Origin of the sequence: Citrobacter sp. BIDMC107 (assembly GCF_001037575.1) — a bacterium.
Classification (GTDB): domain Bacteria; phylum Pseudomonadota; class Gammaproteobacteria; order Enterobacterales; family Enterobacteriaceae; genus Citrobacter; species Citrobacter freundii.
Genome location: NZ_KQ089851.1, coordinates 1 through 109336 on the forward strand (window position 1 = coordinate 1; position 109336 = coordinate 109336).

133 protein-coding genes and 7 pseudogenes (1 of these 140 cut by a window edge) are annotated in these 109336 nt (G+C 50.2%); 51 read left to right on the forward strand and 89 right to left on the reverse strand.

Going from position 1 to position 109336, the window contains the following annotated elements:
* The 10 genes and pseudogenes from SK39_RS27285 to merT all read right to left on the reverse strand — a co-directional run.
* A pseudogene (locus SK39_RS27285) lies at positions 1-132 on the reverse strand (hypothetical protein); the annotation flags it as partial.
* Positions 133-210: 78 nt separating this feature from the next.
* On the reverse strand, positions 211-3183 hold the full coding sequence (locus SK39_RS23925) for a Tn3 family transposase (protein WP_001138073.1): 2973 nt from the start codon (positions 3181-3183) through the stop codon (positions 211-213).
* A 2-nt stretch (positions 3184-3185) separates the two neighbouring features.
* Positions 3186-3743: a recombinase family protein gene (locus SK39_RS23930; RefSeq protein WP_001162012.1), complete on the reverse strand. Its 558-nt coding sequence runs from the start codon at positions 3741-3743 to the stop codon at positions 3186-3188.
* A gap of 129 nt (positions 3744-3872) precedes the next feature.
* Entirely contained in the window at positions 3873-4085 is a 213-nt protein-coding gene (locus SK39_RS23935; RefSeq protein WP_000993245.1) for a DUF3330 domain-containing protein, read from the reverse strand.
* Positions 4086-4150: 65 nt separating this feature from the next.
* Positions 4151-4387 (reverse strand): broad-spectrum mercury transporter MerE, encoded by a 237-nt coding sequence (merE, locus tag SK39_RS23940; RefSeq protein ID WP_001087807.1) that lies wholly within the window; start codon positions 4385-4387, stop codon positions 4151-4153.
* On the reverse strand, positions 4384-4749 hold the full coding sequence (gene merD / locus SK39_RS23945) for a mercury resistance co-regulator MerD (RefSeq protein ID WP_001277466.1): 366 nt from the start codon (positions 4747-4749) through the stop codon (positions 4384-4386). The genes merE and merD overlap by 4 nt, the downstream gene beginning before the upstream one ends.
* 17 nt (positions 4750-4766) lie before the next feature.
* Positions 4767-6452 (reverse strand): mercury(II) reductase, encoded by a 1686-nt coding sequence (gene merA / locus SK39_RS23950; RefSeq protein ID WP_000209296.1) that lies wholly within the window; start codon positions 6450-6452, stop codon positions 4767-4769.
* Between the two features lie 38 nt (positions 6453-6490).
* Positions 6491-6916 (reverse strand): organomercurial transporter MerC, encoded by a 426-nt coding sequence (gene merC, locus SK39_RS27290; RefSeq protein ID WP_000522996.1) that lies wholly within the window; start codon positions 6914-6916, stop codon positions 6491-6493.
* A gap of 27 nt (positions 6917-6943) precedes the next feature.
* Positions 6944-7219 (reverse strand): mercury resistance system periplasmic binding protein MerP, encoded by a 276-nt coding sequence (gene merP, locus SK39_RS27295; RefSeq protein ID WP_000732275.1) that lies wholly within the window; start codon positions 7217-7219, stop codon positions 6944-6946.
* Positions 7220-7234: 15 nt separating this feature from the next.
* Positions 7235-7630, reverse strand: a complete 396-nt coding sequence (gene merT, locus SK39_RS23965; RefSeq protein ID WP_001294653.1) for a mercuric ion transporter MerT — start codon at positions 7628-7630, stop codon at positions 7235-7237.
* A 71-nt stretch (positions 7631-7701) separates the two neighbouring features.
* On the opposite strand from merT, the gene merR reads away from it, so the two are divergent.
* Both merR and SK39_RS23975 read left to right on the forward strand, forming a co-directional pair.
* Positions 7702-8157: an Hg(II)-responsive transcriptional regulator gene (merR, locus tag SK39_RS23970; protein ID WP_001166628.1), complete on the forward strand. Its 456-nt coding sequence runs from the start codon at positions 7702-7704 to the stop codon at positions 8155-8157.
* Positions 8158-8190: 33 nt separating this feature from the next.
* A pseudogene (locus SK39_RS23975) lies at positions 8191-8661 on the forward strand (Tn3 family transposase); the annotation flags it as partial.
* Between the two features lie 71 nt (positions 8662-8732).
* On the opposite strand, the gene SK39_RS23980 reads toward SK39_RS23975, so the two are convergent.
* Complete coding sequence (locus SK39_RS23980; protein WP_040115233.1) at positions 8733-9185, reverse strand: hypothetical protein; 453 nt, start codon at positions 9183-9185, stop codon at positions 8733-8735.
* Between the two features lie 37 nt (positions 9186-9222).
* The gene (locus tag SK39_RS23985) at positions 9223-9888 is read right to left on the reverse strand and encodes a DUF6884 domain-containing protein (RefSeq protein WP_040113341.1); all 666 of its coding nucleotides are present in this window, start codon (positions 9886-9888) and stop codon (positions 9223-9225) included.
* A 609-nt stretch (positions 9889-10497) separates the two neighbouring features.
* Between SK39_RS23985 and SK39_RS23990 the strand changes: the two genes are divergently transcribed.
* The 4 genes and pseudogenes from SK39_RS23990 to SK39_RS26640 all read left to right on the forward strand — a co-directional run.
* Positions 10498-11340: a TnsA endonuclease N-terminal domain-containing protein gene (locus SK39_RS23990; RefSeq protein WP_020833813.1), complete on the forward strand. Its 843-nt coding sequence runs from the start codon at positions 10498-10500 to the stop codon at positions 11338-11340.
* Positions 11327-13450 (forward strand): Tn7 transposition protein B, encoded by a 2124-nt coding sequence (locus tag SK39_RS23995; protein ID WP_048217579.1) that lies wholly within the window; start codon positions 11327-11329, stop codon positions 13448-13450. The genes SK39_RS23990 and SK39_RS23995 overlap by 14 nt, the downstream gene beginning before the upstream one ends.
* Positions 13450-14898 carry an ATP-binding protein gene (locus SK39_RS24000; protein WP_001049182.1) on the forward strand — a complete coding sequence of 483 codons (1449 nt, stop codon included), beginning with the start codon at positions 13450-13452 and terminating at the stop codon, positions 14896-14898. Before SK39_RS23995 ends, SK39_RS24000 begins: the two co-directional genes overlap by 1 nt.
* A 41-nt stretch (positions 14899-14939) precedes the next feature.
* Positions 14940-16133, forward strand: a pseudogene (locus SK39_RS26640) (TniQ family protein); the annotation flags it as partial.
* Positions 16134-16169: 36 nt separating this feature from the next.
* On the opposite strand, the gene SK39_RS24005 reads toward SK39_RS26640, so the two are convergent.
* Positions 16170-17377, reverse strand: a protein-coding gene (locus SK39_RS24005; protein ID WP_089617520.1) for an IS3 family transposase whose coding sequence is annotated in 2 segments (ribosomal slippage) — positions 16170-17056 and positions 17056-17377 — 1209 coding nt in all. Because the reading frame shifts where the segments join, the coding sequence is not laid out codon by codon here.
* A gap of 90 nt (positions 17378-17467) precedes the next feature.
* Here SK39_RS24005 and SK39_RS26645 point away from each other — a divergent pair.
* From SK39_RS26645 to SK39_RS24025, 4 genes and pseudogenes are all read left to right on the forward strand, one after another.
* Positions 17468-17848: pseudogene (locus SK39_RS26645) on the forward strand (TnsD family Tn7-like transposition protein); the annotation flags it as partial.
* Positions 17849-17859: 11 nt separating this feature from the next.
* Entirely contained in the window at positions 17860-18786 is a 927-nt protein-coding gene (locus SK39_RS24015) for a hypothetical protein (RefSeq protein WP_000262426.1), read from the forward strand.
* A gap of 362 nt (positions 18787-19148) precedes the next feature.
* Positions 19149-19448 (forward strand): helix-turn-helix domain-containing protein, encoded by a 300-nt coding sequence (locus tag SK39_RS24020; RefSeq protein WP_001097217.1) that lies wholly within the window; start codon positions 19149-19151, stop codon positions 19446-19448.
* 562 nt (positions 19449-20010) lie between these two features.
* Complete coding sequence (locus SK39_RS24025) at positions 20011-21837, forward strand: AAA family ATPase (protein ID WP_004118028.1); 1827 nt, start codon at positions 20011-20013, stop codon at positions 21835-21837.
* 166 nt (positions 21838-22003) lie between these two features.
* Here the strand turns inward: SK39_RS24025 and copM are convergent, their stop codons facing one another.
* The 4 genes from copM to silR form a co-directional block, all read right to left on the reverse strand.
* Entirely contained in the window at positions 22004-22354 is a 351-nt protein-coding gene (gene copM / locus SK39_RS24030) for a CopM family metallochaperone (protein WP_000694954.1), read from the reverse strand.
* Positions 22355-22497: 143 nt separating this feature from the next.
* Positions 22498-22929, reverse strand: coding sequence for a silver-binding protein SilE (gene silE / locus SK39_RS24035; RefSeq protein WP_000790483.1), 432 nt, complete (start codon positions 22927-22929; stop codon positions 22498-22500).
* Positions 22930-23178: 249 nt separating this feature from the next.
* Positions 23179-24654 carry a copper/silver sensor histidine kinase SilS gene (gene silS, locus SK39_RS24040; protein ID WP_000555738.1) on the reverse strand — a complete coding sequence of 492 codons (1476 nt, stop codon included), beginning with the start codon at positions 24652-24654 and terminating at the stop codon, positions 23179-23181.
* Positions 24647-25327, reverse strand: coding sequence for a copper/silver response regulator transcription factor SilR (silR, locus tag SK39_RS24045; protein WP_000697969.1), 681 nt, complete (start codon positions 25325-25327; stop codon positions 24647-24649). Before silR ends, silS begins: the two co-directional genes overlap by 8 nt.
* Positions 25328-25516: 189 nt before the next feature.
* Here silR and silC point away from each other — a divergent pair, with 189 nt between their 5' ends.
* From silC to SK39_RS24080, 7 genes are all read left to right on the forward strand, one after another.
* Positions 25517-26902, forward strand: coding sequence for a Cu(+)/Ag(+) efflux RND transporter outer membrane channel SilC (gene silC / locus SK39_RS24050; RefSeq protein ID WP_000475511.1), 1386 nt, complete (start codon positions 25517-25519; stop codon positions 26900-26902).
* Between the two features lie 27 nt (positions 26903-26929).
* Complete coding sequence (gene cusF / locus SK39_RS24055) at positions 26930-27283, forward strand: cation efflux system protein CusF (protein WP_001246155.1); 354 nt, start codon at positions 26930-26932, stop codon at positions 27281-27283.
* A 113-nt stretch (positions 27284-27396) separates the two neighbouring features.
* A complete protein-coding gene (gene silB / locus SK39_RS24060) occupies positions 27397-28689 on the forward strand; it encodes a Cu(+)/Ag(+) efflux RND transporter periplasmic adaptor subunit SilB (protein ID WP_000157620.1) in 1293 nt (430 codons plus the stop codon).
* Positions 28690-28699: 10 nt separating this feature from the next.
* On the forward strand, positions 28700-31846 hold the full coding sequence (silA, locus tag SK39_RS24065; protein ID WP_032620969.1) for a Cu(+)/Ag(+) efflux RND transporter permease subunit SilA: 3147 nt from the start codon (positions 28700-28702) through the stop codon (positions 31844-31846).
* An 86-nt stretch (positions 31847-31932) separates the two neighbouring features.
* Positions 31933-32373, forward strand: a complete 441-nt coding sequence (locus SK39_RS24070) for a DUF411 domain-containing protein (RefSeq protein ID WP_000758228.1) — start codon at positions 31933-31935, stop codon at positions 32371-32373.
* A 126-nt stretch (positions 32374-32499) separates the two neighbouring features.
* A complete protein-coding gene (silP, locus tag SK39_RS24075) occupies positions 32500-34947 on the forward strand; it encodes an Ag(+)-translocating P-type ATPase SilP (protein ID WP_048217580.1) in 2448 nt (815 codons plus the stop codon).
* A gap of 40 nt (positions 34948-34987) precedes the next feature.
* Positions 34988-35185: a DUF2933 domain-containing protein gene (locus tag SK39_RS24080; RefSeq protein WP_000843494.1), complete on the forward strand. Its 198-nt coding sequence runs from the start codon at positions 34988-34990 to the stop codon at positions 35183-35185.
* Between the two features lie 33 nt (positions 35186-35218).
* Here SK39_RS24080 and SK39_RS24085 read toward each other — a convergent pair whose 3' ends face one another.
* Both SK39_RS24085 and SK39_RS24090 read right to left on the reverse strand, forming a co-directional pair.
* Complete coding sequence (locus tag SK39_RS24085) at positions 35219-35956, reverse strand: peptidoglycan DD-metalloendopeptidase family protein (protein ID WP_000287501.1); 738 nt, start codon at positions 35954-35956, stop codon at positions 35219-35221.
* Positions 35957-36244: 288 nt separating this feature from the next.
* On the reverse strand, positions 36245-36694 hold the full coding sequence (locus tag SK39_RS24090; protein WP_001023257.1) for a copper resistance protein: 450 nt from the start codon (positions 36692-36694) through the stop codon (positions 36245-36247).
* A 234-nt stretch (positions 36695-36928) separates the two neighbouring features.
* Here SK39_RS24090 and pcoA point away from each other — a divergent pair, with 234 nt between their 5' ends.
* The 7 genes from pcoA to SK39_RS24125 all read left to right on the forward strand — a co-directional run bounded on the left by pcoA (position 36929) and on the right by SK39_RS24125 (position 43780).
* A complete protein-coding gene (gene pcoA, locus SK39_RS24095; protein ID WP_000925242.1) occupies positions 36929-38746 on the forward strand; it encodes a multicopper oxidase PcoA in 1818 nt (605 codons plus the stop codon).
* A 5-nt stretch (positions 38747-38751) separates the two neighbouring features.
* Positions 38752-39642, forward strand: coding sequence for a copper resistance outer membrane transporter PcoB (gene pcoB, locus SK39_RS24100; RefSeq protein ID WP_074133539.1), 891 nt, complete (start codon positions 38752-38754; stop codon positions 39640-39642).
* 39 nt (positions 39643-39681) lie between these two features.
* On the forward strand, positions 39682-40062 hold the full coding sequence (gene pcoC / locus SK39_RS24105) for a copper resistance system metallochaperone PcoC (protein ID WP_000025662.1): 381 nt from the start codon (positions 39682-39684) through the stop codon (positions 40060-40062).
* A gap of 55 nt (positions 40063-40117) precedes the next feature.
* The gene (gene pcoD, locus SK39_RS24110) at positions 40118-40996 is read left to right on the forward strand and encodes a copper resistance inner membrane protein PcoD (protein WP_317007281.1); all 879 of its coding nucleotides are present in this window, start codon (positions 40118-40120) and stop codon (positions 40994-40996) included.
* Between the two features lie 54 nt (positions 40997-41050).
* Positions 41051-41731, forward strand: a complete 681-nt coding sequence (gene pcoR, locus SK39_RS24115; RefSeq protein WP_001188930.1) for a copper response regulator transcription factor PcoR — start codon at positions 41051-41053, stop codon at positions 41729-41731.
* Positions 41728-43128 carry a copper resistance membrane spanning protein PcoS gene (pcoS, locus tag SK39_RS24120; RefSeq protein ID WP_048217582.1) on the forward strand — a complete coding sequence of 467 codons (1401 nt, stop codon included), beginning with the start codon at positions 41728-41730 and terminating at the stop codon, positions 43126-43128. The genes pcoR and pcoS overlap by 4 nt, the downstream gene beginning before the upstream one ends.
* A 217-nt stretch (positions 43129-43345) precedes the next feature.
* Complete coding sequence (locus SK39_RS24125; protein ID WP_000723070.1) at positions 43346-43780, forward strand: hypothetical protein; 435 nt, start codon at positions 43346-43348, stop codon at positions 43778-43780.
* A 257-nt stretch (positions 43781-44037) separates the two neighbouring features.
* Here the strand turns inward: SK39_RS24125 and SK39_RS24130 are convergent, their stop codons facing one another.
* The gene (locus tag SK39_RS24130; RefSeq protein WP_001572377.1) at positions 44038-45153 is read right to left on the reverse strand and encodes a nickel/cobalt efflux protein RcnA; all 1116 of its coding nucleotides are present in this window, start codon (positions 45151-45153) and stop codon (positions 44038-44040) included.
* Between the two features lie 122 nt (positions 45154-45275).
* Between SK39_RS24130 and rcnR the strand changes: the two genes are divergently transcribed.
* The 3 genes from rcnR (at position 45276) to SK39_RS24145 (ending at position 48052) form a co-directional block, all read left to right on the forward strand.
* Positions 45276-45548: a Ni(II)/Co(II)-binding transcriptional repressor RcnR gene (rcnR, locus tag SK39_RS24135; RefSeq protein ID WP_000019951.1), complete on the forward strand. Its 273-nt coding sequence runs from the start codon at positions 45276-45278 to the stop codon at positions 45546-45548.
* A gap of 468 nt (positions 45549-46016) precedes the next feature.
* Positions 46017-46829, forward strand: coding sequence for a DUF4942 domain-containing protein (locus SK39_RS24140; protein ID WP_015062955.1), 813 nt, complete (start codon positions 46017-46019; stop codon positions 46827-46829).
* A gap of 2 nt (positions 46830-46831) precedes the next feature.
* The gene (locus SK39_RS24145; protein ID WP_032610436.1) at positions 46832-48052 is read left to right on the forward strand and encodes a coiled-coil domain-containing protein; all 1221 of its coding nucleotides are present in this window, start codon (positions 46832-46834) and stop codon (positions 48050-48052) included.
* 54 nt (positions 48053-48106) lie between these two features.
* On the opposite strand, the gene SK39_RS24150 is transcribed toward SK39_RS24145, so the two are convergent.
* The 4 genes from SK39_RS24150 to SK39_RS24160 all read right to left on the reverse strand — a co-directional run bounded on the left by SK39_RS24150 (position 48107) and on the right by SK39_RS24160 (position 51390).
* Positions 48107-48310 carry a hypothetical protein gene (locus tag SK39_RS24150; protein ID WP_024191726.1) on the reverse strand — a complete coding sequence of 68 codons (204 nt, stop codon included), beginning with the start codon at positions 48308-48310 and terminating at the stop codon, positions 48107-48109.
* A 13-nt stretch (positions 48311-48323) separates the two neighbouring features.
* Positions 48324-49643 carry a DUF1173 family protein gene (locus SK39_RS24155; protein WP_032610439.1) on the reverse strand — a complete coding sequence of 440 codons (1320 nt, stop codon included), beginning with the start codon at positions 49641-49643 and terminating at the stop codon, positions 48324-48326.
* Positions 49644-49666: 23 nt separating this feature from the next.
* The gene (locus SK39_RS27300) at positions 49667-49834 is read right to left on the reverse strand and encodes a hypothetical protein (protein ID WP_016246550.1); all 168 of its coding nucleotides are present in this window, start codon (positions 49832-49834) and stop codon (positions 49667-49669) included.
* Positions 49835-49962: 128 nt separating this feature from the next.
* Positions 49963-51390, reverse strand: coding sequence for a DNA cytosine methyltransferase (locus SK39_RS24160; RefSeq protein WP_015062959.1), 1428 nt, complete (start codon positions 51388-51390; stop codon positions 49963-49965).
* Positions 51391-51612: 222 nt separating this feature from the next.
* Here SK39_RS24160 and SK39_RS24165 point away from each other — a divergent pair, with 222 nt between their 5' ends.
* Genes SK39_RS24165 through SK39_RS24180 form a run of 5 tightly spaced genes read left to right on the forward strand, consistent with a single transcriptional unit; the run spans position 51613 to position 54803 of the window.
* Positions 51613-52128 carry a thermonuclease family protein gene (locus SK39_RS24165; RefSeq protein WP_015062960.1) on the forward strand — a complete coding sequence of 172 codons (516 nt, stop codon included), beginning with the start codon at positions 51613-51615 and terminating at the stop codon, positions 52126-52128.
* 5 nt (positions 52129-52133) lie between these two features.
* Complete coding sequence (locus SK39_RS27305) at positions 52134-52931, forward strand: hypothetical protein (protein WP_231593834.1); 798 nt, start codon at positions 52134-52136, stop codon at positions 52929-52931.
* Positions 52932-52976: 45 nt separating this feature from the next.
* Positions 52977-53957 carry an IS5-like element ISKpn26 family transposase gene (locus SK39_RS24175; protein ID WP_032637327.1) on the forward strand — a complete coding sequence of 327 codons (981 nt, stop codon included), beginning with the start codon at positions 52977-52979 and terminating at the stop codon, positions 53955-53957.
* Positions 53939-54181, forward strand: a complete 243-nt coding sequence (locus SK39_RS27935) for a hypothetical protein (protein WP_476578687.1) — start codon at positions 53939-53941, stop codon at positions 54179-54181. The genes SK39_RS24175 and SK39_RS27935 overlap by 19 nt, the downstream gene beginning before the upstream one ends.
* A complete protein-coding gene (locus SK39_RS24180) occupies positions 54081-54803 on the forward strand; it encodes a nuclease-related domain-containing protein (RefSeq protein WP_048217596.1) in 723 nt (240 codons plus the stop codon). Before SK39_RS27935 ends, SK39_RS24180 begins: the two co-directional genes overlap by 101 nt.
* Positions 54804-54835: 32 nt before the next feature.
* On the opposite strand, the gene SK39_RS24185 is transcribed toward SK39_RS24180, so the two are convergent.
* The 10 genes from SK39_RS24185 to SK39_RS24225 all read right to left on the reverse strand — a co-directional run bounded on the left by SK39_RS24185 (position 54836) and on the right by SK39_RS24225 (position 60838).
* Positions 54836-55195 (reverse strand): hypothetical protein, encoded by a 360-nt coding sequence (locus SK39_RS24185; protein ID WP_015063010.1) that lies wholly within the window; start codon positions 55193-55195, stop codon positions 54836-54838.
* Between the two features lie 87 nt (positions 55196-55282).
* On the reverse strand, positions 55283-55597 hold the full coding sequence (locus SK39_RS24190) for a hypothetical protein (protein ID WP_015063011.1): 315 nt from the start codon (positions 55595-55597) through the stop codon (positions 55283-55285).
* Positions 55598-55863: 266 nt separating this feature from the next.
* A complete protein-coding gene (locus SK39_RS27310; protein WP_154591402.1) occupies positions 55864-56004 on the reverse strand; it encodes a hypothetical protein in 141 nt (46 codons plus the stop codon).
* Between the two features lie 537 nt (positions 56005-56541).
* Entirely contained in the window at positions 56542-56778 is a 237-nt protein-coding gene (locus SK39_RS24195) for a DUF905 family protein (protein WP_032610472.1), read from the reverse strand.
* A gap of 45 nt (positions 56779-56823) precedes the next feature.
* Entirely contained in the window at positions 56824-57369 is a 546-nt protein-coding gene (locus SK39_RS24200) for a hypothetical protein (RefSeq protein WP_032610473.1), read from the reverse strand.
* Between the two features lie 81 nt (positions 57370-57450).
* On the reverse strand, positions 57451-57888 hold the full coding sequence (locus SK39_RS24205) for a hypothetical protein (protein ID WP_015063013.1): 438 nt from the start codon (positions 57886-57888) through the stop codon (positions 57451-57453).
* Positions 57889-57937: 49 nt separating this feature from the next.
* The gene (locus SK39_RS24210) at positions 57938-58234 is read right to left on the reverse strand and encodes a hypothetical protein (RefSeq protein ID WP_040113314.1); all 297 of its coding nucleotides are present in this window, start codon (positions 58232-58234) and stop codon (positions 57938-57940) included.
* 378 nt (positions 58235-58612) lie between these two features.
* The gene (locus tag SK39_RS24215) at positions 58613-58894 is read right to left on the reverse strand and encodes a hypothetical protein (RefSeq protein WP_032610475.1); all 282 of its coding nucleotides are present in this window, start codon (positions 58892-58894) and stop codon (positions 58613-58615) included.
* A gap of 64 nt (positions 58895-58958) precedes the next feature.
* Positions 58959-60164 (reverse strand): DNA-binding protein, encoded by a 1206-nt coding sequence (locus tag SK39_RS24220; RefSeq protein ID WP_032610476.1) that lies wholly within the window; start codon positions 60162-60164, stop codon positions 58959-58961.
* Positions 60165-60661: 497 nt separating this feature from the next.
* Entirely contained in the window at positions 60662-60838 is a 177-nt protein-coding gene (locus tag SK39_RS24225; protein WP_155034045.1) for a hypothetical protein, read from the reverse strand.
* Positions 60839-61338: 500 nt separating this feature from the next.
* On the opposite strand from SK39_RS24225, the gene SK39_RS25155 reads away from it, so the two are divergent.
* From SK39_RS25155 to SK39_RS24275, 10 genes are all read left to right on the forward strand, one after another.
* Positions 61339-61722, forward strand: coding sequence for a hypothetical protein (locus SK39_RS25155; protein ID WP_050596975.1), 384 nt, complete (start codon positions 61339-61341; stop codon positions 61720-61722).
* Between the two features lie 10 nt (positions 61723-61732).
* Entirely contained in the window at positions 61733-61987 is a 255-nt protein-coding gene (locus SK39_RS24235; RefSeq protein ID WP_032610479.1) for a hypothetical protein, read from the forward strand.
* Complete coding sequence (locus SK39_RS24240; protein ID WP_040113313.1) at positions 61987-62403, forward strand: hypothetical protein; 417 nt, start codon at positions 61987-61989, stop codon at positions 62401-62403. Before SK39_RS24235 ends, SK39_RS24240 begins: the two co-directional genes overlap by 1 nt.
* 117 nt (positions 62404-62520) lie before the next feature.
* Positions 62521-62802 carry a hypothetical protein gene (locus tag SK39_RS24245; protein WP_032610524.1) on the forward strand — a complete coding sequence of 94 codons (282 nt, stop codon included), beginning with the start codon at positions 62521-62523 and terminating at the stop codon, positions 62800-62802.
* 185 nt (positions 62803-62987) lie between these two features.
* Entirely contained in the window at positions 62988-63542 is a 555-nt protein-coding gene (locus tag SK39_RS25160) for a hypothetical protein (RefSeq protein WP_052134036.1), read from the forward strand.
* Positions 63543-63601: 59 nt separating this feature from the next.
* Complete coding sequence (locus tag SK39_RS24255) at positions 63602-63850, forward strand: hypothetical protein (RefSeq protein WP_050596976.1); 249 nt, start codon at positions 63602-63604, stop codon at positions 63848-63850.
* A 124-nt stretch (positions 63851-63974) separates the two neighbouring features.
* Positions 63975-64307 carry a DUF5417 domain-containing protein gene (locus SK39_RS24260; protein WP_032610481.1) on the forward strand — a complete coding sequence of 111 codons (333 nt, stop codon included), beginning with the start codon at positions 63975-63977 and terminating at the stop codon, positions 64305-64307.
* A 44-nt stretch (positions 64308-64351) separates the two neighbouring features.
* Entirely contained in the window at positions 64352-64921 is a 570-nt protein-coding gene (locus SK39_RS24265) for a hypothetical protein (protein ID WP_040113312.1), read from the forward strand.
* A 23-nt stretch (positions 64922-64944) separates the two neighbouring features.
* Entirely contained in the window at positions 64945-65295 is a 351-nt protein-coding gene (locus tag SK39_RS24270) for a hypothetical protein (protein ID WP_032610485.1), read from the forward strand.
* A gap of 39 nt (positions 65296-65334) precedes the next feature.
* Positions 65335-65541 carry a hypothetical protein gene (locus SK39_RS24275; RefSeq protein WP_044713525.1) on the forward strand — a complete coding sequence of 69 codons (207 nt, stop codon included), beginning with the start codon at positions 65335-65337 and terminating at the stop codon, positions 65539-65541.
* A gap of 232 nt (positions 65542-65773) precedes the next feature.
* Here SK39_RS24275 and SK39_RS26655 read toward each other — a convergent pair whose 3' ends face one another.
* The 3 genes from SK39_RS26655 to relB all read right to left on the reverse strand — a co-directional run bounded on the left by SK39_RS26655 (position 65774) and on the right by relB (position 66529).
* Entirely contained in the window at positions 65774-65932 is a 159-nt protein-coding gene (locus SK39_RS26655) for a type I toxin-antitoxin system Hok/Gef family toxin (RefSeq protein ID WP_001447600.1), read from the reverse strand.
* Positions 65933-66002: 70 nt separating this feature from the next.
* Positions 66003-66290: a type II toxin-antitoxin system mRNA interferase RelE gene (relE, locus tag SK39_RS24280; RefSeq protein WP_000323025.1), complete on the reverse strand. Its 288-nt coding sequence runs from the start codon at positions 66288-66290 to the stop codon at positions 66003-66005.
* Positions 66290-66529, reverse strand: coding sequence for a type II toxin-antitoxin system antitoxin RelB (gene relB, locus SK39_RS24285; RefSeq protein WP_000534858.1), 240 nt, complete (start codon positions 66527-66529; stop codon positions 66290-66292). Before relB ends, relE begins: the two co-directional genes overlap by 1 nt.
* Positions 66530-66553: 24 nt before the next feature.
* On the opposite strand from relB, the pseudogene SK39_RS27680 reads away from it, so the two are divergent.
* Positions 66554-66670, forward strand: a pseudogene (locus SK39_RS27680) (hypothetical protein); the annotation flags it as partial.
* 121 nt (positions 66671-66791) lie between these two features.
* Here the strand turns inward: SK39_RS27680 and SK39_RS24290 are convergent.
* A complete protein-coding gene (locus tag SK39_RS24290; RefSeq protein WP_000167917.1) occupies positions 66792-67715 on the reverse strand; it encodes a cation diffusion facilitator family transporter in 924 nt (307 codons plus the stop codon).
* Between the two features lie 199 nt (positions 67716-67914).
* On the reverse strand, positions 67915-68487 hold the full coding sequence (locus tag SK39_RS24295) for a cytochrome b/b6 domain-containing protein (RefSeq protein ID WP_001515348.1): 573 nt from the start codon (positions 68485-68487) through the stop codon (positions 67915-67917).
* A gap of 506 nt (positions 68488-68993) precedes the next feature.
* On the opposite strand from SK39_RS24295, the gene SK39_RS24300 reads away from it, so the two are divergent.
* A complete protein-coding gene (locus SK39_RS24300; protein WP_000830285.1) occupies positions 68994-70154 on the forward strand; it encodes an IS30-like element ISCfr4 family transposase in 1161 nt (386 codons plus the stop codon).
* Positions 70155-70352: 198 nt separating this feature from the next.
* On the opposite strand, the gene SK39_RS24305 is transcribed toward SK39_RS24300, so the two are convergent.
* The 36 genes from SK39_RS24305 to SK39_RS24480 form a co-directional block, all read right to left on the reverse strand.
* Entirely contained in the window at positions 70353-71693 is a 1341-nt protein-coding gene (locus tag SK39_RS24305) for an ISNCY family transposase (protein ID WP_000589001.1), read from the reverse strand.
* A gap of 433 nt (positions 71694-72126) precedes the next feature.
* Positions 72127-72672, reverse strand: a complete 546-nt coding sequence (locus tag SK39_RS24310; RefSeq protein ID WP_231593836.1) for a hypothetical protein — start codon at positions 72670-72672, stop codon at positions 72127-72129.
* Between the two features lie 296 nt (positions 72673-72968).
* On the reverse strand, positions 72969-73250 hold the full coding sequence (locus tag SK39_RS24315; protein ID WP_040113311.1) for a hypothetical protein: 282 nt from the start codon (positions 73248-73250) through the stop codon (positions 72969-72971).
* 120 nt (positions 73251-73370) lie between these two features.
* The gene (locus SK39_RS27445) at positions 73371-73547 is read right to left on the reverse strand and encodes a hypothetical protein (RefSeq protein ID WP_162859439.1); all 177 of its coding nucleotides are present in this window, start codon (positions 73545-73547) and stop codon (positions 73371-73373) included.
* Positions 73548-73557: 10 nt separating this feature from the next.
* Complete coding sequence (locus SK39_RS24320; protein WP_022652347.1) at positions 73558-73911, reverse strand: hypothetical protein; 354 nt, start codon at positions 73909-73911, stop codon at positions 73558-73560.
* Positions 73912-74140: 229 nt separating this feature from the next.
* Entirely contained in the window at positions 74141-74347 is a 207-nt protein-coding gene (locus SK39_RS24325; RefSeq protein WP_040113310.1) for a hypothetical protein, read from the reverse strand.
* A gap of 34 nt (positions 74348-74381) precedes the next feature.
* Positions 74382-74606, reverse strand: a complete 225-nt coding sequence (locus SK39_RS24330) for a hypothetical protein (RefSeq protein WP_022652349.1) — start codon at positions 74604-74606, stop codon at positions 74382-74384.
* Between the two features lie 49 nt (positions 74607-74655).
* Positions 74656-74859, reverse strand: coding sequence for a hypothetical protein (locus tag SK39_RS27450; RefSeq protein WP_022652350.1), 204 nt, complete (start codon positions 74857-74859; stop codon positions 74656-74658).
* A 569-nt stretch (positions 74860-75428) separates the two neighbouring features.
* Positions 75429-75920 carry a DUF3085 domain-containing protein gene (locus SK39_RS24345; protein ID WP_040113309.1) on the reverse strand — a complete coding sequence of 164 codons (492 nt, stop codon included), beginning with the start codon at positions 75918-75920 and terminating at the stop codon, positions 75429-75431.
* 4 nt (positions 75921-75924) lie between these two features.
* A complete protein-coding gene (locus SK39_RS24350) occupies positions 75925-76236 on the reverse strand; it encodes a DUF957 domain-containing protein (protein ID WP_022652352.1) in 312 nt (103 codons plus the stop codon).
* A 199-nt stretch (positions 76237-76435) separates the two neighbouring features.
* Positions 76436-76816 (reverse strand): hypothetical protein, encoded by a 381-nt coding sequence (locus tag SK39_RS24355; protein WP_015063021.1) that lies wholly within the window; start codon positions 76814-76816, stop codon positions 76436-76438.
* 84 nt (positions 76817-76900) lie between these two features.
* Positions 76901-77149, reverse strand: coding sequence for a hypothetical protein (locus SK39_RS24360; protein WP_022652354.1), 249 nt, complete (start codon positions 77147-77149; stop codon positions 76901-76903).
* A gap of 33 nt (positions 77150-77182) precedes the next feature.
* Positions 77183-77419, reverse strand: a complete 237-nt coding sequence (locus tag SK39_RS24365) for a hypothetical protein (protein ID WP_022652355.1) — start codon at positions 77417-77419, stop codon at positions 77183-77185.
* Between the two features lie 155 nt (positions 77420-77574).
* A complete protein-coding gene (locus tag SK39_RS24370) occupies positions 77575-78183 on the reverse strand; it encodes a DUF6012 family protein (RefSeq protein ID WP_040113308.1) in 609 nt (202 codons plus the stop codon).
* Positions 78184-78213: 30 nt separating this feature from the next.
* Entirely contained in the window at positions 78214-78738 is a 525-nt protein-coding gene (locus SK39_RS24375) for an HNH endonuclease (RefSeq protein WP_040113339.1), read from the reverse strand.
* A 33-nt stretch (positions 78739-78771) separates the two neighbouring features.
* Entirely contained in the window at positions 78772-79080 is a 309-nt protein-coding gene (locus tag SK39_RS24380; RefSeq protein WP_040113307.1) for a hypothetical protein, read from the reverse strand.
* Entirely contained in the window at positions 79077-79775 is a 699-nt protein-coding gene (locus SK39_RS24385) for an ASCH domain-containing protein (protein WP_187116898.1), read from the reverse strand. The genes SK39_RS24380 and SK39_RS24385 overlap by 4 nt, the downstream gene beginning before the upstream one ends.
* 138 nt (positions 79776-79913) lie before the next feature.
* Positions 79914-80138, reverse strand: coding sequence for a hypothetical protein (locus SK39_RS24390; protein ID WP_022652360.1), 225 nt, complete (start codon positions 80136-80138; stop codon positions 79914-79916).
* Between the two features lie 57 nt (positions 80139-80195).
* Positions 80196-80690 carry a hypothetical protein gene (locus SK39_RS24395; protein WP_015063025.1) on the reverse strand — a complete coding sequence of 165 codons (495 nt, stop codon included), beginning with the start codon at positions 80688-80690 and terminating at the stop codon, positions 80196-80198.
* 181 nt (positions 80691-80871) lie between these two features.
* Positions 80872-83253 (reverse strand): phosphoadenosine phosphosulfate reductase domain-containing protein, encoded by a 2382-nt coding sequence (locus SK39_RS24400; RefSeq protein ID WP_044713534.1) that lies wholly within the window; start codon positions 83251-83253, stop codon positions 80872-80874.
* A 177-nt stretch (positions 83254-83430) separates the two neighbouring features.
* Entirely contained in the window at positions 83431-83877 is a 447-nt protein-coding gene (locus tag SK39_RS24405; RefSeq protein ID WP_015063027.1) for a hypothetical protein, read from the reverse strand.
* Positions 83878-83923: 46 nt separating this feature from the next.
* Positions 83924-84730 carry a hypothetical protein gene (locus tag SK39_RS24410; protein WP_015063028.1) on the reverse strand — a complete coding sequence of 269 codons (807 nt, stop codon included), beginning with the start codon at positions 84728-84730 and terminating at the stop codon, positions 83924-83926.
* 229 nt (positions 84731-84959) lie between these two features.
* Positions 84960-85223: a hypothetical protein gene (locus tag SK39_RS24415; protein WP_040115189.1), complete on the reverse strand. Its 264-nt coding sequence runs from the start codon at positions 85221-85223 to the stop codon at positions 84960-84962.
* Positions 85224-85279: 56 nt separating this feature from the next.
* Positions 85280-85612 carry a hypothetical protein gene (locus SK39_RS24420; RefSeq protein WP_022652118.1) on the reverse strand — a complete coding sequence of 111 codons (333 nt, stop codon included), beginning with the start codon at positions 85610-85612 and terminating at the stop codon, positions 85280-85282.
* Positions 85613-85946: 334 nt separating this feature from the next.
* On the reverse strand, positions 85947-86177 hold the full coding sequence (locus SK39_RS24425) for a hypothetical protein (protein WP_022652119.1): 231 nt from the start codon (positions 86175-86177) through the stop codon (positions 85947-85949).
* Positions 86178-86235: 58 nt separating this feature from the next.
* Positions 86236-86673, reverse strand: coding sequence for an RES family NAD+ phosphorylase (locus SK39_RS24430; RefSeq protein ID WP_040115187.1), 438 nt, complete (start codon positions 86671-86673; stop codon positions 86236-86238).
* The gene (gene parS, locus SK39_RS24435) at positions 86670-87110 is read right to left on the reverse strand and encodes a type II RES/Xre toxin-antitoxin system antitoxin (protein WP_032610495.1); all 441 of its coding nucleotides are present in this window, start codon (positions 87108-87110) and stop codon (positions 86670-86672) included. Before parS ends, SK39_RS24430 begins: the two co-directional genes overlap by 4 nt.
* Positions 87111-87192: 82 nt before the next feature.
* Complete coding sequence (locus SK39_RS24440; protein WP_022652122.1) at positions 87193-87501, reverse strand: hypothetical protein; 309 nt, start codon at positions 87499-87501, stop codon at positions 87193-87195.
* A 175-nt stretch (positions 87502-87676) separates the two neighbouring features.
* Positions 87677-88945: a DNA methyltransferase gene (locus tag SK39_RS24445; protein WP_048217583.1), complete on the reverse strand. Its 1269-nt coding sequence runs from the start codon at positions 88943-88945 to the stop codon at positions 87677-87679.
* Positions 88932-89546, reverse strand: a complete 615-nt coding sequence (locus tag SK39_RS24450) for a polyamine aminopropyltransferase (protein WP_048217584.1) — start codon at positions 89544-89546, stop codon at positions 88932-88934. The genes SK39_RS24445 and SK39_RS24450 overlap by 14 nt, the downstream gene beginning before the upstream one ends.
* Before the next feature lie 115 nt (positions 89547-89661).
* On the reverse strand, positions 89662-89919 hold the full coding sequence (locus tag SK39_RS24455) for a hypothetical protein (protein ID WP_022652126.1): 258 nt from the start codon (positions 89917-89919) through the stop codon (positions 89662-89664).
* A 63-nt stretch (positions 89920-89982) separates the two neighbouring features.
* Positions 89983-90417, reverse strand: a complete 435-nt coding sequence (locus SK39_RS24460) for a hypothetical protein (protein ID WP_015063073.1) — start codon at positions 90415-90417, stop codon at positions 89983-89985.
* 135 nt (positions 90418-90552) lie between these two features.
* On the reverse strand, positions 90553-90930 hold the full coding sequence (locus SK39_RS24465; protein ID WP_015063074.1) for a hypothetical protein: 378 nt from the start codon (positions 90928-90930) through the stop codon (positions 90553-90555).
* 390 nt (positions 90931-91320) lie between these two features.
* Positions 91321-92502 carry a hypothetical protein gene (locus SK39_RS24470; protein WP_015063075.1) on the reverse strand — a complete coding sequence of 394 codons (1182 nt, stop codon included), beginning with the start codon at positions 92500-92502 and terminating at the stop codon, positions 91321-91323.
* Between the two features lie 8 nt (positions 92503-92510).
* Entirely contained in the window at positions 92511-92807 is a 297-nt protein-coding gene (locus SK39_RS24475; protein WP_015063076.1) for a type II toxin-antitoxin system RelE/ParE family toxin, read from the reverse strand.
* 63 nt (positions 92808-92870) lie between these two features.
* The gene (locus tag SK39_RS24480; protein ID WP_022652128.1) at positions 92871-93338 is read right to left on the reverse strand and encodes a DnaJ-like cysteine-rich domain-containing protein; all 468 of its coding nucleotides are present in this window, start codon (positions 93336-93338) and stop codon (positions 92871-92873) included.
* Between the two features lie 339 nt (positions 93339-93677).
* Here SK39_RS24480 and SK39_RS26975 point away from each other — a divergent pair.
* Positions 93678-94021, forward strand: a pseudogene (locus SK39_RS26975) (IS1 family transposase); the annotation flags it as partial.
* 792 nt (positions 94022-94813) lie between these two features.
* Here SK39_RS26975 and SK39_RS24495 read toward each other — a convergent pair.
* Entirely contained in the window at positions 94814-95140 is a 327-nt protein-coding gene (locus SK39_RS24495) for a C2H2-type zinc finger protein (protein ID WP_004201125.1), read from the reverse strand.
* A gap of 181 nt (positions 95141-95321) precedes the next feature.
* Here SK39_RS24495 and SK39_RS24500 point away from each other — a divergent pair, with 181 nt between their 5' ends.
* Both SK39_RS24500 and SK39_RS24505 read left to right on the forward strand, forming a co-directional pair.
* Positions 95322-95603: a hypothetical protein gene (locus tag SK39_RS24500; protein WP_001568067.1), complete on the forward strand. Its 282-nt coding sequence runs from the start codon at positions 95322-95324 to the stop codon at positions 95601-95603.
* A gap of 53 nt (positions 95604-95656) precedes the next feature.
* The gene (locus SK39_RS24505) at positions 95657-96268 is read left to right on the forward strand and encodes a DUF2913 family protein (RefSeq protein ID WP_000176305.1); all 612 of its coding nucleotides are present in this window, start codon (positions 95657-95659) and stop codon (positions 96266-96268) included.
* Here SK39_RS24505 and SK39_RS27325 read toward each other — a convergent pair.
* A pseudogene (locus tag SK39_RS27325) lies at positions 96265-96363 on the reverse strand (hypothetical protein); the annotation flags it as partial. The gene SK39_RS24505 and the pseudogene SK39_RS27325 sit on opposite strands and share 4 nt — an antisense overlap.
* A 53-nt stretch (positions 96364-96416) precedes the next feature.
* The gene (locus tag SK39_RS24510) at positions 96417-97121 is read right to left on the reverse strand and encodes an IS6-like element IS26 family transposase (RefSeq protein WP_001067855.1); all 705 of its coding nucleotides are present in this window, start codon (positions 97119-97121) and stop codon (positions 96417-96419) included.
* Here SK39_RS24510 and SK39_RS27685 point away from each other — a divergent pair.
* Together SK39_RS27685 and SK39_RS24520 are read left to right on the forward strand one after the other, a co-directional pair.
* A complete protein-coding gene (locus SK39_RS27685) occupies positions 97112-97531 on the forward strand; it encodes a DNA cytosine methyltransferase (RefSeq protein WP_048217586.1) in 420 nt (139 codons plus the stop codon). The genes SK39_RS24510 and SK39_RS27685 overlap by 10 nt on opposite strands.
* Positions 97532-98082: 551 nt before the next feature.
* Positions 98083-98928 carry an AraC family transcriptional regulator gene (locus tag SK39_RS24520; protein ID WP_012080657.1) on the forward strand — a complete coding sequence of 282 codons (846 nt, stop codon included), beginning with the start codon at positions 98083-98085 and terminating at the stop codon, positions 98926-98928.
* 29 nt (positions 98929-98957) lie between these two features.
* Here the strand turns inward: SK39_RS24520 and SK39_RS24525 are convergent, their stop codons facing one another.
* Positions 98958-99476 carry a YkgB family protein gene (locus SK39_RS24525; RefSeq protein WP_003464991.1) on the reverse strand — a complete coding sequence of 173 codons (519 nt, stop codon included), beginning with the start codon at positions 99474-99476 and terminating at the stop codon, positions 98958-98960.
* 730 nt (positions 99477-100206) lie between these two features.
* Between SK39_RS24525 and sdhC the strand changes: the two genes are divergently transcribed.
* A complete protein-coding gene (gene sdhC, locus SK39_RS24530) occupies positions 100207-100581 on the forward strand; it encodes a succinate dehydrogenase, cytochrome b556 subunit (protein ID WP_005005993.1) in 375 nt (124 codons plus the stop codon).
* Between the two features lie 860 nt (positions 100582-101441).
* Here sdhC and SK39_RS24535 read toward each other — a convergent pair.
* From SK39_RS24535 to SK39_RS24555, 5 genes are all read right to left on the reverse strand, one after another.
* Positions 101442-101708, reverse strand: a complete 267-nt coding sequence (locus SK39_RS24535; protein WP_003464988.1) for a hypothetical protein — start codon at positions 101706-101708, stop codon at positions 101442-101444.
* A 169-nt stretch (positions 101709-101877) separates the two neighbouring features.
* Positions 101878-102159, reverse strand: coding sequence for a DUF427 domain-containing protein (locus SK39_RS24540; RefSeq protein WP_003464986.1), 282 nt, complete (start codon positions 102157-102159; stop codon positions 101878-101880).
* A 67-nt stretch (positions 102160-102226) separates the two neighbouring features.
* Entirely contained in the window at positions 102227-102499 is a 273-nt protein-coding gene (gene grxC, locus SK39_RS24545; RefSeq protein WP_005005995.1) for a glutaredoxin 3, read from the reverse strand.
* Positions 102500-102952: 453 nt separating this feature from the next.
* The gene (locus tag SK39_RS24550) at positions 102953-103699 is read right to left on the reverse strand and encodes a ferredoxin reductase (RefSeq protein WP_002118292.1); all 747 of its coding nucleotides are present in this window, start codon (positions 103697-103699) and stop codon (positions 102953-102955) included.
* A complete protein-coding gene (locus SK39_RS24555; protein WP_003464980.1) occupies positions 103692-104294 on the reverse strand; it encodes a sulfite oxidase-like oxidoreductase in 603 nt (200 codons plus the stop codon). The genes SK39_RS24550 and SK39_RS24555 overlap by 8 nt, the downstream gene beginning before the upstream one ends.
* A 467-nt stretch (positions 104295-104761) precedes the next feature.
* On the opposite strand from SK39_RS24555, the gene SK39_RS24560 reads away from it, so the two are divergent.
* The gene (locus SK39_RS24560) at positions 104762-105232 is read left to right on the forward strand and encodes a TlpA family protein disulfide reductase (protein WP_003464979.1); all 471 of its coding nucleotides are present in this window, start codon (positions 104762-104764) and stop codon (positions 105230-105232) included.
* A 325-nt stretch (positions 105233-105557) separates the two neighbouring features.
* Here SK39_RS24560 and SK39_RS24570 read toward each other — a convergent pair whose 3' ends face one another.
* The 5 genes from SK39_RS24570 to SK39_RS24590 form a co-directional block, all read right to left on the reverse strand.
* Positions 105558-105851 carry a DUF1330 domain-containing protein gene (locus tag SK39_RS24570; protein WP_010591688.1) on the reverse strand — a complete coding sequence of 98 codons (294 nt, stop codon included), beginning with the start codon at positions 105849-105851 and terminating at the stop codon, positions 105558-105560.
* Positions 105852-105909: 58 nt separating this feature from the next.
* Positions 105910-106341, reverse strand: coding sequence for a GlcG/HbpS family heme-binding protein (locus SK39_RS24575; protein WP_005006001.1), 432 nt, complete (start codon positions 106339-106341; stop codon positions 105910-105912).
* Between the two features lie 72 nt (positions 106342-106413).
* Positions 106414-107427, reverse strand: coding sequence for a zinc-binding alcohol dehydrogenase family protein (locus SK39_RS24580; protein ID WP_002118279.1), 1014 nt, complete (start codon positions 107425-107427; stop codon positions 106414-106416).
* 447 nt (positions 107428-107874) lie between these two features.
* Entirely contained in the window at positions 107875-108843 is a 969-nt protein-coding gene (locus SK39_RS24585) for a magnesium and cobalt transport protein CorA (RefSeq protein WP_003464971.1), read from the reverse strand.
* Positions 108840-109336, reverse strand: partial view of a glutathione S-transferase N-terminal domain-containing protein gene (locus SK39_RS24590; protein ID WP_003464969.1) — the 3' portion only. 208 nt of this gene lie beyond the right edge of the window; 497 of the gene's 705 nt are visible here — the last part of the coding sequence; the start codon falls outside the window, past its right edge; its stop codon occupies positions 108840-108842. The genes SK39_RS24585 and SK39_RS24590 overlap by 4 nt, the downstream gene beginning before the upstream one ends.

Sequence of the window (109336 nt, forward strand, 5' to 3'; positions counted from 1 at the left end):
TGTCGCCAGAAATTCGATTAGCTTTGGTCGGGTGAATTTTTTACGGTAAACGGCCTTCCCACGATGATCCTGACAATGAATATGGAAAGAGTTCTTACCCAGATCGATACCAATAAGCGCAATGTTTTCCATGATGGTTCTCCGAATGAAAGCCTGTCCTCAGCATAGTACTGGGAAGGAGGGAGTGACCATCTCATTAAATAAAGCACGCTAAGCCGGTGGCAGCGGTCGCAATGGCCTAAACTTCCCCGCACCGACCTTGGCGCTGCTGCGCCATAGGTAATCGCCGGTCAGGTTGATGTGCTCCCACCCCAGCGGCGACAGATATTGCAACAATGTGTCGTCCAGCGCCGTGCCGTTGCCACGCAAAGCACTGGTGGCACGCTCCAGATATACCGTGTTCCACAACACGATGGCCGCCGTCACCAGATTGAGGCCGCTGGCCCGGTAGCGCTGCTGCTCAAAACTGCGGTCGCGGATTTCACCCAATCGGTAGAAGAAGACCGCCCTGGCCAGCGCGTTGCGCGCCTCGCCCTTATTCAGCCCCGCATGGACGCGGCGGCGCAGCTCCACGCTTTGCAGCCAATCCAAAATGAACAGCGTGCGCTCGATGCGCCCCAGCTCGCGCAACGCCACGGCCAAGCCGTTCTGGCGCGGGTAGCTGCCGAGTTTGCGCAGCATCAGCGAAGCCGTTACCGTGCCTTGCTTGATGGAGGTGGCCAGCCGCAGAATTTCATCCCAATGGGCGCGTATTTGCTTGATGTTCAGCCTGTCGCTGCTAATCATCGGCTTGAGCGCGTCATAGGCGGCATCGCCCTTGGGGATGAATAGCTTGGTTTCGCCCAAGTCACGGATACGCGGCGCGAAGCGAAATCCCAGCAAATGCATCAAGCCAAACACGTGATCGGTGAAGCCTGCCGTGTCGGTGTAGTGTTCCTCGATGCGCAAGTCCGACTCGTGGTACAGCAGGCCATCAAGCACGTAAGTTGAATCACGAATGCCCACGTTGACCACCTTGGCACTGAAGGGCGCGTACTGGTCGGAGATATGAGTGTAGAAAGTCCGTCCTGGACTGCTTCCATACTTCGGGTTGATATGACCAGTGCTTTCTGCTTTGCTGCCGGTTCTGAAGTTCTGGCCGTCCGACGATGACGTGGTGCCGTCACCCCAGTTGCCGGCGAAGGGTTGCCGAAACTGCGCATTCACCAGCTCGGCCAGCGCCGTCGAATAGGTTTCATCGCGGATGTGCCAGGCTTGCAGCCAAGACAGCTTGGCGTAGGTGGTGCCAGGGCAGGACTCGGCCATTTTGGTCAGACCCAGGTTGATCGCGTCGGCCAGGATCGTCGTCAACAGCAAGGTTTTGTCCTTGGCCGTGTCGCTGGTCTTCAGGTGTGTGAAGTGGCGGGTGAAGCCCGTCCATTCATCGACCTCCATCAGCAACTCGGTGATTTTGAGGTGCGGCAGCAGCATAGCTGTCTGGTCGATCATGGCTTGCGCGGCGTCTGGTACTGCCGCGTCCAGCGGCGTGATCTTCAGGCCTGACGCGGTGGTGATGATGGCATCCGGTAAGTCGTTGGCCGCAGCCATGCGGTTGACTGTGGCGAGTTGCGCCTCCAACAATTCCAACCGGTCATGCAGGTATTGGTCGCAGTCGGTGGCCACTGCCAGCGGCAATTCGCTGGCCAGCTTCAAAGTGGCGAACTTCTCGACCGGCACCAGGTATTCGTCGAAGTCCTTGAACTGGCGAGAACCCTGCACCCAGACATCACCGGAGCGCAGCGCGTTCTTCAGCTCCGACAGGGCGCATAACTCGTAGTAACGCCGGTCGATGCCGTCGTCGGTCAGAACCAGCTTTGCCCAGCGCGGCTTGATGAATGCGGTTGGCGCATCGGCGGGCACCTTGCGCGCGCTGTCGCTGTTCATGCCGCGCAGCATGTCGATGGCATCGAGCACACCCTTGGCGGCGGGCGCAGCCCGCAATTTGAGCACGCCCAGGAACTGCGGCGCGTAGCGGCGTAGCGTGGCATAGCTTTCACCGATGTGGTGCAGGAAATCAAAGTCGGCAGGCCGCGCCAATGTTTGCGCTTCGGTGACGCTGGCGGCGAAGGTGTCCCAGGGCATAACGGCCTCGATGGCGGCGAACGGATCGCTGCCGCTTTGCTTGGCCTCAATCAACGCTTGACCGATGCGCCCATACATCCGCACCTTGTCGTTGATCGCCTTGCCGGAAGCCTGGAACTGCTGCTGATGCTTGTTCTTGGCCGCGTTGAACAGCTTGCCGATGATGCGATCGTGAAGGTCGATGATTTCATCGGTGACGGTGGCCATGCCTTCGATGGCCAGCGCTACCAGCGTGGCATAGCGTCGTTGCACCTCGAACTTTGCCAGATCAGCAGGCGTCATCTGGCCACCTTCACGAGCGATTTTGAGCAGGCGGTTCTGGTGAACCTGCCGCTCGATGCCTGCGGGCAGATCAAGTGCTTGCCAGGATTTCAGGCGCTCAATATGTTCGAGCATGTGGCGAGAGTTCGGTTTGGCAGGCGACTGGCGCAGCCATGCCAGCCACGTCACTTTACTGCCGTCCTTGCGCTTGAGAAGTTCGTCCAGGCGCTGACGGTGGGGTGATAACAAAGAATCGGTCAGCGCCGCGTAAATGCGTCGGTTGGCACGGGTGATGGCCTCGGCGCTTGCGCGCTCGATGGCATTCATGGCGGGCAGGATAATGCTCTGCCGCCGCAGATTCTCGACAAGTGCGCTCGCCAGCACGATGCCTTTGTCGGTCTGCAAGGCCAGCTCGGTCAATGTATGCACGGCTTGCCGATAGTGGCTCATGGTGAAGGGCTTGAACCCAAAAACCGTTTGCAGCTCGACCAAGTGCTCCCGCCGTGTCTGTTCGCGCTGGCCGTACTCGCTCCAACTTTCCACTGGCATCTTGAGTTGCGCGGCCACCATGCGCAACAGGGGCGGAAACGGAGGCTCATCGACGCCCAAAAAGGTGCCAGGGAATCGCAAGTAGCAAAGCTGCACAGCGAAGCCCAATCGATTCGCGGCGCCGCGACGCTGACGGATCACCGACAGGTCGGTTTCGTTGAACGTGTAGTGCCGTATCAGTTCGTCTTTGGCATCTGGCAGTGCCAGCAGGCTTTCGCGCTCGGTGGCGGACAGGATTGAGCGGCGTGGCATGGTCAGTCTTCCCGCAGGTACTGGTACAAGGTTTCGCGGCTGATGCCGAAGTCACGGGCCACCAAGGTTTTTTGGTCGCCTGCCGCAACTCGCCGTTTCAACTCGGCAATTTGTTCGCTGTTCAGCGATTTCTTTCGTCCCCGGTAGGCACCGCGCTGCTTGGCCAGCACGATTCCCTCGCGCTGACGTTCGCGGATCAGGGCGCGCTCGAACTCAGCGAAGGCTCCCATGACCGACAGCATCAGATTGGCCATCGGTGAGTCCTCGCCGGTGAACTTCAGCCCTTCTTTGACGAACTCCATGCGCACGCCCCGTTGTGTCAGCCCTTGGACGATGCGGCGCAGGTCATCAAGGTTGCGTGCCAGCCTGTCCATGCTATGCACCACCACGGTGTCGCCCTCGCGGACGAAGGCCAGCAGCCTTTCCAGCTCGGGACGCTGGGTGTCCTTGCCAGAAGCCTTGTCGGTGAACACCCGCGCCACCTGAACACCCTCCAATTGCCGTTCCGGGTTCTGGTCGAAGCTGCTGACGCGGACATAGCCGATGCGTTGACCTTGCAAGATGCCTCCAAAGGCAAAAGTGTCAGGATGAAATCTATTACCTTTGACGGAATATGTCAATCAATAGGAAATTTAACTCTATTCTGACATCGTTTGCACATGGCATCTGACATCAAGTTAGGGTATGCCTCAATCTGACGGCTGCGAACCGCCAGGGACAGGCGCAATGTCAGATTCTGTCGCGGCCTTGGCGCGTGCCTGGAAGCGTTCATAGCAATCCAGCCCGCAGAAATGTTCGACGTATTCCGCGCCTTCCGGGGTGAAGGCGGCATCGAGCGGAATTTCTTTGCAGCATACGCAGCAGGTGGTGCAACTGGCAGTGTTCGGGGCGTTTGCGTTCATGGTGGTACTCCTCCAGATTGGTAGCGAAGCTCAAAGCTGCCCACTCTCGGCTGGCTGGGAAGCGGTCATGATCTTCCCTTGAAGGCCCGCAGCAGCCGCGTCACAGACAGGACAAACAAGCCGGTCAGCGTGAGGGCTGCAATACCCCAGTGCTCCCCGATGAACGCGCCGGCCGTCGTGCCGGCTAGCACAATGGCGAGAATCGGCAAATGGCAGGGACAGGTGAGCACGGCCAGCGCGCCCCACAAGTAGCCGGTGATCGGTTTGTGCGTCTCAGACGGCAAGTGCTCTGGGCTGTTCATGGCAGACTCTCCGCGTGCTGTGCCGGTTCGGTTGGCATGGCGGCCAGTTGCATTTCGAGGCTGGCCAGGGCCTCGCGCCGACGCTCGACGAGTTGCCGCAACACGGCAAGCTGCGCAGACGCACCGTCACCGTCCGCAGCATCCAGCGCCCGGCACAGCCGCGCCAGTGCGTCCAGGCCGATACCCGCTTCGAAGGCAGCCCGTACAAAGCGCAGCCGTTGCAACGCGGTGTCATCGAACAAGCCGTAGCCGCCCGTGGTGTACGCGACCGGCCGTAGCAATCCGCGCAGCAGGTAGTCGCGCACGATATGCACGCTCACCCCGGCATCAAGGGCCAGCCGGGACACTGTGTAGGCGCTCATTGAACACCTCCTTTTCCTCATCCGGCGCAGCACGAAAGCTGCTTCACGTCCTTGCTGAAGGTCTGCGCCGCGAGCTTCAGCCCTTCGACCATGGTCAGGTAGGGGAACAATTGGTCGGCCAGTTCCTGCACGGTCATACGGTTGCGAATGGCGAGCACCGCCGTCTGGATCAGTTCACCCGCTTCCGGGGCCACCGCTTGCACGCCGATGAGCCGTCCGCTACCTTCCTCGATGACCAGCTTGATGAAGCCGCGTGTGTCGAAGTTGGCAAGCGCACGCGGCACGTTATCCAGTGTTAGCAGGCGACTGTCGGTCTCGATCCCGTCGTGATGTGCTTCCGCCTCGCTGTAGCCCACGGTGGCGACCTGCGGGTCGGTGAACACCACGGCCGGCATTGCGGTCAGGTCCAGGGCCGCATCGCCGCCAGTCATGTTGATCGCCGCACGAGTGCCGGCCGCTGCCGCCACATAGACGAACTGCGGCTGGTCGGTGCAGTCGCCGGCCGCGTAGATGTTCGGGCTACTGGTGCGCATGCCCTTGTCGATGACGATGGCCCCCTGCGCATTGACGGCTACCCCCGCCGCTTCCAATGCCAGGCTGCGCGTGTTCGGTGTCCGGCCGGTGGCGACCAGCAGCTTGTCGGCGCGCAATTCACCGTGCGTGGTGGTCAGCACGAATTCACCGTCCATATGGGCGACCTGGCTGGCTTGCGTGTGCTCCAGCACCTCGATGCCCTCGGCACGGAAAGCGGCTGTCACCGCCTCGCCGATGGCCGGGTCTTCACGGAAGAACAAGGTATTGCGCGCCAGGGCCGTGACCTTGCTGCCCAGCCGGGCAAAGGCTTGCGCCAGCTCCAGCGCCACCACCGACGAGCCGATTACGGCAAGGCGTTCGGGAATGGTGTCGCTCGCCAGGGCCTCGGTGGAAGTCCAGTAGGGTGACTCTTTCAAGCCCGGAATCGGCGGGACCGCCGGGCTGGCACCCGTGGCGACCAGGCAGCGGTCGAACATCACGACGCGCTCGCCACCCTCGTTCAAACTAACGATAAGGCTCTGGTCGTCCTTGAAACGCGCTTCACCGTGCAGAACGGTGATGGCTGAATTGCCGTCCAGGATGCCTTCGTACTTGGCATGACGGAGTTCTTCGACACGGGCCTGCTGCTGGGCCAGCAGCCGCTCGCGCAAGATCGTCGGCGGTGTGGGTGGCATGCCGCCGTCGAATGGGCTTTCCCGGCGCAGATGGGCGATGTGGGCGGCGCGGATCATGATCTTGGACGGCACACAACCGACGTTGACGCAGGTGCCGCCGATGGTGCCGCGCTCAATCAGCGTGACCTGCGCGCCTTGCTCGACGGCCTTCAGTGCTGCCGCCATCGCGGCTCCACCGCTACCAATGACGACGACCTGCAACGGGCGTTCGTTGCCACTGGGCTTATCAGCGGCCCCTATCCAGCCGCGCATCTTGTCGAGCAGGCCGGCGCGGTTGTCCGTCGGTGGCGCATCGGCAAGCGTTGCCTCGTAGCCCAGTCCGGCCACGGCGGTAGTCAGCGCATCCGATGACGTGCCCGCCTCAATGGCGAGTTGCGCTGTGCCCTTCGGATAGGACACCAGCGCCGATTGCACGCCGGGCACTTTCTCCAAGGCTTCCTTGACGTGAGCCGCGCACGAGTCGCAGGTCATCCCGGTGATTTTCAGGGTGGTCATGTATTTTTCCTTTTCTGTGGTGGCTACGGCTGTTGCCGTCAGCCACGTTGTTCTGGCAATTCACAGCTGTCCGGCCCGCAGCGGCGATGTGCTGGCGAGATGAAATCCCAGACCGACACCCCAACCATCAAGGCCAGGCCGACATAGAGCAGTCCACCGCTCTGCCAGCCGTAAGCCCGCATTAAAAACACCGCTGCCAGCACCAAGATCGGGCCTATCGTGCCGAGCGCCGTGCGTCGCCACTGTCGATGATTGAGCCAAGCGATAGCATTGGCGAGTAACGCGATGCCGGCGAACATCGGCAGCAGGATGCCAATGAATAGCCCCTCGTACTGGCTCAAGAAGCCCAGTCCGATGGCCGCGCCAAAGCTGGCGATGGCAGGAAAACAGGCGGCGCAGCCCATCGCGGAAACGACGCTGCCGAGCGCGCCGGTTTTGCCAGCGATGCGCGTGATGAGTCCCATGTGTCGCTCCCGAGTTCGGTTAACGGATCAGCGTTTGAGGCTGGACGGATAGCCCGCGTCCTCGGTCGCCTTGGTCAACTTCTGGACGTTGGTCTTGGCATCGTCGAAGGTGACGACGGCCTGGCGCTTGTCGAAACTTACGTCGGTCTTGCTCACGCCCTCAACCTTGGAAAGCGCGTGCTTGACAGTGATCGGGCAAGAGGCGCAGGTCATGCCAGGCACGGACAGCGTGACGGTCTGGGTGGCGGCCCACACGGGGGCAACAACGGCAGCGAGGGCGAGGGCGGCAAACAGTTTTTTCATGATGAACTCCTGTGATTAATAGAAAAATGGCATGACGTAGGGAAATCCGAGCGAGACCAGGACCAGCGCGGCCACGATCCAGAAAATGAGCTTGTAAGTAGCTCGCACTTGGGGAATCGCGCAGACCTCACCCGGTTTGCAGGCTTGCGCCGGGCGGTAGATGCGCCGCCAGGCGAAAAACAGCGCGACCAGCGCTGCGCCGATGAAGATCGGGCGATAGGGTTCCAGCACCGTCAGGTTGCCGATCCATGCCCCGCTGAACCCCAAGGCGATCAAAACCAGCGGCCCCAGGCAGCAGGCCGACGCAAGAATGGCGGCCAGCCCACCGGCGAAGAGCGCGCCGCGCCCGTTTTGTGGTTCAGACTTTTGTGGTTCAGACTTTTGTGGTTCAGACTTTTGTGGTTCAGACATACGCTTGTCCTTTCAAATTTGGTTTGGATAGCTTAAGCTTACTTCCGTAGTTATGTACGGAGTCAAGCGATATGCAAATTAATTTTGAGAATCTGACCATTGGCGTTTTTGCCAAGGCGGCCGGGGTCAATGTGGAGACCATCCGGTTCTACCAGCGCAAGGGCCTGCTGCCGGAGCCAGACAAGCCCTATGGCAGCATTCGCCGCTATGGCGAGGCGGATGTAACACGAGTGCGGTTCGTGAAATCGGCCCAGCGGCTGGGCTTTAGCCTGGACGAAATCGCCGAGCTACTGCGGCTGGAGGATGGCACCCATTGCGAGGAAGCCAGCGGCCTGGCCGAGCACAAGCTCAAGGATGTGCGCGAGAAGATGGCCGACTTGGCACGCATGGAGGCCGTGCTGTCTGAACTGGTGTGCGCCTGCCATGCGCGGAAAGGGAACGTTTCCTGCCCGCTGATTGCGTCACTGCAAGACGGAACGAAGCTCGCTGCATCGGCGCGGGGGAGTCACGGGGTGACTACGCCTTAGCGTGCTTTATTTTCCGAATTCTGAGACGACCCCTTGCTGAAAAGCTCGCGCCCATCAGGGTTGGCACAGGCGATCATGGAAGTGGGGCGCGTCAACAAGACGCTGTACCTTCTAAATTATATTGATGATGAAGATTATCGTCGGCGGATCCTGACGCAGCTAAACCGGGGAGAAGGCCGCCATGCTGTGGCGAGGGCGATCTGCTACGGGCAGCGCGGTGAGATCAGAAAGCGCTATCGTGAAGGTCAGGAAGATCAACTGGGTGCACTGGGCCTCGTCACTAACGCAGTGGTACTGTGGAACACACTTTATATGCAGGAAGCCCTGAGCTGGATGCGCAGGAATGGAGAAGAAACCGGGGGTGAAGATATCGTCCGGTTATCCCCACTGATGCACGGGCATATCAATATGCTGGGGCATTATACGTTCACGCTACCGGAGGATATTTTGAAGGGGGAACTGAGAGAATTAAATTTTAATTTAAACAATGAATTACCTTCTTAGCGTACGTTTTCGTTCCATTGGCCCTCAAACCCCTTTATGAAGTAAGAGATACAAAACGAGGCGGAAGAGAGTTAATGACTAGTATCAGGTTTGATCGCTGAAGCATATTTATAGTGGATATCCATAGCATGTCTAAATGCCGAAGACTCATTTACTAATCTTTTTTTATCAGAAGTTTCATTCTGTACAGATTTCACACGGCAATTCAGTTCGCCATTTTCATCAATAAACAGACTTTCCAAAAAATCAACAATAAACTGATGTGAGTCTTCATTAAGGCTATTTACAACCTTACCAGTCTCATCAAATCGTGAGTCCCAAACAGGTTCTACATTGTAGGCATCTATAAATTCTTGAGATGCTGTGACACACTGTCCGCCCTGATACTGCTGACTGGAGACATTAACAACGCGATTTACGTTGCCAAATGCTTTCTCTCTGGCCTGTACCTCAGTAGCGCCAACTCCGCATAGCTGGATAGTAATACTGTCATTTGTCGAATTAACATGGATAATCGCTTTCAATTCTAAAACCCTCTGTTTTATCTATTTCAGCCATAGACTAAATGCGTTGACTACTAATGATATATTGCGCGAGTTTGATGTTGAGACATACCATGTTGCTTGAAAGTTCCGGCATCATGCGGGATTCACTACGAATTAAATAGGGTTCCAGCCCCCCAGAATATGCCCCAGATGTTACAACGGTCAACTGGGCAATGGGATTATTTAGTTTACCTACTCCTGCCAGGATATCGTCCTCAACCGCAGCGATATAAACTGGGGAGGCAGCGATCACGTAATCATCAGTAGGCCTGGCTTCCATTAACGTCCCTATGGAATTCTCCGATCTTTCCTTCCCGAATGTATTTGTTAATTCCCGCCACCAATGGCGGTGACTGAACGGTAAATTATGAAAGGTGGCTTCATATACGTCGACGAGGTCCCGACTATTCAAAAAACCCAACCCGGCAGAGATCACCCACAACTCCAGGTTTTCCGTCGTCCGTAAAATCTCTTTTGCCGTTGACCAGTGATTCCCAGTATAGAGCGATAGGGCGGGTACCGGTGATGCACTTTGCGACCGTCTTATGGTCGCTGCCCAACTGGCCATAGCCTCTTCAGGTGTCTCTCCGGCCCGGATGCTCAGTTCCGCACGGGAGCCGCACTGGAAGTGCTTACCTTTGGTACAGGACGTTATTAGGTGTGTAATTCGCGACGCCGTCATTTTGTTGCCCTTAGCCCAATGTGTGCAATCACTGTCTATCAGTCGTAACAGCCCCTCATCCGTGATAACGACCAAAGAGGAGGCCCGAACAACTATCCCATTATACATTTAGTCATGCCTTTACTAATAACTAGTTACCACAAAAAAACCTCGCGAGGTGACGGTGTCACGCTTATTGGCCTTTTTTAGCTCACTTTATGTACTATGGGATTTAATTATCGGTAAATCCCATCGTTCAAATAGCACCCCCCATAGTGTAATTGCGGCTAAAACCCTTATTAATCAGTCATGTAGCGCAATGGTTGTGCATTCAGGGGATGCGATCGCCACTTAACGGGTTGCGGGTTGTTGGTCACCCGACATCTGTGTGCTAATCTTTTTCATCATTAGTCACTAGTAAAGGCTTCACTATATATGACGCTACGAGAATTTTTTTAACGAGAGAGGTGGATGTCCGAAGACAATAAAGTTGTACACAAAGCACTAAAGTTGTAACCATTCTCAAAAAACGACGCTAATGTTGTATACTTACTGAATGTGTGGTTATAGGGTTGGAGACTATAAAATGCACATATAGGTACGTATCAATGTCGTTTTTTGGGTACGATCATGGGTAGGGGTAGGCGTCTCAAATCCTATTTGGATTATGAAAATGCGCTAGGTGACGGCATAGGAGTGGGCTATGGCCAAAGTTATCAGCCCTGGCTTAGAGCTCAGGACGTTAAATCCCGTGGAAACCGTTCGATAGTCTTTGGCCTTAAGACGTTTCGAAACCATCATCTCCTTTCTTCTGTCGAAAGTAACTTTTTCTATCTGGCTGAGTTTAATGACTCGGTGATTGATATCCGGGAACAATTCCCACTCTTTCCTCTCCGGCTTACCCAACAAATAGCAAATCATCTACATTTTCAACATCCTATGGTGAGGGGAGTAAGAGGAGTACCTGTCGAAGTTCTGAATGTTATGACAACCGATTTTTTACTGACCTTGAGAACTCCTGAAGGCGGACTTCGATACAAAGCTGTAGCAGTAAAACAAAACGAGAGCATACCTGAACGCGAAGCCCAAAAACTTGAAATAGAGAGGATGTTTTGGCAGTTGATTGATGTTGAGTTTCAAATTTATGTTGGCTCGGAACTCAATAACGTCGTCGGTAAAAATATTTGTTGGGTTACTTCTGTATTAAGAGATGGTTCTGTATTTTATGATAAATATCCTCTTGATAAAATCCTATGGAAGCTTAAACCAGATGTTTATCCCATAGTGGGACTACGTGCAATGATTTCATCAATCATTGGGGTAGATGCACAAGAAGCGATGATGTTATTGCAGGCAATGATTGGATTAAAAATGATAAAAATTGATTTATCATATCCAATACTCGAAACCGGTCTGATAAAGATAATATCCAATGGCCACTATATAGGACTGAACGCAAATGGATATTATTAGAAATTCAGTCTGGCTCTCTCAAGGCACTGATTTGCTTGCAGAGGGGCTTTATCGTGTTTTGGATTTTGACAAAAAGGTTGATTTGTTAATTTTGTTTAAAATAAAATCAGAAAGAACGGGTAAGCCAATTCCTTTCTCATTTTCATTGTTTAAATATTATATTGAATCAAATAGCATAACTTGTAAAGATTATATATACCCTTCATATATGTTAGTAGATGAGAAAGAAATAACAGATGAAGACAGGGGAAGGCGAGATGAAAATTACAATATCATTAAAGATCTTGTAGATGACAGAATGTTTCTGTTCGACTATGCATTACATAAAAAGTCTCACCTTTTAATGGACTACTCCAGAAATAAAAAAATATCACAATATACTATCAGAACGCTTCTGGCGTTGTACTGGCGACATGGGCAGGATGTTTATGCATTACTACCCGCATTCTCGAACTGTGGTGCCGCTGGGAAAAGTAGAATCAAACATGAAATTAAACTTGGGAATTCCAAGAAAAACAGAGCATTACCTAATGAACGTTCACGTGTTTTCATTCTTAATGAAAGAGATATAAATAATATTAGAAAATCTCTCATTATGTATCATTATAAAGTTAACGGAGATACGATAAAGAAAACATTAGAGAGACATATTGATTTGTATTTTAGGGATGAAATTAAAACAGCGAACTTAGAAAATAGAGCTCCATATGTTCCTTCTTTAAAACAATTTTCATACTGGAATAAAAAACTCTTCACTAAAGATTTCTCGATAAAGAAGAAGAACACGAAAAAAGAAATAGACCTCAAAATGCGGGCGCTTTTAGGTAGTGCGGCTAATACAACTGTTTTACCGGGTGATGTTTTCGAAATAGACTCAACTGTCGCTGATGTACATCTTATTTCGAGTTTAAACAGACGAAAAGTCATTGGGCGCCCAACTATTTATACAGTGGTGGATCGCGCAACAAGAATGATTGTTGGCCTTCATGTTTCTTTATACCATGCTTCATGGCGAGCTGCCCGACAAGCGTTAGCAAATTGCTTTATGCCAAAAAAAGAATATTGTAGATTATTTGGAATCTCTATTACTAATGATGATTGGCCTTGTTCTCATATTCCATTAACATTGATGTGTGACAACGGGGAGATGATTGGTCTTAAACCTCAGGAAAAGATGACCCCCCTGACAAAACTTGAGTTTGCGCCAGTCGGTAGAGGCGACAGAAAAAGCATTGTTGAACGCTGTTTCGGTATTCTAAATGATGAAGTTATTCATAGGCTTATTGGAACAACACGAAGGGGTAAGATTGTTAAAGGAGCGCCAACACCGCAATCCAGGGCTTGTTTAACGATTCAGGAGGTCACGTCTTTACTGATTCGGGAGATACTTGCACATAATCAGAGAACATATGAAGAACTGGCTTATATCAATCCCTTACTGATTGAAAATGATCTCGTAATATCACCAAAAAATAGTTGGATGATAAGCTTAAAGCACGGGAGATTCAGCGCAAGAGCCGTTGGGGCCGACGAAGTGATCGCACGATTGTTGATCCCTGTGAACGCTAACATTACCGCCGGTGGGATTCAGTACAATAATCTTTTTTATGAATGTGATCCAGACATTGCATCAGGTGCCAGAGTATTTGGAAGAACCACTTGTGAAGCAAGAATAGATGACAATTGCGTAGATTATATATATGTAAGATTTGACAAAAATAGCATTTTCAAAAAGCATTACCTGCTTAAGAAAAGAGATATATTTAAAGGTAAAGCTCATCTTGATACAGATGTAATGGCTGATTGGGTAGATACTCAAAAAGAAATTAATTTATTTACTCTGGATTCACTCAGCAATATCAATAATAAAGATGATTTTAACAAGAAAGGTAACGAAAGATTAAATGAAATATACGAATCTCGACGGGTACATGGTAAAGATATTAAAAAGAACAGGAAAAATGAACTTGATTCATTAGGGCGAACTGATGTTGCTAATGGAAGACCTGAACCCCTACTTCCGTCATCCAGTAAGGTTCTGCTTTTGCCTGGCCGGGAGGAGAAACAAAGATGGTTAAAAGGTAAGAAGAAGACTGAGGACGCAGAATAATGAACCTTATACGGAGCGTTTCAGCGATATATAAAGAACAGGAGTTACCTGAGTATCGTGGCAACCCCTTAATTGAAGCACTTCCTGAAGCGCTTACGGAAGATGAAGTACTTCTGGAAATGAGTTATTTTCCCGAAATTGACGAAAAAATCCGCTGGACTGCCCCGGCGAATGTTAGAGAGCAGTATGTCGAACGTATAAAGAAATTCCGTTGCCCTCAAACCAATCTTATCCAGGCTTATAAAATGATTTTACGGGCACTTAGGGAAAGCTATGCAGCCCGTAATCCTTTAAAAAGCGGAACTATTCAATATCTTCATTACTATGGGACTGAGCGTCCTGATATTGAACCCGAAAGTGGATATTTTAAATCCCAGGCTGAAACCATTACGATAGTTGGAATGAGTGGTTCTGGAAAAACTACCATGATCGAGCAAGTCATGGATCATTTCCCTCAGATTATAGAACACAGCAGCTATAAAGGAGTTTTTCCCGGCTTCAGTAAGCAAATCGTATGGGTAAAGATTAATTGTCCATACAACTCAAGTGTGAGAGACCTTTGTGAAGAGATTTTACAAAAATTAGATGATGCAATTGGTATTGAACGAACTACACCAGAGATTAGAAATGGTGCTCTGGCTCGCCAGATTGCGCAAAGAATAAAATCATCATTTTTAGGTATCCTTGTTATTGATGAAATGCAGAGGCTAAAATTTTCAAGAACTGGAGGTGAGAGTAAGTTGATTGATTTTTTACATGAAATTGTAGATTCGATGGGGGTATCTATGGTTTTTTGTGGAAATCATCCTTTTGACGAGACTCTGACAAAGAAAATGAGAATTGCCAGGCGGGCAGAGTCTGGTGGTTATATGAAAATTTCAAATGTCAGATACGACTCACAAGACTGGCAATCGTTTATTCATTATTTATGGCCATTACAATGGACAAATGTTGAAACACCATTAAATGATGAGTTAAACGAAAAATTATTCATTTTATCTAAAGGCAACATTGGATTGGCTCAGATGATTTATCGGGGGGCACAATTAAAGGTTATCGGTAGCGGTAATGAAATCATAACTGGTGCAGTCTTGTCGGCCTCTGTACCGGTACTCGTAAGCCATACGGAGGAATATAAGGATACTTTACTCCCGGGGGCAGCGACTGAAGACGAGGAAGCCAAATGGCTCTCTGCATCTAATGAAAGTGATGCTTCGGCTAAGTTCATGTCAGAGAAGCCCTTAAAAGCTTTGATCCCTGGAGATATAGACAGGCCACAGCACAAGGAATTCGTAAGAAAAATAGACGAGGTTATGCGCAATTTCGACGAGAAAATACTGTCTCTTGACCATGATCTTGTTATCACCAGAACAGCTGAAAAGAAAAATACCTACGATGCTCTTCAGCGTTGCGGGCTTATAAATACAGATCCACTTAATAAATTGTAATGAGGTCATCAGTTCGTAACGGTCAAAGAGAGGTGGGGTAAATGAGAATGTTGTCTGTTTTACCTGATGAATCCTTGTTCAGTCGGTTTTGTCGGACAGCTACCGTGTACGGTATGTCCCCATCTTCTCTGTTAACGATCATTTTCCACAAACCTGATATGAGCGTCCATCCAATTCTCAATTCAGGATTAAAGGCTATTTCTCTTCATACATCCGAAAGTGCAGACCAGCTCTGGCATGAACAGACTTTACTCCCTCTGTTTGCCTGGGCACTACCAATCAGTCGTAATGAAATTATGGATTTCAACACGACCCCTGCCAGGCTTAATCGATTGTGCCGCCTTAGTAATTTTTCACTAGGACAGCGGACACTATTGAAGTTTTGCCCGGTTTGCGCTCGTGAAGATACTTTTCATTATGGTGTTACTTATTGGCATCTGGCGCATCAACTTCATGGGGTTACAACCTGCCATCGGCACCAGGTAGTGCTTGAAAGCATCAATGTCCCTTCTGCACCGCACATACGTATTGGACTGATGCCTCCTGTTTCGTATACAGAACAACTCAGCAATGAGACAGACTTCGATTTTGCTAAATTTTGTTATGAGTCCATAAATATAATCAGAAGAAAAGAAATTTGTCACCCAAATTACATGGATGTACTTAAAAAGTTAAATTTATTATCATTGGACGGGAATCTGAAGAAAAATGTATTTTACGCACATGTTTATGCTAAGTGCCAGTTATTTGGGGAGGGTTCATCGGAGCTTCTACCGACATCCCTTACTGATTATCACTACTGGGAGCCTATACTCAAAGATAAATGTTGTCAGCATCCCACAAAGCACCTTTTGCTTTGTTATTGTTTGTTAAATACTTGCTGGCCAACGTATGCAGGAAGTCGTCCTAATAAAAAGAAAGAAATCTTTAAAAGTCATAAGGAATACAGCTTTCATATGGCTGAAAATAATACTAGTGTTAGCAACCTTGGGAGAGAATTTAATCGCAGCAGATGTTACATTAAAACACTTATTTATAAAAAATACCTGAGGGCGTTTAAGCGAAACACAAAAATTAATATATTCACTGAATTGCTTATCAAGTCTATGGCTGTAAGGGGGTTTAGTCTGGCATCCATAGCTGAGAAAAACTCATTATCGGAAGGAACTGTATCCTCTGTAATTTCATCTTGTTACGGTTTATGCTCATGGCGTAAAAAATGTAAAAAAGATTCTGATCTTGACCCTCCATCTCCGAACAGCTTTTGTATCTTAAGTTAACGATGTCCGCTGCCGCCGGTATTCCCTCGGGGAGTGATATCCCAGCGCGCTGTGCGGGTGGTTTTCATTGTAATGCGTGAACGCTACTGCAAGGTTTCGCAGTGCTGTTCTCACATCCGGTTTTGGCATGAACGCGATATAGTCTTCTTTCATCGTTTTCACGAACCGTTCGGCCATGCCATTACTCTGCGGGCTGCTCACCGCTGTTGTGCAGGGCTCCAGATTCAGCTCTCTCGCGAACCTCCGCGTTTCATACGCGGTATACGCTGAACCGTTATCCGTCAGCCACTGCACCGCTGTGTCGGGCAACCTGTCGCCGAAGCGCTTTTCCACCGACCTCAGCATCACATCCTGCACGGTCGAACTGTCATAGCCTCCCGTGCTTGCTGCCCAGTCTATGGCCTCACGGTCGCAGCAGTCCAGCGCGAACGTTACCCGCAGTTTTTCGCCGTTGTCGCAGCCGAACTCGAAGCCATCTGAACACCAGCGCATATCGCTTTCTGCCACCGCTATCTTGCCCTTATGTTCACGCTTCGGTCGCTCTGGTTTGTGATGCAACAACAACAGGTTATGCTCGCTCATTATCCTGTAAAGCCGTTTGGCATTCACAGGTGGCTGTCCCTCTGTGCGACGTTGCTTGCGCAGGATGCCCCACACGCGTCGATAACCATAACTCGGCATATCGCTGATAATGTTGAGGATAGCCGACAGTATTTCTGCGTCTGCTTCTTCATTACGCCGGTTACAGCGCCTGTCCTGCCAGTCGGCAGAACGGTTAATCCGCAGTGACAGTTGCGCACGCGACACGCCCATGGTCCGGCTGACCATGGCTATTCCCCGTCCTTTGGCAACAAGGGCGCGTGCGCTATCCATTTTCGCGACTGACCGTACTCCACGGCTTCTTTCAGGATCTCAACTTCCATCGTTTTCTTGCCCAGAAGGCGCTGAAGCTCCCGGACCTGCTTCAGAGCAGCAGTAAGCTCAGAAGCAGGAACGACTTCCTCTCCAGCCGCAACGGCGGTGAGGCTGCCTTCCTGATATTGCTTCTTCCACTTAAACAGCAGGCTGGGCTGGATACCATGCAGGCGGGCGACATGGGAGACATTCATACCCGGCTCCATCGTCTGCTGGATAATGGCGATCTTCTCCTGAGGAGTTTTACGTTTACGGACTTCTTGCCCTAACAGGATCCCGGTCATCTCAAAATTGGCGTTAGTGTTAGACATATATTCAAGCCTATCTCTTATCTGGAGATACAGCTACTGTCCGGTGTTTCAGGGGGCTACATCAAATGTAAAAAAGATTCTTTAAGACGGCGTCATAAGCAGAAAATATTAAGATTTATACATAATCAATCCATTTCTGTAACGCGAAAGTTAGTCAAGGAAAGTTGTTATGCTAGTTTCTTTTGGCTAAATAAACATGAAAATGGCTGGCTTAATTCCTGTCTTCCTAAAGCAGTACGATGTTATAGAAATAAAAGAGTAGACTGGAGCGAGAGAGATATAATCTCATCATCATTAATAAATGTTGTTTTATCTCAGGGGCAATACCCGATGTCACTTACAAGCCTGGATGCTTTACTGGGGGGGCATAACTGGCTTTTGAAATACAGAGATAAACTACCAATGACAATGACACTTCTCAGGAAAAAGAATCTAATTAAATAAGAGGGAGTGATATGGTTTACGAAAATGAATTGTGGCACAGTTTTCTTCTGCGTTCACAGATAATGTATAACTTATCCAATTGCAGGAACATAATATCTAAGCATGGTGAACTAAGGTACGATGCCTTTCCTCGGCTCGAACTGATTGATATGTACAAATTGCATAGTTTGCAGGATATATATGACATTCTTGCCACAAGAAATGGTTATATACTAACTTCCAATATAGTGTCGTTATCTTCTGGTGTTTACGGGTATTTCAACGCTGTTGAAGATGCCTGTCGAAATAATTTACACATAACTAATTCATATCCATTGGTAAACATCTCAAAGATTCGTTACTGCCATAAATGTATTATTGAAGATATACACTCTAAAGGCATTGGTTATCTTCGTCATAGATGGTTGTTTGAATCTAAATGTGCAGCTCATAGTACCTGTTTATATGAGGTTTGTTTTGACAACTATTTGGATGCAGTGAAAGGACTTAGTGACTTAATTATAAGTGGAATAAATCCTCATGGTTATTGTTCCCTTGTGGTTGACATTTCAAATCCTTTCAAAACTCCAGTGTATTTATTGCCATGTGCCAGGGATAAAATTTTAAAATGGATTTCTGACAATAAAAATGAGCTGGTTTACTTTCTCTTTGACCTCTTTAAAAGTAAATCGCATTCTAGTTTATTAAAGGTTATTGAAGTCAGGATAATGCATAGTAGTTATATTTCTGCGGTGTTCAGGATATTGAGTGAGGTTAATTTTTGTAATTTCAACTCATTTATTACCGATTTATTCGAGGACGTAAGTTATGCCTCTGTTGGACTTGATGATTATTCTGTTAATGTGGATTTTCTCAGGCTAAAAGCCGCAGATTGCAAATTTTGCCGGTTCAATGGTAAAAATTTTTGCTCACTTTTTAATGTAAAGCTTCTTCGCTAATTTTTACTTCATTTATAAACTACTAAGAAAGCTAATAAGATAGGGTTATATATTTTGATTAGGGCGGGAATAAATTATCACTTCCCGAGTATCCCTGGGGGTTACCACCTGAGTATGATGCCGGTTAGCAACAACGTCTAAAAGACCTACGATCACGATAAATGTCACTGGGTCACTCTCAAGCAAAGTGGTCAGGGGTGCTAGATACCAGTACTGCTTACTCAACACGGCCTTGTTTTTGAAAGATGCCGAATCTTGGCAAGAGGCGTATTACAGCCTATAGTCTGTTAATGAGTATTACAGCTTATCTGCTGTAAATCCATTCGTTGTGCTTGTTAACCCGTCGATACGGAAGATCACTTATGAACACTCAATACGCTTTGAAGACCTTGAATCAGTTGCGTCCTGTTTTAATCGGCTTTCGCAAAGCCAATGGACTGACGCAAAGAGATGTTTCTGAACGTTTGGGTGTAACACAGCAAACTTATGCCCGACTGGAGGCCAACCCTGCAAGTGTGGGTTTTGAGCGTTTGTTTAGAGTGTTCAGCGTCCTTGGAGTGGAGATCGTACTTTCATCCAGGGAACCATTGTCAGATGCAAAGCCCGAATACGGAGCTTTGCACAATGATTCTTCACTTCCAGCCAGGCGGGAGAAATGGTGACGCCATGCGCTTCCCGGTCTAATTGTCTGCAGCAATATTAACCCCTTAGCGGCCTGAAGTATCAGGTTGCTATGAAGCCTTTCGTTTCTTCTGTTATGTTAAATACACCAGTTTGAGCTGTTTCGGACAACCATAAATTATCTCTTCACTCTTAAATGAAAATTTTATGTCGATCACATTATCGATGAATTTAGGAAATAATCCGTAAATGAAAATCTATCTACCTTTAAATTTATCAATGTCCGTACGACATAATTAATATCAAAGAATGTGTATTATTATCATTTAAGTCATAAAAGCCATGAGTCAGTTCCAAAAAATATAATGAGCATTGAAATTATTACCCATCATTCTGGAGTTTTAACTTAGCCATGTATCGAACCACAAGTTGGCTTCCGGTGTTTTGAGGAGCAGTAAAGTTCAGAAAGCGCGACCAGATCATAATCCAGAAATGTCGTTAAGATATTCTGAATAACGGTTATCCCTGCATGTTGGCAGGCATTTGAAAATATATTTTGTATTCAGGTTGCAGCAAAACGCTTTCTTACACACAGGACTTCATATGCGGCTCAGAAAATTAAAACTGAAAAACTTCAGAGGCTACAGAAACTCTACTGAAATCATTATTGATGAAAGCATGACGGGTATTGTCGGTCGTAATGACTTTGGGAAGTCAACGATTCTGGAAGCGCTGGCTATTTTTTTTGAAACAGAAGGAATGAAGGCTGACAAGAATGACATGAACTGTTTCAGCCTAAGAGAAGGGGACGGCCGTTTTGAAATAGCCTGTGAATTTGATGACCTGCCCGATTTTATCATGATCGACGACAGGGTGCAGACCACGCTCGCCTCAGAACATCTGCTGAATGAAGACGGCAATTTTGAAATCGTCAAAACGTTTAAAGCAACGACTTCAGGAAAACCGGAGCAGACCTGCATCCGCTGCATCCATCCCGAAGAGGAGCCCCTGAGAAACTTACTGGCAATGAAAATTTCCGAGCTCAGGGCGGTGGGAAAAGAAGCTGAAAAAAATGTGGCGGATAAACGCACTGCATCGTTATGGCGTCAGGCCATCAGGGAAGCCGCCGCTCCCTATACCTGTTCTGAAATGTTGCTGGATGTCGATAAAGAGTTTGGAACCGACACAAAATCATTATGGGGTAAGATCCTCGATTTGCTGCCCACGTATGCGATTTTCAAAGCCGACAGGGAAAGCAGCGACGGGGATTCAGAAGCTAAAAACCCCTTACAGCAGGCCGTAAAAGACGCTCAGGCTGCGCTGCAGGACAAAATTACAGCGCTGGAAAATGAGATCCAGGACAGCGTACTGGATGTCGCACAGAGAACGCTGGATAAATTACGTGAAATGGCCCCCGAACTCGCCAGTGAACTGACTCCACGATTTAAGGAGAAACCCAAGTGGACCTTCAGTTTCACCCTGGACGGGGAAAATGGCATCCCCATCAATAAGCGCGGCAGCGGGATAAGGAGGCTTATCCTGTTGAATTTTTTCCGGGCTGAGGCCGAGAAGCATGTCGCGGGGACGCCCAGAAATGTGATTTATGCCATAGAGGAGCCTGAAACGTCACAGCATCCGAACTATCAGATGATGCTGATGAAAGCGTTACTGGCACTGGCAGGCCAGCCGCACCGTCAGATTATCGTCACCACCCATGTCCCGGCGCTGGCCGGATTGATCCCTGTCGAAGGCGTACGTTATGTCACCCGAAATGAGGCGGGTGAACCCGTAGTAAAAATGCCGGATGACGCTGTGCTGAAGGAAGCCACTGAAAGCCTGGGGGTGCTGCCAGAGACCGGTATGGAAAGGGCGCAGGGGATAGTTCTGGTAGAGGGAAAGTCGGATGTCACTTTCCTGAGGCATGCGGCCAGTTCATTAAAACAGTCAGGTATGTTGCCAGCCTCTCTGGAGGACGTGAAAATAGTGCCAGTCCTCATAGGAGGGTGTGGCAGCGTCAAACACTGGGTGACATTGAATCTGGCCAACGATCTGGGGCTTCCCTGGTGCGTATTTCTGGACTCCGATATTGGGGGAGACCCTGCACAGGTTCTGTCCATTCAGAAACGTAAAAAAGAAGTGGAGGATGCCGGTAAGGTATTCTTCGCCACGCGCAAACGTGAAATAGAGAACTATCTCTGCCCGGATCTGATTGAAGAAATGACCGGTGTAGCCGTCACGTTTACGGACACCTGTGATGCTAAAAAAATAATTGGCCGGGCGGTGGGAATGAAACCCGATAATGTGCTTGATAAATTCTGGCCCCGGATGACAGCGGAAAGAATCATCTCAAGATCAACCTATCATGACGGAATGCAGGAAAGGATTGAGCTGGTTGAGATCCTGAGCGATATTGTTGCCATGACGAGATAATGTGTAAAAATTATCGCAGCTGCATATATTCCGGTCCACAGCAAAGGACCGGAGTATAGTATATAAAAAACCCGAAATTAATCGGGTTTTAATTATTTAACGTTTAACAGGCTCCCGTGCCCGGGAGTGAATTAAAATTACGCTTATTATGGCTTTTTTGCAATCTTTATTTTTGACTGCCAAGCCATTTATTCATCTGCTCGATTTCACCTTTCTGAGCTTTAATGATGTCCTGCGCAAGCTTTCTCATTTCGGGATCTTTTCCGTATTTGAGCTCGGTCTCAGCCATTGCGATTGCCCCTTCATGGTGTGCGATCATACCTTTTGCAAAGGCCTTATCGGGATTGGATTCATTAACGGCGGCCATCATTTTTTCATGCATATTTTTCATGCCAGCCATATATTCCTGTGATGATGCCGATGAGTGCATATCTGACATTTTCATTTCCGAATGTTCAGCAGAAATGGCTGGCAGGGATAACATTAATATTACAAAAAGGGTGTTTTTGATTTTCATATAATAATTCCTTTCAGACAGGTACCGGTTAAGTGTAGCTGAGTCAGACAAAAAAGCCCCCTGACGGGGGGCAAAAATGTAGCAACGTTGTTTCAGGAAAATCTATCAGGGAAAAGGTAACAGCACGGATACTACCGTCGCATTCAGCCTGCATTGATCATGCGGCGGTGCGCTTCGGCCATGGCCTGATGTGGGCCGGATTGCCCGTTATTCATGAATTCATGGGCAACCGCTGCTCTTTCATGCTCATTCATCGCCGCGTAAGACGTTGACGGGACGGTCGTGGATACCGTGTTATTTCCCATCATCTTCTGATGACTTTCCACCATTTTCTGGTGCGCATCCGCCGAGCCGTTCGTCATGGTTTCATGAGCAATAATGGCCTGTTCATGCTGGTCCATACCGGTCATACGAGGAGCAGTCCCCTGGATCCCGACAGGAGCCGCAGCAGACTGCATCTGGTGAGCAGGAGCCTGTGCATTGTTGACGCGATCATGGATATTCACGGTTTCAGTGGCCCAGGCCGATGAAATTAAACCAAAGCCCAGCAAAGATGCTAATACGATATTTTTCATGATAACTCTCCATTTCTGAATTAGTGATGTCCGGGGAAGTACAACCGGTGTTTTCAGTTTCATAACTTAAACAGGTTCGGCAGTTATTATTTCTCCGGGAGATGGCTGGATATTCATTCCTGGCGTACTCTGACGCCGGGTATTGATGAAGCAATCCAGCCTTCCTGATAAGTTGCACTAATTATATCAAATGGCTTCTGTTTGCTGCATGACAGGCTAATGACATCTTTGTCATTTAAATCTTTATTCTCAGTGTTGGGGATCCGGAATCATTTTCTCCAGTCTGGGTACGGATAAAATAAAACGTGTCGAGCGTATATCCGATTCCACATGCACTCTTCCGTGATGTGCTTCCACGATTGACTTCACAATCGCAAGACCGATGCCGCTGCCTTCTCCTTTTCGTTGTCTGGACGGATCCACCCGATAAAAACGGTCAAACAGCCTTGATAAATGCTCTTCAGGGATTGGTTTCCCCGGATTTTCAATCACAAGGTCAAAAAAGCTCCCCTGTTTTCTTATTGAGACGGTGATTGCCTGTCCCTCCGGGGTATAACGCAGGGCATTGGATAACAGATTATTGATCGCTCTTCTGAACATTTGTGGATCTCCCTCGACCAGACAGGGCATCCCGTTAAATTTGAGCGTGATATTGCGTTCTTCGGCCCAGGCTTCGAAAAACTCGAAGACTTTCATGACTTCCGCTCTGAGGTCAAACATGACCCTGTCAGGTATCAGCTGATTATTATCTGCCTGTGCCAGGAACAGCATGTCGCTGACCATTTTGGTCATCCGGTTATACTCTTCAAGACTGGAATAGAGGACATCCTCAAGTTCCCTCTGTGTTCGATCCTGACTCAGTGCGATTTCAGTCTGCGTCACCAGATTGGTGATGGGCGTTCTGATCTCATGCGCGATATCGGCAGAGAAATTGGCCTGGCGGGTAAAGACATCCTCAATCTTTCCAATCATATGATTGAACGAGATAACCAGTTGCTCCAGCTCAATGGGAACGCGTGTCGGTTCCAGTCGCGCATCAAGATTCTCGGAGGTGATGTTTTTAATGGCATTGCTGACATTACGAAGGGGCAGGTGCCCCTGACGGACAGCGATTCGAATGATCAGAACAATCAACAGGCTTATCACGACGGCAATCGCAATCAGGTTCTTTTTCAGCGCATCGAGGTAATGGAGATGGAAATTAATGGATAGGCCAGTCAGCATGACATAGTTCTGCTGTTTGCCCTGAAATATCGCCTGACCAGAGGAGGCGATAATCCTGTATGTTTCCATCTTCATTTCGGACCCGGTATCCATCGGTCCCGCAGGATCCTCCACCGTCCAGAGAAAGACATCCCGTGCGCGGCTGTGCTCGCTAAAATCTGCTGAATTCACTGCCGGGCGTAGTGCCGCCCCCTGAGCTGAGCTAAAGAGCACTTCACCCCTGGGATTGAGGAGCAAAAGGGCAACGTTGCGGTAGCTGGCAATTGATTCCTTTATTTTGCTTATTTTTTTATCATCCGGATCCACCGGGGACTGCAGTATACGGTTCAGTGTGGTGCTGATTTGTTGAAGATCGCTGACATCCTGCTCGGCAAAATGATTTTCAACAGAATGCAGCATAAACCAGGTGAAGGCGATAAAAGCCAGTATCGTGGACAGGCTGATAAAAAAGGTCAGCCGCAGAGCGAGTGAGAAAGGGCGTCTGGAAGGTTTGCTATGCATCCGGGACCTCCAGCATGTAGCCCACGCCCCGGACTGTCTGGATCAGCTTTGTCCCGTAATCGTTGTCTATTTTAGCGCGGAGTCGCTTTACTGCGACATCGATCGCATTAGTGTCGCTGTCAAAATTCATGTCCCAGACCTGAGAGGCAATCAGGGAGCGGGGAAGAACCTCTCCCTGATGGCGAATGAAGAATTCCAGCAGGCTGAACTCTTTACTGGTGAGCACAATGCGGTTTCCGGCGCGACTGACTTTTCTGGATACGAGATCAATCGAGAGGTCAGCCACCTTAAACTGGCTTTCCGTGATCATCGTGTTTCCCCGCCTCAGAAGGGTTCTCACCCGGGCGAGCAGTTCGGCAAACGCAAAGGGTTTAACCAGATAATCGTCCGCACCCAGTTCCAGTCCTTTGACCCTATGTTCGATCGTGCCGAGGGCCGTCAGCAGTAAGACCGGCATACCCTTTCCGGCAGTGCGCAGCATGCGGATGATATCCCAGCCGTTCACATCAGGTAGCATGATATCCAGAATGACTAAATCATACTCGGCTGTCATGGCGAGATGATATCCGGTAAGACCATTATCAGCGTGATCCACTACGAACCCTGCCTCTGTAAGCCCTTTGCTGAGATATTCACCTGTTTTAATTTCGTCTTCGACGATCAATATTTTCATCTTGCTCCCCGGCTGGCTGCTAATGTCATTCTATTGCGCCCACGATCGTTATCAACGGATTACAGCAAAAATGACAACATTGTCATTATCCTGTCACTCGGCAAACAGAGAGCGTTAGGTAAAGTACCCCTATCAATACTCTGGACTTCATTTGAACCATTTACCAGGTCTGCCTGGACGAGAAGCAATATGTTCAAATTAAAACTACTCAGCATCAGCACAATCTTCATTCTGGCTGGTTGTGTCTCTCTGGCGCCTGAATATCAGCGTCCGGCAGCACCGGTACCCCAGCAGTTTTCACTGTCCCGTAACAGCCTGACGCCAGCGGTGAATGGCTATCAGGATACGGGCTGGCGTAACTTTTTTGTCGATCCCCAGGTCACCCGGCTGATTACTGAAGCCCTGACTAATAACCGTGATTTGAGAATGGCTGCACTGAAGGTTGAAGAGGCCCGGGCCCAGTTCAACGTCACGGATGCAGATCGTTATCCCCAGCTGAATGCCTCATCCGGGATCACATACAGCGGTGGTCTGAAAGGTGACAAGCCGACCACACAGGAGTACGACGCAGGTCTGGAGTTCAGTTATGAGCTCGATTTTTTCGGCAAACTTAAGAACATGAGTGATGCTGATCGCCAGAACTACTTTGCCAGCGAAGAAGCCCGTCGGGCCGTACACATCCTGCTGGTATCCAACGTTTCACAAAGCTATTTCAGCCAGCAACTGGCGTACGAACAACTTCGTATTGCGCGGGAAACGCTGAAAAATTATCAACAGTCCTATGCTTTCGTTGAGCAGCAGCTCGTGACCGGGAGTACGAACGTTCTGGCACTTGAACAGGCGCGAGGACAAATCGAAAGTACCCGCGCCGAAATAGCCAAACGAGAAGGCGATCTGGCTCAGGCAAACAATGCCCTGCAACTGGTGCTGGGAACGTACCGCGCACTTCCGTCAGAAAAAGGGATGAAAGGCGGGGAGATAGCCCCAGTAAAATTGCCACCAAATCTGTCTTCACAAATTTTGCTGCAGCGACCGGATATTATGGAAGCGGAATATCAGCTGAAAGCGGCTGATGCCAATATTGGCGCAGCGCGAGCGGCCTTTTTCCCCTCAATTACCCTGACCAGTGGTCTTTCCGCAAGCAGTACGGAGCTGTCCAGCCTGTTTACGTCAGGAAGTGGAATGTGGAATTTTATCCCTAAAATTGAAATTCCTATATTTAATGCTGGCAGGAATAAAGCCAATCTGAAGCTGGCTGAAATTCGCCAGCAACAGTCGGTGGTTAATTACGAACAAAAAATTCAGTCAGCCTTTAAGGATGTTTCCGACACGCTTGCGCTGCGCGACAGCCTTAGCCAGCAACTTGAGTCACAGCAGCGTTATCTTGATTCACTTCAGATAACTCTCCAGCGTGCCAGAGGATTGTATGCAAGTGGTGCTGTCAGTTACATCGAAGTGCTGGATGCAGAACGTTCCCTCTTCGCTACCCAGCAAACCATTCTCGATCTTACCTATTCCCGGCAGGTTAACGAAATTAATCTGTTTACCGCGCTGGGTGGCGGTTGGGTAGAGTAAATTTATTTAATTAATCAGGAAATTAAAATGCGTAATTCACTTAAAGCCGTTTTATTTGGTGCCTTCTCTGTCATGTTTTCTGCCGGTCTTCATGCTGAAACACATCAGCATGGCGATATGAATACTGCCAGTGATGCTTCGGTACAGCAAGTTATCAAGGGCACCGGTGTCGTTAAAGACATTGATATGAATACTAAGAAAATCACCATTTCGCATGAAGCAATTCCAGCGGTGGGCTGGCCTGCAATGACCATGCGCTTTACTTTTGTTAATGCAGACGATGCTATTAATGCCCTGAAAACAGGCAACCATGTCGATTTCTCGTTTATTCAGCAGGGCAATATCTCCTTACTCAAAAGCATTAACGTGACGCAGTCCTGATTGGCTGTCCGGAGCGATTACATCCTGTGCGCCTGTACATTCACATAGGTATATGTGTGAGTTAACCGTCAGGCGCATATGCCAGGTGTTTTGATTTTTTAGCGGAAAATTGTATGGCTTCTTTAAAGATAAAATATGCTGCAATAATTATCAGCAGCCTCATAGCAGGGGGGCTGATATCGGTTACTGCCTGGCAGTATGTAAACTCAGCACAAAAGACAGAAAAAACAGAACAAAAGGCACCGGAACGAAAGGTGCTTTTCTGGTATGACCCAATGAAACCGGATACCAAATTTGATAAACCCGGAAAATCGCCCTTTATGGATATGGACCTGGTGCCAAAATATGCTGATGACAGTGGCGATAAAAGCAGTGGCGGGATCCGTATCGACCCAACCCAGGTTCAGAATCTGGGATTAAAAACGCAAAAAGTCACGCGAGGAATGCTGAATTATTCTCAGACAATCCCGGCTAATGTCAGCTATAACGAGTATCAGTTTGTTATTGTGCAGGCGCGTTCTGACGGGTTTGTCGAAAAAGTCTACCCCATGACGATTGGCGATCATGTGAAGAAGGGGACGCCACTTATCGATATTACCATTCCGGACTGGGTGGAAGCACAGAGTGAATTCCTTCTGTTATCCAGCACCGGTGGTACTTCCACGCAAATTAAAGGCGTTCTGGAACGGCTTCGCCTGGCAGGTATGCCGGAAGAGGATATTCAGAGACTGCGTTCTACCCGGAGCATTCAGACCCGTTTTACCATTAAAGCACCTATTGATGGTGTCATTACTGCATTTGACCTGCGCACCGGCATGAATATTTCGAAAGATAAGGTGGTGGCTCAGATTCAGGGAATGGACCCGGTCTGGATCAGCGCTGCAGTGCCAGAATCTATCGCCTATCTGCTGAAAGATACGTCGCAGTTTGAAATTTCGGTACCGGCTTATCCGGATAAAACATTCCATGTCGAAAAATGGAATATTCTTCCCAGCGTGGATCAGACAACCCGTACGCTTCAGGTCCGTCTCCAGGTTTCTAATAAGGATGAGTTTCTCAAGCCGGGCATGAATGCCTATCTGAAACTGAATACCAGGAGCCAGGAGATGCTGCTGATACCAAGCCAGGCCGTTATCGATACCGGCAAAGAACAGCGCGTGATTACTGTTGATGATGAAGGCAAGTTTGTGCCGAAACAGATCCACGTTCTGCATGAGTCACAGCAACAGTCCGGCATCGGCTCCGGCCTGAATGAAGGCGATACCGTGGTGGTCAGTGGCCTGTTCCTCATTGACTCTGAAGCCAATATTACGGGCGCACTGGAACGTATGCGCCACCCTGAAAAAACAGAAAGCAGTATGCCAGCAATGTCTGACCAGCCTGTAAATATGCATTCAGGGCACTGAGGAGACGACGATGATTGAATGGATTATCCGGCGCTCTGTCGCCAACCGTTTCCTGGTCATGATGGGGGCCCTGTTTCTCAGCATCTGGGGCACATGGACGATTATTAACACGCCTGTCGATGCCTTGCCTGACCTGTCAGATGTGCAGGTCATTATCAAAACCAGCTATCCCGGCCAGGCCCCGCAGATTGTAGAAAACCAGGTCACCTATCCACTTACCACCACCATGCTGTCCGTGCCTGGCGCAAAAACCGTGCGTGGTTTTTCACAGTTCGGTGATTCGTATGTGTATGTCATTTTTGAAGACGGCACCGATCTGTACTGGGCCCGTTCCCGCGTGCTGGAGTACCTGAACCAGGTACAGGGAAAACTGCCCGCCGGTGTGAGTTCTGAAATCGGTCCGGACGCCACGGGGGTGGGCTGGATATTTGAATATGCCCTTGTCGATCGCAGCGGAAAACACGACCTTTCAGAACTGCGTTCTCTGCAGGACTGGTTCCTGAAATTTGAGCTGAAAACCATCCCGAACGTGGCTGAGGTCGCTTCGGTTGGCGGCGTGGTGAAACAGTACCAGATTCAGGTCAATCCGGTAAAACTGTCTCAGTATGGTATCAGCCTGCCCGAAGTGAAACAGGCCCTTGAATCGTCTAACCAGGAGGCCGGTGGCTCATCCGTTGAAATGGCCGAAGCTGAGTATATGGTCCGTGCCAGCGGTTATCTTCAGAGCATTGATGATTTTAATAACATCGTCCTGAAAACAGGCGAGAACGGCGTGCCGGTTTATCTGCGGGATGTTGCCCGCGTGCAGACCGGGCCTGAAATGCGGCGTGGTATTGCCGAGCTGAACGGCCAGGGCGAAGTCGCTGGCGGCGTGGTGATCCTGCGGTCGGGTAAAAATGCACGCGACGTTATCACGGCAGTGAGGGATAAACTTGAGACGCTGAAGGCCAGCCTGCCGGAAGGCGTTGAAATCGTGACCACCTACGATCGCAGCCAGCTCATCGACCGGGCGATTGATAACCTCAGTTCCAAACTTCTGGAAGAGTTTATCGTGGTGGCCATCGTCTGTGCCCTGTTCCTGTGGCACGTACGTTCTGCCCTGGTGGCGATTATCTCTCTGCCGCTTGGTCTGTGTATCGCCTTTATCGTCATGCACTTCCAGGGACTGAACGCCAATATCATGTCGCTGGGAGGGATAGCGATTGCCGTCGGTGCGATGGTGGATGCCGCCATTGTGATGATTGAGAATGCGCATAAGCGGCTTGAGGAGTGGGATCATCAGCATCCTGGTGAGCAGATTGACAACGCCACCCGCTGGAAGGTGATTACCGATGCCTCCGTTGAAGTGGGACCCGCACTGTTTATCAGCCTGCTGATCATCACCCTGTCCTTTATTCCTATCTTTACCCTGGAAGGTCAGGAAGGACGTCTGTTTGGCCCGCTGGCATTCACGAAAACGTACTCCATGGCGGGCGCGGCCGCGCTGGCCATCATCGTCATTCCGATTCTGATGGGATTCTGGATCCGGGGGAAAATTCCTGCAGAGACCAGTAACCCCCTGAACCGGGTACTGATCAAAGCGTATCATCCATTGCTGTTGCGGGTTCTCCACTGGCCAAAAACAACCCTGCTGGTTGCGGCCTTGTCCATTTTCACCGTTATCTGGCCGCTGAGCCAGGTGGGCGGTGAGTTTCTGCCGAAGATTAACGAGGGCGACCTGTTGTATATGCCGTCGACCCTGCCGGGTGTCTCTCCGGCTGAAGCTGCAGCGCTCCTGCAGACGACGGACAAGTTAATCAAAAGCGTTCCTGAAGTGGCCTCTGTATTTGGCAAGACCGGTAAAGCAGAGACCGCCACGGATTCCGCACCGCTCGAAATGGTTGAAACCACGATCCAGCTCAAACCTGAGGATCAGTGGCGTCCAGGCATGACGATTGACAAGATTATTGAAGAACTCGACAGGACCGTCCGTTTACCGGGGCTGGCAAACCTCTGGGTGCCGCCAATCCGTAACCGTATTGATATGCTCTCAACCGGGATCAAAAGCCCGATAGGTATCAAGGTGTCCGGAACGGTTCTGTCCGATATCGATGCAACGGCGCAGAGTATCGAAGCGGTCGCCAAAACCGTACCCGGCGTAGTGTCTGCTCTCGCAGAGCGACTGGAAGGCGGGCGCTACATTGATGTGGATATCAACCGGGAAAAAGCCTCCCGCTACGGAATGACGGTGGGCGATGTGCAGCTGTTCATCTCATCAGCCATCGGTGGGGCTATGGTGGGTGAGACGGTTGAAGGCGTGGCCCGGTACCCGATTAATATCCGCTATCCGCAGGATTACCGGAACAGCCCGCAGGCCCTGAAACAGATGCCGATCCTGACCCCGATGAAGCAGCAGATCACGCTGGGCGATGTTGCGGATATTAAGGTCGTTTCCGGGCCGACTATGCTGAAAACGGAAAATGCCCGTCCAGCCAGCTGGATTTACATTGACGCGCGCGGCAGGGATATGGTGTCGGTGGTTAATGACATTAAAACGGCGATCAGTCAGAAAGTGAAACTGAGACCGGGTACCAGCGTGTCATTCTCCGGACAGTTTGAACTGCTTGAGCATGCCAACAAGAAACTGAAGCTGATGGTGCCGATGACGGTGATGATCATCTTCATCCTGTTGTATCTGGCATTCCGCCGGGTTGATGAAGCCCTGCTGATCCTGATGAGCCTGCCGTTCGCCCTGGTTGGCGGGATATGGTTCCTGTACTGGCAGGGCTTCCATATGTCTGTCGCAACCGGAACGGGGTTTATCGCTCTGGCCGGGGTGGCAGCAGAGTTTGGCGTGGTCATGCTGATGTATCTGCGTCATGCCATTGAAGCGCACCCGGAATTGTCCCGTAAAGAGACGTTCACACCGGAAGGCCTTGATGAAGCCCTCTATCATGGTGCCGTACTGCGTGTCCGGCCGAAAGCCATGACCGTGGCGGTGATCATTGCGGGTCTGCTGCCAATACTCTGGGGAACCGGTGCAGGTTCAGAAGTCATGAGCCGTATCGCGGCACCCATGATTGGTGGGATGATCACGGCTCCGCTGCTGTCCCTGTTCATTATTCCTGCCGCCTACAAATTAATCTGGCTGCGCAGACATAAAAAAAGCGTGTCCTGAACCTGAAAGGGCACCCCCTGTGGGTGTCCTTCTTTACTGATTCACCCTGACGTCAGGGTTTAAATCGATAATATACAGAGGTGAGTATGAAAAAAGTGGTTCTGATGGCGCTGGCTCTCGGCCTTTCACTGCCCGCGATGGCGAGTGAAAAAGTGATTGATATGTACAAATCTGAAAACTGTGGCTGTTGTTCCCTGTGGGGCAAGGCGATGGAAAAAGACGGGTTTGAAGTACGAACTCACGTCATGAATGATCAGGCGCTGTCAGCCCTGAAAGAAAAGCATGCTATTCCTGCAGGACTGCGAAGTTGTCATACCGCGGTTGCCGGTAATTTGATCATTGAAGGCCATGTGCCTGCGACAACGATACATAAGGCAATGCAGTCTGGTTCAGGTATATACGGTCTCGCCACCCCCGGTATGCCAGCAGGAAGTCCTGGAATGGAGATGGGAGCCCGAAAAGAGGCTTACGATGTTATCGCATTCTCACCGGATGGAAGTAAAAAAGTCTTCCAGCGAATCGAATAGTCAGCGGAACGGCTGATAACGGGACGCCGGCAGCAGGCACTCTTATGCCGGCGGCATTCGTGGTAATCGCATCCATGACATACCCTGAAGACAGAAGATGCTTCGGTATGCATAAGGAGAGTTACTGTGAAAAATGACAATGCAGTGCAACACAACAACCAGACTGCTTCTGAGCAGACATTATCCCCGGACGAGGGCCACGTATTGCATAAGGTGAGAGATCCCGTGTGCGGGATGGACATCCTGCCCGACAGGGCGCACAGCAGCATTCGATACCAGGACCATCAACTTTATTTCTGCTCCGCCAGCTGTGAGAGTAAATTTAAAGCCCATCCCGATCGTTATCTTACCGAAGATGCCAGTGAACATTCCCATCACCATCACCACGATCATCACGAAGTCAGCCCTGATCAGATAAAACAGCCTCACCACCAGGCGGAGAAAGAGAATTCTGAAGGTGTGTGGACATGTCCGATGCACCCGGAGATACGCCGCAGTGGTCCCGGAAGCTGTCCTGTCTGTGGAATGGCACTGGAGCCGCTCGTAGCTACGGCATCCACGGGGCCAAGTGATGAACTTCGCGACATGACAAGACGCTTCTGGCTGGGGTTGTTGCTGGCGTTTCCGGTTCTGGTACTCGAAATGGGATCTCATCTGTTTCCCGCCTTGAGGAATACAGTACCGCCACAGCACAACACATGGCTGCAGCTGCTTCTGGCCTCTCCTGTCGTGTTGTGGTGTGGCTGGCCATTCTTCGCCCGGGCCGGAATGTCGTTACGTAACCGCTCCCTGAATATGTTTACCCTTGTTGCAATGGGCACCGGCGTAGCCTGGGTGTACAGCGTCATTGCAACCGTCTTCCCCTCCTGGTTTCCTGCATCGTTCAGAAACATGGATGGCCTGGTGGCCGTTTATTTTGAAGCCGCAGCAGTTATTACGGTGCTTGTTCTGCTGGGACAGGTTCTTGAGCTGCGGGCACGGGAACAAACCTCAGGTGCCATTACTGCACTACTGAATCTTGCCCCCAAAACCGCCAGGCGGCTGGATCATGACGGTCATGAAACGGATATTAATGCGGAAGATGTCCTGCCTGGCGATAAGCTCCGCATCAGACCTGGAGAGAGTATTCCGGTCGACGGTATCGTGATCGAAGGCAAAACAACCGTTGATGAATCGATGGTGACCGGGGAGTCTATGCCGATTACCAAAACGGAGGGTGACCCTGTCATTGGGGGGACGATTAATCAGACAGGTAGTCTTATCATCCGTGCAGAGAAAGTCGGTGATGAAACGATGCTCTCACGAATTGTTCAGATGGTCGCTGATGCACAGCGTTCGCGTGCCCCCATCCAGAGAATGGCTGACAGCGTTTCAGGCTGGTTTGTTCCTCTGGTGATACTTATCGCGGTTGTTGCTTTCGTGATCTGGTCTGTCTGGGGGCCCGAGCCCAGGATGGCGCACGGTCTCATTGCGGCTGTGTCGGTCCTGATTATTGCCTGTCCCTGCGCGCTGGGGCTGGCCACGCCGATGTCGATAATGGTGGGGGTGGGCAAAGGAGCCCAGGCCGGGGTGTTAATCAGGAATGCCGAAGCCCTTGAGCGTCTTGAAAAAGTGGACACGCTGGTTGTCGACAAAACAGGCACGCTCACGGAAGGTGCGCCTACGGTGACAGGGATTATCAGTCTCATTCCGGGTGGGGAAACATCTCTTTTACGTGTAGCGGCCGCAGTGGAAAAAGGCTCGCAGCATCCGCTGGGTATGGCAGTAGTTAAAGCAGCACAGGAAAAGGGGATCGCAATACCCGCAGTCACTCATTTCGATGCACCGTCGGGTAAAGGTGTCTCAGGCGATGTCGAAGGTCAACGGGTTGTTATTGGTAATGAACTGGCTATGCAGGAAAACAGTATCGTTATTGATAATCAAAAGGCCGTTGCGGATACGTTGCGGATGGAAGGCGCTACCGTTATCTATGTGGCCACAGACGGGGACCTTGCAGGCCTGATAGCTATCTCGGATCCCGTGAAAACAACCACGCCGGATGCGCTTAAAGCTTTGCGTCAGGCGGGGATCCGCATTGTTATGCTCACCGGGGATAACCAGCTTACTGCTGAAGCAGTCGCACGGAAACTGGGAATAGATGAGGTTGAAGCCGGAATTCTGCCGGATGGCAAAAAAGCAGTGATAACCCGACTGAAAGAGTCTGGCCATGTGGTTGCGATGGCCGGAGACGGTGTGAATGATGCCCCGGCGCTGGCAGCGGCTGACGTGGGTATAGCCATGGGAACGGGTACAGATGTGGCAATTGAAAGTGCCGGAGTCACCCTTCTCAAAGGCGACTTGATGATACTGAACAGGGCCCGTCATCTGTCAGAGATCACCATGAAAAATATCCGTCAGAATCTGTTTTTTGCATTTATCTACAACGCACTTGGCGTGCCTGTGGCTGCAGGTCTGCTTTATCCTGTGTATGGAATACTGCTGTCGCCAGTTATTGCGGCGGCGGCCATGGCTCTTTCCTCCGTCAGCGTCATTGTGAATGCGTTGCGTCTGAAAAGTGTCAGGCTCGGGAAATAACCCTGAATGAAGGGTCTGTTACGAACAGAAGGAGTCCAGTATGAAAAGTACCACCTATGCGCTTATTGCTGTCGCCGCGATCGCGGCATTTGCCCTCCTGCGCGAACACTGGTCACATGTGGCAGGTTACTGGCCATATCTGTTATTGCTGGTCTGCCCGCTAATGCATCTTTTCCACGGCCACGGAGGGCATGGAGATCATCAACATCACGGAAGTGAAAACGATAAAAAAAATTAATCCGGCAGACGGGGCCGCGTCGCGGTCCCGTTATCAGTCCAGGTATCGTTCGTAGTCTCTGGCATGCGCAAAGGCATGCTGTTCGAGTTTGTTATCAGCGGGTGCCGCTGCCCGGAACGCCAGAGAGTTAACAGGGTTGTTATTGATGACCAGCTCGTAATGCAGATGAGGACCGGATGAACGTCCGCTGTTACCGGATAACGCAATAGCACCTCCCCGTGTAACCCTGGCCCCTTTAGTAACGAGTATTTTATTGAGGTGGAGATAGCGAGTTTTAACACCGGCTTTTCCCGTTACTTCAACAAAATATCCCATGGTACTGTTGTATTCGGCCCGGGTGATTTTTCCGTCGATGACGCTGACTATTTTCGTGTTCATGGGCATGGAATAATCAATGCCATTATGGGGACTCACTTTTCCCGATACCGGGTTAAGCCTTGCAGGATTGAAAGGCGAACTGAGTCTTGCTGTGGCCGGTAACGGATAATCGAGACTGCCTTTCCCGGAAGTATCGGAAAGGTTATAGAACTTTTTATCTGATATACGATACGCCGTGTAATTAAATGAACCGGACGTAAATTTATAGGCCACGACACGTGATTTTCCCGCTTTCTTTTGCAGTACGAGTTTTAATGATTCATTTTTTTTCAAATGCCGCAGATTAAACCGGGAAGGCAAGGAGCGCTGAAGAGTAGCGATCTCGTTCGATTCCAGCCCCGAGCGGGTGGCTGAAAGGTAGGCATTTTCTTTTACGACATCGGTAGAATACATTTACTGGAATTCGCCGTTAGCATGAACACTGCGGCGTATGCTAGGGGTTTTCAGGAGGCGTGTCATCTGTCAGTTAATCGGGAGCACCGTTGATGGTCGTCATTTTTGTAACATATCTTGTTTCCCGTTTGCTCCTGAAGCTCTGGGAACTGTATGACCAGCCCGACGGTGATGATTAACGGGACTGAAACAGGTTACGGCAGAGCAATATGGGGCTCATGTCCTGCTACGTAACCCGTCAGTAAAGCCCTGCTGCGCACCTGACGCTAAGCACTAACCCGCCTGCAGTTACCTGGTCGAATACAGCCCGCGAAGCTTTCTTGCCTGCGTCTGATGTGCTTCCGCACCGGCATTATTGACCTGCTCATGCACGAGAGCGGCTTTTTCTCCGGCATTCAGTTCGTTAAAAGAAGAAGACGAGGTCTTTGAATTTGCATCACTGCCGGACAGCATTTTTTTATGTTCCTCAATCATTTTCTGATGCGCATAGGACGCGCTGTTGTTCATAAATGAATGAGCAACAATGGCCCTTTCATGTTCATTCATTTCAGAGAATGAGGGCGTGTTGTTTTTATTAACCCTGTCCGGTAAGTTTTCATGCGTCGAGGAATTCACATGACTGACGGCTGAGGCATTATTAACAAATCGATGTGCTTCATGGGCAATATCACTGGACTGAGCAAAAGCTGCCCCACAAAATAAAGCTGTAAACGCAGTGGTCGTGATTAATATATTCATGTGTAATTACCTTCTGAGGTACATAAAAGATGTCCTTATGATCATATATAAAAATAATCAACCTGTGGGGAAGATGACGTAAATGTAATACAGCTATGTACATTACACGATTGTAATGAATTTGTTTCTTAAGGTGTGCTAGATTCATTTCATTGTAAGTGGATGAACCAGTAATTTAATTTAAATCGGTTCTCGAATTCTGTCAGTAACCATACTTTAAATAAGGGAATGCGCATGCTGTTGAAAACGTCTCGACGAACTTTCCTGAAGGGGTTAACCCTCTCTGGCGTAGCCGGAAGTCTTGGCGTATGGAGTTTCAATGCGCGTTCCAGTCTGAGCCTGCCAGTTGCCGCATCCCTGCAGGGTACTCAGTTTGACCTGACCATTGGTGAAACGGCCGTCAATATCACGGGCAGTGAGCGTCAGGCCAAAACAATCAATGGAGGCCTGCCGGGGCCCGTTCTTCGCTGGAAAGAAGGTGACACCATTACCCTGAAGGTCAAAAACCGTCTTAATGAACAGACGTCCATTCACTGGCACGGCATTATTCTTCCGGCCAATATGGATGGTGTTCCGGGGCTGAGTTTTATGGGCATAGAGCCTGATGATACCTACGTTTACACCTTTAAGGTTAAGCAGAACGGGACTTACTGGTACCACAGCCATTCCGGTCTGCAGGAACAGGAGGGGGTATACGGTGCCATTATCATCGATGCCAGGGAGCCAGAACCGTTTGCTTACGATCGTGAGCATGTGGTCATGTTGTCTGACTGGACCGATGAAAATCCTCACAGCCTGCTGAAAAAATTAAAAAAACAGTCGGATTACTACAATTTCAATAAACCAACCGTTGGCTCTTTTTTCCGCGACGTGAATACCAGGGGGCTGTCAGCCACCATTGCCGATCGGAAAATGTGGGCTGAAATGAAAATGAATCCGACTGACCTCGCGGATGTCAGTGGCTACACCTACACCTATCTCATGAACGGGCAGGCCCCGCTGAAAAACTGGACCGGACTGTTCCGTCCCGGTGAAAAGATACGCTTACGGTTTATCAACGGCTCGGCAATGACCTATTTCGATATCCGTATCCCCGGGCTGAAAATGACGGTCGTGGCTGCAGATGGCCAGTATGTAAACCCGGTTACCGTTGACGAATTCAGGATTGCCGTTGCCGAAACCTATGATGTCATTGTGGAGCCTCAGGGTGAGGCCTATACCATCTTCGCACAATCCATGGACAGGACCGGTTACGCTCGAGGGACACTGGCCACGAGAGAGGGGTTAAGTGCTGCCGTTCCCCCCCTCGATCCCCGTCCTCTGTTGACCATGGAAGATATGGGTATGGGGGGAATGGGACATGATATGGCAGGAATGGACCACAGCCAGATGGGAGGCATGGATAACAGCGGAGAGATGATGTCTATGGACGGTGCTGACCTTCCGGATAGCGGGACATCCTCCGCGCCCATGGATCACAGCAGCATGGCCGGTATGGATCATTCCCGGATGGCCGGAATGCCGGGTATGCAAAGTCATCCTGCGTCAGAAACGGATAACCCACTGGTTGATATGCAGGCGATGAGCGTCTCTCCGAAATTAAATGATCCGGGTATTGGTCTTCGAAATAACGGAAGAAAGGTTCTCACGTACGCGGATTTGAAAAGCCGCTTTGAGGATCCTGACGGACGTGAACCTGGCCGTACCATAGAACTGCATTTAACCGGCCACATGGAAAAGTTTGCCTGGTCATTTAACGGAATCAAGTTTTCAGATGCCGCACCGGTGCTGCTGAAATACGGTGAGCGGCTCAGGATCACGCTGATCAACGATACCATGATGACTCACCCCATTCACCTGCATGGTATGTGGAGCGATCTGGAAGATGAAAACGGTAATTTCATGGTTCGTAAACACACAATAGATGTTCCCCCTGGTACAAAACGCAGTTACAGAGTGACAGCAGATGCGCTTGGCCGCTGGGCGTATCACTGCCATTTGCTCTATCACATGGAAATGGGAATGTTTCGTGAAGTCCGGGTGGAGGAATGATGCGAATGAAGAGAAATTTGAAGGCCATACCTGTTCTGGTCGCCGGTTTGTTTACCTCACCGCTTTCTATTGCGGCGGGCTCCGTCTCTGCAGATCCCCACGCCGGGCACGACATGTCTGCCATGCAGATGCCAGCAGATGAGAATTTCACTGAGATGACGTCAATGGAGCCCATTGTAACTGAGAGCAGAACGCCAATTCCGCCTGTTACCGATGCCGACCGGAAGGCTGCATTCGGCAATTTACAGGGGCATGCGATTCACGACAGTGCGATTAATTATCTGGTTCTGCTGGATCAACTGGAATGGCAACGGTCGGATAACACCAACAATTTCAGCTGGAGTGTTAACAGCTGGATTGGAGGCGACACAGATCGGATTTGGCTAAAGAGTGAAGGTGAACGAAGCAATGGGGAAACGGAGGCGGCTGAAGCGCAGTTACTCTGGGGACATGCGGTTGGCCCATGGTGGGATTTGGTTGCGGGTGTCAGGCAGGATTTCAGACCTGCTTCTGCCCGGACCTGGGCTGCTGTCGGTTTTCAGGGGCTGGCACTCTATAATTTTGAGTCTGAAATTACGGGTTTTGTCAGTAATGGCGGAAAAGCAGCCCTTCGTCTGGGAGGAGAATACGACGTTTTACTGACTAACCGGCTCATACTCCAGCCATCCTATGAGGTGAATTTCTACAGTCAGGATGATGAATCGCGGGGTCGCGGCAGGGGACTGACTGACACAGAGCTGGGGCTCCGGCTGCGCTATGAAATACGCCGTGAGTTTGCACCCTATATAGGCGTTTCCTGGAATCAACTTTACGGGAAAACATCCGATATGGCGAAAAGAGAAGGTGAGAAAGACCATCAGGTAGTATTCCTGGCGGGAGCCAGAATCTGGTTTTAACGCACTGATATAAAACACTCAACTAAACAGGTAAATAAAATGTCGATTTTAAATAAAGCCATTCTTACAGGTGGCCTCGTTATGGGCGTTGCTTTCTCTGCTATGGCCCATCCGGAATTAAAAAGCTCTGTGCCACAGGCTGATTCAGCCGTAGCGGCCCCGGAAAAGATTCAGCTTAATTTCTCGGAAAATCTGACCGTGAAATTCTCAGGTGCAAAATTAACGATGACGGGTATGAAAGGCATGTCATCACATTCTCCGATGCCGGTCGCGGCAAAAGTGGCGCCAGGCGCTGACCCTAAATCGATGGTCATTATTCCGCGAGAGCCTTTACCCGCTGGCACTTATCGTGTTGACTGGCGCGCGGTTTCTTCAGATACGCACCCTATTACCGGTAATTACACCTTTACAGTGAAGTAATATTATGAACGACCTGATTATGATTGTTATTCGTTTTCTTCTTTATCTGGATTTGATGGTAATATTTGGATTGCCATTTTTTCAGATATATGGAATAAGCGGTGTCAGACATGAAACCTATAACCTGACTAATTTCAGGTCGTTTATAACCTTTGCTGTTGTTACAGGCATCATTCTTACTGGCATTAATATGCTCCTGGTATCTAATGCCATGAGTGGAGTAACTGACCTCAGAGAATTATCCATCCATGTTATCGAGATGGTGATAGAAGAAACTGATGTGGGTATTAGCTGGATTGTCAGGCTCTGTGCCCTGTTTACCACACTCGGTGCTTTGTTCCTTTACACTAATAAGAGAGTATTGTCCTGCCTGCTGATGACGATGAGTGGGGGCGTGGCGCTGGCTACACTTGCCTGGGGAGGACACGCCGTTATGCATGACGGTCTGCATTACTATCTCCATTTACTGAGCGATCTGACCCATCTCGGTGCTGCAGGTGCCTGGACAGGTGCTCTGGTTGCATTTGCTATCCTGCTGATGCGCAGAAACGCGCATAATGCACAGAGCGTCATTGTGATATCTGACTCCCTGGCAAAATTTGCCACGGCAGGAACGGTGATTGTTGTAGCCCTGATCCTGAGTGCGCTGGTCAACTATCTGTATATTGCTGAGGGTAACTTAACTCCCTTATTCAACAGTTCCTGGGGGAGGATATTGCTTGCCAAGACGGCTCTGTTTGTTCTGATGCTTCTTCTGGCTGCAGCAAACCGGTTTCACCTGGGTCCCCGGCTTGAAGTTATGGTCAGGGAAGGGAATTATGATCGCAGCGTTGCCCTGATGCGAAACAGCATCCTGACAGAATTCGTTGTTGCGATTATCATTCTGGGCGCCGTAGCGTGGCTCGGAATGCTTGCTCCGTCTCAGGTCAGCTAGGGGACAGCCAAAGCTCATGCGTGAGATTTTTACTTTCATATCAGCGAGTTGACCATGCAGCGTATTTTAATCGTTGAAGACGAACAAAAAACAGGTCGTTACCTGCAGCAGGGACTGGTTGAGGAAGGCTATCAGGCCGATCTCTTTAATAATGGCCGCGATGGTCTCGGGGCCGCGTCGAAGGGACAGTATGATTTGATAATACTGGACGTGATGCTGCCTTTCCTCGACGGGTGGCAAATCATCAGCGCACTGAGGGAGTCCGGGCACGAAGAACCGGTCCTGTTTTTAACCGCAAAGGACAACGTGCGGGACAAAGTGAAAGGACTGGAGCTTGGCGCAGATGACTACCTGATTAAGCCCTTTGATTTTACGGAGCTGGTTGCACGTGTAAGAACCCTACTGCGCCGGGCACGCTCGCAGGCCGCAACAGTCTGCACCATCGCCGATATGACCGTTGATATGGTGCGCCGGACCGTGATCCGTTCGGGGAAGAAGATCCATCTCACCGGTAAAGAATACGTTCTGCTTGAGTTGCTGCTGCAACGCACCGGAGAAGTGTTACCCAGGAGTCTTATCTCGTCCCTGGTCTGGAACATGAATTTTGACAGTGATACGAATGTGATTGATGTCGCCGTGAGACGTCTGAGAAGTAAAATTGATGATGACTTTGAGCCAAAACTGATCCATACCGTTCGCGGTGCCGGATATGTCCTGGAGATCAGAGAAGAGTGAGGTTCAAAATTTCCCTGACCACACGCCTGAGCCTGATTTTTTCTGCGGTGATGCTTACGGTATGGTGGTTATCAAGTTTTATCCTGATTAGCACCCTTAATGGCTATTTCGATAATCAGGACCGCGATTTTCTGACAGGTAAACTTCAGCTCACCGAAGAGTTTCTTAAAACAGAGACGTTCCGGAACAAAACGGATATTAAGTCATTATCAGAAAAAATAAACGATGCGATGGTAGGGCACAATGGTTTATTCATTTCTATAAAAAACATGGAAAATGAAAAAATTGTTGAACTCTATGCCAAAAATTCTGTTGTTCCAGCGGTCCTGCTTAATAAGTCGGGTGATATTCTCGACTATATGATCCAGACGGAAGAAAATAACACCGTGTACCGCAGTATCTCGCGGCGGGTTGCCGTGACGCCGGAACAGGGTAAAAGCAAACATGTCATCATTACGGTTGCCACGGATACTGGGTATCACACCCTGTTTATGGACAAACTCAGTACCTGGCTGTTCTGGTTCAATATCGGTCTGGTCTTTATTTCTGTTTTTCTGGGCTGGCTGACCACACGTATTGGTCTGAAACCGTTACGGGAAATGACCAGTCTGGCTTCCTCCATGACTGTACACAGCCTGGATCAGCGTCTAAATCCCGATCTGGCTCCGCCGGAAATCTCTGAGACCATGCAGGAGTTCAATAATATGTTTGATCGCCTGGAGGGGGCATTCCGGAAACTGTCAGATTTCTCGTCTGACATCGCGCATGAGCTGCGCACACCAGTCAGTAATCTGATGATGCAGACGCAGTTTGCACTGGCTAAGGAAAGGGATGTTTCGCATTACCGCGAAATTTTATTCGCTAACCTGGAAGAACTGAAAAGGTTGTCACGAATGACCAGTGACATGCTTTTTCTGGCACGTTCAGAGCATGGTCTGCTGCAGCTGGATAAACATGATGTGGATCTGGCAGCCGAACTGAATGAATTACGTGAGTTGTTCGAGCCCCTGGCAGACGAAACAGGAAAGACAATCACGGTTGAAGGAGAGGGCGTTGTTGCCGGAGACAGCGATATGCTCCGACGTGCTTTCAGTAACCTGCTTTCCAATGCAATCAAGTATTCTCCCGATAACACCTGTACAGCGATACACCTTGAGCGTGACAGTGACTGTGTGAACGTGATGATTACGAATACGATGTCCGGCCAGGTTCCCGCTAATCTGGAACGTTTGTTTGACCGGTTCTATCGCGCAGACTCATCAAGGTTCTACAACACGGAAGGCGCGGGGCTGGGATTATCAATTACAAGGTCGATCATTCATGCTCACGGCGGCGAGCTGTCAGCAGAACAGCAGGGGCGGGAAATTGTGTTCAAAGTGCGCCTGTTAATGGATTAATCCCGTTCTTCAGGAGAAACCCGGAAGGTGACAAAATTGTCATCATTCAGTCACGCGATAAACAGAGGCGGTTTTTTATAATCATACATAAATCAGGAGCAGAGTGATAACGCAATCGCCTGGTTCCTGGCGTGATGAATAACCCGCCCTGAGATCAAATGCTTTCTCTGTTATAAGCCGTTGATTGTTTGGGTATGAAAACACCGGAGACCCAACCATGAAAAAGATCCTTGTATCATTTGTTGCCATTATGGCTGTCGCTTCATCCGCCATGGCTGCAGAGACAATGAACATGCATGACCAGGTAAATAATGCCCAGGCACCCGCCCATCAGATGCAGTCAACCTCTGAAAAAAGCGCTGTTCAGGGAGACAGTATGACAATGATGGATATGAGCGGACACGATCAGGCTGCAATGTCCCATGAAATGATGCAAAACGGCAACGCTTCTGCCCACCAGGACATGGCGGAGATGCATAAAAAAATGATGAAAGGCAAACCAGGGGCCACCAACGAATCAGCAACGTCATTTTCAGAAATGAACGAGCATGAAAAAGCCGCTGTTGTGCACGAGAAGGCGAATAATGGTCAGTCTTCCGTTATTCATCAGCAGCAGGCTGAAAAGCATCGCAGCCAGATCACCCAGAATTAACCCGCAGCTCCACTTGTCAGACCCTCATTTGACGCCGAAGTCACTGGCTTACGCTCCCATTCGGGAGCGTTTTTTTTATTCTTTCATTTATCATTGAGTCTTATGGGAATGGATTTAATCAGTTACTTAATCCCTGCCTCAGCAACAAGTCCCGGAAAGAGCAGCTTTATATTCCGGGTTTTTCTGCTCATAACCTCAACGGTGGCGCTTAGGATGTACTTTGTAAGTACCCAGAGTGTGTGTCATCAGTACCGGTGTTAATGCACCAGCCCATTCCAGCCATGTATACCCATGTAAATCCCAACAGCAGCAATCAGGGCGCTTGAAATATAGGGGGCTCTTCTGGCGATGGTATTGAAGCCACTCCAGCGTTTGGCGACCTGACGAACGCTGATCGCCGCACCCACTCCAACCGTTACGAGGGTCAATGCCAGGCCGATACTGAAACAAACAACCAGTGTGGCACCCAGCGTAAGCGCTTTAAGCTGAAGGCAGATCAACAATACAGTTATAGCTGCCGGGCAAGGGATAAGCCCTCCTGTCAGTCCAAATATCAGGATTTGCCCGTTGGTTACTTCTTTCCCGTCGAAGCGGCGTTTTATGTCATTGGCATGAGCCAGTTCGTGAGCGTCCTGATACTCTTTCGAATTCACATCCAGCCCATCAAGCTCAGAGTGGTCATGGTCATGGTCGTGTTCAGCGAACGCCACATCATAGTCATGGACATGACCACGATGTCCCAGAGACAGACGTACGTTGAAACTGTGAGGCTCAGGGATGGGAGATGTTGACTCCAGATAATCACCATGATCAACAAATTCAAAAGTCTGAGAGATCGTACTGTTTTCCCGAAGTGTGGTTAATGAGATATCTTCAGAAGCCCATCTTTGGCCACTAAGAGTGCGTAGCCGCCAGTGGGGAAGTTGTCCTTCTTCAAAAATGGACAGTTCAACTTTTCCATGGCCAGTATCGATCAACCTTGTTTCGTCATGGTGATGATGTTCATTCTCCTGCATTCCCTCCAGCCAGTTTTTCTCACCGCTCCAGGTTCGCCAGAACATCCAAAAAGCCGTACCAAGGATGATCACTGAAGAGACCATCTGTAGCCAGGGTTCGGCTGATTCTGCGGTAAATTTATTACTGATATACATCCCTCCAAAAGCAATCAGCCATACGACTGCAGTGTGCGACAATGTTGCCGCGACACCCAGCATCACGGCCTGACGTACGGTGCCTTTTATAGCAATGATGAATGCTGCCATCATTGTTTTGGAGTGCCCGGGCTCCAGTCCATGAAGCGCGCCAAGCAGAATGGCGCTGGGGATGAAAAACCATGCGTTGCCTTGCTGAAGAAGTGTCGTAAATTCGTTCATGAGAATCATTCTTGGTTATTAAGTGTAGGCCGGATTCTACTCCCCCCCAGTAAAATATACTACCCCCCAGTAGAATAACGCTGGTATAGTTACATAAAATATCCAGGAGAGTGAGAGCCCACATGTCACATACCATCCGCGATAAACAAAAACTGAAAGCACGTACAAGCAAGATCCAGGGGCAGGTTGCTGCGCTGAAAAAAATGCTTGATGAACCTCACGAATGTGCCGCTGTACTGCAACAAATAGCCGCCATACGTGGTGCCGTGAATGGTTTATTGCGTGAAGTGATTAAAGGACATTTGACTGAACATATTGTTCATGAAAGTGAAGAACAGAAACGAGAAGAAGACCTGGACGTTGTGCTGAAGGTTCTGGATTCTTACATCAAGTGACAGTTTGGCTAAAAGCCCTGAGCATTAATTTATCTAAATAACACGTTATCAAGTGACGGTTTTGGGCTGTTTGTAGCGGCATAGTGAGTTTGTTTAATCAATGAGCTTTAAGATGCCCCCCTTCATGCAAGGAAACGCGTACATTTCTGGTACATCTACTTCCCTTACTTTGCTCAGGGCAACCCACATTGTTAAAGCCTCTACTCGCTGACCATCAAAATCACCCAACGTCAGATAATGGAAAAAAATTTTGGATGACATTTTGAAACGTGTCCTCTGCTGTGAACGTCGAGAGATGCTACGCGAGAAAGGAGATGACCTACTTAGTATCCTGTTAAGTAGGTCTATCTGAAGAAGTAGACAACTTTAAAGTCTTTTTCATGTTAAAGGAGACAACTTTAATGTCTGTGTACAGTGGATAGGCCAGTGAAAATCTCTCAGCCAAAACAGTGGGAAAAGGATCGTGAAATGAGCATGAATTCGCAGCCGGAACTGAAGTTGAGTACCCGTACCGAACAACTCGCCAGTAGTCGTGATGCCGCTATGCAAAAATTTCTGGACGGCATGACGCTGATTGCCGAAGCCTCAGCAATTTGCGGGTTTTCACTGTTTAACAGCAAAATTATGGCCCCTAATGCTTTTGGCCTTCCTGCGTCCCTGGCCGCAAGCATCGAGGAAGGGCGACAGCAAATAGACCGTAAGACATGGAACAATCTTTTTGAAGAAACGGGTATTGACCGATTCTGGAATCACAACCAGCGGGCAGAGTTCCGTGAGTCTCTCCGGAACGCTCCGCCAATTGCGTCGTTAACCGTAATCCGCAGTACATTGCGCCAGGCAGTTGCCATGCGCAGCATTACACTTGCTGAAGGGTTTGTTGATCTGCTATGCCAGCTTGATCGCCGGTATAAAACTAATGCCCAGCAATTTGTGATGCCAAAAAAACTGGTACTACGCGGCATTTTTCCCGACTCGAACATGATGAGATATAATGGCTTTTCTCAGGATAATCTCTTCTATTTAAACGACTTTGAGAATATCGTTTGCATCTGCTCCAATGCAGCAACACCGCCTGTCGGCAGTGGAATGAACATGTACGATCGGCTTGCTGTCTTACGGAAAACCGATTTTACGGGTGACATTACCGACCCGAAGGGCTGGAAGTGCCGATTGTTCGAAAATGGTAACGTCCATATCTCAGTTGAGTGTGAAAGCCTGCATAACGCACTGAATGACCTGATTAGCATTTATTTTGCCAACCAGATCCCGGCCAAAGGATAAGAATGATGACTGACAATGTAAATTTGATGAACGGGGATGAACAGACAGCGTCCAGTTTAAGTGAAGATACTCCAAAAACGCCCCCTCTAAGCCCCGAGTTACTGAAGAATTCCCCTTACTCGTCAATAGCTAAGGTTAAATATTTCACCGAGATTGAACAAATCTGCCTCGATAAGAGCATCAGCACCGAAAACCTCGACCAGTTTTTCAAAGCCCACTGGCTGCGGGATAAAATGGGGGGGTCTTTTGCCCGGGCTCAGGAGATGCTGGCGGCCTACAAGCAATACGTGGACGAGGTGCCCGAAGAAGCACGCGCGATTGAAATCCCTGACCAGATTAAAGATGCATTCAGTGATTTTACTGCGTTTATCACCTGGTACTTCCGCTTAAGCTATACGGCTATCCAGAGTGATAGCGTGAAAATTGCGAAGGCAGAAATTACTCAGTTACGGCACCGGAATGCTGAAATTCTGGAAGAACTGTCACAGTCGAAAGAACAGGCTACAGTCCTGAATAACGAAAAAGTTAACCTGATTAACCTGCTGGAGCAGCAGCGTGAACTCTCCAGTAAATTAGAAGATTCACTTCAGGAAGCAGAAGAAACTCTGGCAGGAACTCAAAGTGAATTACAGCATGCCCAAAACGAGATCCAGCTTTTACAGCAGACAGTAGGGACACTGAACCAGCAACTGAGTGAGCGCAAACAGGAACTGGCCTCGCAGCAGGAGTATCAGAAGCAGCTTAATGATGAAAATAAAGCGCAGCAGGTAGAGCTGACCGCCCTCAACAGCCAGAATGAAAACTTACAACGGACCGTGTCTGATTTAAAGTCCAGTGTCAGTCAGCTTGAACAGGACCTTTCTTCATCACAATCCCATGCCTCTGAATTGAGCTCATCTTTAGCCGAAAAGGACACGGCCCTGACGCTCGTCCGGTCGGAGCTCTCAACAGCTAAAGGGACGAATGAACAACTACGAGCTGAAGCACAACGCTTAGCTGATGAGAACCTGGTGTCCAAAAAGGTCCAAACAGATCTGACAGAAGAGCTTCAGCAGCTCAGGAATCAGATGATGTCCATGGAAGCGACACTCAATGCGGAAAAGACCATTGCAGAGTCTTTACGAGGAACAATCAAGCAGCTTACCGAAGCTATGACCGGCGTAGTTGCTATCAAACCTAAATCCCCAGGGGCATCAAAACCGCGAAACAAAAAGACGACATAACTGCTCCCGCCAGGAATTTGCTATAAACTTAAATTCCTGGCGCCCGTAGGCTCTTTATCCCGTCCGGAGGAGTTTACGTCCTTCCGATAGCATTTGGCTGATTTTCCCCGAGTCACTGATCTCAAGAGCATCAACCAGGCTAGTGATCCCGCCAACAGCTTGCTGCTGCGAAATAGCTCCCAGCTTATAGTCATCGAGTACTGCCGCCAAAAACGCTTTCAGTTTAACCTGTTCACTCATCGAAAGTATGTACGCCATTTTTAACCCCATTTTAAGGTTGTGATTCGGGTGAATTGTATTTTTTAGCTTCAGGGAAATGAGGGAGATCCTGGGATTCCGTCTTCTCCGTAGCATCCCAGTGCCACCATCCATAGGCCCCATATTCCTGGTTGTAATACGCCTTCTTAAGTTCCTTTCGCGCAAGATAGGCTGGTGTCGACATTCCGAAAACCTCCATCGGGAACGGCTTATCACTCCGGGTATCAAGTAAATAAAAATCGGGGAATACATCGCTCGCACTTGCGTCATACCGCATAGGCTTAACATAGTGCCGGTGTTCGGCATCCAGTTTACGGGATACAATCGCTTCGTATGAGGAGTCCAGAGGTATCCAGTTATCACTCACCAGCATAAGCACTATCTGATGAGCTCGTGCAGAGAGACCTCTAGTGGTCACAGATACGGGAGAGGTAAGTGCAAAAACAACAACTTTGCCACCATTTTTCCAGGCTGCATATTCCAGTGGGAATCGCCGCTTCACGCTATCCCAGTGCCCGTCTGAGTTAAAGAAGGTAAGGGGCATACCGCCGAAGTTACGCATAGGAAGAAACTTCAGTGGCTTCTCATGCTTTTCTGCGTCATAGCGCGGCAGTACTGATAGCAGCAGCAGTCGCTTGTCGCTCAGTTCTGCGGACGACAACAGCTTAACCTGCTCACTGGCCACTTTGCTTTTAGAGTCCGCCACCCCGATAAAGAGATGGTCGCCAATACACGCTCTACCTGATTTGACCTGCTTTGCGGCGTCCAACATCCGGTAGCGAACCAGCGAATCATTTCGCTTCCCGGCCATATTCGGATACCAGACATTAAGACCGGCTTCAGTCCACAACAGACTCAGAAGTCCGGACAGGGTCATTGAAGCCTGTCCACCTTCAGGTCGCTGGATTTGGGGCGGGGTAGGAACCTCTGACTTTTCCGGCGGATCTTTCTCCGTCATGCCTATTCCGAGGCGTATTGACATGGTCCCCTCATTGTTGATGCGTACAACATTGCTGGCATAACCCTTTAACCCCGTATGCCTGGCATCAAGGTCGAAAAACACGCACGATGGATCATGCTCAGTGCCGGTATTTGCAGCCTTAATCAATATGAAGGTATCACTGTTTGGTAGCGACCGGACGTACAGACGCTTTGCGCCTTTGCCCCGGCATCCGCAGGTGATCACAGATTTCTGCCCGGACGTGTGGTGTGCTTTCTTTAGGGCCGACTGCCATCCCTTTACATACTCGTTCTGCGTCTGAAATTCAGCCGAGTATCGTTTCGTGTTTGGTTCGTCATCGTAAGCAATAAATACTGCAAACTTCTGGCCCATGGGACCTCCTGAAATTTAAAAGACTAATAGCCCAGCCATCTCAATACATCCTGCGCGTTGTACTCTTCCTTCTCACCCAACTCGGAAAAAAACACGTTGATGTCGCTGGCCTCAACGCCATGTTTAGCAAGCTCCTGGAGAGCCCTTTGTTTTGTAATAGTAAGATCTTCAGCTGAATCAAAATACGTCATCAGTACCTCCTGATGAAGGCGATAACTGAAGCAGGCTTACTCTTCCTGCCCAGGTTTTATCTGCGTGAATGTTAATATTTTGTGAATTAAACCATTACGTTACCCTGTTAAATCACACAGAAGAATGACTATGATGCCGCTTCAAACTCTCCCTTGAGCCGAGCCGAAACGGCAGTCTCAATACGGCTCCGAAGCAAACTGGCCACGGCCGCAAATACGTCGACGATGACCGAATTCCCGAACTGGCGATAGGCCTGCGTATCAGAGACTGGAATGCGAAAAGTAACTTTTCCCGGTTGCTCGAACCCCATAAGGCGGGCACATTCTCGCGGGGTTAAACGGCGTGGGCGCCTTGCCAAATTGACAGGATCATTAAAGTGCTTTTCGCCTATGCTAAAATCCCATCCCCGGTCTAATAAAATTTCAGATCCATCCCGATAATAGCGTGCGCTGAGTGTTCTGCAAACCACTGTTTCTATTGATGAATCTACCAAACCATAGCCAAATCCATTGCCTTTTGCCTGGTGCTTTTTAGCGTAGTTATAAAGGTATTCCCAGAGCTTTGGAGAAAGGATGTAACGGCTATCGACCTCAGCGTCCAGCAGCTCCCTAAGGGTTGGCCGTCGTGAAGGATAAAGAGCGGATACACCACTTAGCGAAAAGCCATCATTGAGTTTCAGATCACGGCGGAAACCGACCAGCACGATACGTTCCCGGTGCTGAGGTCTGAAGTTCTTACCGTCAATTATTTTGGGGTCCTTTGCTCCGTGAGCATCGGAGTCGGCAACATCGTAGCCGAGCTCATCAAGCGCATTCATGATGATGCGGAACGTATTGCCTTTATCGTGACTCTTCAGATTTTTTACGTTCTCCAGAACGAAAATGGCAGGCTGTTTGGCTCGGATGATCCGGGCAACATCAAAAAAAAGGGTCCCCTGGGTGTCGCATTCAAAGCCGTGCTTTCGGCCAAGGGAGTTCTTTTTGCTGACACCGGCAATACTGAACGGCTGGCATGGGAAACCTGCGAGCAAAACATCATGGTCTGGGATGGATGCATCGATAGAAGCATAGGCCTGGTCATCCGAAACATCGGGAAGATTACTGAGTGTAATGTCCCGGATATCTGAGTTGAAATGGTGCTCAGTCTCGTCACAGTACCAGTTTGCACTGTAAGTCCGTCGGGAGAACTGATTCCACTCACTGGTGAACACACATTTTCCGCCGATGGCGTCAAAACCACTCCGGAGGCCACCGATCCCAGCAAACAAGTCAATAAATCGGAAAAACTTCTGGTCATAGTCCGCTGGCCGAGAGGGGAGCAACGTTCGAAGATAACGATATCCTTCCTGGGTGATTTGGCATTCATTAACTGCACCTTTAATCTGGCGAATAAGCGTTCCCCTCGACCATTCGCTGCCGGTTGCAGCATTAAGTTGCTCAGCCAAATCCTTCACGTCGTAGATGCTTGCAACCTGCACCAGTAATTTATGGATAGAGGAAGGTGTCTCATCATTAAGCAATGCTGTTATTGCAGGCTCAGTTCTATCGTTGTACATCCTTACTCCGTGAAATGTGATTAATTTAGGTTCTCAGACTACCACGCGGTGAAAATTCAATTTTTTGTTAAAGGCCTTTATTTTCATCTCCTGTATTAAAATTTTTATCCACTCAAATTGCCTCCGTTAACAGAAAATCGCCGAGTTTCTAATTGGTACAATAAGCGCGTCAAATCACACGACTTATTTGTTACTACGAACCATCTAATTCAGGGAGAACGTATGACTCTTTTGAAAAAGTTACTTTTGCCGACATTAATCGTCCTTTTCCCGGTGGCAACTCTTGCTACCCAATCATCATTTGAAGCGAAAGTGGTAAAAATTATCGACGGGGACACAATCACCGCGCTCGATGGTCAGAATACAAACATCAAAATCCGCTTGTACGGTATTGATGCCCCCGAAAGTAAGCAGGCCTTTGGACAAAAGGCTAAACAAGCGTTGAGCTCCGCGATTGCTGCACAGAATATTACGGTAATAGACCACGGACCTGATATTTACGGCAGGATGCTGGGAACCATTTGGCTTGATGGTTATGACATAAACGCCTCAATGGTAGACAGTGGCTATGCATGGGTATACCGGTTTGACGGTAATGCCATCGTCCCAAACTATCTGAAATTCGAAGCTTCAGCGCAGAAAGCAGTTAAAGGCCTCTGGGTAGATCCGAATCCCGTTGCCCCCTGGGAGTGGCGCCAGCAAAACCAGAAACCTCAAAAGACGAAAAGCAGGGGGTGACCGCGATGACAAGACAACATCCTTTATTGAAAATTGCGCTTAATAACGATGGACATCTTTCGTGGCCAATTTTACCCGGACAAACTCAGCGCTGCCCAACGTGTCTGCGAGACGTTATTCCGGGTCCGGATGGGGATTTAGTACATCAAGTGGAGGAGGGCGTTAACCCCTGCACGCCATCTGTAGATGTTGTCATTTCAAAGTCGATCATTGAACTCCTCAGCGCAGGTGAGCGCCTATATGTTAACCCAGTTAAGAACGCGAATAGAACACTGGCCCCATCGTTTATCTTTCTGCACAAAGACCAGCAACTTCGACCATTTATAAATACGGACTATCAACCAGCAGGGGCCACCTGGAGAAGTGATAAAGGGAACAGACTTGGTCTTTTCTATATGGATGAGCGAGCGTCTAAAATTAATAAGGACCAGTTCGATTTTATTGCTGTAATAGACCCATCTACTTTTCAAGCAGAATTTGAGACCTTATGGTCCATGGGCGAATTTGATAACCCCCTTACCGCGTTACAGCACTCACTGGTTTCAGAGAATATGTCATCTGTCTGGGTGAAATGGCCTGTTAAAAACCTGCAATCGAGGAAAGAATCGGTGAAGTCCGATTACTGGTATGACTATTATACACCTCACTACCCAGAGGAGCAGGCAGCTTGCACGGCAACCGTGATTGGAATAGACGGAAATGTATCCGGGGAAACTATTTACATGCTCCAGATCGCCCTAGACCGGTCGACAGTTGAGTACCAGCTTGTAAAATCGCTAGGGAAGGTGCGAACAAGTTCCTGATATGAGATCATCATATTCATCCGGAGCGCATCCCAGAGGGACATCATGAGCCATCAACTCACCTTCGCCGATAGTGAATTCAGCACTAAGCGCCGTCAGACCCGAAAAGAGATTTTCCTCTCCCGCATGGAGCAGATTCTGCCATGGCAGAATATGACCGCTGTCATCGAGCCGTTTTATCCCAAGGCGGGCAATGGCCGACGGCCCTATCCGCTGGAGACCATGCTGCGTATTCACTGCATGCAGCATTGGTACAACCTGAGCGACGGTGCCATGGAAGATGCCCTGTACGAAATCGCCTCCATGCGCCTGTTTGCCCGATTATCCCTGGATAGCGCCCTGCCGGATCGCACCACCATCATGAATTTCCGCCACCTGCTCGAGCAGCATCAACTGGCCCGTCAATTGTTCAAGACCATCAATCGCTGGCTGGCCGAAGCAGGCGTCATGATGACCCAAGGCACTTTGGTGGATGCCACCATCATTGAGGCACCCAGCTCTACCAGGAACAAAGAGCAGCAACGCGATCCGGAGATGCATCAGACCAAGAAAGGCAATCAGTGGCACTTTGGCATGAAGGCCCACATTGGTGTCGATGCCAAAAGTGGCCTGACCCACAGCCTGGTCACCACCGCGGCCAACGAGCATGACCTCAATCAGCTGGGTAATCTGCTTCATGGAGAGGAGCAATTTGTCTCAGCCGATGCCGGCTACCAAGGAGCGCCACAGCGCGAGGAGCTGGCCGAGGTGGATGTGGACTGGCTGATCGCCGAGCGTCCCGGCAAGGTAAAAACCTTGAAGCAGCATCCGCGCAAGAACAAAACGGCCATCAACATCGAATACATGAAAGCCAGCATCCGTGCCAGGGTGGAGCACCCGTTTCGCATCATCAAGCGGCAGTTCGGCTTCGTGAAAGCCAGATACAAGGGGCTGCTGAAAAACGATAACCAACTGGCGATGTTATTCACCCTGGCCAACCTGTTTCGGGTGGACCAAATGATACGTCAGTGGGAGAGATCTCAGTAAAAACCGGAAATAACGCCAGAAATGGTGGAAAAAATAGCCTAAATAGGCTGATTCGATGTGTTTGCGGGAAAAAAATCGGCCCAGATCCGCGAAATTTTAATCAGCGAGTCAGCTTGGGAAGAAATGACCTGCTTATTCGCACCTTCCATAGCAATAAGTATTATTGCCCTGGTACTCATTGTGCTTTATTGCTTGATGGGATTCGTATCGTCAGCCATTGCTGAACGCAGGACGGCCAAGCAAATTGAAGCGTACCTTCCTGATGATGCAGAAGGCCTTCTGAGCGATTTAACTCTGCCGGTTAGTGCCACTGGCACCACGCAGATTGATCACGTCCTTATCGCCTCTCATGGGCTCTACGTCATCGAGCAGAAGAACTATGCTGGAAAGCTCTATGGGAAGCTGGATGAAAGCCACTGGCGAAAATGGAAATCGTCAGGGACACTAAAGTTACAAAACCCGTTCAGGCAAAACTACGGTCACATCAAGGCCATTCAGTCTACATTACGCGCCAGCGAACTGGAGTGTATCAATGTTGTCATCATTAACGGGCCCTGCAAGTTTGAAGGTGAGAAGCCAGACTGGCTTTGCATGGGTATGGGTGATTTTGTTCGGAAAGTCACTGAGCGGCGCCAGTTAACTGTATTCAAGCCTGAGGCAGTAAGTTATATCCGTGGGGAGCTGAAGTTAAAGAGAAAGCCTCCTGGCCTTTATACTGATCTGGACCATATCCACAACGTTACCACCAGATACAAAACAACTATGCGATTGGAGCAGCGTATTACCTATAACCTTTTGCGCTTTCTTCGGAATCTACCGGGTAAAATATTCGGTTCGACAAAGTAAAAAAAAGCCCTGCTAATTTATGCGGGGCTTTTTTATGGATTCAACACCGGAATATTTTGCCATGCTTCCTGCATAATTTGCATGACCTCCCCAATGGGTAGCGACGGCCATAAGACTGTGTCAGTCATGATTACGCCAACCGGCTCACATTCAATGGGAACCAGAATTAAAATCACACGAGTCCCTTTAACCTGATACGCAAGATTAACTACCGCCTGTCTGTAGGTTGCCAGAACACCAGAACCGTACTCCGCTGGTTTGCTGGCCCAGTTCCGTACCAGAGCATAAGCCTGCGGCATATAACGATTATCCAGAACGCCCTGTGGCCGACGAAAAGGCACAATATCATCGGAGCGGTAGATAGTAGTGGTGGTTACGTTGGCCGTTGTCATTATTAAACTCCTCCCGTCCAACCCTATTAAATCTGAATGAATAGGGTTCAACTAACAGTTCCTAGTCGTGAAAACTGGCTAGTGTAGCTAGAATTTTTGTTCCATTTGTTGAGCTTCAAAATCTCTCGTTGCCTTCAATAATGAAGCGCCACTGTAGTACTCCGGTTCAGTAATATCATCCTCTTTATTCAACCATTGCGAGGCTGATTCATTGCCTGTCTTAACTGTACTCACATCGCTGCCTTGGTATTTGGGCAACATTACGGCATCCACTTCTTGATAAACGCCATTGCGTTTCACCAGGATTTTAACCGCTTTCGCTTTGCTGCGTTTTTCGCGCACTTTATTAACCAGATACAGCACGACAATCCAGCCTACCAGTACGTAAAGAAAAGTATTCATAATGCCCTCCTTTGTATGTGTCCATTATACCAGGTTCCGTCCCAGCCCAAATAGGTTCGGTGCATGAAAAATAGACTTTCCCGCTTGAATCTGCAAATCACCTCCGGCGTGCCTTTGCTGCCCCGAGAGATATTTTCTTTCCGGATGCGTCTGACAGATTCAGAAAAGGTACTTTTCTGCACGACGGATTTAATTTAGATTCTCTGACTTCACGCCCCACCAGCCAGAGCCCACGGCCGCAACCTTTACGAAAAAAACCGTCAAAATTACCAATGTCGATAGCTCCCCACCAGCGGACGCCTGCGAACAGCATCAATCACCACCACCCCCACATCCGCCACCAGCGTCACCACCACCCCCACATCCACCATCACCGCCTGAGGTATCGGGGGTAAAGAAGGAACCATTTCCGTCGGCAATCCCCCCTCTCTTACTATCCTGCGTATACCGACGCCCTTCGGTCTGGGAATGGCAAAGTGCCTTTTTATTACGGGCTCTCAAAAATAGACAGCAGAAAAGACATACAACCACATAGAGGGTTAAAACAATATGGAGAATCATAAGCACCAGTGAAATCCTGTGAGTCATCGTTAATTGTCTGAGTATTTATATCAAAGTCCCTCGCGCTTAATTTTTGCTAGCACGTCCCTTTTCTCTCGATCGCGAATTAAGATGGCTCAGTTCAGTTACAGACGACACACCGCAGGCATCCGCCAGGCATATCTACACGCAGGTCGGGAGGTCACGACGATTTCTTTCCGGATGCAAGATACCTTTTCAGTTCCCCGGCGCCATCTCGGCACCGGGCGAAACCATCTGCATGCGGGTCAGACTTATACCACCAGCTGTGGGCCCCGGGCAGACCCAGACTCCCTTCCCCGTTTGCCAGCACTGACAGCTGAGTCCATAAAAAGAAACCCGGAGTTACCGGGTTCTTGTGCTGATCAGCTGGCCTTCAGTCCGTGGCTTTGCAGGTGGCTATTGAGCGCATCATAGGCATCGGGTTCATAATTCCAGTTACGCCAGATCAGCTGGCGATCGTGGTCGCGATGATTACGGATGGCAATCTGGAAATGGCCTGCTGGCTGGAGGTTTTCGATAAAGACGTTCTGGTAACCGGCGGCAACGGCGCGGGCTTGAGCCAGTGATAACGGTGATTCGTTGCTGAAAAATCCGCTCATGGGCATTTCCTTCATAATGGCCAGGCCTGAGCCTGGCACTGGGTGTCAGGCCACAAGGCGTTTCGCGAGTTTAACGAAGTGATCTTGGTTGTTGTAGAGCGGCATCTGATAGGCCCGGTCTGAAATAAACATCCGGATCTGGTCAAACGTCATGCCGCAGTTAAAGCCGGTTTCGCTGACATTAGCCCGGGGAAAATCGGCGCAAAATTCGTTTAACACCTTCTCATGGACAATGCCGATATTAAGGAGTCCGGCAGGTCCGTTATCACGGAAAGACACCACCCGGAATGCACCGTACCAGCCCGACTGGCAGAAGAAGGTAAACGCCTGGTTCGCAAGTCCGTTAAACAGCTCGTAACGCAGGCTGGCACTTAGCGATTGACTGTCCAAGCAGTACACACGGTTGATGAAGACGCCTGGGTCGATATTTGCAGGGGTCTGCCCGTAAGCAATACACGGCATAGGCATTTCCGCAGTGTCTTTGTTATCACCAATTACTTTATATTGGGTGGCGATGATATCCGCCAGCATTGATCCACCAAGTGTGTTAATTGCTGCGATGTCGTTAATCTGAATATTAAGATTTTTCATATTTCACCTCGTCGTTTTTTATTATTATTCCACAATCGGTTTCGTGGCTAATAACCTGAAGTGAAATATTTAATAAATAATTCAGTACGACAGACACAAGCCGGTTGACCGTTCAAAAATGTCCTGTAAATGAATACCACAGACATCCAGATTAAAGCGGACAAGCTCTGCTTCATTATTTGAAGTAGAAAATAAATAAAAATCAAATCCACCTGTATTATCATCTTTGAAAATTCTGAAGGAATTATTATCAACAGCGTCGGCCAGTTCAACGTGAACGCCATAGCGCACTTCACCGTCGTCAAACTGTGCAATTCGGCGCACAGATTTAAGACGGACAAATTTCGCCAGCTCCAGTTCGGGCGCCTGGGAAAACGTCAGTGCCTCGAAGATGAGATCAGCCGTTTCATGTTGCTTCCTGCGGTCGAACTCAAACAAACCGCCACCGTTGTTGCGATAGACCGGCTGAAGCGCATTGACCAGGTTGAACGACTGCCGGTTCCTGTCATATCTGTACATTTAAAGGTACTCCAGACCTGCCAGCATCCACCAGCAGGACATAATGTGATTAGTGCCAGTCGGCGATCAGTTCTTCGCACTGCAAAAAGGATAAGCACTGCTGTGCCAACACGGGCAGTACGGCAATGTTGGGTAGGCGGTTGTAACACCAGGCGTTAAACAGCATCTGCCACGGACCGGCGTAGTAACCGGCCATTTTCTTTTTTTGCTTCGGAGTACGGCACGCTGAAATAGCCTGCTGATAGAGACTTTCATTTTCGGCACCTGAGCGTTGTTGCAGTGCCTTGTAAATAAAGGAATAGAGAGAGTCGGAACAATTAGATGCGTAAGCCAGACTGGTTTTCATAATACCTCCTGTTTTTTGGTATTATATAAAATTCGACCTGCTAGCTAATAACCTACACTGAATATATTTTTAAATTCCCATAAATATTAAATATGGACGAATGTGGATTTAAGCGTTGTAAATTATTAAAACCATATCTTATTCTACCATTATGTATTCCCTACAATACGCTTGCTAATTCGTAATTTTGCAGTTATTTGAATATCACCATCCTAAAAGCTGGTAGCCACCTATTTTCCCTCGGATGTAAGTTCACAATAACTCTGTTTATTGCCTGTTCAGTGGCGGTTAAGATTTATAAATGGGTGTGCCATTCGTCAAATCGGTATCCATGGGGTTTGCAGGTACTTATTAAAACGGATCATTCACCTTTTACGTTTACTGCAAACGAGCGTAAGAATTCAGTTGCAGCTCTGCGTCCGCCTGCTGTTGCAGCACGTCCATCACCCGGCTGAGCATGGTCAGCGCCTGGGAGGGGGAGCCGCCAAAAGTCACTTTAATTTCGTTGGTGGTGTGGTGCTGCTCCAGATCGAGAATATTCACTTCCACGTCTTCGCCCTTCTCATCCTTCGCCGTACACTGAATGCTGACCCGGGTCACAGGGTCCTTAACTGTCTGCAATGGTGCCTTCGTGCTGACGTTGATCGCGATATTCTTCATTACCCTGTTTCTCCTTGACCTGTGGTGGTAACCGACCCTACCGGGTGGAGGGTCGGTCAGAAAATCATGCCTGGCCCTGTTGCTGCTTTTCGGCATGCTTACGCAGGTACTGCGTGAGATTGCCGTGGGCTTCACAGATGGCATTCATCTCATCATTGGTCAGCACTAAGGTGTACGTATCGTCGCTGAGGTTCTTAGCGGCACGTTGTTCTGCTTCTTCCGCAATACGCGAAAAAAGCGGGATTGCCGTGTCCGCAATCGTCGTCACGGTCTTTTTGTTGAGTACGCTGGAGACCGATACAGTTTTAGGCTCTGGCGTTTTGATCGGATCTTTCGCCTTCGGCTCCGGGGTGTTTTCCGGAGTTGGCTCCGGGTTGGTCCCAACATTCCCGTCCACCAGCTGCGGCGGGGTGGTCTCATCCGTAGTACCTTCGACGGATGTTTGTTCCGTCACGGTGGTTTCAGGGGTGTTTGCGTTCGTTTCCTGCACGACCGGCGCTTTCGGCTGCATGGCTGCATCAATGTTGCCAGCTTTGACGAATTTAAGGGTTTTGGCCGTCGCCTTGCCATAGACGTCGATGGCTTTGGTGATATTATTCACGGCCTTATCGCCGCTGTAGAGATATTCATCCAGCGCGACATACATGCTCACTTCCCCTGTCACCAGCATAACCTGGAGGGCTTCAGGCAGGTCCAGGACGCGAACCATCTGACGCAGGTGCTGTTCTGTTTTACCGCGACGCTTGGCCAGTTCTGCGAACGTTTTAGGTTCTTCAGCATCTTCGACCATCCGTTTGATGGAGAGCGCCTCAGCCACGACAGACAGAGCCAGATTAGAGTTACCGTCCAGCGTAAACTGTTCGGCACTGGCGCGGCTACCGCGAAACTCCTCGCAGCGAATTAACGAAATCAGTTCACGCCCTTCCTCTGCCAGCTCGATGTTTGCCATAGCGGCGGCGCGGATACGACATGCCCCCTGACGCAGAACAGGACGACCATTCAGAACCTGCACGACGATAGCTGGTACGCTTAAAGGCTCAGACTTATAGGACTCTTTAAGACTGTTCAGGTGGGCTACCACGTGGGGTAAGGAGTAGTAGCTTTCTCCCATGCCAGCGGTACGGGTGTTAAAACCTTCTTCCTCTTCGACCACTGCCGGGTTGATGACCAGACCATTGCTTTTGCGTGCGCCGTTACCGGAACGCTCCAGGTAAGTGCGCAGGCTGATATCGTTGTTAGCGGTTTTTACATCATTTTCGATAGTGGACATTGTGGCCTTCCTTTTAAATTTTCGTTTAGGGTGGTTGTTCGCTACAACACAACAATACCAGGTTCGATTCATTTCCTAATAACCTGAGGCGAAAAAAAAAGTAACTTTTTTTCCCGGGGTAATAGTACGTGATCCGTCCGTTTTAATTTTTCGCTAAGGAGGCCAAATTTAACTTTAGTGTGAAATCGGGTACCAAAAAGCCGGAATTTATCGAAAAAGTTACTTTTCCGTCTGCAAGAACCCACAATAATGCAGAACCGTCAGCATGAAAGGTGTTACATGCGCTGAAGGGAAGATGAGTAAGAGGGGAACTGCGGCGTCACAAGGCATCTAAAGTTACTTTTCCAAAATATGGAATGGCAATCTATCTATCGCTATAAAAGAATAACCGGGATCACTGTCGAACATCTCAACGCGGGGCAGGTAGAATGAGGGAATTAAAATCGGGCCAGGCTAAATCTGCCCGGCCATCGGGAAAGGATACGGCGGCATGGGTCTTACACGAGATAATGCGAATGTATGGTCTTTTCCGGTTGCGACTGTTGGGTTTCTTTCTCACCTGTGGCTAACCGTCGGTATTCGGCGTCACAAAACATCCGTAAGTTGGTAAAGACTTTCTCCATAAACTCAGCGTGAGCAAACGACTCACCCGGGGATTGTGTACGTTCTTTCATACATTCCTTTTTAATCATGTCGACACCTTCGGCACAGGTTGCAGCGGGTACGTCAGCGGGTCACCGGCTGGCGCTGATAATTCGTGAATCCGGAATAGTATTCTACCCTGTTCGCATGCCACATCTGGTCGATAAGCGGGGAATTTCAATCCTATATTGAACCCAGCGACCACCGCAGGGAGAAGGGGCACATTCTCCCCCGCTCTTCTTCCGTCTGCGGGAGGTCACACTCGGCGCGGTGTCCCCGGGCAGAATCATGCTGTGACGGCTGGCGTCCATATCAAGATGTCAGCTCCTGGATTAAACCGCCTCCATCTTCTGTAAATGCAGGGGCTAATGACTGTGTGCAACTGAATTTACCGCAGCATCCGTCCTGTATAAAAAATCCTCAAAACGTTGTTTTCTATTGTATTGACAATAGAAGTTCAGAAGATCATAGTAATCCCATGGCGCGGCATCCGCACCAACGCCCCGGCGTTTCCGGGCATAAGGTAAGCATCATGACCCACGATATCGACACCCTCATTCGTCTGTCCCAGCATAAGTCCCACATCGTCGCTGTACGCCGCCTGCAACTGGCCTTTGAGCTAGAGCTGCGCGACGCAAAAATCAACTCACGTGACGTCGCTGATGCGCTGGCTACCTTGAATGCGGCTATCAGTCTGGAAGAAGAGCTGAACGGCTCTGCGTATGACGATCTGCATTTTGACCTGACCGATGGCGCGAAAGTCGACGCAGCCGAACTGGCAGCGTACCGGGCACAGAAACCGGTGGCTTCCTGCATCGTGGCCGATGGCAGCATTGTGCCAGACGGTTTCGGTGATTACTGCGAGCCGCTGGCAGATGGGGCGCATGACTTGTTTGTCCGTCCGGTCTCGGCATAAGGAGCGATCCATGAGCAAAGAGACTCTGTCACTGGCAACCCGTTACGCAGGCAACTCCTCTGTGATTTCGGAAATGCAGACAGCGCTGGACGTAATGCCGCTGGTGACGGAAGCCGTTCAGAGCGTGTGCGAACGGGTTGAATGTGAGCCCACTGAATTTCTGGACGCGATGGCGCTTGTAAAACGTTTCCTGCTGGCAAAACAAGATGAACTCCGTGCGGAAAGCGTTTCAATCCGCAAGCAGCTGGGTGAGATGGGGGAATAATGATGATTAAGGCTACTATCAGCAACGATGCGCTTCGCACCCGTATTCAGGCGCTGCGTAAAACCAGTGCAAACACCCTTGTCAGCACGACGAAATTCGACGCTGATGCGCTGGAGGAGCTCCTGCGCCTGCGTACCGCAGTGAAGCTGAGACGAGTACGCGTGGTCCAGAGTGGCACCTGCGACTGCGAGGAGCCCTGTGAATGCATGCCCGGGCTGTATGTAACCGTCGACTCCGGCGTGGGTCACGGCCAGGCGGTCTGGACTTACCGGGACGACGGAAAATCCGGTCTGGCGTACTGGTGCGAATTTATGGGACTCGCTCCATTCTGGGCCGAAGACCAGATGCATGCCGCCGAACTGCTTCGCGAGAAGCTGGCCTGGCTGGGTGAACATGTCGAGGTGGTCCCGTGGTAATGAAGCTGTATTGCCCCGAGTGCCTGGCGTACCTTGAAGGGGGGGATGGAACGCTACAGGACTGTCACTGCGGCTGGAAACAGCCGGTCAGCTCTTCCACTGAAGAGGGCGATGATCATGACGCTGACTAACGCCCAAATTTATACTCTGCGTCGGCTGAATACCGGAACCCGCTACCTGATGCAGGGCAACGGAAAGAAAGGGATGGAGCAGCGTCCAGATTGCCTCAGTACGCTGGGATATTTTCCGGTTAATGCCCCCAGTCTGCCACCCCTCTTCCGGCTGGGCCTGATTGAGTTCACTCTGAAAAGTGGGTTAGAACAGAGCTGTTTCTATCGCGTACGGCTGACCGGGCGTGGGCAGGAGTTAGCCACAACGGCGGTGATCTCGGTGGGCTGACTCAGCCCGCTGCTGCACTGCTCATTACAACTTTAACAGTCTGATTTAAAAAATAAATACAGCTATCAGGTGGAAAAAGCACCCGTTGTTTTGTATTGACAAAACAACTCTGATTCTGTATATTTAATCACACAGCGGCACTCTGGCCGCACGCCCCGGCGTTTCCGGGCATACAGGATAACCCCATGAAACCGATGCTTAAATCCGCTTTCTTCTCAGCTGTTAAATCACTCCTCACCAACGGCTTCAGACCAACCTTCTACACCGTTAACTGTGGCCGAATCGGCATTATCGCCTTTACCGATAAAAACGGTTCTAAGCAGGTTGAACAGGTCTATTCCTGTACCTCGCTTGCCGTGAAGACCATTGCTCCCCGTTTCGAAAAGTGGTTTGCTGCTGCCGTGGCGGAATTTCATGCGGCCGCAGCTGAGACTCTGGAGTCGGGCCAGCGGGTCCTGGACAAGGGTACTGTTCGTACCGTGACGGGATTTCGAAGTGCATTCATCCGCAGCGCTAACGGCACACCCCGTGCCCAGGCACGGACTGGCATAGTCATGCTTGATCATCGGCACGAAGTTATGGCCGGTGATCTTGTTCGAATGGCTGACAATCCATCAGACACCGTCGTCCATAATACAGACCAACAGCCTGACCAGACAATTCATTCTAACGTGCAGAACGTTTCCGTAAACCTCGCCACAGGACTGGCCCCTGACCCGACGGTTTCAACAGCGACATGACACGGCTGCACTCTCCCCCTGGGAGCCGCACTACGCGGCTCTGTTTGACCGAGAACACTATGACCGATAACAATGAAAAGCACGTTAACGCGATCCATATGAAGGGCAACGATAACGCGAAAAAAGATGAGGCCGACAAAGCAACGGCACTGGTCCAGATGCGTATGACCCCGGAGAAAAAATCACGCTATGTCCGTGAGGCGAAGCGTAATGGCCTGACTATCTCGGCATGGATTCAGCGTCATATGGATCAGGTATGTGATGAGTCAGACGTAAACTATCTAAAGAAAAAGGCTGGCGAGCAATAGGCGACAGTCCACCAGCAGCAGCGAAAAGTTACTTTCCCGGTTGCCTGAAAAGGACCGCATACTGCAAACACAAGGTGTGAACATCACACCCCCGCCCCGGCGGCTCCGGGCAAAGGAGTATCCAATGAAACTTTCCCGCCAGACCACGAACGACACTGCTGTAATCGAAGGTACCCGCAGCCACTTCTGGGGTCGCTCGCTCTACTTCATCATTGAGAATGCGCCCAGGGCACACCTCGTCGCTATTGATGAATTGCTGGATGCAGCGGGTTGGGAAAGCGATCACTGTCCAAACTACGAAGATGACGATGCGTTTGGGCATGCCGGTTACAGCTGCGGGTACATGATTGAGATCGATGACGTGGCACGCTTCAGGGCTGACTATAAGCGCCTCAAAAAGCAGATTGCCGCCCATATCGCCGCCCAGCGTAAAGCCGCAGCCAAACAGACGGCATGAATTTTAATGCAAGCGTTGAGCCTGCATCTAAAAGGAACTGTGCAATGACCGAACAACTATCGGATGAAAAACTGCACCAGCTGGAAGGTGCTGCCGCAAATTACCGTACGACATACCAGGCGCACCTCGCTAATCCACTGGATGGCTCCGCAGTACAGGACTGGGATGAAGCGACCCGTCAACTAATGGCGGTCATCAATTACGATGAAGCCAATATTATCGCGCACCTACTGGCTCGCCGGGATGCAGATCTTGCCAGGCATGAAAGCGACATGACCCGGGCTATCGCAGCTTGGCAGACGGCATCCGTGAAGCTGTCCGAGCAGGCCAGCCAGCAACCAGAATTCCACCTCCGCCGTGTTGGTGGGGACGAGGAGCTCTATGCCCCTTGTGGAAAAGATTATCCACGGGGAAGAGCGTACTACGTTAAGCCGGTAGTGAGCCTGGTTACCGTAAATTCTCCGCCCTGCGACCAATGCTTTGATTCTGCCGACGCCGCAACGGCCTACCGGGATGAGCAGTGGAGACATGTGCTGAGTGAAGCTGGTGTGCTGGTTACGCCGGGGGAGACAGCCCCGGTTCAGCCCACTGAAGACAAGCCGCTTTCCAAATAGTGCGATTGAAAATGAAAACGAAGATGAAACAGCCCAAATCTGCACTTCAGAATGCGATGAAGGGCGAAGAGCCTGCGAGCGTACAAATTCAGATGCGTGCCACTGTAACAAGAAAAGAACGCTATAAGGCGCAGGCAATTCAGGAGGATCTGAATTTAACCGAATGGATGGCGAATCATCTGGACGCCGTCTGTGACGCCGCCGAAGGAAAGGCATCCGTCAGCATCTTTTCCCCGGTTGTACCGGAGAAGATCCCAGACAGCGTCTACCAGGTCATCTATCAGGAATGCGGCGGGTTCGTGGACTGCGATGCGAATGCCCAGACGATCTGGAATGCCTGCCGCCAGGCCATTCTGAAAAACGTGAAAGACTGAATACCCGGCGTCATTTTACCGGATGCAGCAAGGACAAACATGACCATAATTGAACGCCGTGCAGAGATGCGCCAGACGGCCATTAAAGCTCTGCTGGATGCTGAAGAAGCACTGACCGCACTGGCTATGTCCTATGAGCTACAGCCCAATGAGAAGACCAGTGCATGTCATCCACAAACCAGTACTCTCTCCACGACCAGCCAGGTTCGGAAAATGCGGCGGGTCCTCGAAAAATTGAGGCGTTGAGAATTAAACAGGACGCAGGAGGAGGTACCCAGTGCGAGCCGCAGCCGTTCTGGGGAGAATTTTAATCCGACGGTATTCCACTGAGACTGTTGAATGCCTTGGGTAATTGAGTGGCGGTCTGCCACCGAACGGAAGGAAAAAAGGGTTTCCCCGACCGGAGAAACCCTTTTCTAAAGGTGCTATTGGCTTGCTGGCCACATCTGAATCGAGGGGGGTTACCCCCCTCTTTCAGCTACTTACCGGATTCGTAGTCCATCACAGCCGACACTTCCCGCGTACCGTCTTTCAGCCGCAGTTCGCAGAGCGAATTGCGCGTAAGCCAGGTGAATATCAACAGCGTAAGACATACTATCAATACGCACAAAACAACGGGTTGGTTCGGCAGTTTCATGGCTTCTTCTCCTGTCAACGCAAAGCAGAAGTGTCACCATCGGTGCGAAACAGAGATGTCATGCTTTGGTTCAGAGAATGCGTTTGACCGCCTCGCTATATACTTCCGAGCGTTCTCTTTTCCCAACAGAAATCACGAAAACGACAACTTTCTCGTCTATAACCTGGTATACAAGGCGATAGCCTGAAGACCGGAGCTTAATCTTGTAACAATCAGGCATACCACGGAGCTTGTTTGCTTCAATCCGGGGTGACTCAAGTACTTCAACCAGCTTCTTTTTCAACTGTTCACGTACCGTCGAGCCCAGCTTTCGCCATTCCTTTAGTGCCCGCTCGTCAAAATCCAGAAAATACGCCATCAGAGTTCATCCAGCGTCACACGTACTGGCTTAGGATTACGAAGTCGTTCTTTCACTATCTCCACAAGTTCAGCATCTTCATCACTCAGGAGTGTCTGTTTGAACGGCAAGCGTTCATTGTCAGCGATATACTCGAGCATGAGACGAAGCGCTTCAGAAGGAGTTACGCCCATTTTTTCAAGCGCGGCGTAAGAACGCGCTTTAAGTTCATCGTCAATACGTAGGTTAATGCTACCCATGTCTTACACCCCTTGTAATTACAAATGTCATTACAAGTATCGCACTACAACATGCTTAGGGCAAGTCACGAAGTAAGTCAGAAAGTAGTCGTAAGAACGGTGATCACTGTCCGCTTTGTGCCAGAAGCGGACTTTTTAAAAATATTGCGTGCCCAACAATTGGGCGCAGGTCACATCAAGTACCCTCAGAATTATAGAGAATACCTGAAATTTTTGTAGAGCGAGGTTTGTTACCCTGCCCGACCAGCGACATGTGGTTAGTTTAGTGATCAGAAATGTCGAGCGTTTGGTCGTTCATTGACGCGGGATCTTCCAACGGTTCCACATGAGTGGTGATATGGATAAAAGGCAGTGCGGTGCGGATATCATTCTCTATACGCTCGGCCCAGTCGTGCCCATATTGAACAGTCCATCGCCCAGGAACTAGGATGTGCATTGTCATAAACGCCCGCCCGCCAGCCTGGCGTGTACGTAGTGCATGGAAATCAAGCCCCTGTTCACGATATCCTGCCAGCAGTGACTCGATTTTTTTGAGTTCTTCCGTGGGTAGCGATACGTCCATCAGACCTGCAGCTGAACGACTCATAAGCTGATAACCAGTCCAAACGATGTTGGCTGCGACCAGCAATGCAACGATCGGATCGACCCAAAACCAGCCGGTCAGATAAACCAGTCCGACACCAAAAATGACACCGACCGACGTCCAGACATCGGTCAGCAGGTGATGAGCATCTGCCTCAAGAGTGATAGAGTTGTGCTGCCTGCCAGCCCTTAACAAAATGCGAGCCGTCACAAAATTAAGGATTGATGCGACTGTTGAAACCAGTAATCCGAGACCAATCTCCTCAAGCGGCTGTGGAGTTAACATCCGCTCAACTGCGGTATAGGCGATACTGGCTGCCGCCAATAGGATCAGAAATCCTTCGAAAGCACTCGAGAAATATTCGGCTTTGCCGTGCCCATATGCATGGTTCTCATCGGCCGGAAGCGCAGCCAAGGTCAGCATCCAGAGCGCCATTAGGGCTCCTGCGAGGTTAACTACGGATTCGATGGCATCAGATAGCAGACCGACCGAACCGGTCATTTTCCACGCCACACCTTTGAGTCCGATAGTGGCAATAGCCGTGGCAATGGAAAGCCAAGCGTAGTGCGTCAGCGGACGAGGTAACCCTTTTGTTTTAGTCATTATTAACTTCCTAAAATAGGACGACTAACTCACATTTCTATCCATGATAGATAATTAAACAATCATTTCGCCATGAATATTTTTTCGTTTTTATTAAATTTAATTAAAAAGTCTCTGCAAGTGCTGTTTCATCTTCTAGTAAACTAAATTTTATTTTTAGGGTTTTCTTCAACTTGAAGTAATATTATCTCACAACAGATTAGTCACTTAGGTTAACTGAGCGGCTTTTATATTTTTCAATTAAAATATGCAAAACTCCCATTGCACCATGTGCATAAAAATAGACCTCAATGAAAGTAGTAAAGAACTTATGCCAGTGGATTACTGTTTCAGCCAGATTTGACTGCATGGTATTCAACAAGAACCATAGGCCACCTGAAAGTGCTACAATTAGCAATGCTAGAACTCCAAATCCTTGGATTGTACTGGCAATACCTCCCGAATGTGCATCGGGCAGTCGGAAACTAGTCAACGTTTTTATATCTTGCTTAATACCACTAAAGTCAAGCCCTACCCATGAAAAATAATAAGTAAAACCTCTTTGAGTAAGCATCCAACTTAACATAATAAAACCACAAATAATCAGTCCTAACCCTGAAATAATGTGCATCCAGGTTATAACTCCTTCAAGACTATGTTCACCAATTGCTTCGGTCTCTGTCAGATTAGAGTTAATAATTTGTGATAATATTAGAAATGCCACAATGATGTGAAGAATACGAAAAAAAGGAGCGTAATCATGGGGTAATAGATTCCAGAGTCGCAATTTCATTAATGAGTCCTTAGTAAATTTATCGATGATCTTAATCATACAAAAGAATTATTAGGATAACCTTAATTCTTAAAATTGCAGCAGGCATTAGTTCACCTCTGATATGGCCACTTGCGAAATGGGAATGGTAACTGTTATTACTATGTATTTACTTGCTGTTCTTGTTACGCAGCCCCTTAAACACATTACTTTCAAATATGATTTCCTGCTGGGTTTAAATATGTGTCTTTCTATAGTGCGGCAACCTATTTTTACACCAACTCATGAATTAAATAAGAATCATAAATTAAATGAGAGGTTTAATTCTCTTGCTTAACGCGATGATATTAAATGGAAATTTTAATTTTTGTAATTTATTAAACAGTTAGAATGAGACATGGTAAATACGATCTTCCTTTAGATAATTCTGATAGCACTTTTTCTACTGGGCAGTCTGCAATGTCCGCTTCTCGCTGTGAGTTCAATGGGTCGATGCAACGCTATCCTTAATCAAGGGGGACGTTGTCATGAAACGAAGAACTCGGATTAACTACACGCCAGAGCAGAAGGCAATTATCTGGGACAGATATAAGCAAGGTGATTCTCTACATGATATCGCCAGAATGTTCGACAGATATCATTCTTCCATTATGCCCACTATCCACCAGACAGGCGGCTACCGTCCTCCCGTGCGAAAACGGCACCGATTAGCGCTTTCGCTTGATGAAAGAGAGGAGATATCCAGAGGGCTGGTAGCAAAACTCAGCATCAGGGACATCGCCGCCAAATTATCAAGAGCGCCCTCAACGATTAGCCGCGAGGTCAGGAGGCACAGTGGTGCAAAACAATACCGAGCAGCAAAAGCCGATGCTACTGCGTGGGAAAATGCGCTGAGACCAAAACCGTGCAAGCTAATTGAAAGCCCCGCATTGTGTAAAATCATTGCAGAGAAGATGCATCAGGACTGGTCGCCGGAACAGATCGCCGGTTGGCTGAAACGTTGTTATCCGGATAATCAGGAAATGCATGTGTCACACGAAACGATTTATAAAACGCTTTTTATACAAACCCGGGGAGCATTAAAAAAAGAGCTGCAGCAATGCCTCAGAAGCGGAAGAGCAGTGCGTAGATCCAGAACGTCATCGCTTAAAGGGAAAGGATTAGGGTCAATCCCGAACACGATACCTATCAGCGAAAGGCCACCAGAGGCGGCTGACAGAGCCATTCCAGGTCACTGGGAAGGTGACTTGATTCAGGGCTCGAAAAACTCCTATATAATCACCCTCGTAGAACGTCATTCCCGTTTTGTTATGCTGGCGAAGATCAGAGACAACAAGACCATAACGGTTATATCTGCACTCATCAGACAAGCCCGGGAATTACCTGCTGAACTTTATAAAACATTAACCTGGGACCGGGGCGCTGAAATGACCAGCCACACCCGGTTTACTGTAGCCACAGATATTCAGGTTTACTTCTGCGATCCTCAATCCCCCTGGCAACGTGGCTCAAATGAAAATACGAACAGATTGCTCAGACAATATTTTCCAAAAGGAACTGACTTATCGGTTCACAGCCAGCAAAGACTTAACAGTGTTGCCAGACAGCTCAACGAAAGGCCGAGAAAAACGCTAGACTATGAATCACCCGCAGAACGGTTCAATAAGTGTGTTGCGTCCATCAGTTGAACTCACAGCTCTTAGCGGACATTAGCATAGGCTATTTACCATAACGCCGCATTACGCGTACCGCTCAGACGGCCTGAGCGCGTTTCTGACGTGTCCCCGTTAAAAACAGTAACAAACCACCCGAAAATGCACGCCAGAAACGCTACGTAAGAATCTATCCTATGACTGGATATGCACTCAACTGAATAACGCCTGGTTTCAGTCCATTTTATCGGGATCAGCCTTCTTTCTGGGTAATTTAGGGGGCTTCACTTGCTGATTACTTTGCGTGCGGCGCGTGAGCCAAGGATGGTCAGCTTTAGGTTTTACGTAGAATTTTGAGCGTAAATCAAAACGGGCATTATCCACACGTTCATGGACACTTTTTTCATCATCCAGTGGTATAGGCTCCGGGCCATCAACATATTTTTCCCATCCCAACGCTTTCCCATCATACAGAACCTTAATTTCACCGTTAAAGCTTTCGCATACCGTGACAACCGAATGCCGAAGTCGATATCCCCGGCCTTCACTGCGAATCTGAAACGCACTGCTTTTGTACTGGAAAGTGAGATTTTTGGAGAGAACGCGCTTCGCCTGGAGGCTGAAGATATAACCCAGTTCCTCTTCAGAATGGTGTACATCAAGATGGGCGTTATCAGCAATACGAGGCGGCGTAGCAAACCGGTTGTTATAGGCTTCAATAAAGGTCGGCAACCATGCGTTTGCTGTTTCAATATCACTGATACCCTGAAGCCGCATTTCTTTGACCAGCCTGTCCTGCAGTGTCTGATTGGCACGCTCTACCCGCCCTTTTGCCTGCGGGCTGTTGGCATGGATTGGCTCGATGCCCAGTGTCTTTATCGCACGTGTGAACTGAGTCAACTCTCCTTCCCGCTCCGGGTTATTTACTCTGAATATACTGTGTCTGTCAGAATAGAGAGCCAGTGGTACGCCATGATCATTAAGGTAACCCCGGAGGGTTTCCATGTAAGCCCGGGTTGTTTCTGCAGGAGCGAATCGTAGCGCCATCAGAGCGCTGGTAGCATCATCGATAAAGACTATCAGTGTGCATTTGGGGCCCCGACCTTCAAACCAGTCATGAGGCGAGCCATCAATCTGGATGAGTTCACCGTAGGATGGGCGCCGCATCCGGCGCTGATAAATTCGGGCAAACTTACGACGACGTTCGCGCCATATGCCCTCCTCTACCATCCACTTCCTGAGAGTTTCAATGGATAAACACAAGCCGTGTATCTCGCGCAATTTTTCGCACGCAAGCGTAGGTCCAAAATCAGCGTAGCGGCCTTTGAGGAGTGAAATTACTGTTGCTCTGAATTCGGTAGAAAAGGAATTATTGGGACGCTTTCCACGTCGGCGGGAAACTAGACCAGAAGGCCCTTCATTTCTATACCGTTGCACCAGACGTTTAACCTGCCGAATAGAAATGCCAATGCGTGCCGCAGCTTGTTCCTGAGTAATATGGCGATTAAGTGACTCCTGAATAATGTGAAGTCGGTCGAGTTCCTTATGACTCATCGTAACAGTCTCTTTGATCATGAAAAATCCCCCAGAGAATTGTCTGGGGACATTTTAGAATGGTTCAAAGGGGACATTACAGCTTGGTGTTAACACATGGCTTCTTCTCCTTGCATTTTTGCAGGTAAGAGGCTAACCTTTAATGTGACTAGCATCAGGGGCCTCGGGTTAATTTGAAAAAATTACTCGGGGCTTTCTGCTTTTTACCACAGTCAAACAGTGATTCTGCTGGCTGGGGCAAAAGCCTCCAGCACCGAAGCCATTATACCACCCAGCCCCCTTCAAACGAACAGGTCGACCGCCTAAATATTTAATAAGTAAGTATTTCAGGTTTTGCTGCCTCGCAGGCCGTAACAGCGGACGGCTGACGTAATCGCTGACGAAACAGACGGATGCAAATCTCTACACTCAACGCCGCCAGCCCGTCCGGTCCCCCGCTTCTTTCCGGCTGTAATCAGTCAGTCTTCGAACCCGCGATCAGTGACAAACGGTGAGCACGAACACAACTGTGCATTAGGCTATCCGGGTAATGGGCGATTTTCTCCAGTTTCTCATCGAGGCGGGTATACGTCAGTCGCCTGATTTTCGTTAGTTCCTCGTGAAGCCAGCGTTTGATAAAGGGATTGCTGGAAAGCAGCACCAAATCGGAGTCCTCCACTTCATCAAAAAGCCAGACGGGTTTTGCCGGAGTAAGACGATAGAGCCAGGGACGCGAATAGTCCCCCGTCGCAATCAGGAACCAGACAACAATGCCAAGTGCGAGCTCCATGACCAGCATCAGGGTAAACTGAATATCCCGGACGTCAGGCTCTCCGGTAAAGCTCATCAGTCGGTCGCCAGTTGCCACACGCTGGATAATACATACCAGCATCAGCAGAGCAAGCAAAAGCCCCATGAGCAGCCCGCCATTCACCTCAAAAGTAGCTTTCTGGACGCGATCAGGCGGTACCTGTCTACGGTAGCGGCCGACCACTTCGCCGATCAGTTCCCTGATGGCCATGCGTTCTTCATCGACCGTTGTTGCGGTATATCCGGACGGGTCCGATTCAGTTTGGTTCATGTACCCTCTCCTCACTCTGAAAATTAATGGTCACAGACACGCTGATCATACCCGGTGAACGGGAGCTAGTTTGCGGGTTAAGGGCTCGAAAAAAACGGGAATAAAGAGGGAAATGACAGCAGGAAGGTGGGATGCAATGAGCTGTTTTGTTTCCCTACAGTTAAGTGGGGGGGAAAACTGCCATCACCGGAATACGCTGAGAACGGAACGGGCCAAACCGATAAGATGGACGGGCGCTATTTTGATTCCAATATTCGGGATTTTTCTTCCCGCGTCGCCAAACGGACACTTCCGGAACGGTCGCGGATGAGTAGCGGCTTATCTTTTTTCCAGCTACTTATCGCCGTTTCCCCGAACCGACGCGGCGCATTGCGGTTCCAGCTGGCGATAACGTGGTTATCGTAAACCTCCTGAATAACGACAGAATGAAGAGTTACTGTCTTAATGGTGGTATTGCCCATTTTGGTTCGGAAGAGTGACCAAACGGTCATCCCCGCCTCCAACTGACTGAGTTTCATCTTTGCTCCGGTGATATCGGGGAAATCGACGTGGTGACGTATTTAATCATAATCACTCACAGCGGATAATGCCGCCAGGTAACAGGGTACTGTCAGCCCAGGCATGAGCAGTCCTTACGGCTATCGTGATTCGGCCAGTGTGCGGGTAATAGTCGCACGCTGACGCTGACGCTCAGCCTTACGCTGGCTGCGGCGGTAAAGCGGTTTCGCAGCAGCATAACGGCAATCCTCCGGGTAGTACCAGCAGCAGCCACAGGGCTCAGGCTGCGGTTTTCCGGCAAGTCCAAATGGTTTCATAATGTCACCTTTAAATGGAAATATTGTTCAGTTCCCGGCCTTCAGACACGGGTTCATTAATGAAGCGGCGTTGCATAAACAGGTACAGATAACCCTCTGTCGAGAACATACAAAGATTCTCAGTAATACAGGCATCGAGATATTCTGTGTCGCTCTGGAGTCGTTTAATGACGCTCATCTGGTTAGCCGCCGACTGAATCAGCGGATAGCCATTAACAGCACGATGAATACCTGAGCGGAATAACGAACGAGCCTTTCCAATCTTTTCCCGGGCAGCGGTCATTTCCATCTCGATAACCGACTGTCGCGCAAGATTAATAGCATCGCCAGATAATTCCGCAAAGCTGACCAGAGACTTATTCATCTAAAACTCCTTTCAGAAATGTGAGCTCATTATATCAATACGGCCTCTGGCCCAAATAACCCGTGGTGAAATATTTTGACGAATATCTGAAAAGTGAAAATGGCAACCGGGAAAAGGACGGTTTTTATTTTAAGTGTGCCGATGACGTCTGACAGGGGAATTAAATTTGACGGTCTTTGATTTAAAAAAAGGTAGAAGGAGGTCACCTGGACACCTCCTTCTCCGGCGCTCAGTTTGAGAATACGTTAACGCTGTAGCGTCTACCGAGCACCTCGGCAGTGGTATCCACAATTTTCTGAATATCATCGGTAATCGTGGGTTTACTGAATGCGACAGTATGCAGTTCGCCAGCTTGTTCCGCCGTCGCGCCATCATGAAAGCGGCTGGCATCGTACAGCTGGACCCGGAGCGTCCGGGTGTGATCAACATGGGGCAATGTTCTTCTCCTGTTCAGCCAGTCGCCATAAGCGTTAATAATCACTTTCTTCCGGTTGCGGCTGAGTGACAAACTGGTACTTTACTCCATTAGGGACACCAACGGCTTTTGCTACGGATTCACACAGCAGCGACAGGTCATTCAGCGTCATCGGATATTCGATGTCGACTGAATATAGGGCCCCGGCATTCTCGGCGTCTTCGATGTTTTTAAACTGGGCGCTGAAAATGGCGACGGTAGAAATTTCAATGTTGTGCATGAGTCAGTCCTTATGAAAAAAAAGCCACCGAAAGGTGGCTGAGTAAAAGTTACTGCGCCTGGCTGGCCTTGTCCGCATTTTTGGTGTAACCAACTCGGGCAATGACGACGGCAATTGCAAGGAGAGCAGCGAGACCGCCGTAGAATACAGATCGGGAAACATCGGCGAACATATCGCTCAAGTTATCAACGCCGAGGAGAAATACACAGATAATGACGATAAAGCGAACTGGTTTGCTATAAAACAATTTCATCAGTAGCTATCCTTCTGGGGTGAAATGACAACAGCATTACACCACATCAGATACCGTTTTTTTTTCGCTAACGGGCCTATTTTGACCAGAAAAAAATAGCGCCTCAGGGTTGGCAATGGCGAGGTTCTTTTCGAGGTACCTGTGGTCATCCCGTCCTGATATCAGAGAGAAAAACGGTTCCAATTGAAAAATTTAGTCGCGTTCGATGGACCTCAGGAGATCACTCCCAGTGGCGCTCAGCTTGACCTGATAATAACTTCCCGGTAAAGGCCGCTGGGACGGATTAACCAGCTCAACCAACCCAAGCCGAAAGAGGACCGGGGTGCTACGGCATCGCACATCATCCGATGCCCCCCTATACATCCGGCATTCCCGGGCCCGACGAAATTCACCGCAGATCTCATACTTCGTTCCGCTTGCCAGACGATGCAACACATAGATTTGGGCCTGTGTAAGCGGGGAAATAGGTCGCTTTGTGTCAGCCATAATACTCCTTTTAAGGTGGGTCTGTTCGGCTGGCTGAAAGATCAGGGACAGACCATGTTAGACCGATACAGCCTGTGACTCGTTTATCCATTCACCAGCGTTATTTTTGTAGGGGATACTTTGAGACTAAAAGCCTTAAGTTTCTTTTCGATTGCGAGTTCAAACCACTCAAGCGGTACAGTAACTGTACTATCATCTCCTCCCATAATCTGATCAGACTCATAATTCCAATCTTCATCAAGCGACGGATTCATTCCACGGGCATAGATAGCTGTATCTCGGGAGACAGGACTTCCATCCAGAGAAGCATTGGTAATCAGACAGACGCCATGGCCTTTTACCAGAGTAATCTGAGGGGTCAGACGGGTCTGAACCATATGCTTTGGCGATGGCCAGAAAACTTCCCCTGCCAGGCAAGCTTCTTTTTCCGTCTTACCAGCTTCGTTAAGAGGCACCCCCCCCGGATAATTTGTTGGCTCAAAAAGCTGATCAACGGTTGCAAGGAATTGCTCCGCTGACTGGATTTCTTTAAGCAGTTTTTTTACCCCTGAAATCTCGAATGTTAATCTGCTCATCTGATTATTCTCCGCAATCCGGCGCTAGCATCAAATGCTTGGTTGCCAAGAGCAGCTCTTTGACGTCAGCAGGAGAAACCTCCCCATTGCCTTCGACAGCGTCCTGTAAACGCTGACGCGTCGCCTGAATCGTATCAGACGACAGAGATGCAAGTTTGCTCAATACCGCGTTAGCTTTTTCCACTGCGGGATACAGGGCTTCTGAGGTGGTATTGTCTACATCATTATCGAAGACCAGCTCAGACTCCATATTAATATTGTCTTCAAGCCAGCTAGAAAGAATATCAAGAAAAGACATGACTTTATTAATCTGCATTTTTTTGCCCTCGGTTGGTGTAAACCCAATATAACAAACCGACTCTCCCGGCTAATAACCCAAAGAGCAAAAAAATAGATAAATTAGATAGGACAGAATTTAGTTTAAAAAGGTGTAAAGACAGACCCGCTATAAATAAACTCAGCACTGAAGGAAAAAACCTTCCATATCGGAAGGCTTATGGTGCATCAGGTAAAAACTACTGCTGCTTCTGGAACGCGACGAACGTCGCAAAAACAGCTATCAACACTGCCATGAAGTAAACCAGGTATGAGCCGGATTGCCAGATATTTACGCCGAAAAAAGAAAGTAACTTTCCGTCCGGGATAATAGAAAAAGCCAGGTTCCATAATCCGGTCAGTACAACCTGAGCGATAATCATTTTTCCCAGCGCACCCAGTTCCTGAGTTGCATACATTGCAGCCATTACAAATGTCAGAACTACCACAAGGAGAGCAGACAAAGCCACAACCGAAATGCTCAGTCCGACGGACGTAAATATAATGGCTTCTTTAAAAGCCAGACCTGTAAACCCCCAGATCAGAATGACTAAAATGAAAAACAACAGGATAAATTTCATTAAAATTGCGTCCCTCTTTCAGTGGTAGAATCTGGCTACGATGTCAAAGGCCAGCCTACCACTCGCAGAATGTATAACATGAGGTTAAATACAAATCCGTTCACAGGCCCGTTTCAGTGTTTCTTTGGTATGACATTGTGTGGCCTGATTTAACTGTGTCCGGATATGCTGCTCATCATGGCCGTCAGCAACAAAGAGTTTGATTTTACTTTCAAGACGGCTCATTGCTTCGTACAATTTCGCTTCTTTATTGTTCTTCATGAAGCGAAGAACGTAATCCGCAATAATATGCACAGGCGGTGTTTTGATTTCACGGGAGCGATTGCTGGTCATGATTCTTTCCAATTTTTTGTATTGAAAATACCGTTATACGGTGCCACCACATTTAAGCCAACCTTTTCCGGTTGTATAAGAAATGCGACCGTCCTTAATTAGCGATTGCAAACGGCGGTCAAGAATCCGCAATGGTTGCGGATTGCTTTCCCTAGCGGCAATCCTGTGACACTCTGCTTTGATTTCTCCGGCAAATAATGTCGCGAACGGCTTAGGAACCGGGGTTAGAACTTCGATGAGTGCCTTGTCCAGCGCCAGATATTCATCCATGTTTATGTCCTTACACATAATAAACTAACTATGATTTAACTAATTATACCGAATCGGGGTACGAACCGAATAACCTACAGGTTGGAAAATCAACTTCCCCGGTATATCCATTGAGAGTCTGTCAGCCTGTGCAACGACATCAGGCTGATCGCCACTCACCCGCTAATAACAATGGCCTGCTCCGGTTGTGGCTGGCGATCCCCCCGCAGTGCCTCAGACTCCCTGAGACGGGCTGATGGCATCGTCATTGCCTTAAACCCCTCTTCCCGCGTACGCACCAGCATCCCCCACGAATAGGTTTCACAGACATCGTTCTCTAAATTGGGTTCGGTCGACAGCAGGGACTCCATCTTCGGTTCGATGTGTACCGGCGCAATGTTTTTATAGACAGGGTGAACACGATACTCTTCAGACGCCTGTGCCCGGTAGCTCCCTTGCGCCAGCAGCACGTCATGGGAAACCAGGTCATATTCCGTATCTTCGACAAAGGTCTTCAGGGTGTGCGTTATTTTGCCGTATCCTTCAATATTCCAGACGGAGACCATCGTAAACTCTTCTAACGCTCGGGGAATTTTGACCAGAAATCCATTCAATGCCTTGCGACCCTTCAGCATACCCACCAGGTATTGCTTGTTCGGATAAGGGCGCATCGCAAACAGGTCATTTCCTGTCAGGTGAAGCGACAGTTCCGTGACGCTCACGGAATCCAGCGTGCAGAGATTTCCCATCGGATGCAGGATTTTAGGTACCAGGTGTAAAAACATCGTCATTATCCTCGTTTATTATGGTTTCAATTATTTCGGTGTCGCTTGATACATTTCGAACCAGAAGACAATCGGCTTCTCCGTGACTTCAATTAATCCAAATCGCTCTGCGGTCCTGAAGTTGACGCTGTATGCCCTGGCGCGTTCTACCTGGCGGCTTATTTCTTTCCGCATTCCTTCAACACTCAATGCACCTTTAAAGAGATTGCAGGGGGCGCAAGCCGGAAAAAGATTTTCGCTTGCATGCAGTTCAGGATGCATGACCTTACCGGTACTTCGAGCCTGGTGTGTCACTCGGCTTCCAGCGGGGGCTCTGACCATTTCAAAATCCCGCCTCACCGGTTCAACATGATCGGCATGCCAGCCTTTTTCCGGCAGAGTACAGCCGCAATAGGCACACCGACCACCAAATTTCAAACGCAGTTCGGCTCGTTGCTCTTTGGATATTTTATTTTTGGGCTTTGAAAATCGCCCATCATCAGATTTAACCTTCGGGAGGAGTTCTGAAAAATTGGGTAATTCGATTACTGAGCCTTTGTTATTTAGAACTTTCACCGGACCTCCCAACCATATTAAGACGGTTTTTTATTAAATTTCCTGAATTAGTTTTCGGATTTTAATCAGGTGTGGTCGGCTTAATTTACATAGCTGTTCGGTCGCGGCATCCAGAGTGGGGAATACATGGGCCTCATTAATATCCACTGTCCAGCATTTCGCCTTCCCTTCCCCCAGATCAGATTCAAAATAATTTCGCTTTACTCCGACCTGCTTTGGTCTTCCATTTATCCTGATAATCTCGTGCCGCTCATCGAAGATAAAACCATCACCGACTAACGTCAGAAGAACAAAAGGACCTTCGGGTTTTTCCGTACCCAGCGAACTCACCTCATTATTCATGCGACTTCCCCAGCAATGCGCTCAAAATTGATTACCCACACCCACGGGTTGGCCTGCCAACTGTCTTCTCCATAGGTGTCTTTCCAAAGGCTGCGGAAGCCAAGAAAATGCTTATCGCCAATAACACAACATTCGGTTGGGGCTCCTTCAGCTTTCGCATCCTCTTCGCTGATGCAGTTTAACCGCTCTACTCGCAAATCGGTGATTTCCAGTACTATACGGCTGGCCCAGCGAGGCATATGGATAGAAGGTGTCCACGCACCTTCGAACTTCATATTTTCTGTACGGGGCTTCCAGTCGGCCTCATCAGGGATCGACCACAGCCCATAATCCCCCGAACGCTGTTCACAGCTCGCACGGTAAATGCGGGCTGCTTCAGATCTGTCCATCACAATGTTGTCATTCCAGTCCACCGCGCACGCATCTTCATTCCCGAGCAAGGAAAACGCTTCACGTACAGTAATACGGTCGCCAACTACACCGTACGGACAGGCGCGAAGCGCCGAATTTGGCTGAGTTCCTGTTGGAAGCCACCAGTCATGCGTATGCCCACGATGTCGCGGTGTTTGCGCAGGCCTTACCGACCATTCAGGTGAACTGTACTGAGGCTCTATAATCCGCCGCGTCTGTGTTTTCTGGTTTGCCAGAATTGCCCTGACCATTTCATCTTTAAAAAGCATTCCACGTGTCTTCACTGTGGTTTCTCCTTTCACACATGGTTCACACATTGAGAAGCCTATCCATCTTTATTCGCCCATCCCTGGAAACGACAGTCGTTACACGGTCGCGGGACTCTACATCCCTTCCTGAAAACGTGGTGTACACACCCCGAATTAATCTTCATCCGCTTCCACTACCGGCTCGGTCGTAATTTCATATTTCACGCAACCAGGTGCATCCAACGCTTTCGCGACAGACTCACACAGCAATGACAAATCATTCAGGGTCATCGGATATTCAACTTCCAGGCTGTAAAGTGCATTGGCGCTGGAGGCAGTGGCCTTGTCAGCGTGGCAGGCATTAAAAATGAAAACGGTATTTTTTTCTTGAATAGTCATAGTGCAATCCTCTGGATAATTAGCCCTGTTTTCAGGACGGTTTTCGATTAAAATTATCTATTCTTTTTTATTACTTACTGAAATCTGTTGAACAGGTTCTGACTGATCATTTTCTCCGACCGGTGTTTTGTCGACAAATGACCATTCTTGTTTGGGTTCTTTATATAAAGCACTAGCCTCAGTATTCATCCATGATTCAAAAGCAACATAAGTCATGCCTTCCTCACTAACGCGGGCCTTAAAAACCTCCCAAGCTTGCAGATCAAGCGGCTGGTACTCTTTCAGCGACTGGTCAAGCCATCCCTTCCAGATTTCCTTACGATGTTTAAAATGAGGTATAGCCAGGTATGCATAACTACCCGCAACACAAATTAAATACAGGAAGCCGCTCCATAGAGAGGAATTGAAAAAAATCTGACTAGGGAAAATACATGCCACTATGGCAATAATTAATAGCAGGTGTTCCTTACCAGTGGGCTTATTAAATTCCCAGTTGATTGAAATGCCCCTTATCTTCCTTAAGTTCCTTTTTTTATCCTCTTTATCGGTCATATATCAGTCCCTAATAGTTTTAAAATGGATGTTGTTAGTCTGATGAAAAAAGTTACTTTTCAAACCCGCACCGTAACGGACTTCACCCCTGCGAGCATTACACCACACACATTTCATCTATTTTTCCGTTAACGGGGCTATTTTCACGCTTTTTTAGGTCTGTCTGATTGTGCTAATTGCCTCACGCCAGCAGGCGGACCAGACGATTCAGCAGAGGCCTTAACAGTGCCGCAGTACTCTCCCGGCAATCATCCACATGCCGGAATCCCGTCTTTTTCGAAGACTGGGGACCGGACAGCATCCTCAGCGCCCAAATAACCTCCCGTAAGGTTTCGTCGTACTCCTGGGAAATACACCTGGCTAACGTCGTCAGAAAGCGTTTTCTGACAGCCCGGTAATACAACCGTTCCTCCGGTTGCATTGATTGAGGCTTAATCCGCAGGTTACAGAGAGTCAGTACAGCGTCGAGCAGACCGGCTTTCAGTTCGTCACCCGTCCGGGCCAGATGTTGCTGGCGTTCGTTCTCCAGTTGCGTCGTGATCCATGCCCCAAGAGGCGTTCGGTTGTGGGTGTGCAGCGCCACACAGGCCGCAACACAGCACCAGAAGCGCAGTTTCTGCCGCTGCCCCCGCAGTTTACGGGCAACGAGCAGGCGGTAATCGCAGTCGGTCAGGATCTTGAAACGGTGGCTGACGAGCAGGGACGGCAGCGGCGTCTGGTCGTTAATGCCAAGACGTGAAAAGGCCTGCCCGCGTTGAGCGAGGCGGTGGTACACCGCACCTTTCCCCCGGGAAATTCGGACGGCGCCGTATCTAAGCAGGTACTGTGCCGCCGCCACGGGGGTAAACTCACCGTCAGACACACGCTGGCGTAATCCGTCATATTCATGCCAGATAATCCAGGACGCAGTGTCTTCATCGACCGTCAGCTCATCCTCTTCTTCGAATGCAACGATGTTCAGGCTTTCCCCGCTGCTCAGCAGGCTGCGGGAAGCACGGTCATCCTCCCGACCGTCAAAATAGGCCATTTCGGCAGACGGATCAGACAGCCCGTCAAATGACGTCCCGATACGGCCTTCCGGCAACTTCATCCAGCGTGGTGCTGGCATCGGCGTGCGGGGTACGGGTTGCATAGCTGGCTCATCGTCGAGCAGATCCAGTGCCCCCCCTTCCCACACCTGGCGGTAAAGTTCGATGGCGCGAAATGGTCGCGGGTTAAAGCAATGCAGTGACCAGAGAAAGTCGATATGCAGCACGTTGGCTTCCTGCACCAGTCGAAACTGCGGCTCCGCCATGCGGCGGTTATGCGCCGTATCTTCGACCTCGCCAGAAAGTAACTTTTCCCGCACCGCTGCGGCCCGCTGGGCCTCCACGTAATCGAGGCTGCAACAGATATGGAACAGTCGTTCGGTCAGGGACGACGAGAAAACATTGGGCTGAAGACGCACATACCCGCCCTCAAACACTTTGCGGCCGATATAATCCCGAAGGCTCCAGTCGTACTGGATTTTGGTCAGGAAACGCTGAAGGCGGTTTAGACCAGCCTGGTAGCCGTACTTCTCAGGATCAGTGCGGAGTAAGGTTTCCATCGAGTGGTCAATGCCGACGGCGCAGCATAGCGAGCATCCATAGCGAGCGCCGCAGGCAGAAGACCGGGCCGTGTATTTCTCCGGCGTCCAGATACATTCCCCGGTCGCGTCTTTGTAAAGCGTGGCGAGGCTGAAGTTGTCCGGCAAAAAGCTTGGCAGCGGAAATCGCGCCAGCGAACCACAGGCCATCAGAAATGACCAGATATCCTGTGTCCGCCACTCTTTCACCGGGTACAGTTCGCCGCCGAGCTCCGTGAGCGAGACGCTGTCCGACTGCCCGCCCATTCTGAGGATGTTGCCTGCCCGACGGGCGCTCTCATCATCGCGGGAACCCAGCATCAGGCACACTTTGTTGCGGACGGAAGCTGGTGCATTTTTTAAATAACGGGCTTTGGCCTGGCGCAGTGGAGAGCGTTTGAGATCTGTAGAGCATTGACGCGTATTGGAATTTGTCCAGGTCGGAAGTCCGCGCCCGGTCAGAATGCGTCCGACCCAGCTCTGGGTCATGGACGGGTGGGCCACCAGGACGGTCACGGGCAGTTGCTGTTCGGCAATAAAGGCTCGGAGCTGGCTGAGAACCTGCGTGGACTGATGATGCATCTCAGGGTTTTCAATCAGGGTGTTGGAGATCTGAATGAAGTGGTGCTGGCTGACGTTCGACCCGTTCCGTACGGCACGGATCAGGGCCATGAGGAACAGGTGCAGTAGCGAGTGGGAGTCTTTCCCGCCGCTGTAGCCGACGCACATGGTCCAGCCTTCGGTAATCGCATGATAAATGGCACTGGTTGCCGTCGTCACGCGCGATGCGAGACTGACCGGCTCACCGGCATCGGTATAATTCAGATCCGCATCGGTCTTCAGTGTTTGCCAGACATCGCCCCATTTATCCTGCGTCAGAATGGCAGCGTTAGCCGCCTCAGAAAATTGAATTTCTGAGGGTAATTCAAGGAATGTTTCTTTTATTTCGATATACATATTATTTCCTGAATTTTGGCTTTCGCTGCATTATCGCGTTATTTATTAAACCCATCTAATATCTTCAGTGCAATATGTGAAGATAAATTTAGTTAAATTGGAATTATGCCAATTTAACTAAATAGCACTGAATAAATAGAATTACGCGGCAATAAATATATTATCTTTACCACGCTCTCACGAATACTGCTGGGTAATTAAAACCGTCGTATTTGATTCCAGCTCTGCCAACGGAATTCTGGGGGTATTGAGCATCATGTCATCACCGCAATGGCGGGGTACAGCCGTCAGTTGAAATGATTCTTTCATGACCCGGATGGAAGTTGTTTCCGTGCGAGAGGACGGCATGACGTCCCGGAGCATGGTTTCCTGCCCGTTACTGTCACTTTCAATAAATGCAGCCTTCGCCATGAGTTCCTCAATGTCCTCTTCCGATGTTTCGGACCAGAGGCAGTCATAGAAGAAAAACTCTGCAACGTACAAATCATTCTCTTTCACGTATGCCGCCAGTTCACGGATACGCTGAGCCAGCGATGTATCAATGGAAAAGAAGACGCTTTGCGGGACTTCACTCGCAAATTCATTGATGCAGCTAGCGGACGCAATCAAAAGTTTATTGAACATTTCAGCTCTCCATGCCACCGGCTGTCCCGGTGGCAATCTAGGGTTATCAGGCAGTCACGGGGCACAATACGTCCAGCGAAGGCAGCAATTTGCTCAGGCTGTCGTACACGACGGGCGTCAGTTCGGTGACGCTGTGAAGCGCCATGCTGGTGTTGTCTTCTTCGCTGAGAATGATGACTCCATCCTCATCAGGATCGTCAGAAGTACTCTCGTCCGAGGCCAGGCGGTGGCGTGCAACGTCATAAGGCGATTCAGACGCTTTGCAGCTCATCAGATAGCATTCTGTGTATGTGTTTTCGTGGTTATACTGGTTCACTTTCACCAACGCATACTGAACACCGGCATCATGGGCTTCGTTCATCAGGCGGGAAAAATTAAAGCCTTCCTCATAGTGGTGTGTATCTTTAGTCACCACGATTGTCGCACCGCCGAACTCGTTTTCGCGTGGTCGGTCGCAGACGAAAGCGGCATTGATTGTGACCATTTCAGGCAGGTTAAACACCGACAACACGGCAGTTGTTACCGCGATTGCGTGGTCGAGGTTAATGCTTTCATCATGGCTGATTGCCAGACCGCTACCGGTGATTTCCGCTTTGAGTTCCAGCTCGTAATTGTCTTCTGGTGACTCCGGCTGACCAAAAGTCGGCTCAAACGGATCGCACTCCGGGTGGTTCTGAATAATACCCAGGACCAGCAGTTCAGTGAGGGAACACTCTGAAGCAGGTTTAGACAGCAGGTGATCACCTTCCGACACATCCGTGTCCGTAACATACGCAATCGCGTCCAGAGCCATCTGAGCCTGTTCCTGTGAACAGAGAATTGTGAAGGATGCCTGAGTGTAATTATTTGCCATTGCATAACTCCTTATTTAATTAAGTGTGATTGCTGTCTGTGAATAGATAATATCAAAACAGATACCCGCACCTAATAACCCGAAATGAAATATTTTCGAAGTTTTTATAGAGAAGACAGGCGCCATACTTATTAATCCAGCCATTATTTAGAGGGCGGCATTAAGTAATTATGCGGAAAAAATAAAAAACCGCCACAAGGGCGGCATTTATTAAATGGGAAAGATTCAGTTATAAGGTATGTGTCAGGGCGGAAACAATGATCCGGTCTGGTAACAGTGATTGAAGGGACGCCGACGAAATGACAAGTGCCTTTTCAATGTGTGCCTCTCCGTCGGCGATATGTCGCCGGAATGCCGCTTCTGCTTCACCGGAGGAGTCGGCTTCAACCAGCATCACTTCTTCCTCATCATCAAACATCATGCGGCCTGAGATAATATACAGTCGGCTTAAGTCCGGGGGATTTACAGCGTTGCCCTGTTTGTTAATCATCATTTTTCTCCGTCTGCAATTTTTAAATTTGTCAGTTCTGCTACGGGTAAAATACACCATCAGCCCTGTAAACCCGGACAGGTATCAACGTAGCTCATCGGTTTGCCAATCGCGGCGCTTAGGCGAAGGATTTCGCCGATGGAGACGTACCGCAGCATTTCAGAACGCCCGTGTTTCTGGTATTCATCCACCGACATGGTGCGCCAGTCCTTGTGCGGTGTGTTTTTGCACAACTGCCAGTTGTCGACAGTGGTCGGGCGACGCAGGACATACACACCCAGCGAAGGCGTGAGGCCTAAGCCAAATGACTGCTGCACCACAATACGCACTTCAGAGCCGTCGGGGCGTTTCAGTGTCTGAGTAATTTTAGTGATGAGCTGTTCGGATTCCATACTATTAACCTCGACCGTCAGTTGGGTTGCTGTAGGGATATTTTAGCAAAGTCGGTTCACTGGCTAATAAGTACAAAGCGAAATTTTTAAAAATAGAGGAATAAAACAGGAAGAGAACAAATCTGGAAACAGCAAAATCACATTATCCGATTGCAATTCATTTCACATTTGACACATTCGGAATTAAGTACGCAACGAACCTGCATCGTCTGGTATAAAAGTATATTTCAAATATTCAGGTTATTATCTGAAGTAAAATACTCTCTGCCCCGGTTGCAATACCAGACGGAACACAAGACGTTATGAAGAGCCTGTCCCGGTTCAAAAGCTGCGGCTAATTTTTTCTGACCCACTTAACGAGAATGCCAGCCAGAGTCACAGTCAGCATCAATGCCCATACTGAAGAAATAAAGTTAAGCAATGGAATACGCTCAGAATAATCACAGGTACTGGATGGGTCACTGGCAAATTTACAGATAAATTCGGGATCAAGCCCCCAGTAAACGAAAGAAAATAACACAACGAGCGATACACTGATTTTAAAGATTTTTTCGCTTGTCATCATTTATCATCTCAATCCAGGAGGTTATATAAACCTGAAACTATTTCAGCCGTGTGTCGAACTAGTAAGGAATTTTCTGGACGGTTTTCATCAGATCAAAAATCGCCGGATGAGCCGGATTTAAAAGGTAGTTAAACTCCACCGGAGATAATGCACTGGGAATACGCAGGGCAACAGAAGAGCCACTTTCAGCCCAGTTATCGCCATACAGGGCAAGTTCTGCGGGCGCATCTTCACTTGCCCAGCCCGGCGGCAGCAGGTTCAAGTCAAAGGCCTGGATCTGGTCATCCGGGACATCAATGCTCAGCAGCGTGTAAGCGTCCAGAAGCTGCGGGGCATTGATATGCACCAGCGTCTCCAGCATGGTCAGAGAGGCCGTCTCGGACAGATAGACAAGTGCTGTGCCGACACTGTTCCAGCGGCCTCCCGCTTCTTTCGCACCTAATCCCGACCATGCAGTCGTAATATAGCGGGTCTTGGTCATCCGATACAGGATCACGAATAGACTCCGTGTTCAATACGGGTGATCAGGCGCATCACTTCGAGTGCGCCGGTTTCCGAAGAGACAACATCTGCCGGAGTCTTCCAGCTCAAGCCACGGTTTGGCTCGTTCATCCATTTCTGTGCTGCCTCTTTGTCGCCTTCGAACAGCTCTACAGCCCGTTCAATGACGCGAATAATACGCACCAGACGTTCGCTCTGATCCGCAGTGAAACGGGCTTTTACGCTGCGATTGAAGGTGGTGTTCGGAATGCCGGACATTTTGCGCAGTTCCGACGGCGTGATGTTCGCCCATTCAGAAATGGAATGAGCGACTTTACCTTCCAGTCCGTGGCTAATTTTGTCCATCAGCGCAATGCCGTCATTATCCAGACCCACCACCTGCCATAAGCCGTGCGGGTTCATTTTGGATAAATCTGGAGAAAAAACTTTCATAGTCATAACCGACCCTCCCATTTGGTATGTCAATTATACCATATGGGTGACTACTGGCAATATTTTCACCTTTCTCATAACGTCAGTTCGTCACCCGGCTGACTCTGGCATGGGCATTGCCCTGAATGTTCCAGTACAGCCCAGCCGGAAGCTCTGCGGCCCAGGTTGCCCCCCGTTCCGACATTTGTTCGGGCGTTTCCAGCCATCCACGCGGAATAGTACCGGTGGTGTCACCGATAACCCGCGAGACGCAGGCGGCAACGCGGACGCCGCCGGGGACATCACAGCCGGATTCAACGATGTGCATCACTTCCATTAATGCGCCGTACGCTTCAACACGGTCGCCCTTTTGCAGTTCAATGGGGGAAACCTGTTCAGTCAAATTCTTCATGCTCACACTCCCTTCAGTGATTAAAATTGTCGCCGTCGTTTTTAAGGCATCCGGGAGAAGAATCCTGGTGGCCATTACGCCGGTATGTTGCTGAATCATTTTCTGTCAGCGCCGTCGCCGCAGGACATCCCCGCTGGCGTCACTTCCGGCTGCTGGCCAGGCTAAACCGCCCAGCTCATCCCCCTTCCCGCAGTTCATCACGGTAAAGGGCAACCAGGTCATCGAGTATCGGGCTGCTCTGGTATCCCGGCATTTCTGTAAACAGGCTGCGCGAGATCCCGAGCCATTCCATTATTTTGTCCGTTGCATACCAACGTCTGCCGAGCCGCTCAGCGGCAACCGGTACTTTGTGCAGACCGGCAAATGGCTCAACTACCAGATCACCAGGCCTGGTGAGGAACTCGATCAGGAATGCGGCGAGTCGAGTGGGTGACGTTGCACCGTGCAGCGGAAACCCCAGTTCGCGGGCGATGCGATGGCAGAGCCGCGTATCCGGGCAGGCATTGCCAAACATAAGCGTATTTTTGGGGATAGTCCCTTCTGTCTTATTGCCGAAGGCGCCATTTTTAAGCTGGTAAGCGCCATCCCCGTAAAATGTAGTGCGGTTTTCGCCGCCGGACGCCTGCAATTTCTGATGCTGCTCTGAATGAGGCTGGAGAACGCGCATGTTGTTCGAACGAACCTTTTGCGCGTCATTAGTAAACCACAGCACCGGCTCGTAAGACGAACAGAGCTGAACACGCTGTTTACACGCCCAGTGAGTCGGCGACGGGGGTTTCGCTCGGTTCACCCAGTTCAGTCTGTCCATCAGCTCAAGACCCAGCTTATCGCACAGCGCCAGTGTCAGTCTTTCCAGATACAGAGAGCGCGATGGCCTGCCTGGATTAAAGCTGTCCTGCGTCACATTGAGCGCCACGCTGCCCCCCGGCACGAGCTGCTTCACGATAGGCTCAAGAATCCGCAGCAGCCAGTCAATATACACCTGCTCACCGCGTCCGCCGCCGTGCCCGTAATTTCGGGCATTACGCAGCAGGAACGGGGGCGACGTAAGGCAGAGATGGATTTGCTCATTGATGTTGCTGAAGAACGCGTACGCATTCCCGAAGACCGATGCCCCGAGCGAAGTTGAGAAGCCAACGACGCACAGTTTGTCCCAGGACTCATGCAGCTTCTTGTCATTTTTGAAGGCATAGCGCCAGACGCCCCGCTTTTCCGGGACACGCTCGATCACCCCGGCCTGCCGCAGCGTCTGCTGATACCAGCGAACCTGATGCTTGACGCCGCTGGTTCGCATTTTGTCCGAGCCGAACGCCTTCATTTTCTGTAGTTCTGCATCCGACATCCCCGTTTCGCGTTGTACCTCGCGATACAGCTCTTCGTTCGTTAACGGGGTGTCTGACGCGGCATAGATCCGCGCAATCAAATCGCTGTTAAGGTTGCTCATCAGCCATCCTTGAAAAACGGACCAGGGCGGCTTCACACTGCTCTTTACCCCACGAGTCCTGCCAGTCGCACAGGTGGAGATATTTGCGTTCGAGCGCTTCCATTTCATCAAGATTTGATCTCGAAAAATCTGGCCAGATATCATGCCAGCACACATTGAAGGTAACGCCTGCCGGTGGGCAGTATTCCAGAGCATCCGCAAGGATAATTTCAACGCGGGGATCGTGAGCAAATGCTTTGGAAACCAGGTTCATCACATCCTGAGACTTCTCAATGACGGTCACGTGGGTCACGTCAGGCTTCTGAAGAATGGCGTGCAGCACCATTCCCAGCCCCAGTCCGTTAATCAGGATGCGTCCAGTTGCTCGCTCAATGAAAGCTTCACAGGTACGGATCTCCATCGGCGTATTGGACATCACCACTTCGTTATCACAGGACAAACGCCGGTAGACGCCTGCCGGGATATATTCATCCTGATCCTTTGTATATTCGGCGCGAAGCTTCAGGGTCTGCGCTTTTTCTGGCGTAATCACAAAGGAGTCCAGCGTCCAGTTACCGGATTTCCCGTTTTTCACCGGCAGCTCAGCAAATTTACTTTTCATACTGATAACCTTAATTTCGAATCATTCTGTTGCCGGGAAATTACCACATAACCCTCGGGCTGGGCAGGCAAGATCGCGTTACAACGGACGGCGGCTGACGCAACCGTCCACGGGTTCACAGGTAACGAAGTAGGATCTCCGCATCCTCCGGTGGCAGCTGTTGGCAGCTCTTCACTTGATAGAAGAATTCCCCGCCAAGATCATACACTCCGCCGTCTTCAAAACTCAGTGCTTCGACCTCGTCGCGACACTCATTCAGTAATGCCGTCTGGCTGGCGTTTGCCTCAGTATCGCTGGCGACAAGCTTCACGCTGGAATGCTCATACTCGCCATTCCGGCATACAATTTTGACAATGAAGTTTTTTTCAGGCATCTGCGCCTCCCGGCTGGTTAGGGGTTTATTCAGCGTTGCCCCGGCGTCCGGGGCAAGACTCAATCAACCCTTGATGAAACTCTGGCCGAAAGAAGGATTGGCTTTAAACTGGTGCTCCTTTATGATTTTTTTCATCATCTGAGAGCATTTCTTGATCGATTTGGTGCTGGCATCCGTGACTTCAGCCATCTTGCGGATAAAGCGATTCACCTGATACTGCGCCTCAGCATCTTGGCTGAGGGCTTCACTGTGGATGCGGTCTTCATGCTGCGCAATCAACAGCACATAGCAGCGGAGACCTGTGGCGGTGCTCACGCGCTGGCTGATCGTGATTTCCGCCGAGCGGGTAGACTGGACGACAGAGAGAGAGACTCTCGATAATTCGCCGTCCCGGAAAATAGCCGGAGTAAGACCATTAATATCCTCGCGGGAATAATTCAGAGAGTCCAGAATGGAAAATAAATCACAGGTGGTAAAATCGAATTCCTGAATGCTCATATCGCCTCCGACGCTTCATTATTTGTTGGCATTGCCTGTAGATATATAATACCAGGTTGGGTTCAAAACCTAATAACCCGGAAGAGAATATTTTGAAGAAAATCTCAGGCATCCATGCCGTGAATTAAGCTGGCACTATTCTGAAATAATATCACCAAGGCTGGTGGTAAATTCTCTTTTGACGGATTCAGTAAACGGCACTCGCTCAATATATTTATAATTCGTGGCATAGGTGTTGGTGTCTAAAGTCCGGGAGATCTCATCATCAATCGGGTCTTCAAACATATCAATGCGCACATCGATATGCTGCGTGCCTTCTGCGGTAGGATGTGACAGGCTGCACGACACTTCGATATAGCGATCTTTCTGCTCCGCGACAAACGTCCAGAAACCTGCATTAAAGTCGGTTGATGCACCGTGACGTTTAAATACAACATCAGATACGGAATAACCGACAGCATTAAGAAGGGAAATGAAATTAAGCTGACTGGAAATGATATCTAATTTATTCATGATGTCTCCTGTTGGTATGTGGCAATTATACCAGGACGCGCTCGACGGCTAATAACCTGCGGCAAAATTTTTCCGAATAGTTGATGATGTGATTGATAGCTTTAAAAATTAGGAGGATTGTTTATAAGAAGGAATATAACCAGAGGATTTGAAATTTAATACACCATGCCGACTGACCACGTCTAATTTTTCAAAAGTTACTTTTCCCGGCTGCCCTGATCCCACGTCGCTAAGACCCGGTATACTCAGGCATTCTGCCCGGAAGGCAATTGGCTTCGGTGATCGGGTATTAAAATAGGGCCAGTCTGTTTTTCTGCGAGTTTCGCGCTCTGTTGATGGCGTGAAATCACCTTTTCCGGATGCCCTCCCTGGCTGTCCGGTGCGCTGGCGCTACGCCCAGCGGTATGGGGTAAAATAGGTCTCGTTAACTTCAAGAAATTCGGTCAGGGAATTCATCGCTCTCGTGTCGTATGCAGTCACAATAAAACGGTAACCGTCCACCGTTTCGATGTAACTGATCCCCCGTGGCGTGCTGCTGGCATTCACCACTTCCGCCGTCATCATAAACTGGCCTTGCGGGAATTCCTGTGACAGGTAGATAAATCCGGTGGTTGCTGATGACGGGGTGGCATTCATCAGCACACCGTTAAATTGCTGGCCGTGTCGCGCCGGGATCAATGTGCTGTCCGCCGTCGCCTGATTCAGCAGCTGCCGGATCAGGGTTTCCTCTTTATATGAGCTGTAAGCGCGGACATCGTCTTCAGCCCCGGAGCGTGAGCAAACACCTACATGTGCAAGCCGCCGGTATTCGTTACGCATGTAGGCATGACAGGATGCACCCGCTCGCCCCTGAAGGGTGACACCAAAATCTTCACACAGCATCAGAACCTGGCGCAGATTGTTGTCATATACCGTCGCAGTAAGGGCCAGGTTATAACTGACGAATGTCAGCTCAAAAACCCGTGTATGCATGTCACTAACGTGTGCCTCCATCCGGATCAGCGGCTTTTCAGTCAGCGGATATGGAGTGCCGTTCACGCAGTACGGGGTAACGCCGCTAAAACACTCGCCGATCACGCTAGCAATGACTACGTCGGCGTCAATGACAGCCGGTGCCGGGACATAGATCTGAAACTGTCCTTCCGTGCCAGATTGGGTAAGGACGGGGAACAAACGCGGGGAATTAAGCTGCTCAAGGTCAGCATTGATCAGTTCTGTCCAGCTGGGTTTCCCGGTGGGTGCATCGAGGCGCAGGCCCAGGTTATCGCAGAAGTCGACGATCTGCCGGGAGTGTTCCACCATCACTGCCCCGGAGAGAGTCAGACCGTGCGTCGTCATCTTCAGCTCACTCGTCCGTGTCTGGGTATTCTGGGACCAGGGCTGTAAAGAAAGTGTCGTCCGGCTTAGTGAAGGTATAATTGTTTCATTCAGTGGGTCGATCAGTTGGCAATGCGCATTCAGCCGGGGGACAAGGGCATCAAATATGAAGCTTGCCTGTTGTTTAGTGCTGGCCTGAATATAAAACATCGCATCCGTGCCTGCATCCCTGGATAAAATACCGAAAAGTTTCATTTTTTACCTTAATGGATTAGCGATTTATAATCATGCGCCGACAGGTGAACGTTATGTACGCCATCATTCCACACAAAGAATAACCGATATTTTGAATTAACTCGAATGGAAGAGTACCGGTTTGCGGTCATCCTTAAGCGTTCGTAACGCAAACTACTTGATAACAATTCGCGTTCGTTTTTTACATTATTTAACGTTTTCAGTCTGCATGAAATCGCATTTAACAGATCAGCAGGAATACCTGCTGTGGACTTTCCATTACGGAAAAAGCTTTCCAGCCGTCTGTCTTTAAATGAATGGATCATATCTTCCTCCGTAATGGAATGAGTAAAATTAAATAAGAATTATAAAAGCCTGAAGCTGATTTATTAAATCCCGAGAATTCTGGCTGCGACCGTTAGTTGTTTATCACTTAATGGATATTTCCGTGATAACGTCGATTTCAGACTGTTCAGAAAGCTGTTCTCCCCGTCTTGCTGTGTGATGGCGTCAACCAGTTCCTGATTGCTCTTACACCACAGATTGAACGCGGAAGTCTTTGATTGTACAGCACGCTGACGCACTACTGCCTGAGCTGCTGAAATCTTGCGTGCCGCTTCCGGGTATGTGCGATATAACGCGGAAAGGGTGTAACATGTACGGGTTGTGACCAGGCTATAGCCCGTACCATTACATGCCATGCAGCGGCTCCTATAAAAGTGTTTACGCTCACCACGGCCTTTGCATTTATTGCAAGTGACCCGATAAATATATTCCCCGGTGCCTTTTACTGAATCAATACACTGAATCTTAGCGTTGTCGATTTCAATTCCGCTCTGGTCAAAGTATTTATCCATTTTTGATTCCTCAGGTTTGGTCTGAAGTAATCATGACAGATTGGTCTCGCTGGCTAATAACCTGAATGAAAGATTTTTAAAAATAATTTTGCAGCACTGCTAAAGGCAGTTTATATATGCAGGATTCAATTTTACTGAGAAATATTTTCGGAATTATCTGTTTACAAATACCAAAAAAAAACCAATGAGGTCTTAATTACATCCTTAATGGGCATGGTTATTTTACATCCTTATGAGTAGCAATGCTTATGTGTTAATTTAAAAAGGCACTGTTGCAAAGTTAGCGATGAGGCAGCCTTTTGTCTTATTCAAAGGCCTTACATTTCAAAAACTCTGCTTACCAGGCGCANCTCTCAGCCCGGTACACACCAGAAAATTATTGATATGGCCATGAATGGCGTCGGATGTCGCGCCAGTGCACGCATTATGGGCGTTGGCCTCAACACGATTTTACGACACTTAAAAAACTCAGGCCGCAGTCGGTAAACTCACGCATACAACCGGGCAGTGACGTCATTGTTTGCGCGGAAATGGACGAACAGTGGGGTTACGTCGGCGCTAAATCACGCCAGCGCTGGTTGTTTTACGCGTATGACAGGATACGGAGGACGGTTGTTGCACACGTCTTCGGTGAACGTACTATGGCCACGCTGGAGCATCTTCTGAGCCTGCCGTCGGACTTTCAGGGCGCGTGGTTCCTTTTAAACACCAGCTCTGTATCTCTTTTAAAGATCCTTTAATAAATCCTGTAAACACATAACCTGTTCATCGCCTGCCCTGTGGACAGGCTGCGGAGAATGCCCGCCCTTGCAGCGACCTGACGGTCGCGCCGGTTCGGCAACATCAGAGAGAGCTCCCATCGCTTCGCGACGGGCCCCGACCGGAGAACCAAATTAGTTACAGCATTCATAATGAGATTCATCATAAAACCGGCGCCGGTTTGCCCGCCAGGAGCCCCTCCCCACCACTGAAAAGCGCCGCCGCCCCCGGCCGAAGGCCGGGGAACACCATCGCTTTAGAATGGCGGATGTTGTAACTAGATCTTGTCATTGCTGTGGGTGGTGTTGCTTTTCGTTCTGGCGTACACGCTCGTAAGCGGCCCTAACGGCCCGCTAACGCGGAGATACGCCCCGACTGCGGCTATCGCCTTGTCGTGACCACTCCGACCGCGCACAGCAGCTTCTGTATCGTTTTTAGCGGGTTTGTTCTGGGCTTAGCAGTGTGGGGGATTATTACGGCTGAAGCCGTAATGCTTTTTTCGTCCTCGCTTCGCTGCGGGGGTCTCCGGCGCATGGCGCCTCCCATGCGCTGACGCGCATCAAAAACCCGTCCCCTGCGCCACTTGTGTCTGACGCACGCGAGAGTCCGCTGCGGCAAAAAAACAAGAAGAGAGCTAGACGAAGGTCGCTCAGCTCCCCGTAATTTTTTATATACTCACCACGGGGACATTAGATCTGCTTTTGCCAAAAAAACGGCTAGTTTTTTCTGGATTTACCCAAACCAAAGGCACCGGCATTCACTATAAACGAGGCCTTTCTGATCGGCGTATCGATATCAAATATGGGGTTTTCAGCACGCCTTCTTTCAAAGTACTTATTTCTCTCCGATTCATTTTTAAAAGCGCTACCTGTCCTTGCAATCCTCTCCTGAATAAGCATCTTTTCATGCTCAGCCTTTTTGGTTGAGTTGGCCTTAGCGAGATTCTTTTCAAGGGATTTCGTATGCTTTTTTATATGCTTTCTCAACCTAGCTTTATGGCCAAATGAGAGTTTACATATCGGACAAGTGAATAATTCTTCCATAAGCTTCATGAGTGTAAGGGGAAGGTTATATTTACCATAGCATTCCTTGTCCGAACTGCCATGCGATGGTCCACCGGGGCAATGAGGCAAAGCCGTTGTCTGTGGAAGCACTACGCGGCATGATGAGCGTCGCCAGTTGCACACCGGCAAAGACGTGAAACACTTTTAACCGGAGCCAGTCATGCGCGTTGCCGAAAGCATCATCCTCGATGCCCTCACTCGCGGAGGATGCATCAAAACCTTTTACCGCATATCCTCACGGCAGGCTGCTGAATCGGCCACGCGGATACCTGAGGGGTATATTCTGGAGTCGCCCGGCGAGCGGGAAGATATTGTGCTCTCGCGCGCGGACTTTCATGCGCTGGAGAAGCTGCTGGAGCAGAAGGAAACCTGGGAGCAGGTGGTCGGTGTGACCTGTTTTGGTGGGGCAACATGGCAGCTGAGACCGACTGTACAGAGCTGAACAACTGAGATTTAAGACCTGGGAATCAGTAAGACTGAAGGGAGGTATCTGTTATGACGCTGACAGAAAAAACAGGCCATCTGGCATGGTGTGCACTGGTCGCGCTGGCACTGGCCAGACAGGAGCAGGGAGAACTCTCTCCCGCACAGGAAAATCTCTTTCTCACCCGCTGGCTCGCGGCAGCACTGAAGCAACGGCGATTCTCGCGCGATGTGGCACAGGATATCGGGTGGTTACTGAATCAGGGGCGTTTGCTGGGTGTGAGAGCTAAGCTGGCCGACAAACTGGGCTATGTCTGGCGCTCCTGCAGCGGCGAGTTGACTGAACAGAACGACATGTTCCGCCTGACGTATGCGCTGGAAACAGCGAAAGACATGGGCTGGAATTACCGCGTAATGAGCGACAGAGAATGGGCCGGACGATATGCTTTGGTACTCAATCCTGGAGTAAACGGTGTTTATCTCTTACGGACAAACCTTGATGCCGCTTTTGACGACAATGGCCAACAGACAAATCCGCTGACAGTACGTCTGACAGGGAACGTAACTGGGATAATGAAACTGTTAAATCGCTGTGGCTGGCAGGCTGAGCCTGAGTCTGATGCCTCCCTGCCCCACCAGTTTTCACTGATGGCCCGGCAGGGAGTGCCAGGAAAGGGGGATTAGTGGCGGATTTGTGCCAGGTCATCTTCAGTCAGACCGGTCATTTTCATGACAGTATTGCGGTCAATGCCGTTCTGCAGCATGGTACGGGCAATTTTCGGCACTGTTGCAAAGTTAGCGATGAGGCAGCCTTTTGTCTTATTCAAAGGCCTTACATTTCAAAAACTCTGCTTACCAGGCGCATTTCGCCCAGGGGATCACCATAATAAAATGCTGAGGCCTGGCCTTTGCGTAGTGCACGCATCACCTCAATACCTTTGATGGTGGCGTAAGCCGTCTTCATGGATTTAAATCCCAGCGTGGCGCCGATTATCCGTTTCAGTTTGCCATGATCGCATTCAATCACGTTGTTCCGGTACTTAATCTGTCGGTGTTCAACGTCAGACGGGCACCGGCCTTCGCGTTTGAGCAGAGCAAGCGCGCGACCATAGGCGGGCGCTTTATCCGTGTTGATGAATCGCGGGATCTGCCACTTCTTCACGTTGTTGAGGATTTTACCCAGAAACCGGTATGCAGCTTTGCTGTTACGACGGGAGGAGAGATAAAAATCGACAGTGCGGCCCCGGCTGTCGACGGCCCGGTACAGATACGCCCAGCGGCCATTGACCTTCACGTAGGTTTCATCCATGTGCCACGGGCAAAGATCGGAAGGGTTACGCCAGTACCAGCGCAGCCGTTTTTCCATTTCAGGCGCATAACGCTGAACCCAGCGGTAAATCGTGGAGTGATCGACATTCACTCCGCGTTCAGCCAGCATCTCCTGCAGCTCACGGTAACTGATGCCGTATTTGCAGTACCAGCGTACGGCCCACAGAATGATGTCACGCTGAAAATGCCGGCCTTTGAATGGGTTCATGTGCAGCTCCATCAGCAAAAGGGGATGATAAGTTTATCACCACCGACTATTTGCAACAGTGCCCAACCGGATATGTTCGCGGCACCGGCAGCCAGAAAGCCACGTCAATCAACCAAGAGAAAAGCGATATGAGCCAATTCAATTCTTTGGAAATGTGCGCAGGGGCAGGGGGCCAGGCGCTCGGCCTGGAAATGGCTGGCTTCGATCATGCGGCCCTGGTCGAACTGGAACCGGCAGCATGTGCAACGCTGCGGCTCAACCGCCCGGCCTGGAACGTCATTGAGGAAGACTTACGCCGCTTCGATGGCCGCCCCTACCAGGGCATTGACCTGGTGGCCGGCGGCGTGCCGTGCCCGCCGTTCTCCAAGGCTGGAAAGCAGCTCGCCCGAGTTCGACACCAAATGCTGTAAGTGATTGATTTGACTAGGGTGACCTTATCAACGTGCCACTACAGAAGGGGTTATTTGGGGTCGAAACTGGGTTTTTGAGCCTTCAAAGCGGTCGGATCGTAGGTGACGGAGGATATTTCTGCGGCAGCGCGTCGTTGCCGCAGAGTTATTACATTGAGTGTAGCGCAACGACGCGGCCATTGCGCCACAAATAAACTTCAAAGTTGCCACTACAAAACCTTCGCGCAGGCGCACGTAAGTTGTTGATTCATATGAAGAAGTCTTCGCAAAAACCGAAAAATTGACGTTTTGGTGTCGAACTCGGGGGGTCAGTTTTCAGTCGGCAGAACAGCCTCTACTGGGTCAGTTTTCGGTCAGCGGCAACACACTTGATTTGCTGGTGCTTTCAAACAACGGTGTTGTTTTTTTAACAGCCGAACTGGAAAGGGAGGCTGAGCTGCTCAGTGATCACTTTATCCGTTGGCTGATTTACGCCGGCATGTTCGCTACAGGCACTGAACGACAACGCAGATGGTATGATCTGTGCGTTCTGACTCGTCAAGGATCGGCCAATGGATCGTTTGTCTAATTTGCTCTCGCGGTTCGGCGTGCGGGCCAATCTGTTCTATGACGGCGACCTATGCGGCTCTGCATCTTACGATGGCGCCGAGCGGCGAGGTTATATCCATCTGCTTCAGGCCGGCAGCGTGACGTTGCTTGGTCCCGATCGCAAGGATTTGCAGCTCACTCGCCCTAGCTTGATTTTTATGCCACGCCCCGCCAAGCATCAATTGTTTGCGGGTGAGTCCGATGGCGCAAAGTTGTTGTGTGCTTCCATGGAGTTTGAGGGCGGAATTGATAATCCTTTGTCGGCTTCATTACCGGACTGTTTGGTGCTCGCACTCGATGATCTGCCCATGCTGGCAGACACGTTGGAGTGGATGTTTGCCGAGGCGGCAAATGTGCATTGTGGAAGGGAAGCCGCGCTTGAGCGCTTATTTGAGCTCCTAATCATTCTGTTGCTCCGTTACCTGCTCGATCATCACCAGTTGCGCACCGGAATGATGGCTGGACTGGCCGACATGCGGCTTGCCCGATCGCTTTTACAGATGCACAACTCCCCGGAACATGCCTGGTCAATAGCAGAGCTGGCCAGTGAGTCAAATATGTCACGCGCTGCGTATGCCGTGCATTTCAAGAGAGTCATCGGACAGACGCCTGCTGATTATTTGTTGAGTTGGCGAGTTAGCCTGGCTCAGAAGCTGATGCGAGAAGGGCGCTCGATTACGCTGATTGCAGCTCAAGTCGGCTACGAAAGTCCTTCGGCGCTGTCTCGCGCATTTAGACGCAAGACGGGGTTGAGCCCTCGTGACTGGTTGAAAGATCTGGCGGGGGAAAATGATGGCAAAAAGGCCTAAGGCATTACTGCCTTAAGCCATTGAAAAAATTATGCATTAATTTTACGTTTTTCCAGTTCAACCAGCGAATGGCCTGCCACAAATATCGAAACAGCAAGCAACCCTAAGTCTTTAAGCAGAAACTGACCTGGCGCAACGGAAATCGCCGGAAACCCTAAACTAGGCTCAATGACGCCCGGAGTGGAAAACATAAAGCTAAGGGTTGTGAAGAACAGGCCTGCAGACAGAGCGCCTCCTACCACGGATAGTTTGGGCGACAGCATGCGGCCTGCGATCAGAGTGCCGATCGAAATCTCTAGTATGCCGAGCAGGCTGGAGAACATGTCGACCGAAAAAATGCTATACACCCATCCCAAAAGCGGGCTGTTGCTCACCAGTGGAACCAGGCCCTCGGCCTCGTAGTGGGTAAATTTCATGCCGCCGAACCAGAAGTAAATAATAGCGAGAGCCAAGTACGCGCCATAGATACCTAGCCCCATAGTTTTGGTTCCAAGCGTTAAGTGGGCCTGTACGCTGGACTTCGAGTTTTCAATGCCTATGGTTTTCATGTCTGAGCTTCCAGTAGTGAGTGAGAGTGTGTTGGCTGCCGAACGCCGTATGCGTTGGCGATGAGATGATTATAGCTGGCATCTCTAATCAAGAGGCATCAGAAAGTATTGATTTCAGTGCAGATCGTCTTGGGCGGTGCAATTCGCGATGAAGGGATCGCCGTGGAGAGCGATGAGTGCACTATTTCGATAAAGGAGTCGTTTTACATAGGTCGATGAAGCGCGTTGCGGCATCGCCTACTGTCATTTCTCAAATCTGACTATGGGGCTTGGGGCGAAGGGCGGCACTGACTAGGCTTAGAACAGCTACCAACTAGCCGCGCGGCCGCGATGCACAAAGAATGGTAACTGAGCCGTGAGTGCGGTGGGCGCCCGCATTTATTTCCAAACCCTACAGATACATCGATCTTCGACTTCAACCGGGCAGATAGCTGTTGCAGCAAGCCTATCAATCGACTTTGACGTGTTAAAGAGGATAGGTTTTCCAGGGTTGGGGAACAGCATGCCCTGCAGAACGACACACGTCACTTTTGTTAAATTAATAAGCTAGCTACCTATTGGGCATAACCTTGCAATTTGCTTCAATTTACGCACATGCACTTGCGACCTCAAAATGCAACGTAAGCCCCGAATATCTCCATTATTGTCGCCGCCAGCCTTAGTTACAGCTGCTATGATGAATGAGATCGAAAACTGAAATCCCCCACTAGAATTGTTGACTGGAGTCAAAATGAATAAAAAGCGGCCGGTTAATCTTGATATTCGAACCATTCAGCTTCCTCTCACGGCGCTTACATCGATTCTGCACCGGATTTCAGGAATTATGCTCTTTATTTTTCTGGGACTGATACTGTATATGCTGAGCAAATCGTTGGAGTCAGAAAAGGGTTTTAATGAAGTCAAGGAGATTTTTTCTTCACCTTTCGGCAAAGTTAGTTTCTGGTTGGTATACTCTTCATTTATTTATCATCTCGTAGCCGGAATTCGACACCTAGTTATGGATGTGGGTGTTGGTCATACTTTGAAAGGCAGCAATCGCGCCTCTACTATTGTTTTAGTAGTGTCGGGTGTTTTAATGGTTGCTGGCGCCGTATGGATTTGGTAGCTGTGGAGTCGTAATGCGTATTTACAAGGACTAAAAGCGTCCTTTAAAGCTAACTTACGAAAGTATTTATAATCGACGGTTCACGCTTAAACGGTTGAATCCTTTCGGGCTTCCGAATAGCTGTTAGCTGAAAGCTATCATGAGCTAAGTTTTCTGTGCATCATCAAATGTGTTAATGGGAGCGCCATAGTACTAGGTACAAATATGGCTCTAGGACAATGTTAGATGTTTTGGATTTTGAGGCGGATCGCTCTTATCGAAGATCGTCTAATTCGCTCTGAAGCGCAGGTTTTTTGAAACTATCACCTGGTTGGCACACTGTGCGAATCAACATCAGATATGAGAAAGCCAATCAGGTGAACACTACCCTCGAGGGCTCATCTGTCCAGTTAAAGCCTCGAGTCTTTCTGGGTGCGCAAAAGACAAGAAGGTTATATGGGAAAATTATGAGGCCTGGATACCATGCGTCATGGGCGTGCCGATGCTGTGAGTGACAGAGCGAGAAGCAAGTGAAAGTCCCTGAAGTAGGGGCGGGATGCGCCCGAGTGGCATTTTTTGTCTTAAGGTAGATCGCGTAGCTGTTCTTCAGAATAATCTTCAGAGCGTTGACGACAGCCATCGCTGTGCATTCCTCAAGAATAGAATGTGTCGGAAGGGTGGCGTCATTGGTGTTAGTCATCGCTTAGGATTTCTCAATCTGGCTTACACGGGCGCCTGTACCGATATCCCCGCGGATGGCGACGTATCGATGTTGAATTCCTCGCCAGACGAAGTGCAATGAGCTGCGGCTATAGGCTTGCGCAGCCTTAGATAGCCGGCCGTCGCAGGCGCGCCGGTTGGCCGGGATCTTCTTCTGCCCGTCAGGTGTCCGGTCGGAACTCCAGCACGAACGCTACGACCTTTTCGGCGGACATTTCGCACGGCTTCAACAATGTCCTATCTGATGTAACGCGGAAGAGGTTGAAGCTGACAATGTCAGTCCCGTCCAACTCCCTGGCGAACAGACTGTTGCGACGTCCGTCCCCAGATCGCCGGACGATCAAGCTGAAACGCCGGCCTTCATAAGTCCCTTCTCTGTATCCCTCCGCAAGCTTCGCGAAAGCGGCATCGAACTCGGAATGCTCCATGTCATCCATCCTTATTGATAGAACAGAGGCGCGGCGGGTGCGAGACCGCCAGTGCCGGGTCGCGCTAAGGTGCCGGGCAGATTCCTGCAGCCGACGAGGCCCGGGGTGGGCAGGATAATTGAGATGTCGGCGCCCGCATGGCTATCAGCGAAGTCGTCCGTCCAGTCTGCTAGGCAACGTCCACGCCTTTCCAGAAAGCGATGTAATCCCGGATACCCTCGGCATCCGGAGTGGGGGCGGGATAGGTCCAAGCGGCGTTCACGTTGAGCGCGTCACCCGCGCGAACATGAAAGAAGCGCGCGGCGCCTTTGATCGGACAGACAGATGTGTGCGGGCTCATCTCAAGCAGGCTCAGGTCGACTCCTGACGGTGGGAAGTAGTGATTTCCCTCGACGATGACTGTTTCGTCGCTTGTGGCGATAGTAGTGTCTTTCCAGATGGCTGAGACCAACGGACTCTCCTTTTGTATTCATCAACCGGCGAAGGCTCGCGGGCTGGCTGCCCCAAGCCGCACCTCCTCAGGTGGCAGGCGGGTTGCGCCCGAGAAGTTTGTCGAGCTCGCCTCTGACATCGAGCGCGAATAGCTCATCGGAGCCACCGATAAGGGTGCCATTGATGAAGATCTGCGGCACGGAGCTTCGCCCCGACGCTTCCGCCATGGCCTGCCGGTGAGCCGGATCCGCCTCAATATCGAGCTCCTTCCATCGCACGCCCTTTTCCTTGAGGAGCGCCTTCGCTCGGCGGCAGAACGGGCACCAATTCGTGGTGTACAGCAATACATCAGTTGTCATATTGCATCTCCGGCAGTTGCACGCGGATCGCTGTCATGGCGTTGATCTCCAATTCGCGGCGTTCAAAGATGGCGACTGCACCTTGGCCGACATCGGAGCAGATGCTGACGATTGGCCGCTATCCAGGCGACATGGCCCAAAGTGCTTTCACCGCCAGGCAGAGGCCGCACGCGCCTCCTGTAGCGCCGAGCCGATGCTCTAAGGTAACCGAGCCTCGATTGGGACGGAAGCGGTCCCGCTCGAATCGCCCATCATGCTGGTCGAGCATATCAGGACGACGGATAGTGCAGGAACTTTCAAATTGAGCTTGATGTCGAGCCAGGTATCGCGAGCGAAGGCGTTCTAGAGGCCGGGGGGTACGAAGACTGTGTTCGGCAAAACGGTTCACGTTGATCGCCAAAGCTTCCCAGGGCGCACGTCTACGATCGGCGCGACGTGAGATAGCTCGCGCCGCTAGCCCCCGTAGCGCTCCGTCTTGATGATGGAGGCGTCCAAGCCCGCCAGCAGCGCGCTATCGGTTGCGATGTTGACGAATCCGTTAGACCCGCAGACGAACACTTGCGTCGGCTTTCCCTGAAGCCTGGTTAGAATTTCTTGGACCATCATGCCGTCGATCCGTCGCGCAAAGTCCGATGCGCGAACCGGTTTCTCGCGCGTAATCGCGAGCGCCAGGACGAACGCCGGATCGCTGATTTCGATGCAATGAAGTTCTTCTGAGAAGAGAACGTCCTCGGCGGTTCGTGCGGACAGGAGCAACGCTGTCGGAACGGCTTGGGCCAATGCGCGGCGCTGCCGGATCATTGCCATCAACGGCACGAGGCCGGAGCCTCCCCCGATCAACAGAACCGGATCTATGGCAGGCTCAGGCCAAAGGAAATGGCCACCGAGCGGACCGCGAACTTCGATTTCGTCACCAATCGCCGCGATGTCGTGAAAAAACGGCGAAACTTCGGCATCCGGCATGCGCTCGATAGCTATCTCGACGATCGGGGTCGAAACTGCCGATGACGCGATCGAGTAGCTGCGCATTGCACTGTAGCCGTCGGGCGCGGTCAGCCGGATATCGACGTGCTGACCTGCGGTGTGCGCGAACGGCTTGCTCAACCGAAGGAAGAAGCTCTTGATACTCGGTGTTTGCTGGATGATGTCGTCGATCACGCATGATTGCCACGAACGGACTTGCGCTTCGTTTTCAGTCATGGGTGTATCGTTGTTCGCGCCACGGATCGCCGTAGATGTGATAGCCGTGCAGCTCCCAAAAGCCGGCCTCGTCACGCGTCGTGAATTGCAGCGCATTCACCCATTTGGCGGATTTCCAGAAGTAAAGGTGCGGCACTAGAAGACGCGCCGGCCCCCCATGATCGCGGGAAAGTGGCTTGCCCGCATAACTGAGGGCGACCATCGCTTTCCCGGAAAGCAGATCCGTCAGAGGGACGTTTGTCGAATAATTATCGTAGCAGTGCGCCAAGACGAAATCGGTAGGCCGATCAAGCTCTGCATCTGCAAGGATGTCTTCAATGAGTACACCCTCCCAAACGGTATCCAGTTTGGACCAAGAGGTGACGCAGTGAATATCCTTTGTCACCTGGGTCTTTGGTAGAGTGTTGAATTCGCCCCAATTCCACGTTTTGACGGGCTTCGGACCAATTTTGACTGTGAATTTCCAGTCGGAGGGCTCTACCCTCGGCGTAGGGCCGGCCGACAGAACAGGGAAATCCTCCACCAGATGCTGACCTGGCGGAATCCGATCGGACTGGTCGCCTGAACCGCGACCGGTGAAACCTCTGGTGACCATAGTGACCCCTCTTGCTCGATACGGCAGACCGAAGCCGGCCTTCATTTCAGTACTCTGCGTAAAGCATTTGCCCGCACATCCGCCGAATAAGCCAATCGACTAAAAATCAGATACAGATGCTCTATCATCGTAAAAAATCGCGTATCGAACATAGCGTCAGGCCAGCATGATTCCCAATACCCAATGGCTATAGGGTAGATAACCCCAAGGCTGCGTACGCTGATCTGCGGTATGCGGAGCGGAAGTTGCAGGTTCGCTCTCAAACGGATGGGCAGCGTGCAAAGCTCAAGGCTCACCAGCGCATGGTTGCCCAGTTCGCGCTCGCCGGCAGCTTGAGTATATTAAGGACGAAATGTCGATCTGATCTATTCTGGCTTCAGGAAATAGGGAAAATAAGGTCGGACGTTCGCGCACCGTCGCGACGCGCGATCATCCACTAAGCTTCTGTATCGGGGTTGGAGGATCAGATGAACGAGATCGAACGACAAGCGCCTGAGCTGCGGGTGCAAAAATGGATTGGCAAAGATGGGGAAAGTATCGCGCCGTTCAAACTGTCAGATATCGGGCCCGGCCCGAAAATCTTGTTTGCCTTCCAGCATTGGTGCCAAGGTTGCCATTTGCATGGGTTTCCGACGCTACAAAAGTTGCATGCAGCGTTGAGCTCAAAAGACGTGGGGTTCGCAGTGATCCAGACCGTCTTCGAAGGAACGCATGAGAATACCTTCGAGAAGTTGCGCGTGAACCAGCTCAAGTATGAGCTTCCTATCGTTTTCGGTCACGACGAGCAACCGACCGGCTCGCCGTTTCCAACCTTCATGGAAGACTACCGCACACGAGGAACTCCGTGGTTTACGGTTATCGACGCTGGCGGTAGCATTGTTTTCTCGGACTTCCATCTCGACGCGGAGCGACTAGTGAAGCAACTTGAGCAAGGTTAATCGTTGGAAGGTGGGCAATCATCCTGATTGCCACCCATCCCCTGATGCCCACTACAGGCGTTGCGCGCTGTAACTCTGTTGATCAGCGTGCGAAAACCCGGATCCGGATAGGAGGAGCGTCAACGATTGAATCAATCCGTTGGGAGAGGGCGGCTCCGCTCCGTCAGCTCGGCAATAGATAACCCATTCTCGCCGAGCAACTCTCTGATCCGATCGACGATATGAGCCCCTAGCGCCGCTGTCTTGGTCCCCCCCACAGATTCCCAAGATGCGAGTTCACACGCCGATACCTCGTGGTCAGCGCCGAAGTGCTTCTGTCGGTATGTCACCGCCGCCCTTCAATGATAAAGGCGCGGTAACGGGAACCGGCAAAGCGTTGAGCAGCGATGGTTTGGTAGGCGGGACTGTCATACCAGTCGCGAGCGGCCTGCATCGTCGGGAAACGCAAGATTACGGCCCCTTCGATGGGCGGCCCCTCCAAATGCTGGATCGCGCCATAAGCGGCGAGAAAGGTAACGTCGTGACCATCGAACGATGGTCCGACGCCTGCAGAATAGGTTGCGAGTGCATGTGGGTCGCTGGTTTCTTCCCGCGTAAAGACGACGAACGCTTCCATCATTAGGCCTCTCAAAGGTTGGATCTGTTGGCCATTACCACCGGTGATGGCCTCACAGTCGTCAGGCTGGCAACTGGAACCCGATTTTCATGAGTGCCTCGACGCACGCATCCTGATCCTGCTGATAGTTGCCTCCGGAGATGCCTATGCCGCCGATCAACTTCCCATCCTCCAGAATCGGATAACCGCCGCCGACAGCGACCATCCGAGGGCGATAGGCTAGCGGCGCCACTTTTGGATCGTTGGTCACATAGTCGTTCCAGACATGGGTCGGGAACCCAAACGAGGCGGAACTCCAGGCCTTGTCGATGGCAACATCGACGGTAAGGAACGGCGCATCGTCGGTGCGCTCGAACGCGCGCAGGTTACCGGTGGCGTCGACGACGGCGACGGCAGCCGGGATGCCGATGGCACGGGCCGCAGCGAGCGCCGCGTCGATGAGGGCGACTGCGGTTTCGCGGTTGATCGAGGCGGTGGCAATAGATTTGGTCATGGGATTCTCATCGCTGGGGCATAACCCGTTCGGCTTTTTGAGGTTGGACAAGATGTTTGGCGATCGCGGTCGTTAGAAGCCTTCGAGGACGATCTTGCCTTTAGCCGCGCCACTTTCGATCAGTGCATGCACCGTCTTCAGATTGGCGGCATTGATCGGCGACAGTCGCCGGGTCAGCGTCGTGCGGATTTTGCCGTCGTCAACCAGCGCTGCCATCGCATCCAGAATCTCGCCCTGCTCATTCATGTCGGGCGTGCCGTAGATCGACCGCGTGAACATCAGCTCGTGGTGGATCGACACCGCCTTGCGCTTGAAAACCATGATATCGAATGCCTTGGGATCGTCGATCAGTCCGAACCGTCCTTGTGGGGCGATCAGTTCGGCGATGTCGGCGACATGTTGCTCGGTATGTGTGGTCGAAAAGACGAAAGCGGGAGCACCGATGCCGAGTTCGGCGATCTGTGGCGCGAGCGGACGAGAATGGTCGATGACGTGGTGAGCTCCAAGCCCTCTTACCCACTCTTGGGTTTCCGGTCGAGAGGCTGTGGCGATGACGGTGAGGTCCGTGCGCTGTCGCGCGATCTGGACGGCGATCGACCCAACCCCGCCCGCGCCACCGATGATGAGGATCGCCTCCGCCGCACCGGGTACGGGCTTCGCCACGTCCAGGCGGTCGAACATCGCCTCCCAGGCCGTCAACGTCGTCAGCGGCAGCGCCGCCGCTTCCGCCCAGGAGAGCGACGCAGGTTTGTGACCGACAATCCGGGCGTCGACGAGATGGAACTCCGCATTGGTACCGGGCCGTGTGATCGATCCGGCATAATAGACCTCGTCGCCTAACTCGAACTGCGTGACGTCGGGGCCGACCTCGCGCACAATCCCGGCGGCATCCCATCCCAGCACCTTCCAATCGCCATCTGCCGGCGGCGTGCTGTTGCGGACCTTGTAGTCGACCGGGTTGACCGAGACGGCCTTCACCTCAACCAGGATATCGTATCCTGCAGCGACAGGCCGAGGCAGATTGATGTCGACCAGCGCGGCATCCGCGGCGATGGGTCCCGGAACCTTGTAACCAATGGCTTTCATAAATGTCTCCAGCTTGCTTGATCGGATGACGCGAATGCTCGTTAGTCAACTTCTTCTACATTGAGGTCCCGACTCTTGAACTGGGTCGCGGTAGCAGATTTCATCGAACACGTCGATCAACAGGCCCTTATGCTCGGTCGCCGGATCGGTGATCGCGTAGAGGGTGGAGGCGTTATCGCCATCATCACCGCTTCCGAGGCGAAACGCCGCGTCGACGCAGATGCCGCACGGACCGATGGTTGATCCTGGCTCGAGATCGACGAGATTGCTGTCCTTGACGCGCTATTCGCGGTCTTAGCCCTTGGCGATGAAGGACTGAACTGCTTGTAGAGCGTCGGTCAGCTGCTATGTCATGGACGCACCTTCATCTTGAGTTGGATTGGACAAGCTTCCGTATAAGGCCCGCTGTAACCGTCAGATGACGGCGAAGAAAACGATGGGCAGTATTCACAGCCACTTAGCCTTCTTGAAGCGCACAAATAGGAAAACGCACGATATCGCTATCACTCCGAGCACGACAAAGTATCCGTAGGCCGTGTCCAGCTCCGGCATGTGCTTAAAGTTCATGCCGTATATTCCAGCGATCGCCGTCGGGACTGCCAGTATTGCCGCCCAAGCCGCCAGCTGGCGGGTGATCACCCCCGTCCTTTGCGCTTCAAGAAGGCTGCTGGCCTCAAAGACCGTGGACAGGACAAGCAGGAGGCCGTCGACCATGGACTGCACGCGGTGGACATGGTCCGCGACGTCGTGGAAATATGGTGTCATTTCGGCGCTGATGCAGGGAAAGTGGCCGCGAACGAGCTTTCGCACCAGCTCGGCCATAGCCCCGAGCGTGCGCTGGAACCGCGTGAGTTCGGACCTTAGTTCGAAGATTCGCGCCACCTCTTCTGGCCCGAGGAAATCGTGCAGCGACCGTCGCTCCATCGCCAGGACGTCGTCCTCGATCATTTCGAAGATGGGCAGATACTGGTCGACCACGCGATGCAAGATCGCGTGCAGCACATAGTCGACACCCTTGCCGAACTGCGTCGGCGATGCCTCGAGTTGCTCCCGAAGTTTGCCCAGCGCTCCGGCATTGCCGTGCCGCACGGTGATAAGGTGATTGTGACCGGTGAAGATCGCCATCTTGCCGTAGCTGATCCGGTCGCCGACCAGCTCGGCGGTCTGCGCGACGACGTACAACTCATCGTTGTAGACCTCGAGCTTGGGCGGGCACAGCGGGTGCATCGCGTTGTCGATCGCCAACGGATGAAGATTATATGTCCTTTGGATCGCGAGTAGTTCCTCGGGGGTGGGTTCGCTAAGCGCGATCCAGCAGAAGCCCGAGCGACTCTCGCCCAACTTGACGTGCTCATCGAGCGCGATTTCGCGAACTCGCTTGCCTTCGTTGTAATAATAGGCGGCGATGATGCTCATGCTGGCCTCGCGGGAATGTGGAGGCCACGCTGGACGGCCGGTCGAGCCAGCCCGCGTCCAAGCCATGCGCGGACGTTCGAAAAGCTGCTGAGGCCAAGGATGTCACCCGCAGCGTAGAATTCCACCAGCGCATTCACCCAGCCGAGCGTCGCGATGTCCGCGATCGAATAGTCGTCGACGATCCAGTCGCGGCCTTCCAGCCGGCGATCCAGAATCCCCAGCAGACGCGTGGATTCGTCGATAAAGCGCTGTTGCGGCCGCTTGTCCTCATAGTCCTTGCCGCCAAATCGCAGGAAGAAGCCGAGCTGACCGAACATCGGCCCGATGGCCGACATCTGAAAGAACACCCACGCTAGGGTCTCGTAACGCTGGCCTGGTTCGGTGGAGATGAACTGACCCGTCTTGTCGGCCAGATAGAGGAGGATCGCACCGGATTCCCATAAGGCGATGGGTCTACCGTCAGGGCCAGCCGGATCGATGATCGCCGGTATGC

Excerpts from the sequence above, each read along its gene's own strand:
- SK39_RS23925 (WP_001138073.1), bottom strand. The coding sequence starts at position 3,183 with ATGCCACGCCGCTCAATCCTGTCCGCCACCGAGCGCGAAAGCCTGCTG.
- SK39_RS23935 (WP_000993245.1), bottom strand. The coding sequence starts at position 4,085 with ATGAACGCAAACGCCCCGAACACTGCCAGTTGCACCACCTGCTGCGTA.
- merE (WP_001087807.1), bottom strand. The coding sequence starts at position 4,387 with ATGAACAGCCCAGAGCACTTGCCGTCTGAGACGCACAAACCGATCACC.
- merD (WP_001277466.1), bottom strand. The coding sequence starts at position 4,749 with ATGAGCGCCTACACAGTGTCCCGGCTGGCCCTTGATGCCGGGGTGAGC.
- merA (WP_000209296.1), bottom strand. The coding sequence starts at position 6,452 with ATGACCACCCTGAAAATCACCGGGATGACCTGCGACTCGTGCGCGGCT.
- merC (WP_000522996.1), bottom strand. The coding sequence starts at position 6,916 with ATGGGACTCATCACGCGCATCGCTGGCAAAACCGGCGCGCTCGGCAGC.
- merP (WP_000732275.1), bottom strand. The coding sequence starts at position 7,219 with ATGAAAAAACTGTTTGCCGCCCTCGCCCTCGCTGCCGTTGTTGCCCCC.
- merT (WP_001294653.1), bottom strand. The coding sequence starts at position 7,630 with ATGTCTGAACCACAAAAGTCTGAACCACAAAAGTCTGAACCACAAAAG.
- merR (WP_001166628.1), top strand. The coding sequence starts at position 7,702 with ATGCAAATTAATTTTGAGAATCTGACCATTGGCGTTTTTGCCAAGGCG.
- SK39_RS23985 (WP_040113341.1), bottom strand. The coding sequence starts at position 9,888 with ATGACGGCGTCGCGAATTACACACCTAATAACGTCCTGTACCAAAGGT.
- SK39_RS23990 (WP_020833813.1), top strand. The coding sequence starts at position 10,498 with ATGGGTAGGGGTAGGCGTCTCAAATCCTATTTGGATTATGAAAATGCG.
- SK39_RS23995 (WP_048217579.1), top strand. The coding sequence starts at position 11,327 with ATGGATATTATTAGAAATTCAGTCTGGCTCTCTCAAGGCACTGATTTG.
- SK39_RS24000 (WP_001049182.1), top strand. The coding sequence starts at position 13,450 with ATGAACCTTATACGGAGCGTTTCAGCGATATATAAAGAACAGGAGTTA.
- SK39_RS24015 (WP_000262426.1), top strand. The coding sequence starts at position 17,860 with ATGGTTTACGAAAATGAATTGTGGCACAGTTTTCTTCTGCGTTCACAG.
- SK39_RS24020 (WP_001097217.1), top strand. The coding sequence starts at position 19,149 with ATGAACACTCAATACGCTTTGAAGACCTTGAATCAGTTGCGTCCTGTT.
- SK39_RS24025 (WP_004118028.1), top strand. The coding sequence starts at position 20,011 with ATGCGGCTCAGAAAATTAAAACTGAAAAACTTCAGAGGCTACAGAAAC.
- copM (WP_000694954.1), bottom strand. The coding sequence starts at position 22,354 with ATGAAAATCAAAAACACCCTTTTTGTAATATTAATGTTATCCCTGCCA.
- silE (WP_000790483.1), bottom strand. The coding sequence starts at position 22,929 with ATGAAAAATATCGTATTAGCATCTTTGCTGGGCTTTGGTTTAATTTCA.
- silS (WP_000555738.1), bottom strand. The coding sequence starts at position 24,654 with ATGCATAGCAAACCTTCCAGACGCCCTTTCTCACTCGCTCTGCGGCTG.
- silR (WP_000697969.1), bottom strand. The coding sequence starts at position 25,327 with ATGAAAATATTGATCGTCGAAGACGAAATTAAAACAGGTGAATATCTC.
- silC (WP_000475511.1), top strand. The coding sequence starts at position 25,517 with ATGTTCAAATTAAAACTACTCAGCATCAGCACAATCTTCATTCTGGCT.
- cusF (WP_001246155.1), top strand. The coding sequence starts at position 26,930 with ATGCGTAATTCACTTAAAGCCGTTTTATTTGGTGCCTTCTCTGTCATG.
- silB (WP_000157620.1), top strand. The coding sequence starts at position 27,397 with ATGGCTTCTTTAAAGATAAAATATGCTGCAATAATTATCAGCAGCCTC.
- silA (WP_032620969.1), top strand. The coding sequence starts at position 28,700 with ATGATTGAATGGATTATCCGGCGCTCTGTCGCCAACCGTTTCCTGGTC.
- SK39_RS24070 (WP_000758228.1), top strand. The coding sequence starts at position 31,933 with ATGAAAAAAGTGGTTCTGATGGCGCTGGCTCTCGGCCTTTCACTGCCC.
- SK39_RS24080 (WP_000843494.1), top strand. The coding sequence starts at position 34,988 with ATGAAAAGTACCACCTATGCGCTTATTGCTGTCGCCGCGATCGCGGCA.
- SK39_RS24085 (WP_000287501.1), bottom strand. The coding sequence starts at position 35,956 with ATGTATTCTACCGATGTCGTAAAAGAAAATGCCTACCTTTCAGCCACC.
- SK39_RS24090 (WP_001023257.1), bottom strand. The coding sequence starts at position 36,694 with ATGAATATATTAATCACGACCACTGCGTTTACAGCTTTATTTTGTGGG.
- pcoA (WP_000925242.1), top strand. The coding sequence starts at position 36,929 with ATGCTGTTGAAAACGTCTCGACGAACTTTCCTGAAGGGGTTAACCCTC.
- pcoB (WP_074133539.1), top strand. The coding sequence starts at position 38,752 with ATGAAGAGAAATTTGAAGGCCATACCTGTTCTGGTCGCCGGTTTGTTT.
- pcoC (WP_000025662.1), top strand. The coding sequence starts at position 39,682 with ATGTCGATTTTAAATAAAGCCATTCTTACAGGTGGCCTCGTTATGGGC.
- pcoD (WP_317007281.1), top strand. The coding sequence starts at position 40,118 with ATGGTAATATTTGGATTGCCATTTTTTCAGATATATGGAATAAGCGGT.
- pcoR (WP_001188930.1), top strand. The coding sequence starts at position 41,051 with ATGCAGCGTATTTTAATCGTTGAAGACGAACAAAAAACAGGTCGTTAC.
- SK39_RS24125 (WP_000723070.1), top strand. The coding sequence starts at position 43,346 with ATGAAAAAGATCCTTGTATCATTTGTTGCCATTATGGCTGTCGCTTCA.
- SK39_RS24130 (WP_001572377.1), bottom strand. The coding sequence starts at position 45,153 with ATGAACGAATTTACGACACTTCTTCAGCAAGGCAACGCATGGTTTTTC.
- rcnR (WP_000019951.1), top strand. The coding sequence starts at position 45,276 with ATGTCACATACCATCCGCGATAAACAAAAACTGAAAGCACGTACAAGC.
- SK39_RS24140 (WP_015062955.1), top strand. The coding sequence starts at position 46,017 with ATGAGCATGAATTCGCAGCCGGAACTGAAGTTGAGTACCCGTACCGAA.
- SK39_RS24145 (WP_032610436.1), top strand. The coding sequence starts at position 46,832 with ATGATGACTGACAATGTAAATTTGATGAACGGGGATGAACAGACAGCG.
- SK39_RS24150 (WP_024191726.1), bottom strand. The coding sequence starts at position 48,310 with ATGGCGTACATACTTTCGATGAGTGAACAGGTTAAACTGAAAGCGTTT.
- SK39_RS24155 (WP_032610439.1), bottom strand. The coding sequence starts at position 49,643 with ATGGGCCAGAAGTTTGCAGTATTTATTGCTTACGATGACGAACCAAAC.
- SK39_RS27300 (WP_016246550.1), bottom strand. The coding sequence starts at position 49,834 with ATGACGTATTTTGATTCAGCTGAAGATCTTACTATTACAAAACAAAGG.
- SK39_RS24160 (WP_015062959.1), bottom strand. The coding sequence starts at position 51,390 with ATGTACAACGATAGAACTGAGCCTGCAATAACAGCATTGCTTAATGAT.
- SK39_RS24165 (WP_015062960.1), top strand. The coding sequence starts at position 51,613 with ATGACTCTTTTGAAAAAGTTACTTTTGCCGACATTAATCGTCCTTTTC.
- SK39_RS27305 (WP_231593834.1), top strand. The coding sequence starts at position 52,134 with ATGACAAGACAACATCCTTTATTGAAAATTGCGCTTAATAACGATGGA.
- SK39_RS24175 (WP_032637327.1), top strand. The coding sequence starts at position 52,977 with ATGAGCCATCAACTCACCTTCGCCGATAGTGAATTCAGCACTAAGCGC.
- SK39_RS24180 (WP_048217596.1), top strand. The coding sequence starts at position 54,081 with ATGACCTGCTTATTCGCACCTTCCATAGCAATAAGTATTATTGCCCTG.
- SK39_RS24185 (WP_015063010.1), bottom strand. The coding sequence starts at position 55,195 with ATGACAACGGCCAACGTAACCACCACTACTATCTACCGCTCCGATGAT.
- SK39_RS24190 (WP_015063011.1), bottom strand. The coding sequence starts at position 55,597 with ATGAATACTTTTCTTTACGTACTGGTAGGCTGGATTGTCGTGCTGTAT.
- SK39_RS27310 (WP_154591402.1), bottom strand. The coding sequence starts at position 56,004 with ATGGTTCCTTCTTTACCCCCGATACCTCAGGCGGTGATGGTGGATGTG.
- SK39_RS24195 (WP_032610472.1), bottom strand. The coding sequence starts at position 56,778 with ATGAGCGGATTTTTCAGCAACGAATCACCGTTATCACTGGCTCAAGCC.
- SK39_RS24200 (WP_032610473.1), bottom strand. The coding sequence starts at position 57,369 with ATGAAAAATCTTAATATTCAGATTAACGACATCGCAGCAATTAACACA.
- SK39_RS24205 (WP_015063013.1), bottom strand. The coding sequence starts at position 57,888 with ATGTACAGATATGACAGGAACCGGCAGTCGTTCAACCTGGTCAATGCG.
- SK39_RS24210 (WP_040113314.1), bottom strand. The coding sequence starts at position 58,234 with ATGAAAACCAGTCTGGCTTACGCATCTAATTGTTCCGACTCTCTCTAT.
- SK39_RS24215 (WP_032610475.1), bottom strand. The coding sequence starts at position 58,894 with ATGAAGAATATCGCGATCAACGTCAGCACGAAGGCACCATTGCAGACA.
- SK39_RS24220 (WP_032610476.1), bottom strand. The coding sequence starts at position 60,164 with ATGTCCACTATCGAAAATGATGTAAAAACCGCTAACAACGATATCAGC.
- SK39_RS24225 (WP_155034045.1), bottom strand. The coding sequence starts at position 60,838 with ATGAAAGAACGTACACAATCCCCGGGTGAGTCGTTTGCTCACGCTGAG.
- SK39_RS25155 (WP_050596975.1), top strand. The coding sequence starts at position 61,339 with ATGACCCACGATATCGACACCCTCATTCGTCTGTCCCAGCATAAGTCC.
- SK39_RS24235 (WP_032610479.1), top strand. The coding sequence starts at position 61,733 with ATGAGCAAAGAGACTCTGTCACTGGCAACCCGTTACGCAGGCAACTCC.
- SK39_RS24240 (WP_040113313.1), top strand. The coding sequence starts at position 61,987 with ATGATGATTAAGGCTACTATCAGCAACGATGCGCTTCGCACCCGTATT.
- SK39_RS24245 (WP_032610524.1), top strand. The coding sequence starts at position 62,521 with ATGACGCTGACTAACGCCCAAATTTATACTCTGCGTCGGCTGAATACC.
- SK39_RS25160 (WP_052134036.1), top strand. The coding sequence starts at position 62,988 with ATGAAACCGATGCTTAAATCCGCTTTCTTCTCAGCTGTTAAATCACTC.
- SK39_RS24255 (WP_050596976.1), top strand. The coding sequence starts at position 63,602 with ATGACCGATAACAATGAAAAGCACGTTAACGCGATCCATATGAAGGGC.
- SK39_RS24260 (WP_032610481.1), top strand. The coding sequence starts at position 63,975 with ATGAAACTTTCCCGCCAGACCACGAACGACACTGCTGTAATCGAAGGT.
- SK39_RS24265 (WP_040113312.1), top strand. The coding sequence starts at position 64,352 with ATGACCGAACAACTATCGGATGAAAAACTGCACCAGCTGGAAGGTGCT.
- SK39_RS24270 (WP_032610485.1), top strand. The coding sequence starts at position 64,945 with ATGAAACAGCCCAAATCTGCACTTCAGAATGCGATGAAGGGCGAAGAG.
- SK39_RS24275 (WP_044713525.1), top strand. The coding sequence starts at position 65,335 with ATGACCATAATTGAACGCCGTGCAGAGATGCGCCAGACGGCCATTAAA.
- SK39_RS26655 (WP_001447600.1), bottom strand. The coding sequence starts at position 65,932 with ATGAAACTGCCGAACCAACCCGTTGTTTTGTGCGTATTGATAGTATGT.
- relE (WP_000323025.1), bottom strand. The coding sequence starts at position 66,290 with ATGGCGTATTTTCTGGATTTTGACGAGCGGGCACTAAAGGAATGGCGA.
- relB (WP_000534858.1), bottom strand. The coding sequence starts at position 66,529 with ATGGGTAGCATTAACCTACGTATTGACGATGAACTTAAAGCGCGTTCT.
- SK39_RS24290 (WP_000167917.1), bottom strand. The coding sequence starts at position 67,715 with ATGACTAAAACAAAAGGGTTACCTCGTCCGCTGACGCACTACGCTTGG.
- SK39_RS24295 (WP_001515348.1), bottom strand. The coding sequence starts at position 68,487 with ATGAAATTGCGACTCTGGAATCTATTACCCCATGATTACGCTCCTTTT.
- SK39_RS24300 (WP_000830285.1), top strand. The coding sequence starts at position 68,994 with ATGAAACGAAGAACTCGGATTAACTACACGCCAGAGCAGAAGGCAATT.
- SK39_RS24305 (WP_000589001.1), bottom strand. The coding sequence starts at position 71,693 with ATGATCAAAGAGACTGTTACGATGAGTCATAAGGAACTCGACCGACTT.
- SK39_RS24310 (WP_231593836.1), bottom strand. The coding sequence starts at position 72,672 with ATGGCCATCAGGGAACTGATCGGCGAAGTGGTCGGCCGCTACCGTAGA.
- SK39_RS24315 (WP_040113311.1), bottom strand. The coding sequence starts at position 73,250 with ATGAAACTCAGTCAGTTGGAGGCGGGGATGACCGTTTGGTCACTCTTC.
- SK39_RS27445 (WP_162859439.1), bottom strand. The coding sequence starts at position 73,547 with ATGAAACCATTTGGACTTGCCGGAAAACCGCAGCCTGAGCCCTGTGGC.
- SK39_RS24320 (WP_022652347.1), bottom strand. The coding sequence starts at position 73,911 with ATGAATAAGTCTCTGGTCAGCTTTGCGGAATTATCTGGCGATGCTATT.
- SK39_RS24330 (WP_022652349.1), bottom strand. The coding sequence starts at position 74,606 with ATGCACAACATTGAAATTTCTACCGTCGCCATTTTCAGCGCCCAGTTT.
- SK39_RS27450 (WP_022652350.1), bottom strand. The coding sequence starts at position 74,859 with ATGAAATTGTTTTATAGCAAACCAGTTCGCTTTATCGTCATTATCTGT.
- SK39_RS24345 (WP_040113309.1), bottom strand. The coding sequence starts at position 75,920 with ATGAGCAGATTAACATTCGAGATTTCAGGGGTAAAAAAACTGCTTAAA.
- SK39_RS24350 (WP_022652352.1), bottom strand. The coding sequence starts at position 76,236 with ATGCAGATTAATAAAGTCATGTCTTTTCTTGATATTCTTTCTAGCTGG.
- SK39_RS24355 (WP_015063021.1), bottom strand. The coding sequence starts at position 76,816 with ATGAAATTTATCCTGTTGTTTTTCATTTTAGTCATTCTGATCTGGGGG.
- SK39_RS24360 (WP_022652354.1), bottom strand. The coding sequence starts at position 77,149 with ATGACCAGCAATCGCTCCCGTGAAATCAAAACACCGCCTGTGCATATT.
- SK39_RS24365 (WP_022652355.1), bottom strand. The coding sequence starts at position 77,419 with ATGGATGAATATCTGGCGCTGGACAAGGCACTCATCGAAGTTCTAACC.
- SK39_RS24370 (WP_040113308.1), bottom strand. The coding sequence starts at position 78,183 with ATGTTTTTACACCTGGTACCTAAAATCCTGCATCCGATGGGAAATCTC.
- SK39_RS24380 (WP_040113307.1), bottom strand. The coding sequence starts at position 79,080 with ATGAATAATGAGGTGAGTTCGCTGGGTACGGAAAAACCCGAAGGTCCT.
- SK39_RS24390 (WP_022652360.1), bottom strand. The coding sequence starts at position 80,138 with ATGACTATTCAAGAAAAAAATACCGTTTTCATTTTTAATGCCTGCCAC.
- SK39_RS24395 (WP_015063025.1), bottom strand. The coding sequence starts at position 80,690 with ATGACCGATAAAGAGGATAAAAAAAGGAACTTAAGGAAGATAAGGGGC.
- SK39_RS24400 (WP_044713534.1), bottom strand. The coding sequence starts at position 83,253 with ATGTATATCGAAATAAAAGAAACATTCCTTGAATTACCCTCAGAAATT.
- SK39_RS24405 (WP_015063027.1), bottom strand. The coding sequence starts at position 83,877 with ATGTTCAATAAACTTTTGATTGCGTCCGCTAGCTGCATCAATGAATTT.
- SK39_RS24410 (WP_015063028.1), bottom strand. The coding sequence starts at position 84,730 with ATGGCAAATAATTACACTCAGGCATCCTTCACAATTCTCTGTTCACAG.
- SK39_RS24415 (WP_040115189.1), bottom strand. The coding sequence starts at position 85,223 with ATGATGATTAACAAACAGGGCAACGCTGTAAATCCCCCGGACTTAAGC.
- SK39_RS24420 (WP_022652118.1), bottom strand. The coding sequence starts at position 85,612 with ATGGAATCCGAACAGCTCATCACTAAAATTACTCAGACACTGAAACGC.
- SK39_RS24425 (WP_022652119.1), bottom strand. The coding sequence starts at position 86,177 with ATGATGACAAGCGAAAAAATCTTTAAAATCAGTGTATCGCTCGTTGTG.
- parS (WP_032610495.1), bottom strand. The coding sequence starts at position 87,110 with ATGAAAGTTTTTTCTCCAGATTTATCCAAAATGAACCCGCACGGCTTA.
- SK39_RS24440 (WP_022652122.1), bottom strand. The coding sequence starts at position 87,501 with ATGAAGAATTTGACTGAACAGGTTTCCCCCATTGAACTGCAAAAGGGC.
- SK39_RS24445 (WP_048217583.1), bottom strand. The coding sequence starts at position 88,945 with ATGAGCAACCTTAACAGCGATTTGATTGCGCGGATCTATGCCGCGTCA.
- SK39_RS24450 (WP_048217584.1), bottom strand. The coding sequence starts at position 89,546 with ATGAAAAGTAAATTTGCTGAGCTGCCGGTGAAAAACGGGAAATCCGGT.
- SK39_RS24455 (WP_022652126.1), bottom strand. The coding sequence starts at position 89,919 with ATGCCTGAAAAAAACTTCATTGTCAAAATTGTATGCCGGAATGGCGAG.
- SK39_RS24460 (WP_015063073.1), bottom strand. The coding sequence starts at position 90,417 with ATGAGCATTCAGGAATTCGATTTTACCACCTGTGATTTATTTTCCATT.
- SK39_RS24465 (WP_015063074.1), bottom strand. The coding sequence starts at position 90,930 with ATGAATAAATTAGATATCATTTCCAGTCAGCTTAATTTCATTTCCCTT.
- SK39_RS24470 (WP_015063075.1), bottom strand. The coding sequence starts at position 92,502 with ATGAAACTTTTCGGTATTTTATCCAGGGATGCAGGCACGGATGCGATG.
- SK39_RS24475 (WP_015063076.1), bottom strand. The coding sequence starts at position 92,807 with ATGATCCATTCATTTAAAGACAGACGGCTGGAAAGCTTTTTCCGTAAT.
- SK39_RS24480 (WP_022652128.1), bottom strand. The coding sequence starts at position 93,338 with ATGGATAAATACTTTGACCAGAGCGGAATTGAAATCGACAACGCTAAG.
- SK39_RS24495 (WP_004201125.1), bottom strand. The coding sequence starts at position 95,140 with ATGGAAGAATTATTCACTTGTCCGATATGTAAACTCTCATTTGGCCAT.
- SK39_RS24500 (WP_001568067.1), top strand. The coding sequence starts at position 95,322 with ATGCGCGTTGCCGAAAGCATCATCCTCGATGCCCTCACTCGCGGAGGA.
- SK39_RS24505 (WP_000176305.1), top strand. The coding sequence starts at position 95,657 with ATGACGCTGACAGAAAAAACAGGCCATCTGGCATGGTGTGCACTGGTC.
- SK39_RS27685 (WP_048217586.1), top strand. The coding sequence starts at position 97,112 with ATGGGTTCATGTGCAGCTCCATCAGCAAAAGGGGATGATAAGTTTATC.
- SK39_RS24510 (WP_001067855.1), bottom strand. The coding sequence starts at position 97,121 with ATGAACCCATTCAAAGGCCGGCATTTTCAGCGTGACATCATTCTGTGG.
- SK39_RS24520 (WP_012080657.1), top strand. The coding sequence starts at position 98,083 with ATGGATCGTTTGTCTAATTTGCTCTCGCGGTTCGGCGTGCGGGCCAAT.
- SK39_RS24525 (WP_003464991.1), bottom strand. The coding sequence starts at position 99,476 with ATGAAAACCATAGGCATTGAAAACTCGAAGTCCAGCGTACAGGCCCAC.
- sdhC (WP_005005993.1), top strand. The coding sequence starts at position 100,207 with ATGAATAAAAAGCGGCCGGTTAATCTTGATATTCGAACCATTCAGCTT.
- SK39_RS24535 (WP_003464988.1), bottom strand. The coding sequence starts at position 101,708 with ATGGAGCATTCCGAGTTCGATGCCGCTTTCGCGAAGCTTGCGGAGGGA.
- grxC (WP_005005995.1), bottom strand. The coding sequence starts at position 102,499 with ATGACAACTGATGTATTGCTGTACACCACGAATTGGTGCCCGTTCTGC.
- SK39_RS24550 (WP_002118292.1), bottom strand. The coding sequence starts at position 103,699 with ATGACTGAAAACGAAGCGCAAGTCCGTTCGTGGCAATCATGCGTGATC.
- SK39_RS24555 (WP_003464980.1), bottom strand. The coding sequence starts at position 104,294 with ATGGTCACCAGAGGTTTCACCGGTCGCGGTTCAGGCGACCAGTCCGAT.
- SK39_RS24560 (WP_003464979.1), top strand. The coding sequence starts at position 104,762 with ATGAACGAGATCGAACGACAAGCGCCTGAGCTGCGGGTGCAAAAATGG.
- SK39_RS24570 (WP_010591688.1), bottom strand. The coding sequence starts at position 105,851 with ATGATGGAAGCGTTCGTCGTCTTTACGCGGGAAGAAACCAGCGACCCA.
- SK39_RS24575 (WP_005006001.1), bottom strand. The coding sequence starts at position 106,341 with ATGACCAAATCTATTGCCACCGCCTCGATCAACCGCGAAACCGCAGTC.
- SK39_RS24580 (WP_002118279.1), bottom strand. The coding sequence starts at position 107,427 with ATGAAAGCCATTGGTTACAAGGTTCCGGGACCCATCGCCGCGGATGCC.
- SK39_RS24585 (WP_003464971.1), bottom strand. The coding sequence starts at position 108,843 with ATGAGCATCATCGCCGCCTATTATTACAACGAAGGCAAGCGAGTTCGC.